At 73.5% G+C, this 108,351-nt stretch carries 95 protein-coding genes and 4 pseudogenes (1 of these 99 only partly in view); 43 read left to right on the forward strand and 56 right to left on the reverse strand.

What is annotated here, in order from left to right:
- Positions 1-22 carry the 5' portion of a PHP domain-containing protein gene (locus tag ACWDBE_RS01790; RefSeq protein WP_449806887.1) on the reverse strand. 983 nt of this gene lie to the left of the window's left edge, so the window shows 22 of its 1,005 coding nt (coding positions 1-22); it begins with the start codon at positions 20-22; the stop codon falls past the left edge of the window.
- Positions 23-297: 275 nt separating this feature from the next.
- Between ACWDBE_RS01790 and ACWDBE_RS01795 the strand changes: the two genes are divergently transcribed.
- Positions 298-870, forward strand: a complete 573-nt coding sequence (locus ACWDBE_RS01795) for a DJ-1/PfpI/YhbO family deglycase/protease (RefSeq protein ID WP_449806888.1) — start codon at positions 298-300, stop codon at positions 868-870.
- A gap of 48 nt (positions 871-918) precedes the next feature.
- Here the strand turns inward: ACWDBE_RS01795 and ACWDBE_RS01800 are convergent, their stop codons facing one another.
- On the reverse strand, positions 919-1,479 hold the full coding sequence (locus tag ACWDBE_RS01800) for a hemerythrin domain-containing protein (protein WP_449806889.1): 561 nt from the start codon (positions 1,477-1,479) through the stop codon (positions 919-921).
- A 198-nt stretch (positions 1,480-1,677) separates the two neighbouring features.
- On the opposite strand from ACWDBE_RS01800, the pseudogene ACWDBE_RS01805 reads away from it, so the two are divergent.
- From ACWDBE_RS01805 to ACWDBE_RS01830, 6 genes and pseudogenes are all read left to right on the forward strand, one after another.
- Positions 1,678-1,833 (forward strand): annotated as a pseudogene (locus ACWDBE_RS01805) (metallophosphoesterase); the annotation flags it as partial.
- Positions 1,834-1,896: 63 nt separating this feature from the next.
- Complete coding sequence (locus tag ACWDBE_RS01810) at positions 1,897-2,304, forward strand: hypothetical protein (protein WP_449806890.1); 408 nt, start codon at positions 1,897-1,899, stop codon at positions 2,302-2,304.
- A gap of 15 nt (positions 2,305-2,319) precedes the next feature.
- The gene (locus ACWDBE_RS01815; RefSeq protein WP_449806891.1) at positions 2,320-2,679 is read left to right on the forward strand and encodes a low affinity iron permease family protein; all 360 of its coding nucleotides are present in this window, start codon (positions 2,320-2,322) and stop codon (positions 2,677-2,679) included.
- 253 nt (positions 2,680-2,932) lie between these two features.
- Entirely contained in the window at positions 2,933-3,796 is an 864-nt protein-coding gene (locus tag ACWDBE_RS01820) for a 2OG-Fe dioxygenase family protein (protein ID WP_449806892.1), read from the forward strand.
- A gap of 157 nt (positions 3,797-3,953) precedes the next feature.
- The gene (locus tag ACWDBE_RS01825) at positions 3,954-5,162 is read left to right on the forward strand and encodes a PP2C family protein-serine/threonine phosphatase (RefSeq protein WP_449806893.1); all 1,209 of its coding nucleotides are present in this window, start codon (positions 3,954-3,956) and stop codon (positions 5,160-5,162) included.
- 171 nt (positions 5,163-5,333) lie between these two features.
- A complete protein-coding gene (locus tag ACWDBE_RS01830; protein ID WP_449806894.1) occupies positions 5,334-5,555 on the forward strand; it encodes a DUF6480 family protein in 222 nt (73 codons plus the stop codon).
- Between the two features lie 121 nt (positions 5,556-5,676).
- Here ACWDBE_RS01830 and ACWDBE_RS01835 read toward each other — a convergent pair whose 3' ends face one another.
- Entirely contained in the window at positions 5,677-6,000 is a 324-nt protein-coding gene (locus ACWDBE_RS01835; RefSeq protein WP_449806895.1) for a plasmid stabilization protein, read from the reverse strand.
- Positions 6,001-6,156: 156 nt separating this feature from the next.
- On the opposite strand from ACWDBE_RS01835, the gene ACWDBE_RS01840 reads away from it, so the two are divergent.
- A complete protein-coding gene (locus tag ACWDBE_RS01840; protein WP_449806896.1) occupies positions 6,157-6,615 on the forward strand; it encodes an SRPBCC family protein in 459 nt (152 codons plus the stop codon).
- Positions 6,616-6,761: 146 nt separating this feature from the next.
- Positions 6,762-7,052, forward strand: a complete 291-nt coding sequence (locus ACWDBE_RS01845) for a helix-turn-helix transcriptional regulator (protein WP_449806897.1) — start codon at positions 6,762-6,764, stop codon at positions 7,050-7,052.
- Positions 7,053-7,065: 13 nt separating this feature from the next.
- On the opposite strand, the gene ACWDBE_RS01850 is transcribed toward ACWDBE_RS01845, so the two are convergent.
- Entirely contained in the window at positions 7,066-7,233 is a 168-nt protein-coding gene (locus ACWDBE_RS01850; protein ID WP_449806898.1) for a hydrophobic protein, read from the reverse strand.
- A gap of 313 nt (positions 7,234-7,546) precedes the next feature.
- Here ACWDBE_RS01850 and ACWDBE_RS01855 point away from each other — a divergent pair, with 313 nt between their 5' ends.
- The gene (locus ACWDBE_RS01855; protein WP_449806899.1) at positions 7,547-8,251 is read left to right on the forward strand and encodes a GNAT family N-acetyltransferase; all 705 of its coding nucleotides are present in this window, start codon (positions 7,547-7,549) and stop codon (positions 8,249-8,251) included.
- A gap of 64 nt (positions 8,252-8,315) precedes the next feature.
- On the opposite strand, the gene ACWDBE_RS01860 is transcribed toward ACWDBE_RS01855, so the two are convergent.
- Both ACWDBE_RS01860 and ACWDBE_RS01865 read right to left on the reverse strand, forming a co-directional pair.
- On the reverse strand, positions 8,316-9,152 hold the full coding sequence (locus ACWDBE_RS01860; RefSeq protein WP_449806900.1) for an alpha/beta fold hydrolase: 837 nt from the start codon (positions 9,150-9,152) through the stop codon (positions 8,316-8,318).
- 7 nt (positions 9,153-9,159) lie between these two features.
- Complete coding sequence (locus ACWDBE_RS01865; RefSeq protein ID WP_449806901.1) at positions 9,160-9,612, reverse strand: universal stress protein; 453 nt, start codon at positions 9,610-9,612, stop codon at positions 9,160-9,162.
- A gap of 312 nt (positions 9,613-9,924) precedes the next feature.
- Here ACWDBE_RS01865 and ACWDBE_RS01870 point away from each other — a divergent pair, with 312 nt between their 5' ends.
- The gene (locus tag ACWDBE_RS01870) at positions 9,925-10,062 is read left to right on the forward strand and encodes a hypothetical protein (RefSeq protein WP_449806902.1); all 138 of its coding nucleotides are present in this window, start codon (positions 9,925-9,927) and stop codon (positions 10,060-10,062) included.
- 29 nt (positions 10,063-10,091) lie between these two features.
- Here ACWDBE_RS01870 and ACWDBE_RS01875 read toward each other — a convergent pair whose 3' ends face one another.
- Positions 10,092-10,250, reverse strand: a complete 159-nt coding sequence (locus ACWDBE_RS01875) for a hypothetical protein (protein ID WP_449806903.1) — start codon at positions 10,248-10,250, stop codon at positions 10,092-10,094.
- A gap of 255 nt (positions 10,251-10,505) precedes the next feature.
- Between ACWDBE_RS01875 and ACWDBE_RS01880 the strand changes: the two genes are divergently transcribed.
- Positions 10,506-12,434, forward strand: coding sequence for a glycoside hydrolase family 5 protein (locus ACWDBE_RS01880; protein WP_449806904.1), 1,929 nt, complete (start codon positions 10,506-10,508; stop codon positions 12,432-12,434).
- A gap of 213 nt (positions 12,435-12,647) precedes the next feature.
- Here ACWDBE_RS01880 and ACWDBE_RS01885 read toward each other — a convergent pair whose 3' ends face one another.
- The 7 genes from ACWDBE_RS01885 to ACWDBE_RS01915 all read right to left on the reverse strand — a co-directional run bounded on the left by ACWDBE_RS01885 (position 12,648) and on the right by ACWDBE_RS01915 (position 31,115).
- Positions 12,648-13,346 (reverse strand): phosphotransferase family protein, encoded by a 699-nt coding sequence (locus tag ACWDBE_RS01885; RefSeq protein ID WP_449806905.1) that lies wholly within the window; start codon positions 13,344-13,346, stop codon positions 12,648-12,650.
- Positions 13,343-13,873: a GNAT family N-acetyltransferase gene (locus ACWDBE_RS01890; protein ID WP_449806906.1), complete on the reverse strand. Its 531-nt coding sequence runs from the start codon at positions 13,871-13,873 to the stop codon at positions 13,343-13,345. Before ACWDBE_RS01890 ends, ACWDBE_RS01885 begins: the two co-directional genes overlap by 4 nt.
- Positions 13,874-13,979: 106 nt before the next feature.
- Complete coding sequence (locus ACWDBE_RS01895; protein ID WP_449806907.1) at positions 13,980-15,452, reverse strand: condensation domain-containing protein; 1,473 nt, start codon at positions 15,450-15,452, stop codon at positions 13,980-13,982.
- Between the two features lie 26 nt (positions 15,453-15,478).
- Positions 15,479-28,693 (reverse strand): MupA/Atu3671 family FMN-dependent luciferase-like monooxygenase, encoded by a 13,215-nt coding sequence (locus tag ACWDBE_RS01900; RefSeq protein WP_449806908.1) that lies wholly within the window; start codon positions 28,691-28,693, stop codon positions 15,479-15,481.
- 162 nt (positions 28,694-28,855) lie between these two features.
- A complete protein-coding gene (locus tag ACWDBE_RS01905) occupies positions 28,856-30,139 on the reverse strand; it encodes an MFS transporter (protein WP_449806909.1) in 1,284 nt (427 codons plus the stop codon).
- A 189-nt stretch (positions 30,140-30,328) separates the two neighbouring features.
- A complete protein-coding gene (locus ACWDBE_RS01910; RefSeq protein ID WP_449806910.1) occupies positions 30,329-30,496 on the reverse strand; it encodes a hypothetical protein in 168 nt (55 codons plus the stop codon).
- A 160-nt stretch (positions 30,497-30,656) separates the two neighbouring features.
- The gene (locus tag ACWDBE_RS01915) at positions 30,657-31,115 is read right to left on the reverse strand and encodes a PaaI family thioesterase (RefSeq protein ID WP_449806911.1); all 459 of its coding nucleotides are present in this window, start codon (positions 31,113-31,115) and stop codon (positions 30,657-30,659) included.
- A 387-nt stretch (positions 31,116-31,502) separates the two neighbouring features.
- On the opposite strand from ACWDBE_RS01915, the gene ACWDBE_RS01920 reads away from it, so the two are divergent.
- The 8 genes from ACWDBE_RS01920 to ACWDBE_RS01955 all read left to right on the forward strand — a co-directional run bounded on the left by ACWDBE_RS01920 (position 31,503) and on the right by ACWDBE_RS01955 (position 39,431).
- The gene (locus ACWDBE_RS01920) at positions 31,503-32,222 is read left to right on the forward strand and encodes a Phenylacetic acid catabolic protein (protein ID WP_392877194.1); all 720 of its coding nucleotides are present in this window, start codon (positions 31,503-31,505) and stop codon (positions 32,220-32,222) included.
- Positions 32,223-32,316: 94 nt separating this feature from the next.
- Positions 32,317-33,423, forward strand: coding sequence for a radical SAM protein (locus tag ACWDBE_RS01925; protein WP_449806912.1), 1,107 nt, complete (start codon positions 32,317-32,319; stop codon positions 33,421-33,423).
- 67 nt (positions 33,424-33,490) lie between these two features.
- On the forward strand, positions 33,491-33,745 hold the full coding sequence (locus tag ACWDBE_RS01930) for an acyl carrier protein (RefSeq protein WP_449806913.1): 255 nt from the start codon (positions 33,491-33,493) through the stop codon (positions 33,743-33,745).
- Entirely contained in the window at positions 33,742-35,055 is a 1,314-nt protein-coding gene (locus ACWDBE_RS01935; RefSeq protein ID WP_449806914.1) for a beta-ketoacyl-[acyl-carrier-protein] synthase family protein, read from the forward strand. The genes ACWDBE_RS01930 and ACWDBE_RS01935 overlap by 4 nt, the downstream gene beginning before the upstream one ends.
- Positions 35,055-35,867 carry an enoyl-ACP reductase FabI gene (gene fabI, locus ACWDBE_RS01940; protein WP_449806915.1) on the forward strand — a complete coding sequence of 271 codons (813 nt, stop codon included), beginning with the start codon at positions 35,055-35,057 and terminating at the stop codon, positions 35,865-35,867. Before ACWDBE_RS01935 ends, fabI begins: the two co-directional genes overlap by 1 nt.
- Positions 35,864-36,829 carry a beta-ketoacyl-ACP synthase 3 gene (locus tag ACWDBE_RS01945; protein WP_449806916.1) on the forward strand — a complete coding sequence of 322 codons (966 nt, stop codon included), beginning with the start codon at positions 35,864-35,866 and terminating at the stop codon, positions 36,827-36,829. Before fabI ends, ACWDBE_RS01945 begins: the two co-directional genes overlap by 4 nt.
- Positions 36,826-37,794, forward strand: a complete 969-nt coding sequence (locus ACWDBE_RS01950) for an alpha/beta hydrolase family protein (protein ID WP_449806917.1) — start codon at positions 36,826-36,828, stop codon at positions 37,792-37,794. Before ACWDBE_RS01945 ends, ACWDBE_RS01950 begins: the two co-directional genes overlap by 4 nt.
- A gap of 38 nt (positions 37,795-37,832) precedes the next feature.
- Positions 37,833-39,431 carry a long-chain-fatty-acid--CoA ligase gene (locus ACWDBE_RS01955; protein WP_449806918.1) on the forward strand — a complete coding sequence of 533 codons (1,599 nt, stop codon included), beginning with the start codon at positions 37,833-37,835 and terminating at the stop codon, positions 39,429-39,431.
- A 44-nt stretch (positions 39,432-39,475) separates the two neighbouring features.
- Here the strand turns inward: ACWDBE_RS01955 and ACWDBE_RS01960 are convergent, their stop codons facing one another.
- The 3 genes from ACWDBE_RS01960 to ACWDBE_RS01970 all read right to left on the reverse strand — a co-directional run bounded on the left by ACWDBE_RS01960 (position 39,476) and on the right by ACWDBE_RS01970 (position 43,048).
- A complete protein-coding gene (locus ACWDBE_RS01960) occupies positions 39,476-40,564 on the reverse strand; it encodes a branched-chain amino acid aminotransferase (protein WP_449806919.1) in 1,089 nt (362 codons plus the stop codon).
- Between the two features lie 162 nt (positions 40,565-40,726).
- On the reverse strand, positions 40,727-40,852 hold the full coding sequence (locus ACWDBE_RS01965) for a hypothetical protein (RefSeq protein WP_449806920.1): 126 nt from the start codon (positions 40,850-40,852) through the stop codon (positions 40,727-40,729).
- Between the two features lie 108 nt (positions 40,853-40,960).
- Entirely contained in the window at positions 40,961-43,048 is a 2,088-nt protein-coding gene (locus ACWDBE_RS01970; RefSeq protein WP_449806921.1) for a transglycosylase domain-containing protein, read from the reverse strand.
- Between the two features lie 451 nt (positions 43,049-43,499).
- Here ACWDBE_RS01970 and ACWDBE_RS01975 point away from each other — a divergent pair, with 451 nt between their 5' ends.
- Positions 43,500-43,856, forward strand: coding sequence for a DUF6300 family protein (locus ACWDBE_RS01975; RefSeq protein ID WP_449806922.1), 357 nt, complete (start codon positions 43,500-43,502; stop codon positions 43,854-43,856).
- Positions 43,857-43,946: 90 nt separating this feature from the next.
- Here ACWDBE_RS01975 and ACWDBE_RS01980 read toward each other — a convergent pair whose 3' ends face one another.
- From ACWDBE_RS01980 to ACWDBE_RS01990, 3 genes are all read right to left on the reverse strand, one after another.
- Positions 43,947-44,078, reverse strand: coding sequence for an alpha/beta fold hydrolase (locus ACWDBE_RS01980; protein ID WP_449806923.1), 132 nt, complete (start codon positions 44,076-44,078; stop codon positions 43,947-43,949).
- A gap of 199 nt (positions 44,079-44,277) precedes the next feature.
- Positions 44,278-45,123, reverse strand: coding sequence for a universal stress protein (locus ACWDBE_RS01985; protein WP_449806924.1), 846 nt, complete (start codon positions 45,121-45,123; stop codon positions 44,278-44,280).
- A 10-nt stretch (positions 45,124-45,133) separates the two neighbouring features.
- The gene (locus ACWDBE_RS01990; RefSeq protein WP_449806925.1) at positions 45,134-45,526 is read right to left on the reverse strand and encodes a DUF302 domain-containing protein; all 393 of its coding nucleotides are present in this window, start codon (positions 45,524-45,526) and stop codon (positions 45,134-45,136) included.
- Between the two features lie 130 nt (positions 45,527-45,656).
- Between ACWDBE_RS01990 and ACWDBE_RS01995 the strand changes: the two genes are divergently transcribed.
- The 7 genes from ACWDBE_RS01995 (at position 45,657) to ACWDBE_RS02025 (ending at position 54,397) form a co-directional block, all read left to right on the forward strand.
- Positions 45,657-46,967 carry a hypothetical protein gene (locus ACWDBE_RS01995; RefSeq protein WP_449806926.1) on the forward strand — a complete coding sequence of 437 codons (1,311 nt, stop codon included), beginning with the start codon at positions 45,657-45,659 and terminating at the stop codon, positions 46,965-46,967.
- A gap of 157 nt (positions 46,968-47,124) precedes the next feature.
- Positions 47,125-48,081 carry an ABC transporter ATP-binding protein gene (locus ACWDBE_RS02000; protein WP_449806927.1) on the forward strand — a complete coding sequence of 319 codons (957 nt, stop codon included), beginning with the start codon at positions 47,125-47,127 and terminating at the stop codon, positions 48,079-48,081.
- Entirely contained in the window at positions 48,078-48,926 is an 849-nt protein-coding gene (locus tag ACWDBE_RS02005; protein WP_449806928.1) for an ABC transporter permease, read from the forward strand. The genes ACWDBE_RS02000 and ACWDBE_RS02005 overlap by 4 nt, the downstream gene beginning before the upstream one ends.
- Before the next feature lie 205 nt (positions 48,927-49,131).
- Positions 49,132-50,508: a sensor histidine kinase gene (locus tag ACWDBE_RS02010; protein ID WP_449806986.1), complete on the forward strand. Its 1,377-nt coding sequence runs from the start codon at positions 49,132-49,134 to the stop codon at positions 50,506-50,508.
- Positions 50,505-51,182 (forward strand): response regulator, encoded by a 678-nt coding sequence (locus tag ACWDBE_RS02015; protein WP_392877156.1) that lies wholly within the window; start codon positions 50,505-50,507, stop codon positions 51,180-51,182. Before ACWDBE_RS02010 ends, ACWDBE_RS02015 begins: the two co-directional genes overlap by 4 nt.
- Before the next feature lie 134 nt (positions 51,183-51,316).
- The gene (locus tag ACWDBE_RS02020; protein ID WP_449806929.1) at positions 51,317-53,374 is read left to right on the forward strand and encodes a histidine kinase; all 2,058 of its coding nucleotides are present in this window, start codon (positions 51,317-51,319) and stop codon (positions 53,372-53,374) included.
- A 405-nt stretch (positions 53,375-53,779) separates the two neighbouring features.
- Positions 53,780-54,397 (forward strand): TetR-like C-terminal domain-containing protein, encoded by a 618-nt coding sequence (locus ACWDBE_RS02025; RefSeq protein ID WP_449806930.1) that lies wholly within the window; start codon positions 53,780-53,782, stop codon positions 54,395-54,397.
- Between the two features lie 90 nt (positions 54,398-54,487).
- Here ACWDBE_RS02025 and ACWDBE_RS02030 read toward each other — a convergent pair whose 3' ends face one another.
- A complete protein-coding gene (locus ACWDBE_RS02030; protein ID WP_449806931.1) occupies positions 54,488-55,852 on the reverse strand; it encodes an FAD-dependent oxidoreductase in 1,365 nt (454 codons plus the stop codon).
- 112 nt (positions 55,853-55,964) lie between these two features.
- Entirely contained in the window at positions 55,965-56,732 is a 768-nt protein-coding gene (locus tag ACWDBE_RS02035) for a slipin family protein (RefSeq protein ID WP_449806932.1), read from the reverse strand.
- Positions 56,733-57,183: 451 nt separating this feature from the next.
- Between ACWDBE_RS02035 and ACWDBE_RS02040 the strand changes: the two genes are divergently transcribed.
- The 6 genes from ACWDBE_RS02040 to lanL all read left to right on the forward strand — a co-directional run bounded on the left by ACWDBE_RS02040 (position 57,184) and on the right by lanL (position 62,858).
- Positions 57,184-57,834 carry a pyridoxamine 5'-phosphate oxidase family protein gene (locus tag ACWDBE_RS02040; protein ID WP_449806933.1) on the forward strand — a complete coding sequence of 217 codons (651 nt, stop codon included), beginning with the start codon at positions 57,184-57,186 and terminating at the stop codon, positions 57,832-57,834.
- An 80-nt stretch (positions 57,835-57,914) separates the two neighbouring features.
- On the forward strand, positions 57,915-58,211 hold the full coding sequence (locus ACWDBE_RS02045; RefSeq protein ID WP_449806934.1) for a hypothetical protein: 297 nt from the start codon (positions 57,915-57,917) through the stop codon (positions 58,209-58,211).
- Positions 58,212-58,344: 133 nt separating this feature from the next.
- A complete protein-coding gene (locus ACWDBE_RS02050; RefSeq protein ID WP_449806935.1) occupies positions 58,345-58,890 on the forward strand; it encodes a hypothetical protein in 546 nt (181 codons plus the stop codon).
- Positions 58,891-58,980: 90 nt separating this feature from the next.
- A complete protein-coding gene (locus ACWDBE_RS02055) occupies positions 58,981-59,892 on the forward strand; it encodes a phytoene/squalene synthase family protein (protein WP_449806936.1) in 912 nt (303 codons plus the stop codon).
- Between the two features lie 187 nt (positions 59,893-60,079).
- Positions 60,080-60,247 (forward strand): SflA family class IV lanthipeptide, encoded by a 168-nt coding sequence (locus ACWDBE_RS02060; RefSeq protein WP_392877140.1) that lies wholly within the window; start codon positions 60,080-60,082, stop codon positions 60,245-60,247.
- A 55-nt stretch (positions 60,248-60,302) separates the two neighbouring features.
- Positions 60,303-62,858, forward strand: a complete 2,556-nt coding sequence (lanL, locus tag ACWDBE_RS02065; protein ID WP_449806937.1) for a class IV lanthionine synthetase LanL — start codon at positions 60,303-60,305, stop codon at positions 62,856-62,858.
- 104 nt (positions 62,859-62,962) lie between these two features.
- Here lanL and ACWDBE_RS02070 read toward each other — a convergent pair whose 3' ends face one another.
- From ACWDBE_RS02070 to ACWDBE_RS02080, 3 genes are all read right to left on the reverse strand, one after another.
- Positions 62,963-63,310 (reverse strand): nuclear transport factor 2 family protein, encoded by a 348-nt coding sequence (locus ACWDBE_RS02070; protein ID WP_449806938.1) that lies wholly within the window; start codon positions 63,308-63,310, stop codon positions 62,963-62,965.
- A 20-nt stretch (positions 63,311-63,330) separates the two neighbouring features.
- Positions 63,331-64,074 (reverse strand): SOS response-associated peptidase, encoded by a 744-nt coding sequence (locus ACWDBE_RS02075; protein ID WP_449806939.1) that lies wholly within the window; start codon positions 64,072-64,074, stop codon positions 63,331-63,333.
- Positions 64,075-64,192: 118 nt separating this feature from the next.
- Positions 64,193-65,041 carry a PaaX family transcriptional regulator C-terminal domain-containing protein gene (locus ACWDBE_RS02080; RefSeq protein ID WP_449806940.1) on the reverse strand — a complete coding sequence of 283 codons (849 nt, stop codon included), beginning with the start codon at positions 65,039-65,041 and terminating at the stop codon, positions 64,193-64,195.
- Positions 65,042-65,122: 81 nt separating this feature from the next.
- Here ACWDBE_RS02080 and ACWDBE_RS02085 point away from each other — a divergent pair, with 81 nt between their 5' ends.
- Entirely contained in the window at positions 65,123-66,181 is a 1,059-nt protein-coding gene (locus ACWDBE_RS02085) for an alpha/beta hydrolase family protein (protein WP_449806941.1), read from the forward strand.
- A gap of 6 nt (positions 66,182-66,187) precedes the next feature.
- The gene (locus tag ACWDBE_RS02090; protein WP_449806942.1) at positions 66,188-67,360 is read left to right on the forward strand and encodes a saccharopine dehydrogenase family protein; all 1,173 of its coding nucleotides are present in this window, start codon (positions 66,188-66,190) and stop codon (positions 67,358-67,360) included.
- Positions 67,361-67,369: 9 nt separating this feature from the next.
- Here ACWDBE_RS02090 and sigJ read toward each other — a convergent pair whose 3' ends face one another.
- Entirely contained in the window at positions 67,370-68,311 is a 942-nt protein-coding gene (gene sigJ, locus ACWDBE_RS02095; RefSeq protein ID WP_449806943.1) for an RNA polymerase sigma factor SigJ, read from the reverse strand.
- A gap of 117 nt (positions 68,312-68,428) precedes the next feature.
- On the opposite strand from sigJ, the gene ACWDBE_RS02100 reads away from it, so the two are divergent.
- A complete protein-coding gene (locus ACWDBE_RS02100; RefSeq protein WP_449806944.1) occupies positions 68,429-68,860 on the forward strand; it encodes a hypothetical protein in 432 nt (143 codons plus the stop codon).
- A 1-nt stretch (position 68,861) separates the two neighbouring features.
- On the opposite strand, the gene ACWDBE_RS02105 is transcribed toward ACWDBE_RS02100, so the two are convergent.
- The 6 genes from ACWDBE_RS02105 to ACWDBE_RS02130 all read right to left on the reverse strand — a co-directional run bounded on the left by ACWDBE_RS02105 (position 68,862) and on the right by ACWDBE_RS02130 (position 76,306).
- On the reverse strand, positions 68,862-70,949 hold the full coding sequence (locus ACWDBE_RS02105) for an alpha-galactosidase (RefSeq protein ID WP_449806945.1): 2,088 nt from the start codon (positions 70,947-70,949) through the stop codon (positions 68,862-68,864).
- A 110-nt stretch (positions 70,950-71,059) separates the two neighbouring features.
- A complete protein-coding gene (locus ACWDBE_RS02110) occupies positions 71,060-73,495 on the reverse strand; it encodes an RICIN domain-containing protein (protein ID WP_449806946.1) in 2,436 nt (811 codons plus the stop codon).
- Between the two features lie 247 nt (positions 73,496-73,742).
- The gene (locus ACWDBE_RS02115) at positions 73,743-74,309 is read right to left on the reverse strand and encodes a rhodanese-like domain-containing protein (RefSeq protein ID WP_449806947.1); all 567 of its coding nucleotides are present in this window, start codon (positions 74,307-74,309) and stop codon (positions 73,743-73,745) included.
- 111 nt (positions 74,310-74,420) lie between these two features.
- Positions 74,421-75,170: a sulfite exporter TauE/SafE family protein gene (locus ACWDBE_RS02120; protein ID WP_449806948.1), complete on the reverse strand. Its 750-nt coding sequence runs from the start codon at positions 75,168-75,170 to the stop codon at positions 74,421-74,423.
- The gene (locus tag ACWDBE_RS02125; RefSeq protein ID WP_449806949.1) at positions 75,167-75,556 is read right to left on the reverse strand and encodes a rhodanese-like domain-containing protein; all 390 of its coding nucleotides are present in this window, start codon (positions 75,554-75,556) and stop codon (positions 75,167-75,169) included. Before ACWDBE_RS02125 ends, ACWDBE_RS02120 begins: the two co-directional genes overlap by 4 nt.
- Before the next feature lie 558 nt (positions 75,557-76,114).
- Positions 76,115-76,306, reverse strand: a complete 192-nt coding sequence (locus ACWDBE_RS02130) for a helix-turn-helix domain-containing protein (protein WP_449806950.1) — start codon at positions 76,304-76,306, stop codon at positions 76,115-76,117.
- Between the two features lie 241 nt (positions 76,307-76,547).
- Here ACWDBE_RS02130 and ACWDBE_RS02135 point away from each other — a divergent pair, with 241 nt between their 5' ends.
- Complete coding sequence (locus ACWDBE_RS02135; protein ID WP_449806951.1) at positions 76,548-77,933, forward strand: rhodanese-like domain-containing protein; 1,386 nt, start codon at positions 76,548-76,550, stop codon at positions 77,931-77,933.
- Between the two features lie 252 nt (positions 77,934-78,185).
- Here ACWDBE_RS02135 and ACWDBE_RS02140 read toward each other — a convergent pair.
- The 9 genes and pseudogenes from ACWDBE_RS02140 to ACWDBE_RS02180 form a co-directional block, all read right to left on the reverse strand.
- A pseudogene (locus tag ACWDBE_RS02140) lies at positions 78,186-78,436 on the reverse strand (transposase); the annotation flags it as partial.
- A 117-nt stretch (positions 78,437-78,553) separates the two neighbouring features.
- Complete coding sequence (locus ACWDBE_RS02145; RefSeq protein ID WP_449806952.1) at positions 78,554-79,291, reverse strand: VOC family protein; 738 nt, start codon at positions 79,289-79,291, stop codon at positions 78,554-78,556.
- A 113-nt stretch (positions 79,292-79,404) separates the two neighbouring features.
- Positions 79,405-80,212 (reverse strand): annotated as a pseudogene (locus ACWDBE_RS02150) (IS256 family transposase); the annotation flags it as partial.
- Between the two features lie 346 nt (positions 80,213-80,558).
- The gene (locus ACWDBE_RS02155; protein ID WP_449806953.1) at positions 80,559-81,719 is read right to left on the reverse strand and encodes a hypothetical protein; all 1,161 of its coding nucleotides are present in this window, start codon (positions 81,717-81,719) and stop codon (positions 80,559-80,561) included.
- A 5-nt stretch (positions 81,720-81,724) separates the two neighbouring features.
- Entirely contained in the window at positions 81,725-83,803 is a 2,079-nt protein-coding gene (gene fxlM, locus ACWDBE_RS02160; RefSeq protein ID WP_449806954.1) for a methyltransferase, FxLD system, read from the reverse strand.
- A 15-nt stretch (positions 83,804-83,818) separates the two neighbouring features.
- Entirely contained in the window at positions 83,819-85,078 is a 1,260-nt protein-coding gene (locus ACWDBE_RS02165; protein WP_449806955.1) for a lanthionine synthetase C family protein, read from the reverse strand.
- Positions 85,075-88,083, reverse strand: a complete 3,009-nt coding sequence (locus ACWDBE_RS02170) for a lantibiotic dehydratase (protein WP_449806956.1) — start codon at positions 88,081-88,083, stop codon at positions 85,075-85,077. The genes ACWDBE_RS02165 and ACWDBE_RS02170 overlap by 4 nt, the downstream gene beginning before the upstream one ends.
- Positions 88,084-88,170: 87 nt before the next feature.
- Complete coding sequence (locus ACWDBE_RS02175; protein WP_449806987.1) at positions 88,171-88,329, reverse strand: FxLD family lanthipeptide; 159 nt, start codon at positions 88,327-88,329, stop codon at positions 88,171-88,173.
- Positions 88,326-89,288 (reverse strand): TauD/TfdA family dioxygenase, encoded by a 963-nt coding sequence (locus ACWDBE_RS02180; RefSeq protein WP_449806957.1) that lies wholly within the window; start codon positions 89,286-89,288, stop codon positions 88,326-88,328. The genes ACWDBE_RS02175 and ACWDBE_RS02180 overlap by 4 nt, the downstream gene beginning before the upstream one ends.
- Before the next feature lie 177 nt (positions 89,289-89,465).
- Between ACWDBE_RS02180 and ACWDBE_RS02185 the strand changes: the two genes are divergently transcribed.
- The gene (locus tag ACWDBE_RS02185; RefSeq protein WP_449806958.1) at positions 89,466-89,894 is read left to right on the forward strand and encodes an NUDIX hydrolase; all 429 of its coding nucleotides are present in this window, start codon (positions 89,466-89,468) and stop codon (positions 89,892-89,894) included.
- Positions 89,895-89,897: 3 nt separating this feature from the next.
- Complete coding sequence (locus ACWDBE_RS02190; protein WP_449806959.1) at positions 89,898-91,046, forward strand: helix-turn-helix domain-containing protein; 1,149 nt, start codon at positions 89,898-89,900, stop codon at positions 91,044-91,046.
- A gap of 132 nt (positions 91,047-91,178) precedes the next feature.
- Here ACWDBE_RS02190 and ACWDBE_RS02195 read toward each other — a convergent pair whose 3' ends face one another.
- The 12 genes from ACWDBE_RS02195 to ACWDBE_RS02250 all read right to left on the reverse strand — a co-directional run bounded on the left by ACWDBE_RS02195 (position 91,179) and on the right by ACWDBE_RS02250 (position 103,144).
- Positions 91,179-92,834, reverse strand: coding sequence for an NB-ARC domain-containing protein (locus tag ACWDBE_RS02195; protein ID WP_449806960.1), 1,656 nt, complete (start codon positions 92,832-92,834; stop codon positions 91,179-91,181).
- A gap of 12 nt (positions 92,835-92,846) precedes the next feature.
- Entirely contained in the window at positions 92,847-93,260 is a 414-nt protein-coding gene (locus ACWDBE_RS02200; RefSeq protein WP_449806961.1) for a hypothetical protein, read from the reverse strand.
- Positions 93,261-93,270: 10 nt separating this feature from the next.
- Complete coding sequence (locus tag ACWDBE_RS02205; RefSeq protein WP_449806962.1) at positions 93,271-95,133, reverse strand: glycoside hydrolase family 15 protein; 1,863 nt, start codon at positions 95,131-95,133, stop codon at positions 93,271-93,273.
- A gap of 84 nt (positions 95,134-95,217) precedes the next feature.
- A complete protein-coding gene (locus ACWDBE_RS02210) occupies positions 95,218-96,720 on the reverse strand; it encodes a LuxR C-terminal-related transcriptional regulator (RefSeq protein WP_449806963.1) in 1,503 nt (500 codons plus the stop codon).
- Between the two features lie 70 nt (positions 96,721-96,790).
- Positions 96,791-97,297: a response regulator transcription factor gene (locus ACWDBE_RS02215; protein ID WP_449806964.1), complete on the reverse strand. Its 507-nt coding sequence runs from the start codon at positions 97,295-97,297 to the stop codon at positions 96,791-96,793.
- 129 nt (positions 97,298-97,426) lie between these two features.
- The gene (locus ACWDBE_RS02220) at positions 97,427-98,815 is read right to left on the reverse strand and encodes a hypothetical protein (protein ID WP_449806965.1); all 1,389 of its coding nucleotides are present in this window, start codon (positions 98,813-98,815) and stop codon (positions 97,427-97,429) included.
- Complete coding sequence (locus tag ACWDBE_RS02225; protein ID WP_449806966.1) at positions 98,812-99,198, reverse strand: roadblock/LC7 domain-containing protein; 387 nt, start codon at positions 99,196-99,198, stop codon at positions 98,812-98,814. Before ACWDBE_RS02225 ends, ACWDBE_RS02220 begins: the two co-directional genes overlap by 4 nt.
- 293 nt (positions 99,199-99,491) lie before the next feature.
- Positions 99,492-100,376, reverse strand: coding sequence for a phosphotransferase enzyme family protein (locus ACWDBE_RS02230; protein ID WP_449806967.1), 885 nt, complete (start codon positions 100,374-100,376; stop codon positions 99,492-99,494).
- On the reverse strand, positions 100,373-101,659 hold the full coding sequence (locus ACWDBE_RS02235; protein ID WP_449806968.1) for a helix-turn-helix domain-containing protein: 1,287 nt from the start codon (positions 101,657-101,659) through the stop codon (positions 100,373-100,375). Before ACWDBE_RS02235 ends, ACWDBE_RS02230 begins: the two co-directional genes overlap by 4 nt.
- Before the next feature lie 119 nt (positions 101,660-101,778).
- Entirely contained in the window at positions 101,779-102,045 is a 267-nt protein-coding gene (locus tag ACWDBE_RS02240) for a DUF397 domain-containing protein (protein WP_449806969.1), read from the reverse strand.
- Positions 102,042-102,272, reverse strand: a complete 231-nt coding sequence (locus ACWDBE_RS02245; protein ID WP_449806970.1) for a DUF397 domain-containing protein — start codon at positions 102,270-102,272, stop codon at positions 102,042-102,044. Before ACWDBE_RS02245 ends, ACWDBE_RS02240 begins: the two co-directional genes overlap by 4 nt.
- Entirely contained in the window at positions 102,269-103,144 is an 876-nt protein-coding gene (locus ACWDBE_RS02250; protein WP_449806971.1) for a helix-turn-helix domain-containing protein, read from the reverse strand. Before ACWDBE_RS02250 ends, ACWDBE_RS02245 begins: the two co-directional genes overlap by 4 nt.
- A gap of 415 nt (positions 103,145-103,559) precedes the next feature.
- Here ACWDBE_RS02250 and ACWDBE_RS02255 point away from each other — a divergent pair, with 415 nt between their 5' ends.
- Positions 103,560-105,314, forward strand: coding sequence for an SUMF1/EgtB/PvdO family nonheme iron enzyme (locus tag ACWDBE_RS02255; RefSeq protein ID WP_449806972.1), 1,755 nt, complete (start codon positions 103,560-103,562; stop codon positions 105,312-105,314).
- Here ACWDBE_RS02255 and ACWDBE_RS02260 read toward each other — a convergent pair.
- The gene (locus tag ACWDBE_RS02260) at positions 105,309-105,737 is read right to left on the reverse strand and encodes an NUDIX domain-containing protein (protein ID WP_449806973.1); all 429 of its coding nucleotides are present in this window, start codon (positions 105,735-105,737) and stop codon (positions 105,309-105,311) included. The genes ACWDBE_RS02255 and ACWDBE_RS02260 overlap by 6 nt on opposite strands.
- Before the next feature lie 44 nt (positions 105,738-105,781).
- Between ACWDBE_RS02260 and ACWDBE_RS02265 the strand changes: the two genes are divergently transcribed.
- Positions 105,782-106,606, forward strand: a complete 825-nt coding sequence (locus tag ACWDBE_RS02265; protein ID WP_449806974.1) for an NTP transferase domain-containing protein — start codon at positions 105,782-105,784, stop codon at positions 106,604-106,606.
- 39 nt (positions 106,607-106,645) lie between these two features.
- On the opposite strand, the gene ACWDBE_RS02270 is transcribed toward ACWDBE_RS02265, so the two are convergent.
- Positions 106,646-107,122, reverse strand: a complete 477-nt coding sequence (locus tag ACWDBE_RS02270) for an MmyB family transcriptional regulator (RefSeq protein WP_449806988.1) — start codon at positions 107,120-107,122, stop codon at positions 106,646-106,648.
- A 66-nt stretch (positions 107,123-107,188) separates the two neighbouring features.
- Positions 107,189-107,542, reverse strand: a pseudogene (locus ACWDBE_RS02275) (helix-turn-helix domain-containing protein); the annotation flags it as partial.
- A gap of 316 nt (positions 107,543-107,858) precedes the next feature.
- On the opposite strand from ACWDBE_RS02275, the gene ACWDBE_RS02280 reads away from it, so the two are divergent.
- Complete coding sequence (locus ACWDBE_RS02280) at positions 107,859-108,302, forward strand: SDR family NAD(P)-dependent oxidoreductase (protein ID WP_449806975.1); 444 nt, start codon at positions 107,859-107,861, stop codon at positions 108,300-108,302.
- The last annotated feature ends 49 nt before the right edge of the window (positions 108,303-108,351 follow it).

Raw genomic sequence — 108,351 nt, forward strand, 5'->3', positions numbered from 1 at the left:
GCAGTGCCTGCGCCGGGTCCACGGTCCGCGCCCGCCTCAGGTCACCGCGCCCGCCCGGGTGGGCACGGCCCCGCGGCGCTCGCCGGGGACCAGCTCCCGCCGCGCGTCGCGGGAACGTCGTCCGACACCCACCGCCGCCTCCTCGGGTCCCGGGGCGGGTGCGGACGGCCCGCCCGTCGCCCGGCGGCTACCCGGACCGACGCCGGTGAACCCGGCATGACTGGGGGATCGGTGGGTACCCGCCGAGCCCGGGGGTGCGCAAGCGCACCCGGTGAACCGACACGACCAGGAGGAGACATGCACCGGCACGGCAAGGTCCTGGCGATCGTGACGAACTACGGTGTCGAGCAGGACGAACTTCTCGTCCCCGCACGGCACCTGCGCGAGAACGGCGTCCAGGTCGACATCGCCGCCCCCGACCGGGGCGACATCCGCACCCTGGTCGGGGACAAGGAACCCGGCGAGACGGTGCGCCCGACACTCACCCTCGACGAGGTCGACGCCACCGGCTACGACCTGCTCCTCATCCCGGGCGGCACCGTCAACGCGGACACCCTCAGGCTCCAGCGGCCCGCCGTCGACACGGTGCTCGCCTTCACCACCTCGGGGCGGCCCGTCGCCGCCATCTGCCACGGCCCCTGGCTGCTGGTCGAGGCAGGCGTCGCGTACGGCAAGCGGCTCACCTCCTACCCGTCCCTGCGCACCGACCTCGCCAACGCCGGCGCCACCTGGGCGGACGAGCCGCTGGTCACGGACGACACCGACGACTGGCGCCTGGTGACCTCGCGCAACCCGGGCGACCTCGAACACTTCCTACGCGGCATCGACGCCGCGTTGCACGCCCGGGCCGAGGCGGTCAGCCCGCGTTGAGTGCCGGGGCGGCGCCGGCCGACGGGTGCCGACGGGCACCGACGCACGTCACGGCGAGTGCTGGTGCCCGGAGGTGTCGTGCCCGCTGACGTCGTCCCGGAGGGAGGCGATCGCCCCGGTCCCCGGCGGGAGCCCCCACAGCGGTGCGCCCGGCCGTCTGGCCCGCCCCTCGTGCATGCGGCGTTCGCAGCTCCGCAGTTCCTCCGCCGCGGCACGGGCGCGCAGGGCCGGGAACAGCCGCTCGTCCTCGCCGCGCAGGTGCGCGCGGAGCAGGACGACCAGGACGGCCGTGGCGTGCCGGCGCCCGCCGGCGGACAGCCGTTCGTCCTGGGCCCGGTCGAGCAGTCGGCGGATCGCCGTGTGGCTGCGGCCCGCGGCGTCCGCCAGCGCGTCACCGGCCGGCAGACGTCGTCGCGCCAGCGGATACAGGTGGGCCTCCTCCACCAGGAGGTGGGGGCTGAGCAGCCGCCGCAGGGAACCCAACAGCCGCAGGGCCTCACCGTCGGGGGCACCGACGCGGTTGGTGGTGCGGGCCAGCTGGCGCAACAGCGCCTCGATGGCCCGGTGCTCGGCGGACAGCCGGTTCGGGAAGCCCTCGGCACCGTTCATGGTGGCCTCCGTCTCATGCCGGTCGCCGTACGACGGGGTTGCGCACGCGGTGCTCGGCTTCTGCCCGGTACCGGGGGGAGGGAACCGCCCGAAGGACTCTTCGGAGCCACCCGGACGGTACCGGCGCGGCGCGCGGTCGGCGCCGTTGCTCCACGCCGCCGGTCGGAGTTTGGCCGTGGAGCCCGGGGGGGCACGCCGATCGACGCGGGCGGCGCCGACCTCGCCGTCCACGGCCATGCGCACCTCGGCACCGAGCGCGGTCTCACGGCGTGCGGCGTGCGCGTGCGCAACGTCGCGCAACCGGTCATCGGGCGGGCGTTCGCGGTCTACCGGCTGCACGCGCCGGAGCGTTAGGGCCGGGACGAGCCGGGTAGACGGGAGGCCACGCGAACCGGACCGGGACGGAAGGAGAGCACGGTGCTGCTGCTGGGAATTCTGCTGATGTCGGCATCCGGCGCCTTCATCGGGCTACTGATCGCGGACAACCTCTCCGGCGGGCCCGGCTACCAGGCGACGGTGCTGGGGAACGACCTGGTGACGCTCAGCAGCCTGGGCGTCTTCCTGGCCGGTGTGGCGCTCGGCCTGATCTTCTGCCTGGGGCTGGCGCTGACGGGGCTCGCCCGACGGAGCCCACGAGCGGTCCGCCCCGGGGCGGGGACCGCGGTGCGCCGCGAGGCCGACCCGACGCGGCCCGCAGGGCGGGTGGAACCCGTCGACGAGCCGGTCGCGCCGCCGGCGGAACGCGCCGCCGAGCAGGGTGGCCGTGGCGGGCCGGCGGCCGGGCCGGCGAGGGGCGGCCGCATCCGGCACCTGTTCGGCCAGTGACGGGCGGAGAGTGACATGACACTGAGCCACCCGGTGGAGCGGGGCCGGGGAGGATTCGCGCGGCTGGCGGACCGGGCGTCCAACCTGACGAGCTCGCCGGTGTTCTACGCGATGTGCGTGCTGCTCGTGGCCGCCTTCGTGGCGGTCCACGTCGCGGGGCTCCCGTTCTCGTGGCAACTCCTCGTCGGTGACACGATGTCGGCCGTGACGCTGCTGCTGCTCGCGTTGCTGAAGAACGCCGAGCGCCGGGCCGAGCACGCGATCCAGCGCAAGCTCGACGCCATAGCGGCCGCTCTCCTGGCGGAGGAGGAGAGCAACCGGGACGAGGCCAGGCGGGACCTGGAGCACGCGATCCGCCTGGAGGACGAGGTCTGATCCGGGACGGTGAGCAGAGCCGGATCCACCCACCCGACCCGGTTCGCGGGCCCCGGTGCCCGAGCCCGGCACCAGGCTGCCCGGGGCGGCGCCTGAGCCGCGGAGACGGCCGCCGCGCCGGCCCGTGTTCGCCCGCACGGCGGACGCCACGGCGGTGCGACTGCCCGGGGCGTGCCAGCGTGGAGGGAGACGGCAGTACGAGGGACACGGCCGTACAAGGGACACGGCCGTACAGGAGCGGGGAATCGGACCCGTGCCGGATCCCGGCCGGGAGCGCTGGGAGCAGCCGATGGACGAGAGCGCGAACACGTCCGGCCGGGTGGGCGGCGTCCAGCCGGCCGGGCAGGCCACGAGGGTCCGGCGGGACGGCTACGCCCGGCTGGGCCCCGCCGACCTGGGTGTCGACGCCGGAGCCCTGGCCGAGGACTTCACCGAGCTGGCCGCCGCCTACCGGGACCTGCCGCGGGATCCGTACGCGCGGGCGACCAACCGGTTCCGCCGTTACTCGCACGCCGTGTACCTGCCGTGGACCGGTGAGTTGTCCTACATCCCCGGAGCGCCCGACGAGGAGTTTGGCACCGTCACCGAGTACTGGCAGGACGAGCACAACCCGGAGTACCCGCGCGTGCGACGGAGGCTGCCCGACATCCCGCCCGCCCTGCACCACAACCGGCTGCTCGACGCCCTGATCCATGCCGACCTGGGCCACGCCCTGTGGCTGGAGGACCTCCATCGCGTCCCGGTCTACGTCGGCGTGCACCTGATCTCGCTCGGCGTGCGGGGCCGACAGCAGGTCGCGGTGTCCTCGCCCGACTGCCTGCACCAGGACGGAGGTTCACCGGCCACGTTCACCTTCGCCCACTTGATCGGCCGCCGGAACGTCGAGGGCGGCGAGAACGTCGTCGCGACGCCCGAGAGTGCCGGGCGGCAGCCCGACGCGCTGGCGCCCGAGGCCGTCCACGACCGCTTCGTCCTGACCGAGCCGCTGGACGGCTACGGCGTGCACGACTGCCGCGTCAGCCATTACGTCGGCCCGGTCCGGCTCGGCGGCGACGGCGAGGAGGGCCGGCGGGACATCCTGATCGTCGGTGTCGCCCCCTACACCCCCGGGCTGTAGCAGGGCCCGGCAAGCGCGGACGAGGCCGGTCGGTGGACCGGACTCCCGCACGGTACGACGATGGGAGCACGAACGCTCCATCGGCCCTTCCGGCCGTCGTCACAGGCGCCGGGCCGGGCGCGGCGCGCGAGCAGACCGTCGCGAGAGGAGGCCCGGCGTGTCCGGATGCGACGAAGCGGTGCTGGGCAGGGTGCTGGCCCGGCTCCTGGCGCGTGCGCGAGCGAGCGGGCCCAGGGACCTGCCCGGCCTCCTGGAGGAAGCGGCCCGCGAGCTGGGCGCGGCCGACGCCCGGATCTACCTCGCCGACGTCCAGCAGCGGAACCTCGTGCCCCTGCTCGTCCACGGCGACGACCCCCCGCAACACGTCGCCGCCGAGGAGATCGAGACCACGCTCGCGGGCCGGGCCTACCGGCTGCAGCGGACCCGGATCTCCACCGGGCCGCCGCAGGTCGGCTGGTTCCCGCTCGTCGACGGCATCGAACGGATCGGCGTCCTGCGGATCGAGGCCCCGGCGGCCGGGTTGGAGGCGGCCGACCGCTGGGAGGCCCTGGCCGCGCTCGTCGCGCTGCTGACGGTCTCCAAATCCGCGTACAGCGACGTCATCGTCCGCACGACGCGCGACCGGCCGATGAGCCTGCAGGCCGAACTCCTGTGGGCCTTCATGCCGCCGCGCACCATCGGTACCCGCGACTTCACCTCCAGCGCGGTCCTCGAACCCGCCTACGAGGTCGGTGGCGACGCCTTCGACCACTCGGTGGCGGGCGGACGCCTGCACATGTCCGTGTTCGACGCCATGGGGCACGACCTCGCCTCCGGCGGGGCCAGCTCGGTCGCCCTGGCGGCCTGCCGCAGCACCCGCCGGGCCGGCGGCGACCTGGCGGCCATCGCCCAGGCCATCGACCGCACGCTGGGCCGCTGGATCCCCGAGCGGTTGCTGACGGCCGTCGTGGCCGACCTGGACTCCGCCACCGGTGAGCTCACCTGGGTCAACTGCGGTCATCCGACGCCGCTGCTCATCCGCGGCAGGCACGTCGTCGCCGGCGCCCTGCGACGGCGGCCCGAACTGCCCCTCGGACTCGGCTACCACGACCGCGGCCCGCAAGCCGTCCACCACACCAGGCTCCAGCCCGGTGACCGGGTCCTGATCTACACCGACGGCGTCACCGACGCCCGCTCACCCACCGGCGACGTCTTCGGAGAGGAACGCCTGACCGACACCCTCGTCCAGCACATGGCGAGTGGCGAACCCGCCCCCGAGGCCCTGCGCCACCTGACCCACTCGCTGCTCGCGCACCAGAACCACCGGCTCCGCGACGACGCCACGATCCTCCTCGCCGAATGGCACCCCCAGGGCCGGGGCGGGTGAGGGCCGGCACCGTGGTCCAACCGCTGACCTCCGACCTCCGACCTCCGGCCTTCGAACGGCGGGCGGTCCCGGCAGGGACGCAGGCGGCGGTTCGCCAGGCGTGTGACGTTTCCGGCCCCCGGCCCGGGGAAGCCGCCCGGCATCGGATCCCACTTCTCCCCGGGACTCACCATGACGACACCCGACCCCGACCCGGACCGCACTCCGGCGCTCGACGAACACGGCGCCCTGCCCGGTGGGGACACCCCGCCGGCGGAGGGCGGTACATCGGGCATCTCCCATCCCGAACCCGAGGAACTGCGCACGGCCTGGGGCATCTGGCCCGCGGTCGTGATCGTGGGGCTGGCTCTGGCCGTATCGGTCATGCTCGTCGCCATGATCTTCATCGCCTGACCGGGCCCGTCCGGAGGTACACACCATGAGCGGGCCCCTCGCTCGCTCCTTTCCGGGGGCGGGCGGCCCGCGGTGGTGCGGGCCGGGCCGGGCGTCGGCGGGTCAGTGTCCGGTTGGCGGGTCAGTGTCCGAGTGCGTCTTCGAGCTGCTTCTTGTTCATCTTCGAGCGGCCGTGGATGTTGCGCTGCCTGGCCTCGTTGTAGAGCTGGTCCTTCGTCGGCCCCTGGGCGCCGGAGTGCGAGCGTTGACCGCCGCGCCGGGAGGAGGACATGTCGTGGGTCGAGGAGCGGCTGGCGGTCTTCGACTCGCCGTGCCGGGCCCGTTCCTTGTTCACGGTGCGGGCGGCGATCTCCTTGGCCCGCTTCTCGCTCTCGCCGCGGTCCAGGGCGCTCTCCTTGATGTGCTCGTACTGGCGTTCACGTTTCCTGCTCGAACCGGCGGGCATGGCTTCCTCCTCGGTCCTGGGGCTGGTGGGGACGTACCGGCGTCTACCCCGAACACGGGCTTCGATCCGCCCGGTCGCAGGGTTGATCCGGCGCCCGGCGGGCAGGCGCGGGGGCGGTCGGGACGATCCCGGCCGTGCCGAGCAAGGAGGCCCCGGATGAGCATGGTGAAGGAATCGGTCGACGTCGACGTGCCCCTGGACACCGCCTACAACCAGTGGACGCTGTTCGAGGAGTTCCCGCGTTTCATGGAGGGCGTCGACTCGGTGACCCAGCTGGACGACCGCCACAACCACTGGCGGACGAGCATCGGCGGAGTCACCCGTGAGTTCGACACCGAGATCGTCGACCAGCTGCCCGACGAGCGGATCGCCTGGCGCACCGTCGGGGGTGAGGTGAAGCAGCACGGCGTGGTGACGTTCCAGCGGCTCGACGACGAGCACACGCGGGTCAACATGGCCATCGACTTCCGGCCCGAGGGCGTTGCCGAGAAGGCCGGAGCCGCGATGGGAATGGTCGACCGGCGGGTGAAGGGGGATCTGCGGCGTTTCAAGGACTTCATCGAGCGCCGCGGAGGCGGGGAGGGCGGCTGGCGGGGCCGGGTGAGCCCCGGTTGAGCTCCGTCCGATCGCCCGGTGACCCCGGTGAGCCCGGTTCCTCAGGGACCGGGGCCACCGGGCGGCCGGGCCTGCGCGACGGGGCCCGTCTGCGGGGTGCGGAGAAGCGGCCGGTCCCGACGGCGAGGTCCGGACCGCGTGCTGACGTGAACGACCGGCCGGCGGGCCCGGGATGGACCTTCCTCACGAACCATGCTCGCGTGCTGGTGCAGATCGCCCGGGATCCGGGGATCAAGGTCCGCGACATCGCCACGCGCTGCCTGCTCACCGAGCGGGCGGTGCAGCGGATCATCGTCGACCTGGAGCAGGCCGGTTACCTCAGCCACGAGCGCCAGGGGCGCACCAACGTCTACCACGTGATCGCGGGCAAACAACTGCGCCACCCGGCCGACGCGGGCCCGACCCTGGCGGAGCTGCTGGCCGTTCTGCTGCGTTGATGGCGGTGGACGGTCACCACCGGTACCACCGTGCGCGGCTTCCGGAGCCGCGTGCGGCGAAGACGAAGCCGAGGAGCCACAACACCAGGACGGCGAGGGCGACCCACCACAGGACGTGGATGACGAAGCCGGCGCCGCCCAGAACGAGCACCAGCAGGAGGACGAGGAAGAGCGCGAGCATCGGAATCGGCCTTTCCGTGGGGAGGAGGACGGGTTCGGTCACCGCGTGTGCCCACCCGGGCGGCGTCCATGCACCCCGGGGCCGCTGCTTCGGGAGGTGGCCCGCCGCTCCGCGGTCGACAGGAGCCGTCGACCGGGGAGGCCGAGCCCATCCGAGGACGGTCGGTCGCCGCGGAAGTCACAAGCGGGACAGGCGACTTCGCATTCGAGGAGGCCCGTGACCCGCTCCCGTCGGGCCACCGGTCGGCGACGTCCCCGGGCCGAGTGGCACACTGTCGGCCGACCGCACCGCACGACCCGAGAGGACCAGCACGATGGTGAACCGCGACGCCGTCGCACTCGACGACCCGGTGGGCGAATCACTGCGCGGCCGGCACGCGCACCTCGCCCGCCGGATCGGAGCAGCCGCCACCTACCTGCCGGAGGTCTCGACCTTCGCGGCGCTCCCGGCCGACGCGGGCCCCCGGGAGTGGGCCGAGCTCGTCCGGCTGCTCGGTCGCGGTGAGCTCGCCGACATGTTCAGCTGCCCGGCGACCCCGCCGTCCGACTGGGAGCCGGTCTTCTCCCTCGAAGGCCGCCAGATGATCCGGACCGGCAGCGGCCGGCCCGACCACATCAGTGCCGGGCCCGACACCGGCGTGGTCGAACTGGGAGCGCAGGACGTGCCCGAGATGCTCGACCTCGTCGAGCGGACCCGGCCGGGTCCGTTCCGGCCGCGCACCCACGAGCTGGGCACCTACCTCGGCATCCGCGACAACGGCACCCTGGTGGCGATGGCGGGCGAACGGCTCCGGCCCCCGGGATGGACGGAGATCAGCGCTGTCTGCACCATCCCCGAGGCGCGCGGGCAGGGCCACGCCGCCCGCCTGGTCGGGGCGCTCGTCGCGCGCATCCTGGCGCGGGGCGAACGCCCCTTCCTGCACGTCGCCGAGGCGAACACCGGCGCCGTCGCACTCTACGAGCGCCTCGGCTTCGAGACCCGCAGGCCGGTGACCTTCCGCGGCTTCCGCATCCCGTGACCGTCGCGTCCCGTGACGGCCGCGCCCCGGGCGCGAGCCGTCACGGAGGCAACCGCCGTCCGGGCTACCCCCCGATGAAGGCGAGCAGCGCCGCGTTGACCTCCTCGGCGTGGGTCCAGAGCAGGCCGTGCGGAGCGCCCTCGATCTCCACGTACTCGGCGGAGGGCAGCGCCCGGTGGAACGGGCGTCCGGTGCTGTCGATCGGCAGGATGCGGTCGGCGGTGCCGTGCACGATCAGCGCCGGCACGTCGATGCGCGGGATGTCGGCGCGGAAGTCCGTGTACCAGGTGGACGGTGCCGCCGCAGCGGCGAAGGCACCGCCCGAGGTGGCGACGTTCCAGCTGTTGCGGACGGCCTCCGGGCTGATCCGGCTCCCGAGGTTCTCGTCCAGGTTGTAGAAGTCCCGGTAGAAGGCGGTGTAGTAGGCGTACCGGTCGGCCTTCACGGCGGCGACGATGCCGTCGAAGAAGTCCTTCGGACCCGCCCCCTCCGGGTTGTCGTCGGTCTTCAGCAGGTACGGCTCCAGGGAGCCCAGGAAGGCCACCTTGAAGAGGCGGCCGGAGCCGTATCCGGACACGTAGCGGGCGACCTCGCCGGTGCCCATGGAGAAGCCGACCAGCACGGCGTCCCGCAGGTCGAGGGTCTCCACCAGGGTGTGGAGGTCGGCGGCGAAGGTGTCGTAGTCGTAGCCGGTGGTCGGCTGCGAGGACCGGCCGAAACCGCGGCGGTCATAGGTGATCACCCGGTGCCCGGCGTCGAGGAGCGCGGCGCTCTGCCGCTCCCACGAGTGCCCGTCGAGGGGGAACCCGTGGATCAGGACGACCGGTCGGCCGGAGCCGTGGTCCTCGTAGTAGAGCTCGATCGGGGTGGAGTTCTCCTGGCCGACGGTGATGTACGCCATGGGCGACTCACTTCCCTTCCGTGACGGCGGCCCGGACGATGACGACCGGACAGGCGGCGTGCTGCGCACAGCGGGTGCTCACCGAGCCGAGCAGGCTGCGGGCGAAGCCGCCGTGGCCGTGGCTGCCGACCACCAGCAGGTCGGCGCCCCGGGCCGCCTCCAGGAGGACCTCGGAGGGGTCGCCCATGACCATCGTCTGGCGGACCTCCACCCGGCAGTCGTCGCCGAGCACCGTGTGCAGTTCCTCGGCGAACCGCCGCTCGGCGAGCTCCCGGTCGAAGGTGCTGTCGACCACCGGCGCCGACCAGCCGAAGTGGCTCGGCGGCTCCCAGGCGCCCACCGCGTCGACCATCCCGCCGGTCACCGTGGCGTACCGGGCCGCCCAGCGCAGCGCGGCGTACGACGGTGGAGAGCCGTCGACGCCGACCACGACGCGGGGCGCGGAGTCGTTCGCGTTCATCTGCACCGTCCTGTGGGTCACTGTGTTGCGGATCGCCGCCCCCTGACCACGGTGCTGGCCGCGGGGCGGCGCCGCCACCACGGCCCGGCACCCGGGTGACGGCCGTCGGACGAGTGCCCGGGAGCGGCTGCTGGCGCAGTGGCCACTGGCGTTTCCCGGGCTCACAGCGGAACAAGGGAGCGTGGGCGTCACGCCCGCCGGGAGGCCGGGCGCGCGCTGCGGTCGGCCGCCGGTGAGGAGTCCGGGAGGGCCCGGTCCGGTCGGCAATGCCCGGACGGGATCTTCGCCAGGGGCGGCGACTCCGGTTCCCTGGTGCTCGAACGGGGCTCCCGCACCGCGGTCGGTCTGCTCTGGGCCGGGAACCGCTCGGGTGGCACGAGGGCCCTGATGTCCGACATCACCGTCGTGGAGAGTCAGCTCGGCATCACCGTGGCCTGGGCCGGGCAGTGACCCACTGATTCGGGCGTAAGCCCGGTCCTTCAGGGCCGATAGCCCGTACGGCCCGAGGTGTGGAGCGAACCGCCCTCGGGTCGCGGCATGTCACGCGGGCCGCTGTTGCTGCTCGATGTACTGCTCGACGAGTCGGTGAGTTCGGCGTACGGGCCGGGGCAGATCTCGCTGAAGAGCAGCAGGTACACCGCCCGATCAGGCACAGGAAGGTGCCCATCAGCGGTCTCCGGCGGGCGGCAGCGGCCGCACCGCCGGGAGTTCCGCTGATGGGCACCTGAATTCTGCGACCAGCCCCCGGCCCGCGCGGCCGCTGATCTTCACCCGGATTTCCCCTGGAGGACAGCACGCACCCTTCCCGCGCCTGAGGTTCCGTCATATCGTCTGTCCTCGCCGACGGCTCCGGTGTGCCCGGTCGCGGCCTGAGCCACCTCACCACAGCGGGGATGTCCATGAAGAGTCTTGCGGTGCGTCTGCTCGCCCTGGCCGCGGCCCTGCCGGTGCTCGCCGTCCTGGTGGCGGGCCCCGGTGTCGCGGCGCCCGGCGAGGAGCACCGGGCCACGGCAGCCGCCTCCCTGGCCGCGTCCTGGACCGGCCCGCTGAGCACCCGAGGGCGCTACGTCGTGGACGCCGACGGTCGGCGCTTCAAGCTGAAGGCGGCCAACTGGGCGGGTGCACAGGGTACTTGGCAGGGCAGTGGGAGCGCCGACGACCCGGCGAACAATCAGGCCGGGCAGGTGTCGCACAACATCCCGCTGGGCCTGGACCGGGTGCCGATCCCGCGGCTGCTGGCCGACTTCCACGGGCTGGGCCTCAACAGCATCCGGCTGCCGTTCGCCAACGCGCTGATCCACGACACCGTCCCCGTCCCGGACTCCGCCGTCGCCGCCAACCCCGAGCTGCGCGGACGCACCCCGCTCCAGGTGTTCGACGCCGTGGTGGCCGCGCTGACCGCCGACGGCTTCGCGGTGATCCTCAACAACCACACCACCAGCTACCGCTTCTGCTGCGGCCTGGACGGCAACGAGCGCTGGAACAGCGGCCAGTCGACCGCGCAGTGGGAGGACGACTGGCTGTTCATGGTGAACCGCTACAAGGCCGACAAGCGGGTGGTCGGCGCCGACCTGCGCAACGAGGTCCGCCGGGACGTCTGGGACGACCCCAACTGGGGGATGGGCGACGCCCACGACGAGTACGCCGCCTTCGAGGAGGCCGGCAACCGCATCCTCCAGGCCGACCCGGACATGCTGGTCGTCATGGAGGGCATCAACTGGTACGGCATCCCCGCCGCCGGGTTCAGCCACGGCCGCCCGATGCTCACCCCGGTGCGCAACCTCTCCAACACCCTGATCGACTCCGGCAAGCTGGTCTACGCCGCGCACTTCTACGGCTACACCGGCCCGGCCAACACCGGCGCGGGCAGCGGCCCCGGATCCACCGGCGACCCGCGCTACCAGGACTTCACCCCCGAGCAGCTCGCCCAGGTGGTGGACGACGAGGCGCTGTTCGTCGCCCGCTCCGGCCAGCACTTCACCGCCCCGGTGTGGATCAGCGAGTTCGGCGCCGGCGGCCGGGGCTCGACCGACGCCAAGGAACAGGCCTGGCTGCACGCCTTCACCGACATCCTGGTCCGCAACGACACCGACTTCGCCATCTGGCCGCTGGTCGGCTGGGCCGACACCGCCGGCCGCCCGCTGGACACCTGGGCGCTGCTCTCCTACGGCCCCGACGGCACCAGGACCGGCCTCACCGACCCCGGCGACTGGCGGGCCGCCGACTGGACGAAGCTGGTCGGCGCCCCGGCGGTGAGCGGCCCGGTGCCCGCGGTGGGCCACTGGAACATGCTCAGCCTCGACCACGCCGACCAGGACCTCTCCCGGCGGATGCTCGCGCGCGCGGACTGGAGCCCCGGCAACCGCAAGGGCGACTGCCCGGACGGCCAGCGCCTGACCGCCCTCGCCCGCGGTGACAGCCGTGCCCTGTGCACGGACGCGGGCGAACCGGCCGGCGGCAGCGGCGACTGGATCACCGTCACCGATGAGCGCTACGTCACCGGGGGCGACTGGGCGTCCGGCTACGACAAGCTCCAGTGTCCCGACCGCACCTTCGCCGTCGGCTACAGCGTGCGCAACAACGGCATGGCCGCCCTGCTCTGCGCCCCCGCGGCGGCCCCGCTGCCGCTGACCGGCCGCACCCTCTGGTTCGACCGGGGCGACAACCGGCCCGCCACGGGCGGCTCGGTGGCGAGCGACTGGGCGCCGGGCCGCTACAAGGGCCAGTGCGCGGACGGCGAGTACCTGGCCGGCGTCGCCTCCACCTGGCAGCGCCTCCAGTACGGCGCCCCGGCCGCCCTGCTCTGCCGCCCGCTCGGCTGATCGGGGCCCGGTCCGCCGCCCCACCTGCCCGGTAGGTGCGGCGGCGGACGGGTGCTGCATTCGGCTGTGCTCCGCCGGTACCCGCCACCCGGGCGGTCGGTGAGACGATGACGAACGATCAGAGCGCGCCCGCGTCGCCGCGTCCCGCAGGTTGGACGCGTGCATGACGACACAAGCCGTGGTGCGCAAGCCCGGAGCGCCGCGCCGCCGCGGTCAGGAGGGCTCCGGCCAGCCCGCCGTCAGACGCCCGCGCTCCTGCCACTGGCGGGCCCCCGGTCCGTCCGGGTCGCGTCGGCGGCAGAACTCCTCCAGCCGGGCGCACTGGGTGAGCATGGCGGACCGGCGCCGCGGCCAGGGCGGCGCCGGCTGCCCGTACGCGTCGAAGAGGTGGTGCAGGGCGCCCGCCTGGGCCGGGTGGTGGGTGCGGACGATCCACTCGCACCAGGCCAGGTCCTCCACCGGCTCGCCCGGGTGGGCGAACTCCCAGTCCAGCAGGCCGGTGACGGCGAAGTCGGCCGGGTCCAGCAGCAGGTTGTGGGGCCCGAAGTCCCCGTGCACCGGTACCGATCCGGCGGGCGCCGGCCCGTCGCCGGCCAGTTCGGGGTCGAGGGCCTGGAGCCGGCGCAGCACCCGCCCGCAGGCGGCGAGGACCTCCGGGCCGTGTCCGGTGTCCAGCAGTTCCTGCGCGGGCACCCCGGGCAGGTGGCCGAGGGTGATGGCGCCCGGCTCGGTGCCGAGCACCGGGGGGACCGGCAGCAGCCCGCGCAGCCCGGTCAGCGCCCGGTGCTCGCGCCGGCCGCGCTGCTCGGCGTCCGGCCCCTCGTAGCGCTTCACGACGACCGTGCCGTCACCCGCGGTGCGGTTGGTGTAGCCGTGCGGGAGGGGCCGCAGGCCGGACGGGCCGTCGCTCACTTCCGCCACTCCTCGGCCAGCAGTCCGAGCACGACCTGGTCCACGAACTCCCCGTACGCCCAGGCGGCCTGGCGCAGCCGTCCCTCGACGGTGAAGCCGGCGCCGGCGGCGGCCCGGAGCATCGGGGTGTTGTCCGCCAGGGTCTCCAGCTGCAGGCGGCGCAGGCCCAGCACCGGGAAGGCGTAGTGGCAGAGCGCCCGCAGGACGTCCGGTGCGAACCCGCGCCCCCGGTGGCCCGGCAGCAGGGCGAGGCCGACGTGGGCGCCGCGGTTGTGGGCGTCGATGCCCCACAGCAGGGCCTCGCCGGCGAGTTCGCCGGTGGCCGTCTCGACCACGGAGAAGCAGGCGGCCTCGTCGGAAGGACCGGGGACGACGTACGGGGAGTGCGGCGAGCCCGGCGGGATGGGCCGCCAGGGTCGGGAGTCGGCCCGCGCGCGGGTCGCCACGTCGTCGTACAGCTCGGCCAGGAGCACCGGCAGGTCGGCGTCGTGGCGGGCCCGGAGGGTGATGTGAGTGCCTTGTAACATGTCACATGTTTACCATCGGCGGCCCCGCCGCCGCCATCGGGTTCTCCGCGGCGGACAGCGAGGGGCCCCGGCGGACGGCACGCCGTCCGCCGGGGCCCCTCGGCCGTCACCCGAGCGGGACTTCCAACTGCCGGGCCAGGTCGGCCACCAGGGCGTCCAGCCAGCCCCGGATGGTGCCCGGGTCGAACAGGTCGGCGTCGTACTCGACCAGGCCGGCGTAGCCGTCGGCGTCCGGGGTGAGACTGAACGAGCAGTCGGCGCGGGCGGAGGGGCCGGCGACGTCCTCGATCTCGGTGGTCAGGCCGGGGAGGTCGAGGGTGATGGGCGGGGTGCTCTGGACGGCGAGCAGGATCTGCGGGAACACGGGGGGCAGCAGGATGCCGCGCTCCCGCAGGGGCTCGACCAGCAGCCCGAAGGCCGTCACCGAGTGGTCCAGGGCGGAGGCGATCGCCTCCGCGGCGTGGTCCACCTGCTCCCCGAACCCGCCGGTGCCCCCGGTCGGCACCAGGATCGGCACGCTGTTGGTGAGCAGCCCGACCACCTTCTCGTCGGCCGGCCGGGTGCGGTTGGCGTTGGAGAGCAGGACCAGCGGCGCCGGGGCGCCGCTGAGCGAGCCGAGCAGCCGGGCGAGCGCTGCCAGCAGGACGGCGGAGGCGGTGGCGGAGCGGGCCGCCGCGTAGCGTCCGACCGCCTCGGCCACGGCCGCCGGGATGCGGAACTCGGCGGTCTCGCCGTGCCCGGAGCGCTTTTCGGGGCGCGGCCGGTCGGTGGGCAGGTCCACCGAGAGCGGCGCGCCGTCGAGGACCTCGGCCCAGTGGTCGGTGGCCGCCGCGACGGCGGCCCGGGTGACCACCGTCCGCTCCCAGCAGGCGTAGTCGGTCATCCGGCCCGGGGCATCCGGCAGCGGGCCGCCCGTACGGTAGAGCGCGCCCAGGTCGGCCAGCACGGTGGCCAGCGACCAGCCGTCCAGCGCGATGTGGTGGACGGACAGCAGCAGCACCCACTCCTGCTCCGCCGGACGCAGCAGCCGGGCGCGCAGCAGCGGCGGTGCGGTCAGGTCGTACGGGCGGGCGATCACGGCGTCCAGGGCCTCGGCGAGCGCCGCGTCCCGTTCGGCCGGGGCGAGCCCGCGCAGGTCCTCGACGGGGAGGTCCAGCGGGGTGTTCGGCAGCACCTGCTGGAGCACCCCGAGTTCGGTGTCGGGGAAGCGCGTGCGCAGGCTCTCGTGCCGCTCGGTGACCGCCGTCAGCGCGGCGGCCAGCCGCTCGGGCTCCAACGGGCCGCGCACGGTGATCCGCTGGGTGATGTTCCACACCGCCGGATCGGCCGACCCGGCGTGGGCCTTGCGCATCCGCCACTGCCCCACCGCGGTCGGCGCGGCCGCCAGGGCCGTCCCGTCGCCGGTCAGGACGGCGAGCAGCCGCTCGCGGTGGGCCCGGACGAGGCCGGTGAGCTCCTCGTCCATCGCCCCGGCGGGGGCCAGGTAGCCGATCCGGTCGCCGGTGGTGCGCAGTACGACCTCGCGTTCGTCGAGCAGGCGCAGCAGCCGCGCCCAGTCGTCCTCCGCAGCCTCTGCCACAGCTTCTGCCGCAGCCTCTGCCGCGCTCACAGCGTGCCCTCCTCGTAGGCCGGGGCCTGGTGCTGCTCGGCGGCCGGCTGGTGGGCGGCCATCGCGCGGACGGTCGGGCGGCGGAAGAAGTCCAGCACGCCGATCCGCAGCCCGGTCGCCTCGCGGACCCGGTTCAGCAGCCGGGTGGCGGCCAGGGAGTGCCCGCCCAGGTCGAAGAAGGAGGTCTCCACCCCGGCGGGGCGGCCGAGTTCCTCCTCCCAGAGCCGTTGGACGGTGCGCTCCAGGTCGGTGACCGGCGCGGCCTCGGGCTCGTCCGCGCCGAGCGGGCGCGGCTCCGGCAGGGCGGCGGTGTCCAGCTTGCCGTTCGTGTTGAACGGCAGCGCGTCGACGGTGGCCCAGAGGCCGGGCACCATGTAGTCGGGCAGCAGGTCGGCCAACTGGTCGGCGACCCGGGGCAGTTCGGCTTCCGGGCAGCCGACGTAGCCGGCCAGGACGGTGCCCGCCGCGGTGCGACGCGCCGTCACGGCGGCGGCGTGCACGCCGGGCAGGCCGAGCAGCACGGTCTCGATCTCACCCGGCTCGACCCGGTAGCCGCGCACCTTGACCTGGCGGTCGGCCCGGCCGAGGAACTCCAGCCGGCCGTCCGGCCGCCACCGGCCGAGGTCGCCGGTGCGGTAGGCGCGGCCGTCGGGGGTGTCGGTGAAGACGGCGGCGCTCTCCTCGTCGCGGCCGACGTAGCCGATGCCGACCTGGACGCCGAGGGCGTGGATCTCGCCGACCGCGCCGGGCGGTACCCGGCGTCCGGCGGCGTCCCGCAGCACGATCCGGCTGCCCGGGGTGGGGCGGCCGATCGGCGCGTACTCCCCGCCGTCCCGGTCGATCTCGCCGGCCGTCAGCGCGTGGGTCTCGGTCGGGCCGTAGTGGTTGATCAGCCGGCAGCCGGGGTTGCGGCGCAGGAAGGCCCGCAGCGCGGGGGTGAGCAGCACCTGCTCGCCGCCCGAGATCAGCTCCCGCAGGTGCGGCACCGGCTCCTCGCCGAGCGCGTCGGTCAGGGCGGCCAGCGGCGTGTACGGCAGGTGGATCCGCTCGGCCCGGGTGGCCCGGACGACGGCGGCCAGCGCCGTCACGTCGTAGCGGGTCTCCTCCTCGATCAGCAGCAGGGTGCCGCCGCCGGCCAGCGTGGTCAGGATCTCCTGGACGCTGACGTCGAACCCGCAGGAGGCGTACTGGAGGGTGCGGGCCGCCGGGTGGTCGGCGACGTTCCAGGCCACGAAGTGGGCCAGGGCGAGGGAGTGCATCAGCACGCCCTTGGGGCGGCCGGTCGACCCGGAGGTGTACAGCAGGTACGCGGGCGCCTGCGCCGAGGGGGCGGGCAGCGGGGGCAGCTCGACGGCGGGGTCGGCCGGGGCGGCGCCCGTGAGCACCGTCGGCACGGTCAGGCCGAGCTCCGCCGCGGCGGCGTCCGAGGTGGTGAGCAGCACAGCGGGCGCGCTGTCCTCGACGATCAGCCGGCAGCGCTCGGGGCCCTGCAGCACGTCGACGGGGACGTGGACGGCGCCCAGGCGCAGGATGGCCAGCAGCCCGGCCACCAGGTCCACCGAGCGGGGGAGCAGGACGCCCACCCGGCTGCCCTCGCGGACGCCGGCCGCCAGCAGCCGGCCGGCCAGGTCGTCCGCCCGGGCCAGCAGCGTCCGGTAGTCCGTCTCGGCGCCGTCGGGGGCGACCACGGCGGTCTGCTCGGGCCGGCCGGCCGCGGTCGCGGCGATGGTGGCCAGCGGGTGCTCGGGGTCCGGGGCGGCCGCGGGGCCGCACTCCAGGTCGGCGTCGGCCTCGGCCGCGGGCACGGCGGTGAGCTCGACGAGCGGGCGCTGCGGGTCGGCGACCGCGGCGGTCAGCAGCCGCTCGAAGGCGCCGAGCAGCCGGTCGACGGTGGCCCGCTCGAAGAGGGCCTCGGCGTACTCGACGTGGCAGCGGATGCCGTCGGGCAGGCTGGTCAGGAACAGCGTCAGGTCGAAGGCGGCGCGGTCCGCCACGTGGTCGAGCGGGCGGGCCGTCACCCCGGGCAGGTCCAGCTCGAAGACCATGTGGTTCTCGAACTCGACCATGACCTGGAACAGCGGGTTGCGGCTGGTGTCGCGCTCCGGGTTCAGGTCCTGCACCAGCACCTCGAAGGGCGGCTGCTGGTGCTCGTAGGCGTCCAGCGCGGTGGAGCGGACCCGGCCGAGCGCCTCGGCGAAGGCCGGCTCGCCGGACAGGTCCAGGCGCAGCGCCAGGGTGTTGACGAAGAACCCGACCAGGTCCTCGGTGCCTTCGGTCCGGTTGGCCACCGGGGTGCCCAGCACGATCTCGTCCTGGCCGGCGTAGCGCTGCAGTACGGCGGCGAAGCCGGTCAGCAGCACCATGAACAGGGTGGAGCGCCTGGAGCGGGCCAACTCCTTCAGGCCGTCGGAGAGTTCGGCGGGCAGATGGTGCACGAAGGAGCGGCCGCGGCCGTCCGGCACCGCGGGGCGCGGCCGGTCGGTGGGCAGGGCCAGCACCGGCAGGTCGCCGCCGCCGAACACCTTGCGCCAGTAGGCGAGGCTCTCGTCGTACTCGCCGGCGGCCACCCGGGCCCGCTCCCGGGCGGCCTCGGCGGCCGGGCCGGTGGCGAGCACCGGCAGCCGGGCGGCCCGGTCCTCCCGGGCGGCCAGGTAGAGCTCGCCCAGCTCGCGGGTGATCACCACGGTGGACAGGGTGTCGATCACGATGTGGTGCATCGACAGCACCAGGACGTGCCGGTCGGCGTCCCGCTCCAGCAGCAGGGCCCGGAACAGCGGGCCCTCGGCCAGGTCGAAGCGGTGCGCGCCCTCGGCGGTGACCAGGTCGGCGACGGCGTCCGGTGAGGCCGCGTCGGCCGTGACCCGCTGCAGCACCGGGCCGGTGGGCGGCGCCAGCACCTCCTGGAACGGTTCGCCGTCCTGCTCCCGGAAGACGGTGCGCAGCGCGACGTGGCGCTCGACCAGCCCGCGCAGCGCGGCGTCCAGCGCCTCCGGGTCGAGCGGGCCGTCCAGCTCGATCGCCTTGACCTCGTTGTACTGTCCGCCGTCGGGCAGCATCCGGTGCAGGAACCACATCCGCTGCTGGGCGTAGGACAGCGGCGCGCCGCGCTGGGTGTCCCGGCGCAGGACGTCGAGCTGCGGCAGTCCGGCTGCGACCAGCTCGGGGGAGAGCCCGAAGTCCACGAAGGCGGCGATCTCGTCCGCGCCGGCCGCCCGCAGCTCGGAGAGCACCCCCTGGACGCTCTCCGGGGTGCCGATCAGCGCGCGGGAGGCGCAGTACCGCTCGTACGCGCGCTCCAGCACGAACTCCAGGTCGTCCTCGCGGGCGTTCTTGAAGTCCAGCGTCAGGCCCAGGCTGTTGGCCATCTGCCCGAACAGCGACAGCGAGGAGCGCAGGTAGTTGCAGAACGGCCGGTAGGCCTGCTCGCGCGCGGTGGCCAGGTCGGTGCCCAGGTAGGTGTGGACCAGCACGACCACCCGGCCGGCCTCCGGGTCGAGGCCGTGCTCGGCCCGGGTGCGCCGGTAGATCGCGATGTTCTCGGCCAGCTGGGCGACGTCCTGGGTCATCAGGTTGGTGATGACGCCCAGGTCGTGCCGGGCCGCCTCGCGGAAGCTGTCCGGGTTGCCGACGATCGCGGTGAACATGGGCGGCAGGTCCTGCAGCGGGCGCGGGTGGAGGGTCACCTCGATCGGCTCGCCGTTGCCGTTGCGGCCCCGGTACGGCTCACCGCGCCACAGCGCCCGGACGGTGTCGATCTGCCGGTGCATCAGCTCCTTGTGGCTGCCGTAGTTCTCCGGGAAGAACAGGAAGTCGTTGGGGTGCCAGCCGCTGGCGCAGCCCAGGCCGACCCGGCCGCCGGACAGGTTGTCGACCACCGACCACTCCTCGGCGACCCGCACCGGGTGGTGCAGCGGCAGCACGGCGCAGCCCGCGTTCAGCCGGATCCGGCTGGTCTCCCGGGCCAGGGCGGCGGCCAGTACCGAGGGGTTGGGGAAGATGCCGCCGAAGGAGTGGAAGTGGCGCTCCGGCAGCCAGACGGAGTGGAAGTCGTTGCGGTCGGCGAAGCGGGCGCTCTCCAGGACGATGCGGTACTTCTCGTCCTCGGGGGAGTCCAGCGGGTAGTCGCCGAAGAAGTAGAGGCTGAAGTCCACCGGCCGCTGCGGGTCGCTGACCGGCTGGTACGGAATCGGCTCGGCCTGGATGCGCACGGTCTGCGTGGGGACGGGGAGTTCGGCGGCCGGCCGCGGGGCGGGCAGGCGGACGCCGGGCGAGGCCGGGAAGAAGCCGCCGCGCCGCAGGTCGCGCAGTGACTCGCGGACCGCGTCGATCACGAACTCCACGTCGCCGTCGGTGTGGGCGGTGGAGAGGAAGAAGTTGCGCCACTCCCACACGTAGACCCCGCGGGTCAGCAGGTGCGGGAAGAGCAGCTCCATGTCGGCCCGGGGCTCGAAGCGGAAGAGCGAGCCGAAGTGGGCCAGCCGCAGCGGGAACTCCTCCTCCTCGAAGAAGCCGTTCAGCGTGGCGGCCAGTTCGTCGGTGCGGGCGTTCAGCCGCTCCTGGAGGCCGGGGCCGGCCGACTTGAGGTGGCGCAGCACCGCGCCCGCGGCGGTCATCGCCAGCGGGTGCTGGATGTAGGTGCCGCCGAAGAAGGTGGTGTCCTTGGGCGGGTAGCTGTCGTCGCCGTAGTCCCAGTGCCCGCCGTCGATCCCGTCCAGGATGTCGGCCCGCCCGGCGATCGCGCCGATCGGGTAGCCGCCGCCCAGCACCTTGCCGTAGGTGGAGACGTCCGGGGTGACGCCCCAGAAGCCCTCGGCGCCCCGCAGGTGGGGCCGGAAGCCGGTGAGCATCTGGTCGAAGACCAGCACGATGCCCAGCCGGGTGGTCAGTTCACGCAGCGAGCGGACGAAGTCGACGGGCTGGCGTCCGGGGTGGCGGCTCTGCACCGGCTCGACCAGGACGGCGGCGATCCGGTCGCCGTGCTCCTCGATGACCTTGAGGCTCTCCGGGTCGCCGTACCGCAGCACCAGCAGGTCGGCGACCGCGCTGCCCGGGATGCCGATGGACACCGGGACGGTCTCCCGGTCGGCGCCGTGGCCCAGCGTCCGGCCCAGGGTGTGGTCGAAGTGGCCGTGGTACGAACCCTCGAACATGACGATCTTGTCCCGGCCGGTGTACGCGCGGGCCAGCCGGATCGCCCCGGCGTTCGCCTCCGTACCGGAGTTGGCGAAGGCGACCCGCTCGGAGCCGGTCAGCTCGGCCAGCAGCTCGGCGGCCTCGCCGGTCTCCGGACCGCGCGGGCCCAGCCGCAGGCCGGAGGCCAGGTGCTCGCGGACGGCCTCGGAGACGAACTCCGGGTCGTGGCCGAAGAGCAGGACGCCGAAGCCCATGGTGATGTCGACGTACGGGTTGCCGTCGACGTCCTCCAGCCGGGAGCCCCGGGCGCTGCGGGCGGCGAGCGGGTAGAGCATCTCCTTGGTGCCGGAGCGGAAGCCGACCACGGCGCGGCTGTCCGCCAGGGTGCGGCGGTGGCGGCGGGTGATCGCCTTGGAGGCGGTGGTGCGGGCGGTGAAGCGGGCGACCAGCTCGTCCACGTGGGCGCGCTGCTGGTCGGTGAGGCCGCCGGAGGCCATGCCGGACTCGCGGGAGACCGTCACCCGGGGGCCGTGCACCTGCGGGGCGGCGGGTACCTCGGCGGCGGGGGCTTCGACTGCGACTGCGGGGGCGGGCGCGACCGCGGGTGCGGCTGCGGCTGCGGCGGCCGGGGACAGGGCGGCGGGCGTGGGTGCCGGCGGGAGGACTGCGGGCGCGGGCGTGCCGCCGGCCAGCAGGCCGAGCTGGTCGCGCATCAGGTCGGAGAACTGGCCGAGCAGCGCGAGCTGGCGCTCGATCAGGCCGGTGCCGTCGGTCACCGGGGGCAGCGCGGCGGCGGCCGGCGGGGCGACGGCGGGTGCGGCGAGGACGGGCTGGGGCGCCGGGGCCTGGACGGGCGCCGGGACGGTTCGGACAACCGGGGCGGCCGGGGCGGCCTGGGTGGCCTGGACAACCGGAGCCGTCGGCACGGCAGTCGGAGTCGCGACAGGCGCGACAGGCGCGGGCGCGGGCTCGGGGGCCGCCACGGGCTCCGGTTCGGCGGCCGGCAGCAGCGTGGCCAGCACCGCCGGCTCCAGCCGGGAGGCGATCAGCCCGGCCAGCCGGGCCGGGGTGTCGGCTGCCTCGAACAGCTCGCGCATCGACACCCGCACCCGGAACGCGCGCTCCAGGTCCCGGATCATGTTGATCATCGAGAGCGAGTCGGCGCCGAGGTCGAAGAAGGGCTCGTCCGCGCCGACCGAGGCCTCGTCGTAGCCGAGCTGGCGGGCCGTCTGCTCGACGACCTGCCGCAGCACGGCCTGCTCGGCGAGCTCCTCGGGGCTCGGCATCGGTGCCGAGACGGGTGCAGAGGCGGGTGCGGCGGCCGGTGTCAGGGCCGGTGCGGTGGCCGGTTCTTCGGCCGGCGCGGTCTGCTGGGGTGGGTCCTGGCGCATGGCGGGGTCCTCGGTGGTCGGCCGGGCAGGGGCGGTGAACCAGTGGCGGCGGCGTTGGTAGACGGTGGTGGGCAGCGGGACGCGGCGGGCCGGTCCGTCCGGCCAGTCCCGGGCGGCGGCGAAGCGGGCCCAGTCGAGCGGGACACCGTGCGACCAGAGCGCGACCGCGGCGGCGTCGAACTGCTGCTCCGGCGAGGCGCCGCGCCGGCCGCCGGCGACGAAGTGGCGCTGGGGAAGTTCCCGGCGGCCCATGCCGGTCAGCGTCGGGTGCGGGCCGATCTCCAGGTACAGCTCGTGGCCCTGCCCGTCCAGGGCGGCGAGCACCTGGTCGAACCGGGCGGTCTCCCGGGTCTGCCGCAGGAAGTACTCGGGCGTCGGGACGGTTCCGGGCTCCAGCACCTCGCCGCCGAGGTTGCTGACCAGCGGTACGGCCAGCGGCCGCAGGCGCAGCCGGGCCAGCTGGTCGCGGAACGGGTCGAGCACCGGGTCGAGCAGGCGGGAGTGGAACGCCCGGTCGGTGGCGAGCCGCTCGGTGGTCACCCCGTCGGCGGCCAGCACGGCCTCGGCGGCGGCGATCTCGCGCGGCGGGCCGGCCAGCACGCACTGGCCGCTGCCGTTGACCACGGCCAGGTCCACGCCCGGGAGCCAGTCGTCCAGCCCGGACAGCCGGTCCAGGCCCGCCGAGACCACCGTCATGGCGCCCGGCTCGCTCAGCCGGTGCATCAGCCGGCCGCGCAGCGCGGTCAGGAACATCCCGTCGGCCAGGTCGAGCGCGCCGGCCGCGTGGAAGGCCGCGTACTCCCCGGCGCTGTGCCCGGCGACCGCCGCCGGACGGACCCCGAGCTCCTGCCAGAGCCGCAGGTAGGCCGCCTGGAGGGCGAACAGTGCGGGCTGCGCCGCCTCGGTGGTCCAGCTGTCCTCGGCATCCCGGGGTGCGGGGTCGAGCAGCAGCGGCAGCAGCGGCTCGTCCCAGTTCGCGCGGTGCAGCCGGTCGCACTCGTCCAGGACGGCGCGGAAGACCGGGAAGGCGTGGTACAGCTCGGCGGCCATGCCCCGGTACTGGGCGCCCTGGCCGGTGAAGAGCAGCACCGGCCGGATCTCGCCGCGGCCCGTCTCGCGGTGGGCCGCGCCGGCGGTGGGCCGGCCCGCCAGGAAGGCGTCCAGGGCCTTGCGCAGGGCCGCCGGGTCGGGCCCGGTGACGGCCAGCCGGTGGCGCAGCGCGCGGCGGCCGGCGCCGAGGGTGAGCGGCAGGTCGCCGGGGGCGAGGGCCGGTTCGGCGTCCAGCCGCTCGCGGAGCAGCCCGGCCAGCTCGGTCAGGCCCTGGGCGGTGCGGGCCGACAGCGGCAGCACGGTCGGGGCCGGCCGCGGTGCGGGCACCGTCGCGGCGGCGGCCGGGGCCTGCTCCAGCACCAGGTGGGCGTTGGTGCCGCCGACACCCAGCGCGCTGACCCCGGCCCGGCGCGGGGTGGGGCCGTCGGGCCAGTCCCGGCGCTCGGCGGCGAGCCGGAACGGACTGCCGGCCAGTTCCAGCGCCGGGTTCGGGCTGGTGAAGTTCACCAGTGGCGGGATGGTGCCGTGCCGGAGCACCAGCAGGGCCTTGATCAGGCCCGCCAGGCCGGCGCAGGTGTCCAGGTGGCCGATGTTGGGCTTGACCGAGCCGAGCGAGCAGAAGTCGGCGGCCTCCGTCCGGGCGCGGAACGCCTGGGCCAGCGCCCGGAACTCGATCGGGTCGCCGAGCGGGGTGCCGGTGCCGTGGGCCTCGATGTAGCCGATGCTGTCGGCCGGTACGCCCGCGAGGTCCAGTGCCCGGCCGACCACCGCGGCCTGCCCGTCCACGCTGGGCGCGGTGTAGCCGACCTTCCGGCCGCCGTCGTTGTTGACGGCCGAGCCCAGGATCACCCCGTGGATGGTGTCGCCGTCGGCCAGCGCCCGGTCGAGGCGCTTGAGCAGGACGGCGGCGACGCCGTTGCCTCCGACCGTGCCGCCCGCCTCGGCGTCGAAGGCGCGGCAGGCGCCGTCGGGGGAGAGGATCGACCCCTCCTCGTAGCGGTAGCCGGTGGCCTGCGGGATGTGCAGGGCGGCGGCCCCGGCCAGCGCCAGCTCGCAGTCGCCCGCCAGCAGGGACTGCACCGCCAGGTGGACCGCGACCAGCGAGGTGGAGCAGGCCGTCTGCACGCCGATCGCCGGACCGGTCAGGCCCAGCCGGTAGGCGACCCGGGTGGCGGCGAAGTCCGCCTGGTTGCCGATCGCGGTCTGCAGGGCGGCGACCGGCTCGGTCGGGTCGGCGGTGGTGGCCAGGGCGTGCTGGTAGTAGGTGCGCAGCGCGTACAGGGTCATCCCGGTGCCGGCGAAGACCCCGACCCGGCGCTCCGGGTCCGGCGCGTCGTAGCCGCCGTCCTCCAGGGCCTGCCGGCAGATCTCCAGCAGCAGGCGCTGCTGGGGGTCCATCAACGCGGCCTCGGCGCCGCTGATGCCGAAGGCCTCGGCGTCGAACCGGTCGATGTCGGTGAGCGCGCCGGTGACCGGGACGAAGTCGGGGTGGCGGTACTCCTCCGGGCGCAGCCCGGCGGCCGCCAGCTCCTCCTCGGTGAAGCGGGTGGTGCTCCGGACGCCCTCGACGATGTTCCGCCAGTACTGCTCGGGGGTGTCGGCGCCCGGCAGGCGCAGGGCCAGGCCGACGATCGCCACCCGGCGGTCGTCGCCGGGGCCGGCGGGGTCGGTTCCGGGGGAGACGAGCGGGGCGGTGGGCGCGGCCGGCTCGGCGGCCAGGTGGGCGATCAGTGCGTCCACGGTGGGGTGGCGGAACAGCTCGGTGGGCGCCGGGGGCGTGGGCAGCGCGGCGCTCAGTGTGCCGTGGACCCGCATCAACTGCAGGGAGCCGATGCCGAGTTCGGCGAGCGGGCGGCCCGGGTCCAGTGGGGTGTCGAGGACCGACTCGAAGGCGTCCAGGACCAGCCGGCGCAGCCCCGACGGCGCGGCCCGCTCGGGCTCGGGCCGTACGGCGGGCGGGGTTCCCGGGGTCGTGGCGGACGGCGCGGGCGTGGTGGGCGCGGCCGGCGCGGCGGCGGTGACCGGGCGGGGCGCGGTGGCGAGCAGCCGGCGCCGGGCGGCGGGGGAGCTCGGGTCCGGGCCCGCGTACCGGTGGCCCGGGGCGCCGGCCAGCAGCAGCGCGGCGAGCCGGCGGCCGTGCGCGGCGCTCAGCACGGCGATGCCCCGTCCGGCGGCGGCCTGCTCGTTCTCCGTGTCGCGGTTCATGCCGATCCCGCTCCACAGGCCCCAGGAGATCGTCCAGGCCGGGGTGCCGGTCTCCCGGCGCAGCCGCTCGACGGTGCTCTCCAGGTAGCGGTTGGCCGCGGCGTACCCGGTGGAGCCGACCGCCTCCTGGAGGCCGATCATCGAGGAGAAGGCGACGAACTGCGCCCCGGGCCGCTGCCGGACCAGCTCGACGAGGTGGTCGGTGCCCTCCGTCTTGGTCCGCAGGGCCTCCCGCCAGCCCTCGGTGTCGGTGTCGGCGAGCAGCGCGAGGCGGTAGCCGCCGGCCAGGTGGAGCACACCGTCCAGCGGCGCCCGCCACTCGCGCTCGGCCTCGGCGATCACCTCCGCCAGCTGCCGACGATCCGTCACATCGGCCTGGCGGTAGGTGACCTGCCCGCCCTGGGCGGCCAGTCGGCGCAGCGCGGCCCGGCGTTCGGCCGCCTCGGCGGTCGGGGCGTCCAGGTCGCTCCGGCCGACGATCAGCAGCCGGGAGCCGTACTCGCGCAGCAGCCCGGGCAGCAGCTCGGCGGCGATCCCGCCGAGGCCGCCGGTGACCAGGTAGTGGGCGCCGGGGGTGAGCAGCGAGCAGCCCGCCTCGCCGGGGGCGGCGGCCTCGACCGGTCCCAGCCGGGGGACCCACGGGCGGCCCGCGCGCCAGGCGGCCTCGGGCTCCTGCCGGGGGTCGGCCAGCAGGGCGAGCAGCGCGGCGGCCTGGTCCGTGGCCGGCGCGTCGCCGGGCAGGTCGAGGTGTCGGGCGGCGGGCACCAGCTGCTCGGCCCGTGCCCCGGCGGTCAGCGCGGCCGTCAACGCTCCCTGTGGGCTGGGGAGTTCACCGGGGAGGACGGCGTGCAGTCCGGCGCTGACGGAGACCAGCTCGCGGACCGGTGCCCGGCCCGGGAGCGCCCGCAGCAGGGCGAGCAGTGCCTCGTCCGGGCGGGCCGAGCCGTCGTCGCCGCCGGTCGCGCTCCACAGGTAGACCAGCCGGTCGGCCGTCCCGTCGCCGAGGGCCCGCAGCCACTCCTCGGGGTCGGCGGTCGGCGGGTGGTCCACCACCCGGGCGTTCGGCAGGGCGGCGGCCAGGGCCTCGGTGAGGGTGCCGGGGCCGGACGGGCCGAGCAGCAGGATCGTTTCCTCTGCCGTGGCTTCCTCGGCCACCGGTTCGACCGGGGCCTCCGCCGCAGGGCGGGCCTCCCAGCCGAGTTGCCGTACGCAGTCCGGAAGTGTCCGGGAGTTGGCCTCGGCCAGGTCCAACGCCACGATGTGGTCGTCGAGTTCGCCGTCCAGCAGGCGGCCGCGCAGCGCGGTGCGCTGGATCTTGCCGCTGGTGGTGCGCGGGAACTCGGCCGCCGGGACGGGGAGCACCAGGGCGGGCGCCGGCTGCCGGCGGGCCGCCAGCACCTGCCGCACCTCGGCGGCGACGGGCGGCGCGGCGGCGTCCGGGTCGCTCGGGACGTAGGCGATCACCAGCTGCTCGGTACCGGTGCGCTCGTCCGGCACCCCGAAGGCCGCGACGTGCCCGGAGCGCACCCCCGCCACCGAGGCCACCACGTCCTCCAGCTCGTGGCAGAAGTAGTGCACGCCGTTGACGATGATGATCTCCTTGCGACGGCCGGTGAGCACCACCTCGCCGTCGACCAGGAAGGCCAGGTCCCCGGTGTCGAACCAGCCGTCGCCGACGAAGGCCTCCCGGTTGGCGGACGGGTTGTTCAGATAGCCCGGCGTCACCCGGCCGGAGTGCACCTGGAGCCGTCCGACCCGCAGCTCGGGCAACGCCCGTCCGGCGTCGTCGGCCACCCGGATCCGGGTGCCGGTCGCGGGCCGTCCCATGCTGAGGAAGGCGGTGCCGCGCTCCGTCGAGTCCGGGTCGGCGGGCTCCAGCCGGCCGGTCAGCGAGTCGGTGCGCACCAGTCGGCGGGCGCCGTCCTCGTGGTAGCGCTTGTAGGTGATCGCCGTACAGGTCTCGGCCATGCCCCAGGCCAGCAGCAGGTGCTCCGGGCGGACGCCGAACGGGGCGGTGGCGGCCAGGAACTCGTCCAGCACCGCCTCGGTGCACTGCTCCCCGGCGTTGATCAGCGACTTGACCGCGGACAGGTCCCAGTGGCGGTCCGGCCCGGCGGCCCGGACGGCCTCGGCGACCAGCCGGTAGCCGAAGTTGGGCGACCAGGAGTGCGCCGCCCGGTAGTGCTCCAGCGCGTCCAGCCAGACCAGCGGGTCGGCGAGCACGAGTTCGGTGGGGATCTGCACCTGGTCGGCGGCCAGTACGACGTCGCGCAGGTGGAACATCAGCAGCCCGGCGACGTGGTCCAGGGGCAGCCAGTTGACCGTGGTGTCGGCCGGGTCGTTGCCGGTGGCGACGGAGCCCGCCACGTACTCCAGGATGCCGCGGTGGGTGATCTGCACGGCCTTGGAGCGCCCGGTGCTGCCGGAGGAGAGCTGGAGGAACGCGATGTCGCCGGGGTCGGGGGCGTGGGCGGGGGCGGGCTGGTGGACGGGCTGGTCCACGGCGGGCCGGTCGACGGCGATCACCCGTAGGCCCGGCGCCGGGTACAGCTCCCCGAGCCGCTCCAGGCCGGCCACCGCCGGTCCGCAGGCGAGGACCGGCGGTTCCTCCAGGGTCTGCCAGGCGTGCCAGAGCTTCTCCAGGACGGGGTTGCGCTCGTGGTAGTCCGGCGGGCGGGCGACCGTCACCGGCTGCACCCCGCCGAGCAGGCAGGCCCACAGCGCGGGGAAGTAGAACTCCGGTTCCGGGACCTGGAGGATCGCCCGGTCCCCGGTGCGCAGCCCGGCGGCGGTCAGCGCGGCGAGGATCTCGCGTGCCCGGGCGAGGAGTTGACGGTAGGTGAGCCTGGTCGCCTCGCCACCCGCCCGGACCAGGTGCAGCCCGCGGTCGGGGTGCAGCTCGGCGGCGCGCAGCAGCGCCTCGGGCAGGGTCCGGGGCGCGTCCGGTGCGGGGACGGGCAGGGGGGTGCCGACGGCCTCCGTGCCGGGCTCCTCGGCTGCGGCCGCCGGCTCCGCCGGCTCCGTCGAGTCCGTCGGGGCGGCGCTCGCGACGGGCGAGGCCGTCGCCTCGCCGAACGGGCGCCAGCGGTCGGTGAGTTCGCGCAGGTGGCGCAGTGCCGGGCCGGGTGCGGCGGGTTCCCGGCGGAGCGCCGCGGCCAGTGCGGCGGCGTCGGGCTCGCCCTCGGCGGTGCGGACGATGCCGTCCAGGACGTGCACTTCGGCGCTCGGGTCGGCGTCCAGCAGCGCCGCGGCGGCCCGGCGGCGCAGGGCCTCGGGGTCGCCGTCGACGGCGGGTACCAGGTAGGCGAGCAGGCCCGGTCGGCCGCTCTCGTGCTCGACGGGCAGCAGCGCGCAGTCGGCGATCTCGGGGTGCAGCAGCAGTCTGGCTTCGAGGGTGCGCAGCCGGCCGTGGTCGGGACCGGTGGGGCTCATGAGGTTCGGCACCTTTCGGATCGGTGCCGGGGCGCGGGTGTGGGCCGCCCCGGGGCAGGGAGGGGTGCGGAGACGGGTGGCGCGGACGGCGCGGGGGCGCCGGGGTGCGGAGCAGCGGCGGTGCGGGGTGAAGTGGTGCGGAGGCGTGCTCGGGAGGCGTGCTCAGCGGCGGCGGGTGCGGGAGACCAGTACCAGGAAGCCGAGCGCCAGCACGATCGGGACGGCGTGGGAGACGCCGACCACGGTCAGCGGGCTGAGCAGCGCCAGCAGCGAGCCGCTCAGCAGCATCCCGGTGCCCATGCCGACGTTCTCGGCGGAGGCGAGGATGCCGAAGGCCTCCCCGCGCCGCTCGTCGGCGAGCGCCTGGATCCGGGTGGTGTAGGAGATCTCGGTGAAGCCGTCGCCGAGGCCGGCGCCGATCGCGACCGCCAGGAACAGCGGGGTCGGCAGGTCGGTGAAGACGAGGATGAAGCAGGCGGACATCAGGCAGGTGCCCAGCGCGAAGCCGCGCTCGCCGGGTTCGATGCCGCGCCGCAGCATGAACCGGGAGACCAGCTGCTGGGCGGCGAGGTTGCCGATCGCCCAGGTGGCCCAGAAGGTGCCGAGCAGCGCGGCCGGGTTGCCGGGGGAGGACTGGTTGGCGAACACCGGCAGGCTGATGTTGTGGGCGGCCGAGCCGAAGGCGTCCAGCAGCCGGATGCCCGCCATGGCGCCCACCACCGGGGTGGCCCGCAGGACGATCAGTGCCTGCCAGCGGCGCCGGCGCTCCTTGGCCGTCGGCGCGGGTCGCTCCGCCTCCGCCGCGGGCTGCCCCGACTCGGCCGCGGGCGCGTCCGCCGGTGCGGCGCGGGTGGGCAGCGGCAGCCGCAGCACCAGCGCGCCGAACAGGACGAAGCTGGCCGCGTCGATGAGCAGCGCGGCGCGGAAACCGGCCCAGGCCACCACCACGCCGGCGGAGGCGAATCCGAGCACCATCGCGGTCGAACGGCAGCTCGCCATCAGGCTGTTGGCGCGGGCGCGGCGGTCGGCGCCGACCATCTCGGGGATGCTGGTGCGCAGGGCGACGGCGCAGACCGCGGCCGCGCCGCCGAGGATCAGGGCGAGCGGGTAGAGCACGGGAATGCGCGCCGAGGCCGGGGCGAGGGCGACCACGACCAGGGCCAGCGCCTGGGCCGCGGCGCAGCCCGTCATCAGCCGGCGGCGGTCCAGTCGGGCGACCAGCCGCCCGGCGACCAGTCCGCCGCCGAGGCCGCCGACCAGCCGTAGGACCAGGTACCCGGCGGTGCCGAGCGCGTTCCCGGCGGCCTCGTAGGCGAACAGGCTCAGCGCGACCAGGTCGAGCTGGCTCCCGTACGTGGAGAGGGCGTCGCCTGCGGCCAGCCGGTAGAAGACCCGGGGCAACTTGCTCGCGGGCTGGTGCGGTGCTTCGACTGCGGTGTCCGGCACGGTAGTCCCCCCGGGCACGCCATATATGGCGGTTCAGTGTGACATTGCACCGCAACCTAGAGGTGAACGGGCGTTAGATCAATACTTTGATCATTCCATGTCCAAAAGATCGTGGACTCGGCCGACTTACTGTCATCTTTCGCGCCATCCTGGCCGGTTGTTGGTGTGCGGACGGGAAGGAGGCGCGGGTCAGCGGCGTCCGAAGAGCTTGCCCAGCCAGCCCTTGCCCGCGCGGCCCTGCTCGGCGCAGTCGCAGCGGGCGGACTCGGGCACTCCGGCGAGGACCTGCTCCACGTGCATCCCGCATCCGGCGAAGGTCGGCTTCCCGCAGGTGCGGCAGGCGACTCGTCGGCACATGTCGTTCTCCGTTCTCCCGGCCCCCAGGGGTCGGGGCCACCGCCCCAATATACCCCACCCCGTATTTGTGACGTCGGATTCGTCCCGCCGTCGGGGTCGGAGCGACGGCTGTGCGGACGGGGCCGGAGAGGGGGGACGGGGCCGGAAAGGGGGAGTGCCGTCAGGCCGTCCCGGGCCGGGCCGGCGGGATCGCGTAGGTCAGCGTGGCGGTGGCCACCAGGACGTCGTCGGCGTCCAGCAGCTCGGCCAGCACCACGCACAGCCGCCGCCCGAACTTGGCCGTCCTGGCGTGCACGCGCAGCGCCCCCGGCCTCGGCCGGTTGAGGAAGCTGATCTGCAGCGAGCTGGTCAGCGCCATCAGGGTGGGCCCGAGCCGGGCGTTGATCAGCAGGAACGCGGCCAGGTCGCAGAGGCCGGCCTGCTCAGGGCCCGAGACGGTGCCGCCCGGGCGGACGCGCAGCCGGTCGCCGTCCACCGCCATGGTCAGGGCGCGGCCGTCCACCTCGGTCACCCGGCAGGCGGCGTAGTCGGGGAACTGGTCGGCGATCAGGGCATTGAGCCGGCCGGGGCCCAGGAGGACGTCGACGGTGGCGACCGCCGTGTTCGCGTCGGTGGTCATGGGGGTCAGCGTAACCGTCGGTCCGGCGGTGCGCCCGGGGCGCTCCAGGCCTGCTTCCGGCCAGCTTCGTTCGCCGTGGTCAAACGCCAAGATCCGTTGAGGGAAGGGGAATCGCGCATGTCGTGCGGGTGCCGGCATGGCCGGAACCAGCCGCTCCGGAGGCCCCGGATGGCCGGATCCGCTCGGCATGATTCGTGAGGGACCTTGTTCGGCCCAAAATGCAGCACCTACGCTCCGAGCAAGTTCAGCGGAGCCGGTGTGGAGCTCCGCCGGCCGCTGGGGGGCGGCGTCTCTTTCCTTGCGGTCGTCATCGAGGGCCTCGGCGGAAGCGGGCCCCCGGCTGCCCACCCGCGTCCGTGTCCTGCTTCAGAAACGGGGTGTCGCGCCATGGGGATTTCCATTCCGGACGACGAGGCGGTGGTGGTCCGCACGCCCGACGAGTTCCTGGCGATGCCGGAGGAGTACCGCGAGATCGCGATCCGCGGCATGGTGGTCAACACCGAAGGGGAGCTCTCCGGCGGCGACGACTACGTGCAGGTCTTCCTGCCGCTGGCCCCCGACGCGGAGGAGCGGCAGGTCTGCGCCGAGCGCGCCGCCGAGGAGTACGACCACTACAAGATCGGCAAGCGGGTCCTCGCCGAGGTCGGCGTGGACACCAGCTACATGGAGACGCAGACCCTGGCCGAGCGGAACCTGTTCCGCGCCCAGGAGTTCCACAACTGCACCACCTGGGCCGAGCGCGGGATCTTCTCCTACATCGGGGAGGAGACGGCGATGGTGATGATCTCCGAGTTCGCGCAGAGCAGCTACCGGCCCTGGGCGGACGCGGTGCGCACCATCATCCTCGACGAGAAGGTGCACATCGCCCACGGCGCCCGGGTGTGCCGCAACCTCGCCGCCACCGACGACGGCCGCGAGCAGCTCCAGCAGGCCCTGGACCGGCTGTGGCCGACCTTCGTCCGGATCTTCGGCAGCCCGCGCTCCGAGCGGGCCAAGCTGGCCGTCCGCTTCGGCCTGCGCCAGACCACCAACGGCGAGGCCTGCGACCTGTGGCGGGAGAAGGTCACCCCGCGGATCAAGAACCTGGGTCTGCGCCTCCCGGAGTAGGGGGTGTCCGACGATTCCCGCCGGGTGCGCCGCCGATCGTCGGACACGCCCACCGCACCACGCCGATCCCGCGACTCCGAGGAGCCCACCGCCCATGGCAACACCCGTCACCATCGAACGCCGCCCGCTGAGCCGACGCGAGGCCAAGGCCCGCACCGCCGAACTCATCGCCGACCGGCCCGACCTGGCCGAGCGCCTGCACCGGCTGCGCCGGCTGGGCCGCGAGGTCCGCTCCTGCGAGGTCCACCTCACCAACACCTGCAACATCCGCTGCAAGGGCTGCTGGTACTTCGAGGGCGGCTTCGACACGGCCGTCAGGGAACTGTCCGACCTGGACCGCATCCGGGCCTTCGCCCGGAAGCTCGCGGACGACGGCGTCAACCAGGCCACCCTGATCGGCGGCGAACCCACCCTCGTCCCGCGCCGGATCGAGGCCTTCGTCGAACAGCTTCCGTACGTCACCATCTCCACCAACGGCCTGCGCCCGATGCCCAGACAGGGCTTCGAGGAGATCGCCATCGCGGTCAGCATCTTCGGCGGCGGCCCGCTCGACGACGACCTGCGCGCGATCCGGGTCAACGGCTCGAAGTTCACCGGCCTGTTCGACACCGCGCTCTCGCACTACCGCGACGACCAGCGGGTGCTGTTCATCTACGCGCTCTCCGAGGCCGGGGTCGAGCACATCGAGCCCACCGTGCGGAAGATCGCCGAGAACGGCAACATCGTCACCTTCAACTTCTACAGCGAGCACGGCACCGAGACCCCGCTGAGGATCGCCGACGAGCGGCGGGTGCTGGACGAGGCCCTGCGGGTCAAGGAGCTGTACCCGCAGGCGGTGGTGAGCCACCCGTACTTCATCCGGACCCTGGTGACCGGCCGGACGCACTGGGGCGGCAGGTTCGGCTACGACGTCTGCCCCAGCCTCAGCGTCGACGCCCCCGAGCACGAGGACCGCGTCGCCAACGGCAACCCGGTCATCCCCGGCTTCAACGTCTGGGGCGCCGACTACGAGTCGCTCCAGTTCTGCTGCACCTCCGGCGACTGCGGCGGCTGCCGGGACAGCCAGGCCGTCTACAGCTGGTTGGTGGTCAGCGCCAACCGCTTCCTGGACGACGCGGCCCGGCTGGAGCAGTGGCTGGACATCGCCGAGAGCTACTGGCGGCAGTGGCACTGGGCCCCGTACCACGCCACCAAGGCCTGAGCCCCCACAGCCACCCGCCCCGTATCCCCCGCACCGCCACCGCCGCCCCGCGCGGACGAGGAGAGCCATGCCCGACACACCGGACCGCACCGCCATCGAGACCTTCGTCGTCGACGCCCTGGTCGACCTCGGCGTCGACCGCGAGGGCATCGTCGACGACGCCGCCCTGGACGAGCTGGAGATCGACTCGCTCGACCTGGTCGAACTCAGCCAGTCCATCCGCAAGCAGCTGGACATCCCGGTGAAGCCCAAGGACTTCGACCAGCTGTACACCGTCGGCGAGGTGCTCGCCCTGTGCTGCCGGAAGGCCGGGCTGGAGTGAGGCCCCGGGCCGTCGTCACGGGCCTGGGCGCGGTGACCCCGCTGGGCGTGGGCGCCGAGGAACTCCACCGGCGGGCGGTGGCCGGGGAGAGCGGACTCGCCGACGGGCTCGGGCTGTGCCGGGACTTCCGGCCCGCCGACCACCTGTCGCGCCAGCAGCTCCGCCGAACCGACCGCTTCACCCAGCTCGCGCTCGTCGCCGCCGCCGAGGCCCTGGCCCAGGCGGGCTGGACGGACGGCCCGCCGCCCTACCCCGCCGAACGGATCGCCTGCGTGGTGGGCTGCGCGCTCGGCGGAACGGCCAGCTTCGAGCGCCAGGCCGAGGTGCACCGGCAGCAGGGCGGGGAGTTCGTCTCCCCGCTCATGGTGCCCGCCATGATGGCCAACGCCGCGGCCGCGCAGATCGCCCGGCAGCACGGCTTCCGCGGCGAGGCGCTCTGCCTGGCCTCCGCCTGCAGCAGCGCGACCCAGGCGATCGGCACCGCCCTGCTGCTGCTCGCCGCGGGCGCCGCCGACGCGGTGGTGGTCGGCGGCGCCGAGGCCTCCACCTCCGAACTGGTGCGGGCCGCCTTCCGTACGGCCGGCGCGCTGTCCGAGAGCGGCCGGTCGGTGCCCTTCGACCGCGACCGGGACGGCCTGCTGATCGGCGAGGGCGCCGGAATCCTGGTCCTGGAGACCGCGGCCGGCGCTGCCGCGCGGGGCGCCACCGTGCTCGGCGAGGTGCTCGGCTACGGCGCCACCTGCGACGCCCACCACCTCACCGCCCCGGACCCGACCGGCGAACCCGCGGCCCGGGCCGTCACCCTGGCCCTCGACGCGGCCGGCGTCACCCCCGGGCAGCTCGGCTACCTCAACGCGCACGGCACCGGGACCGTCCTCAACGACCGCGCGGAGTGCGAGGCGCTGCGGCTGGCCCTCGGACCGGCGGTGGAGGAGGTCCCGCTGTCCTCCACCAAGTCCGGCACCGGCCACCTCTTCGGCGCGGCCGGCGCGGTAGAGGCCATCGCCACCCTGCAGGCGCTGCGCCACGCCACAGCCCCGCCCACCGCCGGGCTGCGCCGGCCGGACGAGCGGCTCGGCCCGCTGAACCTGATCCGCCGCGCCACCCCGCTCGCCGCCCCCACCCTGCCCGGCGGCCGCCGGGTCGGGCTCTCCACCTCCTTCGGGTTCGGCGGGCACAACGCGGCCCTGGTGCTGGCGGCGGCCGAGGCACCGGCCCCGGCCGGGAGGGCCGTTGCGACCACTGCGACCACTGCAACCAGTCCAACCGGTGCAACGGGTACGACCGGTACGACGAAAGGCCAGGAGTGATGCTCGGCTTCCACGGACGCCGCTATCTGATCACCGGCGTCCTCAACCAGGACTCCATCGCCTGGCACACCGCCAGGGCGCTCCAGGAAGCCGGCGCCGAGGTCCTGCTCACCGGCTTCGGCCGGGCCCGGCGGATCACCGAGAAGGCCGCGGGCGTCCTGCCCCGCCCCACCGAGGTGCTGGAGCTGGACGTCACCCGGCCCGAGGACTTCGCCCGGCTGGCCGAGGAACTGGAACGGCGCTGGGGCGGGGTCGACGGCGTGCTGCACGCGGTCGCCGCCGCCCGGCAGACGGCGCTGAGCGGCAACTTCCTCACCACCCCGCCGGAGGCCGCCGGCCTCGCGCTGCGCACCGCGGCCGTCTCCCTGCACTCGCTGGCCACGGCCCTGGCCCCGCTGCTCGGCGCGGACGGGCGGCGCGGCAGCGTCGTCGGGCTGGACTTCGACGCCAGCGGCGCCTGGGCCGGCTACGACTGGATGGGCGTGGGCAAGGCGGCCCTCGGCGCGGTCTGCCGCTACCTGGCGATGTACCTCGGCCCGTCAGGCATCCGGGTCAACCTGGTGGCCGCCGGCCCGGTGGAGACCGTCGCCGGGCAGGCGATCAGCACCTTCGACCGGATCGCCGACCGCTGGCAGGCCGAGGCCCCGCTCGGCTGGGACCGCACCGACCCGGCCGTGGTGGTCGGCCCCGTGCTGTTCCTGCTCTCCGACCTCGCCGCCACCGTCAGCGGGGAGATCCTGCACGCCGACGGCGGGATGCACGCCGTCCGGATGGGCACCGGCCCGGCCTTCGCCGAAGGAGGCGCGGCATGACGCCCGCCATCGTCGGCGTGGGCGCCGCCCTGCCGGAACGGGTCGTGCCCAACGCGTACTTCGAGCGGATCGGCGCCTCCCCGGAGTGGATCGTCAAACGGACCGGCATCGAGGAGCGCCGCTTCCTCGCGCCGGACGGCCGGCTCGCCGACCTCGCGGTGGCCGCCGCCGAGCGGGCACTGAGGCACGCCGGGCGCGGCGCCGCCGGCATCCGGCACGTGGTGGTCGCCACCATCACCCCGGACCGGGTCACCCCCGGCGTGTCGGTGGAGGTCGCCGCCCGGCTCGGCATGCCACGGGCCACCGCCTTCGACCTGCACGCAGCCTGCGCCGGGTTCGTCTACGGCCTGGACCACGCCGCCGCGCTGATCGAGACCGGCCGGGCCGAGGCGGTGCTGGTCTGCGGCGCCGACGCGCTGACCCGGATCACCGACCACGAGGACCGCGGCACCGCGGTGCTGCTGGCCGACGGCGCCGGCGCCGCCGTGGTCGCCGACGTGCCCGGCGCGCCCGACCCGTGCTTCTCGCTCGGCAGCGACGGCGAGCAGATCCCGCTGCTCTACGCCGACCGGGACGACCGCAAGCTGCGGATGGACGGCCGGGAGGTGTTCGACCACGCGGTGGAGAAGATGTCCGCCGCCACCCGGGAGGTGCTCGACCGGCGCGGCCTGACCTGCGAGGACCTCGACCTGTTCGTCGCCCACCAAGCCAACGCCCGGATCGTGCGGGCGGTCGGCAAGGAGGTGGGGCTGCCCCCGGAGCGGCTGTACCTGAACGTCCACCGGGTCGCCAACACCTCGGCGGCCTCGATCCCACTGGGCCTGACCCACGCCCGCGAGGAGGGCCTGCTGGACGGCCCCCGGCTGCTCGGCCTCGCCGCGTTCGGGGCGGGCATCACCTGGGGCGCCGGGGTGATCGGCTGGCGGCCGGGCGCTGGGGCCGAGCGGGAGGTGCGGACGTGAGGACGCCCCGGTTCCCGGTGATCGCCGAGATCACCGCGCCCGACGGGGCCCGGCTCACCGTCCGGGCGCTGGCCCGGCCGGAGCCGGCCGCCCCGGTGGTGACCGTCCTGCCGGCGATGGGAACGGCCGCCCGGCACTACGCCCCGCTGGTCCGCGCGCTGCACGCGGCCGGCCTGAGCGTGGCCACCTGCGACCTGCGCGGCCACGGCGAGAGCCGCCCGGTGCCGCGGCGGGGGGTCGCCTTCGGCTTCCGCGAGCTGGTCGAGCACGACTTCGGGGCGGTGCTCGACGCGGTGGCCGAGGCGTTCCCCGGCGCGCCGCGCCTGCTGCTCGGCCACAGCCTGGGCGGGCAGCTGGGCCTGGTGCACTGCGGCGTCTTCCGGCCCCGGCTGGCCGGCGTGGTGCTGGTGGCCGGCGGATCGGCCTGGTACCGGACCTTCGGCGTGCGGGCGGGCCTGCGCCGACTGGCGCTGAGCCAGTTCTCGGTCGTCGCCTCGGCGGCGGTCGGCCACTGGCCGGGCGAGCGCTTCGGCTTCGGCGGCCGCGAGTCGGCCCGGCTGATGCGGGACTGGGCGCGGCAGATGCGCACCGGCCACTACCGGGCGCGCGGCGCCGTCACCGACTACGAACGGGCGCTGGCCCGGGTCGACCTGCCGGTGCTGGCGGTGGACGTCGAGGGCGACGAGCTCGCCCCGCCGCGGGCCGTCGACCACCTGTGCGCCAAGCTGCGCTCGGCTCGGCTGGAGCGCTGGAGCTACACCTCCGAGCGGGCGGACGGGCGCCCGCTGGACCACTTCCGCTGGATCCGGCACAACCGCGGGCTGGTGGAGCGGATCGCCCCGTGGATGCTCGCCGCCGCCGGTGCCGGAGACGCCGCGGGTGCGGGTGAGACGGCCGGCGCCGAAGACGCCGCGGGCGCCGGCGGTGCCGCCGGGTCGCCCGGCGGCGTCCGCCCGACCGTATGAGGATCAGACCGAGCCCCGCCGCCCCGAGGAGCGTCCGCATGTCCGCCGGCCCCGTCCCGTCCGACCGAAGCGCCGACCTGCCGCACGGCGCTCCCGACCTGCCGCACGGCGCTCCCGACCTGCCGCACGGCATTCCCGACCTGCTCACCGCGACCGCCGCCCGCTGTCCGGAGCACCCCGTCCTGCGGCTCGGCGAGGAGGTGCTGGGCTACGCCGAACTGGACGCGCGCAGCGCCCGGGCCGCGCACTGGCTGACCGCGCTCGGCGTCGCGCCCGGCGACCGGGTCGCCGTACTGCTGCCCAACGTCCCGGAGTTCGCGGTGCTGTACTACGGCATCCTGCGCGCCGGGGCGGTGGTCGTCCCGATGAACCCGCTGCTGAAGGCCAGGGAGATCGAGCACTGCCTCGCCGACGCCGAGGCCGCACTGCTGCTCGCCTGGCACGAGGGCGCCGAGCAGGCGGTCGAGGGCGCGCGGCGCACCCGCACCCGGCTGGTCCCCGTCGAGCCGGCCGACCTCGCCGCGGCGCTCGCGCGGCAGCCGGCCGGCCCGCCGCGGAACGGGGGACGCGGGGGAGAGGACACCGCGGTCATCCTCTACACCTCCGGCACCACCGGCGCCCCCAAGGGCGCCGAACTGACCCACCGCAACATCGTGGGCAACATCCGGGCGGGCGTCCAGGTCCTGGGCCTGGTCGAGGGGGACGTGATCTTCGGCGGGCTGCCGCTGTTCCACTCCTTCGGCCAGGTGCTCGGCCTCAACTGCGCGGTGTCCGTCGGCGCCTGCCTGACCCTGGTGCCGCGCTTCGACCCGCTGGGGGCGCTCTCGGTGATCCAGCGCGACCGGGTGAGCGTCTTCCTCGGCGTCCCGACCATGTACACCCTGATGCTGGCCCACCCGCAGCGCGCCGGGCACGACGTCTCCTCCCTGCGGGTGTGCCTGGGCGGCGGAGCGTCGATGCCGCCGGAGGTGCTGCGCGGCTTCGAGACCGAATTCGACTGCGTGGTGCTGGAGGGCTACGGGCTGTCCGAGTCCTCGCCGCTGGCCTGCGCCAACCGCAGCGACCGGGAGCGGATCGCGGGCACCGTCGGCATCCCGATCGAGGGGGTGCGGATGCGGATCGTCGACGAGTCCGGCGAGGAGGTGCCGGACGGTACGGTCGGCGAGGTGGTGATCAGCGGCCACAACGTGATGAAGGGCTACTGGCGCCGACCGGAGACCACCGCGCGGACCGTCCGGGACGGCTGGCTGCACACCGGGGACCTCGGCACCCGCGACGAGCGCGGCGACTTCCGGATCGTCGACCGCCGCAAGGACGTCATCATCCGCGGCGGCTTCAACGTCTACCCGAGGGAGGTGGAGGACGTGCTGTACGAGCACCCGGCGGTCGCCGAGGCCACGGTGGTCGGCGTCCCCCACCCCACCCACGGCCAGGAGGTGGCCGCCGCCGTGGTCCTGCGCGAGGGCGCGTCGGCGACCCCGGAGGAGATCCGCGGCTTCGTCCGGGAGCGGGTGGCCCCGTACAAGTACCCGCGGCTGGTCTGGACGGTGGACGCCCTGCCCAAGGGGCCGACCGGGAAGATCCTCAAGCGCGAGGTCGTCGTGCCCGAGGGGGAGGCGGGCCGGCTCGTGAACTGAGCGGGCTCGGGAGCCGGGCGGCCCGGCGGGGCCGCCCGGGGTGGTCACACCACCCGGCGCATCCAGCCGTGGACGTCCTCGGCACGCCCGTACTGGATGTCCAGCACGTGCTCGCGGATCGCGAGGGTCTGCTTGCCCGGCGAGCCGCTGCCGATGGTGAACTCGTAGCCCTCGCCCCTGAATCCGACGATCGGGGTGACCACCGCGGCCGTCCCGGCGGCGAACACCTCGGTGACCGTGCCGTCGGCGGCACCGGACCGCAGCTCGGAGAGGGTGATCGAGCGTTCGACCGGAGTCAGCCCGAACTCGCCCGCCAGGGACAGGATCGAGTCCCTGGTCACCCCGTCGAGGATGTTGCCGAGCGCGGGGGTGACCAGCTCGCCGTCGGAGGTGACCAGGCACAGGTTCATCGTGCCGGACTCCTCCAGGTCGCCCTCGCCGCCGGTGTCGTCCAGGAACAGCACCTGGTCGCAGCCGTGCTTCCGGGACTCCAACTGGGCGGCCAGGCTGGAGGCGTAGTTGCCGCCGCACTTGGCGGCGCCGGTGCCGCCCCGCCCGGCGCGGGTGTAGTTGCTGCTGACCCAGAGCGTGATGCCGGTGACACCGCCGGCGAAGTACGGGCCGGCCGGGCTGGCGATGACCGAGTAGGCGATCTGCTCGGCGGGCCGGACACCGAGGAAGGCCTCGGAGGCGAACATGAACGGCCGCAGGTAGAGGCTCTTCTCGTCGGCGGAGTCCGGCACCCACGCCTCGTCGGCCCGGACCAACTCCTCGACGCTGGTGAGGAAGTCCTCCTCCGACAGCACCGGCAGGGCGAGCCGCTCGGCGGAGCGGGCGAAGCGGCGGGCGTTGAACTCCGGGCGGAACAGCCAGACGCTGCCGTCGGCGTGGCGGTACGCCTTCAGTCCCTCGAAGATCTCCTGGGCGTAGTGCAGCACGGCGGCGCTCGGGTGCAGCGAGTACGGCACCAGGGCGGAGACCCTGCGGTCGTGCCAGCCGTCGGCGGGCGTCCAGGTGGCCGAGGCCATGTGGTCGGTGAAGAACTTCCCGAACCCCGGCGCGGCGAGGATGGTGCGTCGCTCCTCCTCGGGGACGGGATCGTGCCTCCGGACCAGAGGGAATGCGCGACTCATCGTCAACTCCTCAACACCGCTGTGGAATCTGTGCGAACCGGCGCCAACCTCCGGCGCCATACCCGTCATGCTAACGGTCGTCAGCCGGACGTGATACGGCGCGACCCGTCCGCGCCCCGAGCCGTCGGCCCTCTCGGTGCCGACGGCTCGGGAGTGTTCGCGCTACGCGTCGCCGCCGTGGAGGTGGGCGACGACGCCGTCGAGGGTGGTGCGCAGGGCCTCGGTGTCGGCCTGGTCGAACCAGGTCGTGCGGACGCGCTCGTTGCTCCCGCCCGGGGTCCCGTGCATGTTTCCATGCCCGCCGTGACCTGCTTCGCAGTGGTGTGACTGCGACGGAGCCGGACGGCACGCCGCTGCCGACCGGGGAGGGGAGCGGACGAGCCCGGTGGGCCCCCGTCAGTGCTGCTGGGCGGGCGGGGTGGTGGCCGGCGGGGCCGTGGTGGCCCCGGTGCTGGTGGGGTTGGTCCTGGGTGCCGGGTCGGGGATGTCGGCCATCGGCAGGGACTGCTTGGGCGTGCCCTTGAGCGCCTGGTCCATGGCGTCCCGCCAGATCGGTCCGGGGCCGTCGGCGCCGAACACCTCGGTGCGGTGCTTCCCGTTGATGGTGATGTCGCGCATCTCGACGCCGCCGTCGGGGCCGCCGAGCCAGACGGCGGTGGCGAGCTGCGGGGTGTAGCCGTTGAACCAGGCGGCCTTCTTGTGGTCCGAGGTGCCGGTCTTTCCGGCGATCTGCCGGTTGTCCTCCAGGTTGAGCCCCGCGCCGGTGCCGTTGTTCTCGGTCACGCCGTTCAGGACGGTGTTCAGCGCCCGGGCCGTCGACTCGGAGAACGCCTGCTCGCAGTGGCCGGCCGGGACGGGGACGTCCTTGCCGTCCACCGTGGTGATCTTGTTGATGGCGATCGGGGTGCAGCGGGTGCCCTGGGCGGCGAAGGTCGCGTAGACGTTGGCCATGGTGAGCGGGCTCATCTCCTCGACGCCCAGGGCCATCGCGGGGACCTCCTCCAGGGGCTTGCCGCTGGCCCGGGTGGTGATGCCGAGCTTGTTGGCCATCTGCTTGACCGCGCAGAGGCCGATCTCCTGCTCCATCTGCACGAAGTAGGTGTTGACCGAGAGGGCCATCGCCTCCTTCAGCTGGTAGGGGCCCTTCTCGTTCGCGGACTCGTTGGGCACCACCGTCTTGGGCCGGGCCTCGTTCTTCCAGGTCCCCTCGCAGGTCTTCATCGTCGGGTACTCGAGCCTGTTCGGGGACGAGTACTCCTGGGTCGCCGGCAGGCCCGCCTCCAGCGCCGCGGCCGCGACGACCGGCTTGAAGGTGGAACCGGGCTGGAAGCCGTTGCCGCCGCCCATGGCCGAGTCGACGTTGAGGTTGACGACGGTCTGGTTCTTCTCCTTCAGCAGACCGTACGGGCGGGTCTGGGCCATGGCGAGGATCTTGCCGGTGCCCGGCTCGACCATGGAGACGGCGGCGGAGACGCTGTCGGTGACCCGCACGTTGGAGGTCGCCGCGTTCTGGGCGGCGGCCTGCTTGTCCGGGTCCAGCGTGGTGTGGATGTTCAGGCCGCCGGTGTTCCAGACCTTCTTGCGCTCGTCGGCGCTCTTGCCGAAGGCCGGGTCCTGCTTGACCACGTGGCGGACGTAGTCGCAGAAGAAGCCCATGCCGGCCTGGGCGGTGATGCAGCCGTTCTGCGGGGCCTGGTAGTTGAGGCCCAGCGGGGCGGCCTTGGCCTCCTTCGCCTGGTCGGCGGTGATGTGCCTGTTCTCCACCATCTTGTCGATGACGGTGTCGCGGCGGTTCTGCGCGGCCTGCGGGTGCAGCTTGGGGTCGTACTGGGACGGGTTCTGCACCAGCCCGGCGAGCATCGCCGCCTCGGCGACGGTCAGGTCCTTGTTGCTCTTGCCGAAGTAGCGGCGGGAGGCGGCCTCCACCCCGTAGGCGCCGTTCCCGTAGTACGTGATGTTGAGGTAGTTGGTGAGGATCTGGTCCTTCGGCAGGTCCTCCTCCAGCTTGATGGCGACCTTGAGCTCCTGGATCTTGCGGCCCAGGGTCTTGCGCTGGGCCTCCAGGACCGCGTCGCGGTCGTCGCCGGCCTGCTCCACGTTGACGTTCTTCACGTACTGCTGGGTCAGGGTGGAGGCGCCCTGCGCGGTGGTGCCGCTCTCCGCGTTCTTGCTGATCGCGCGGAGCACGCCCTTGAGGTCGACGGCACCGTGCTCGTAGAAGCGGGCGTCCTCGATGTCCACCTGGGCCTGTCGCATGAACGGCGACATCTGGTCGGCGGTGATGACGGTGCGGTCGCGCTCGTAGACCTTGGCGATCAGGCCGCCCTTGGCGTCGAAGATCTGGGTCGCCTGGGTCAGCGGCGGGGTCTTGAAGTCGTCGGGAACCTCTTCGAATCCCTCCGCCGTGTCCTTGGCGGCCAGCCCGATGCCGCCGGCGGCGGGCAGGGCGATGCCCGCCAGCAGCACGCCGGACACGACGCTCACGCCGATGAAGGTCGCACCGAGGCGGGCCAGCCGAAGCGGAGCGGGGCGGGACGGGCGGAGATCCGCGGCATCTGCGGCATTCGCGTCATCGGAGGAATTCCATATGGGCGGGAGGTTCGATTCCATTCCGGAATGCTAGCCCGCCGAACCTGCTGGTCGAACGGATTTTCCTGTCGGATCGTCACGGCTGTGCAACAGATGTGGAGTTCGACCACGACGGGTCAAGTCGCATGCGAACTGTATGGATGTGGGGAAATCGACGGTCCGAACACGTCGGAATTACTTCGGGTGCGGCCCCCGCCCCCGCCCTCGGTCCTGACATCACTTGGATGCGGTGACCCGGGTGAAAGGTTGCGTCCGTTCCGGCGCCGCCCCCGGTGCCGCCGGCCGCCGGTCTGTTCGCGCGGTCCGCCGCGTCATCGACCAGGGCCGAGAGGGGTAGACCGTACGGGTGAACACCTTCGGAAGGATCAAGGCCAAGAACGCCATCGAGGTCCGTACCGCCGCCCTCCCGCCCTGTCGGCGCTGCGGAATCCCCGCCCTTCTGACCGCCCGCTACCCGCACTCCTGGCCGAACCAGGCGGGGAAGCCGGTGACCGGCTTCAAGGAGGCCGCCCTCTGCTCCGCCTGTGACGAGGGCGACCCGGCGGCGACCGGACTCCTCGCCCTCCTCGGCGGCCCGGTCGCCGGCCGGATCGCCGACCTCAAGGTGCTCGCCCAGCAGTGGGTGAGCGCCATCCGCCACCGCACACCCGACCTGGAGGACCTGGAGGACGAGGCCGCCCGGTTCAGGTCCGGGGAGCTCTGAAACCGAATGCGGCCGAGCGGAAACCCGAACAGCGGGCCCCCGGGCCGCCCGCCCCCGGCCGGGCCGTCTCGCGTGCGCCGGCGGCGTCCCTCACGGCGTCGACGGCACGGCGGCGAAGTCACGCAGGACGGCCCGGACCGCGGCGGGCTGCTCCTCCTGGGGGAAGTGCCCGGCATCGGTGACCACCGTGGTGGTGAGGTCGCGGACGCCCGCGGCCCGCAAGCCCCGGGCGTAGGCCTCGATGTCGCCGCCCTCGCGGTCGCCGCGGAGTACGGCGGCGGTGTGTCGACGGGGTCGGCGGCGGACCCGGCGTCGTCCCGGGCGTCCTGGGGAAGGCGCGGTACAGGTCGAACCCCGCGGTGAGCGCGGCGAGGCTCGGTGGCCGACGGCCCCGAACGGCGCCGGCCCGGGTGCCGGCCGGTCAGCCGTGCGGGACGAGCGCGATCGGGCACCGCACGTGGTGGATCGCGGCGTGCGCGACCGGGCCGAGGTGGGAGCCGACCAGGGTGCGGCGCAGGCGCCGGCCGATGACGAGCAGCCGGGCTTCGGCCGCCGCGTCCACCAAGGCGACGGAGCGGCTGCCCTGGATCAGGTCCGCGGTCACCGACACCTCCGGACGGCGCTCGCGCCACGGGTCCAGCTGTTCGGCGAAGCGGGTCCGCTCGACGGACGAGAGCTCGCCCTTCAGCCCGCCCACGGCCTGCAGCGCCATGTACTCGCTGGCGACCGGCGGCGACCAGACGTGCACCACCCGCAGCGGCGCCCGGCGCCGGGCGGCCGCGTCGAAGGCGAACGCCAGCACGTCGTCCATCGGATGCGCCAGATCGAGGCCCACCAGCACCGGGCCGTCGGACTCGACCGCCTCGGCCCGGACCAGCGCCACCGGGCAACTCGCCCGCCGCAGCACCTCCTGGCTCACCGAACCGACCAGGAAACCGCGCACGGCGCCCAGCCCGCGCGAGCCCAGGACGAGCAGCGAGGCCGAGTCCCCGGCCGCCTCCAGCGCCTCGGCCGGGTCGGTCGGGACGACCGCCGAGGTGACCGGCCCGTCCCCGGCCAGCGGGCGCAACTCCTGCGCCCGGAGCTCCAGTCGGCCCAGCGCGTGCCGGTAGGTCTCCTCACTGCCGACCACGTCCCGGTGCGGCCACGGCCAGGCCTCCAGGAGGTCGAGCGGGCAGGCGCGGCGCCGCGCCTCGTGGGCGGCCCACTCGGTTGCGGCGAGGCTCTCGGGCGAGCCGTCGAATCCGACGACGACGGGTGCGGTCATGGTCTGCTCCTCATCCGCGCAGCGCGTCCAGGGCGGCGGTCAGCCGCTGCGCCGCCTCGTCGGCGACCTCGCCCAGCCCGCCCCCCGGCCCGGCCAGGGTGACCATCGTCTGCGGGTCGACGGCCTCCACCACGGTGGAGTCGCCGTCCGCCCGGACCACCACGTTGCAGGGCAGCAGCAGCCCGATGCGGCGGTCGGCCTCGAGCGCGCGGTGGGCGAGGGCGGGGTTGCAGGCGCCGAGGATCAGGTAGTCCTCGATCTCCGCGCCGGTCTTCTCGCGCAGCGTCGCCCGGACGTCGATGGTGGTCAGGACGCCGAAGCCCTGCTCCCTGAGCGCGGCGGTGACCGCCTCCACCGCCTGCGCGAACGGCCGGTCGAGCCGTACGCCGAGACCGTAGTCCATGGTTCCTCCACAAGAGTCCGGGCGGCCCCAGTATCGACGGGCGCCGGGCCCGCCGCCTCCCGGAGCGGACCGCGGCGCGGTGTCGGTGCTGCCGCCTACGCTCGGGCCGTACTGCTTCGGGGAGGGTGTGGTGAAGGTGCGCAGGCCGGTGGACGGCGAGGTCCGGGTCCACTACGGACAGATCTACGTGGAGAGCGATCCCGACGGCCCGTGGCCCGACCTGGCGAGGGCGTTCGCCGGCCAGCGCGCGGGGCTCTGCGGCGCGGCCGTCCCGGGGGCGCTCTGGCTGACCACCGGGCTGCACACCGGTGCCGTCGGCTTCACGGTCGAGGTGCACGAGCAGGCCCCGCCGCCGGACGAGGGCTGGGAGGACGTGGTCGAGGTCTCCTTCCGTCCGGCCACGGACTCCAGCCTGCTGGTGGAGTGGGGCGGCGGCGAAACCCGGGAGCTCGCACTGGCGCGGTGCGACCACCGGGTGCGCTACTGCGCCTCGGGCCTCGACGAGGGGCACCGGCTGGACACCCGGACGTCCGACGAACCGGGGGCGGAGCGCTACCTGCTCCAGTTCTGGCCGGCCCCGCCCGAGCCGGACCGCGTCCTGCGGCAGACCTCGCGGAAGGCGGCGTACTGGCACGACTACGCCCGGAAGCTGCCGCCGCCCCCCACGCCGGAGGAGCGCGCCGCGGAGGAACTCCGGGCCCGTCTCGCGCGGGAGCGCGTGGCACGGGAGAACGCGGCCGCCGCCGAGCTGTGGGAGTGGGGCGGCCGCCGGCCGAGCGAGGCCCTGCGCGGCGTGGTCGGCAACGTCCGGGGCCTGCTGGACTTCGACGCGCCCCTGTTGCACGCCCTGGACGACGCCGGCCCCCGGGCCCAGCGCACGGTGGCGCGGTTCGCCGCCCGCCGGGCCTGCGCGGCGGCCGGCCTCGCCGGGCTCGACTGGGTCGCCGCCGCACTGACGGCCCTGGACGAGGACCGCCCGCTGCCGCCGCCCTTCGACGACCCGGCCGCGCTCTGGCTGGCCCTGGCCGCCGACCCGCGCGTCCCCGCCCGGACGGTCCGCCGGGCCGTTCCGCCCGGGCGCGAGCCCTTCCACCCGCCGCACGTGGACCCCGACGCCCCGTCGCCGGTGTTCGCGTCGGTGTCCGGGTCCCAGCCGGTGTTCTCCACCGTGACGGTGACGGACCGGCCGGAGCCCCCGGCACCGCCCGTCGTGGGGGCGGAGCCGGCCGTCACCCGCACCGCCCGCCTCGTCCGCGGCCCGCTCGATCCCGACCTGCCGGTGTCGCAGCCGCACATGGCGCTGCCCGCCGTACTCGGCGCGGCCGAGCCGGACCCGCTGCGGGCCGCGGTCGACGCGGTGTTCGCGGCGGTCGTCACGTACGGCGAGGACCACCGGACGCTGCTGGCCGAGGTCAGGGCGGTGCTGGCGGAGCAGCCCTGACGCCACCGCTCGCCGTGGTGGGGCGCCGGGGTGGTACCGCGGTACTACGGGCGCGCCGATGATCGGACCCAGGTACCACGGATCGGAGCCGACTCCGCACGTAGCGTGGTGCGCGAGGGCAGCCGGAAGGGCGGGCCCCGGAGCACAGGGGTGAGCGATGATCGAGGCGCACCGGCTGACGAAGCGGTACGGGGAGAAGACGGCCGTGGACCAGCTGGACTTCACGGTCCGGCCGGGGACGGTGACGGGCTTCCTCGGGCCGAACGGCGCGGGCAAGTCCACCACGATGCGGATGATCGTCGGGCTGGACGCGCCCACCAGCGGTTCGGTGCGGGTGAACGGCCGCCATTACGCCGAGCACGCGGCACCGCTCCAGGAGGTCGGGGCGCTGCTGGAGGCCAAGTCGATCCACCCGGGCCGCTCCGCCTTCAACCACCTGATGGCCCAGGCCCACACCCACGGCATCCCGCGCCGCCGGGTCGAGGAGGTCATCGAGCTGACGGGCCTCTCCTCGGTGGCCCGCAAGCGCGCCGGGGCGTTCTCGCTCGGCATGGGCCAGCGGCTCGGGATCGCCTCGGCCCTGCTGGGGGATCCGGCCACGGTGATGCTGGACGAACCGGTCAACGGCCTCGACCCCGAGGGCGTGCTGTGGATCCGCAACCTGCTCACCTCGCTCGCCGCCGAGGGCCGCACCGTCTTCGTGTCCTCGCACCTGATGAGCGAGATGGCCCTGGTCGCGGACCACCTGATCGTCGTCGGCCGGGGCCGGCTGCTGGCCGACACGACGGTGCAGGACCTGGTCCGCCAGGCCGGCGGCGACGTGGTCAAGGTCGTCAGCGCCGACCCGGCCCGGCTGCGCGCCGCACTGGCCGGCGCCGGCGTGGAGGTCACCGGCCGGGCGGGCTCGGAGGAACTGCTGGTCACCGGCCGTACGGCCCGCGAGATCGGCCTGGCCGCCGCCGAGCAGGGCATCGCCCTGTTCGAACTCACCCCCCGGACGGTCTCCCTGGAGGAGGCGTTCATGGAGCTGACCCGCGACGCCGTGGAGTACCACGGCGCGATCACCACCGCCGACGGCACCGCCGCCGCCGAGACTTCGAGGAGTGCGGCATGAGCACCATCGCACCGAGCCCGGTCCCCGCCCCCGGCGGCGTGCGGGCCGCCCGCCCCGCGTACCGGGTGACGCCCCTGCGGGTGCTGCGTTCCGAGTGGGCGAAGCTGTGGTCGCTGCGCTCCACCTGGATCACCCTCGGGCTGGCACTGCTCTTCCTGGTCGCCTTCGGTCTGATCGCCGCCTACCAGTTCAAGTCGCGGATGACCTCCGGCCGCCCGATGGACCGGGACTTCGCGGGCGCGAGCGCGCTGAGCCTGTCCCTGTTCGGCACCAACTTCGCCCAGCTGGCACTCGGCGTCCTCGGCGTGCTGGTCGCCGCCGGGGAGTACTCCACCGGCATGATCCGCTCGACGCTGGCCGCCGTGCCGCGCCGCCTCCCGGTGCTCTGGTCCAAGGCCGCCGTGTACGGGCTGATCGCGCTGGTGCTCGGCACCGTCGGGGTGTTCGCGGTCTTCGGCGCCGACAGCGGGGTGCTCTCCGGCACCCGCGTGGCGATGACCTTCTCCGACGCCGGGGTGGTCCGCGGCCTGCTGGGGGCCGGGCTCTACCTCGCTCTGGTCGGCGTGATCGGCGTCGCGCTCGGCGCCCTGCTGCGCTCGGTGGCCGGCGGCATCGCGGTGCTGGTGGCCACGTTGATGCTGATCCCCGGGCTCACCTCGCTGCTGCCCAGCTCCTGGCAGAGCCACCTCAGCCCCTACCTGCCCAGCCACGCGGGCGAGGCGATGTTCGCCCTGCACCACGACTCGACCACGCTCTCGCCGACGGCGGGGCTGGCCGTCTTCCTCGGCTGGACGGTCCTCGCCCTCGGGGCGGCGGCCGTGCGGCTGGTACGCACCGACGCCTGAGAGACTCGGAGGGAGTCCAGCCACCGCGGCGCCGGGAGCCACCGGCGCCGCGGACACGACCACGACAGCCCGGCCGACCAGGGAGGTGCCACCGGTGAGCGACCCTGCCACCGCCACGACGAGCCCGTTCGCGGCCGCGGGCACCCCGGCCGCGGGCACCTCGTCCGCCGATCCGCGGACCGCCGACACCCCGGCCGCCGACCTCCTGTCCGGGTACCCGCTGTACGCCCGACTGGCCCGGATCGGCCAGCGGCTGCGGCAGGCGGACCGCGACTACCCGTGGGCACTCGACGCCGCGGTGGTGGCCGCCGTCTTCCTGCTGTTCTGCCTGCCCGACCTCTTCCCCGGCCACGTCGAGGGCGGCCCGCGTGAGCACCGGATCGTGCTCGCCCGGCTGCCGCTGCCGCAGACCCTCGCCCTCCAGGCCGGTCTGGTGCTGCCGCTGCTGTGGCGCCGGCGCCGGCCGACGGCAGCCTTCGCCGCGATCATGGCCGTCTTCGTCCTGCAGTGGTCGCTGGACGTCGGGCTGCGCGCCGACGCGGCCCTGCTGGTCGCCCTCTACAGCCTGGCGCTGCACGGCCGGCTGCGGCACCTGGCGTGGTCCTGCGCCGCCATGGCGGTGGCCGTCTCGCTGGTCGCGGTGGCCGTCTCCGGCGGCGGGCTGCCGGTCGGCGACGCCCTGTTCTTCCTGTTCAGCGCCGCCACGGCGGCCGTGGCCCTGGGCATCGCGGTGCGGGTCCGGCGCGCCCAGCTCGCCGGGCTGCGGGAGCGGGCCGCCCGGCTGGAGATAGAGCGCGACCAGCGCAGCCGGCTGGCGGCCGCCACCGAACGCGCCCGGATGGCCCGGGAGATGCACGACATCATCGGCCACAACCTGTCCGTCATCGTCACCCTGGCCGACGGCGGCGCGTACGCGGCGCAGGCCACCCCCGAACGCGGCCGGGAGGCCCTGCTGCTGATCGGGGACACCAGCCGGCAGGCGCTCGGCGAACTGCGGCGGATGCTCGGCGTGCTGCGCGACCAGGGGGACCAGAGCGCCGAGTACACCCCGCAGCCCGGCATCGCCGACCTCGACGGGCTCTGCGCCCGCATCCGCGCCGCCGGACCGCAGGTGGTCTACACGGCCGCCGGCGCCCTGGGCCGGCTGGACCGCGGCGTCCAGCTGATGGCGTACCGCATCGTGCAGGAGGCGCTCACCAACACCCTCAAGCACGCGGGGCCCGAGACCCGCGCCCATGTGACCCTCACCGTCGACGCCGAGCGCCTGCGGGTCCGCGTCGAGGACACCGGCCCGCCCGGCGGCTCCCGCTGGCACGGGCGCACCCACGGGTACGGCCACGGCCTGGCCGGGATGCGCGAACGCGCGGCCCTGTACGGCGGCACCGTCACGGCCGGCCCCACCTCCGGCGCGGGATGGGCCGTGGAGGCGGTCCTGGACCTCACCCCCGGGCCGGACGCCACCGCCGCCGCCCCGGACGCCGCCCCCACGCCGAACACCAGCGCCGGCCCGGACCCCAGCGCCGGCCCGGACCTCACCGCCGGCCCTCAGCCCACCTACGACCCGACAGGCGGCCCGACGTGACCACCGTCCTCATCGTGGACGACCAGCCCTTGCAGCGCTACGGCTTCCGCATGCTGCTGGAGAGCCAGCCCGACACCGAGGTGGTCGGCGAGGCGGCCCACGGCGGCGAGGCCGTCCGGCTGGCCGCCGACCTGCGCCCCGACGTCGTCCTGATGGACATCCGGATGCCCGGCATGGACGGCATCGAGGCCACCCGCCGCATCGTCGCCACCGGAGGGCGCTCCCGCATCCTGGTGCTGACCACCTTCGACCTCGACGAGTACGCGCACGCCGCGCTGCGCGCCGGTGCCAGTGGCTTCCTGCTCAAGGACGCCCGGCCGGAGGAGCTGCTGTCCGGCATCCGCGCGGTCTCCGAGGGCGACGCCGTGGTCGCACCGGCCGTCACCCGGCGACTGCTCGACGCCTACGCCCACCGCCTGCCGGTCCGCCCGCCCGGCGCCGCACCGGCCGCGGATCCGCGGCTGGACGCCCTGACCGACCGCGAACGGGAGATCCTGGTCGCCATCGCCCACGGCTGGTCCAACAGCGAGATCGCCCAGCGCCTGGTCCTGGCGGAGTCGACGGTCAAGACGCACGTCAGCCGGGTGCTGTCGAAGATCGGCGCCCGGGACCGCGTCCAGGCCGTGATCTTCGCCTACGACCGCGGGCTGACCCGCCCCAACCCGCCGGTCTGACCACCCCGGCGGGCCCGCCCCTTCCCCTCCGGGCCCGCCGTGAAGTCCGGAGGGGCCGCTGCCTCATGCGCCCGGGACAACAGGTGGCGCAGACTTCAGGGATCCGGAGGTGCCCGGCGAGGGAAAGGGCGGACATGGCTGCGGAGAGCACGCGAAGAGCCCGATGGCGGCCACGGTCCGGCTCGGCCGAGCGACAGCTCGCCGCGGCCGGGCTGTGCGCGCTCGTCTGCCTGGTGGCCGGCGGCCTGTGGGCCGGGTACGTGGTGAGCCACCTCGGCACCCCCGGGGTCTCGGTGCCCGCCCACGATCTGGCGGTCCTCGGCTACGGCCTCGCCGCCGTGGCCGGCGGGGTGCTGCTGCACGCCCACCGGCCGGGGAACCAACTCGGCTGGGTCCTGCTGGTGTACGCAACGGCGTCGATCGTTCCGGTCGCCGCCGGGGCCCCGATCTGGGTCGAGGGGGGCGACCCGCACGTGGTCGGGGCGGTGGTGGTCCTGTCCTCGCTGTGCGACACCGTCAACGGCACCCTGTGGCACGCGCTGCCGCTGTGGCTGCCGTACGGGACCCTCCCGAGCAGCCGGTGGCGGTGGGCGATCGGCGCCCTCGCGCTGTGGCGGCTGCCCCCGGCCGGCTACTACGTCGCCGAGCCCACCGCGTTCGGCCAACCCAATCCGTTCGCGGGCAGCGGCCTGGCGAACTGGGTGCAGGCCTTCAACGACCGGATGATCGACACCCAGGTCGCCGTGTACGCCGCGCTGACCGTCTTGGTGGTGCTCGTCCCGCTCGCCCGCATCCGCGGCGTGTCCCGGCGCCGCCGGCAGAACGTCCTGATCGCCCTCGGGACGTACCTGCTGTGGGGCGGAGCCGAACTCGCCTACTACTTCGACCAGGGCACGCCCTCGTACGTCGCGTTCGCCGTCACCTCGGCGCTGTGGACCCTCACCCTGGCCGCCGTCGTGGTCAGGGACGGCTCCTGGCACCTGGACCGGGCCGCCCGGCGGGTGCTGGTCGGCCTGCTGGTGGCCGCCGGGCTGGCCGTGGTCTTCGTGGTGGTGGCCTGTCTGCTCTCCACCATGCTGATGCCCGGCCGCGGCCCCGGGGCGCTGGTGGTGGTCGCCGCGGTCTTCCTGCTAGCGGTCGGCCTGCCCCGGGGCGTGCGCTGGGCCTCCGGCGTCGTCGACCGCTGGTACTACGGCTCGCGCGCGCAGCCGTACCAGGTGCTGCGCAGCCTCGCCGGGAGGGTCAGCCAGACCGTCGACCCGCAGGAGGTGCCGGCCGTGCTGTGCTGTACGGTCAGCGAGGAACTGCGGTTGCCCGGCGTGGAGTTGACCGTTTCCACGCGGAGCGGTGAACGGTCGCTGGCCGCCGTCGGGGAACTCTCGGGCAGCGGCGAGGGCTTCCCGCTGGTGCACCGCGGGGACCGCATCGGACGGCTCACCGTCGCCCCGCGCGAGGGCCAGCGGGCCCTCGACGGCAGCGACCGCGACATCCTGCGCTCGTTGGCCGACCAGGCCGCGCCCGCCGTCGCCTCGCTCCAGCTGATGGCGGACCTTCGGGCCAGCCGCGAGCGGATCGTCGCGGCCCGCGAGGAGGAGCGCCGCCAGCTGCGCCGGGACATCCACGACGGCCTCGGCCCGATGCTGGCCGGGTTGCGGCTCCGTCTCCAGGCGGCCGCCGCGGTCGACGACCCGGCGCTCTTCTCCTCCGTGCTGGACCGCGTCGCGGACGACCTCGCCTCGGCGGTCCGGGAGGTCCGGCGGATCACCGACCGCCTCGGCCCCACCGCGCTGGGCGACTACGGCCTCTCCCTGGCACTGAGCCGGCTCGCCGAGACCTTCAGCGGCCCGGACCTCGCCGTCGCCACCCGCCTGGAGCCCGACCCGCTGCCCGCGCTGCCCGCCGCCGTCGAGGTCGCGGTCTACCGGATCACCGCGGAGGCGCTCAACAACGTGTTGCGCCATGCCCGGGCGACCAGCGCCACGGTGTCCGTCCGGGTGGACGCCGGGCGGCTGGAACTCGACATCGAGGACGACGGGCAGGGACCGGGCCACGGTCTCCCGGAGCACCCGGGGGTCGGGCTCCGGTCGATGTCCGAGCGGGCCGCGGAGATCGGCGGCAGCTGCACCGTGGACGCCCTGCGGCACGGCACCCGGGTGCACGCGGTGCTCCCGCGCCGGCCCGCGAGCGGATGAGGACGGGGCCGTCCGCGCGCGGGGCAGGCCCTCCCGCGCACCGAAGGGCCCCCGGCGCCGACCCGGCGGCCGGGGGCGAGACGGTGTTCCGAGAGGGAGGCGGGGTGAGTCGGGGTCAGTGACAGTTCGGGGGGTGCAGCGTCGGGGGGCGGGGTGGGAAGGGCTGGTCCCGTCGCGCGGGAAGGTCCACCGCGGAGCGCGGCTCCGGCTGACGACCGCGATGCGGCGGGAACGGGTTCGTTCACTAACATCGACAGTAGCCCCCGGTGATGTCCGGGCACGGGGAAATCCCGGGGGGCGACATGCCTCACCAGCGACGCGCCCGGCCCGGGATCTCCCGTAGGTCCGCGGGCGGACGCGTGGAGCGACGAAGCGACGAAAGGCGACTGAAGAAGGTGCGCAACCATGACCGCTGACACGGCTGCCGGGCACGGACCGGTGACGGGCGCGCCGCTGCGGCGGCGGGGCGAGGCGCTGGAGAGCGCCATCTACGAGGCGGTCCTCCAACAGCTCACCACCGACGGCTACGCCCGGCTGACCATGGAGGGGGTGGCCGCCGCCGCGCAGACCGGCAAGGCCGCGCTCTACCGCCGCTGGTCCTCCAAGGAGGAACTGGTCATGGACGCGCTGCGGGCCAGCCTGCCGGCGTCCGGACCGGCCCCCGACACCGGCAGCCTGCGCGGGGACCTGCTGGAGGTGGTCACCAGGCTGCGCGCCGCCATGGTCAGCGAGCTGGGCGCCGCCGTGCGGGCCATCATGAGCGAACTCGACCACCAGCGGGCGCACGCCTTCGTGGAGATCGTGCTGGAGCGGGTGGTGGAGCCGACGACGGCGCTGATCGCCGAGGTGCTGGACCGCGGCGCCGCGCGCGGCGAGGTCCGCCCCGGGGCCGTCACCCCGCTGGTCACCGACCTGGTGCCGGCGCTGATGCTGTACCGGATCAAGATGTGCGGCGGGGACCCGGTCCAGCTCGATCCGGCGGAGATCGTGGACGAGTTGCTGCTGCCGATCGTCCGCCCCTGACAGGTGGGGTTGCGAACCCCGCGGGGTTCCGGAGGGAATTCCCGCGGGATTCGGCGGCGGCGCTTCCGCGGTCCGGGCTCGGGTCGCGGCTCAGGCCCCGCTGTGGCGGAGCATGTCCTCACGCTCGACGACCTTGACCCGCTCGCGCTGCTCGGTCTCGCCGAGCGCGCGCTCGTGGGCGTCCAGCAGCTGCCAGCCCGCCCAGGTGGTGAAGCGCACGCCCCGCGCGCGCAGGTGCTCCTCGACGGCCGCCGGGTCCGGCTCGACGGCGCCGGGCAGGCGGTCCGCGGCGTGGTCGTCCAGCAGGCAGGCGACGGTCTCGTTGGCGTCGCCCTTGGTGTGGCCGATCAGGCCGACCGGGCCGCGCTTGATCCAGCCGGTGACGTACGTGGCGGTGCGGTGCGAGCCGTCGCCGTCCAAGACCCGCCCGGCCCGGTGCGGGACGGTGCCCGAGACCGGGTCGAAGGGCAGCTTGGGCAGCTCGTCGGAGTAGTAGCCGACCGCGCGGTAGACCGACTGCACGTCCCAGTCGGTGAAGCGGCCGGTGCCGCGCACGTTGCCGGTGCCGTCCAGCTCGGTGCGCTCGGTGCGCAGGCCGACGACCCGGCCGTCCTCGCCGAGCACCTCCACCGGGGACTCGAAGAAGTGCAGGTACACCCGGTGCGGGCGGTCGCCGACGTCGCGGATCGCCCAGTTCTCCAGCGTCGAGGCGACCAGGTCGACGTGCTTGACCGCGCGGCGCTCGGCGATCGAGCCCTCGTCGTACTCGATGTCCTCGGGGGCGACGATCACCTCGATGGTGGGGGAGTGGTCCAGCTCGCGCAGCTCCATCGGGCTGAACTTGGCCTGGGCCGGGCCGCGGCGGCCGAAGACGTGCACCTCGACGGCCCGGTTGCGCTTCAGACCCTCGTGGACGTTCGGCGGGATCTCGGTGGGCAGCAGCTCGTCGGCGGTCTTGGCGAGGATCCGGGCGACGTCCAGGGCGACGTTGCCGACGCCCAGGACTGCGACCTTCTCGGCCTCCAGCGGCCAGGTCCGGGGCACGTCGGGGTGGCCGTCGTACCAGGAGACGAAGTCGGCCGCACCGTAGGAGCCGTCGAGGTGGATGCCGGGTATGTCCAGGGCGCGGTCGGCCATCGCGCCGGTGGAGAACACCACGGCGTCGTAGAAGTGGTGCAGGTCGTCCAGGCCGAGGTCGTTCGGGTAGTCGACGTTGCCGAACAGCCGGACCTGGGGCTTGTCGAGCACCTGGTGCAGGGCCGTGACGATGCCCTTGATGCGCGGGTGGTCGGGCGCGACCCCGTAGCGGATCAGGCCGAACGGCGCGGGCATCCGCTCGAACAGGTCGATCGAGACACCGGGCTCCTGGGCGGCGTCGGACTTCAGCAGGGCGTCCGCGGCGTAGATGCCGGCGGGGCCGGCTCCGACGATCGCGACTCGGATCGGGCGGGGCATGACGAGTGGTCCTCCGGTCGGGCGCGGCGCAAGGTGGTCTGAACCTTTGTAGCAAACCCTACGGATGACCTGGGAAGTAGGAGGTGGTGATCTGTGGGGCCATAGGCCCGGTCTATGCCTCCGGATCGGCGGCCCGGGCCGCCGAGGCCTCGAAGAAGCGCAGCAGTTCCACCGGGAACGGCAGCACCAGCGTCGAGTTCTTCTCCGCCGCGACCTCGACCACGGTCTGCAGCAGCCGCAGCTGCATCGCCGCCGGGGTCTCGCTCATCCTGCCCGCCGCTTCGGCGAGCTTGGTTGCGGCCTGGAACTCGCCGTCGGCGGTGATGATCCGGGCCCGCCGCTCGCGGTCCGCCTCGGCCTGGCGGGCCATCGAGCGCTTCATCGAGTCCGGCAGGCTGACGTCCTTGATCTCCACCCGGTCGATCTGCACGCCCCAGCCGGTGGCCGGGCTCTCCAGCATCACCTCCAGGCCCTGGTGGAGGTTCTCCCGGCCGGAGAGCAGGTCGTCCAGCTCGCTCTTGCCGATGATGGAGCGCAGCGAGGTCTGGGCGACCTGGAGCATGGCGAAGGAATAGTTCTGGACGTCCACGGTGGCCTTGACCGGGTCCACCACCCGGAAGTACAGCACCGCGTCGACGCTCACCGAGACGTTGTCCTTGGTGATGCCCTCCTGCGCGGGCACCGGCATGGTGACGACCTGGACGTTGACCTTGCGCATCCGGTCCACGACCGGCAGCAGCAGGCTCACCCCCGGCTCGCGGACCTGCCCGTTGACCCGGCCGAGCCGGAACACCACACCGCGCTCGTACTGCTGCACCACCCGTACGCCGGTCACCAGCCAGAGCAGGAGCAGCACGGCGACGATCACGACAGCTGCCACGATTCCGACCCCCTGTCACGGCGCAACCGGGCCGGGGACCGGAGTGGCCCCGTCGCCCGCTGCGAGCCGCGCAGGCCAGTATGCGCTCGGGCGCCGGCGGTGGACAGGGGCGTGCGCGGGCATTGCGACGGGGCAACGGCCCGACCGTTCCCGCGAGTTGGGTGAGCCCTGCCGGCCGGCGGTCCGGGCCGGGACCGCCGCCGGGACGGCGGGGGCGCGGGGGCGGCGTGACGACGGTGTGCGGGCAGGGTCCGCCGTGGCCTTCCGCCGTGGCCTTCTGCGGTGGCCTTCCGGCGGGGTCGGGGCGGCGCCCCGGGGCCGCCGGTCGTACCGACACGCACGGGGGCCGGTCCTTGCTCGACTTGCCGCAGGCCGGGCGCTTGGATGGGTCCGGCCTGGTCAACGCCCGGGCGCGGCCGGACGGCCCCCGGCAAGCCGAGGAGTCACCACTGTGAACGACACCCCCGACCCCGCCGTCGTGGCCCGTCGGATCGCCGAACGGCGCGAGCAGCTGGACCTCAGCGAGGAGGCCCTGGCCAACCGGGCCGCGATGGCGCCCCGCTATCTGCGATGCCTGCTGGACGCCGGGCCCGGCTTCGACCCGGGCGGCTTCGTGCGGATCGCCGCCGCCCTCGACAGCACCCCCGATGAGCTGCAGTCCGGCCTCGGCGAGGCACCGCCCGGCCGGGGCGGCCCCGGCCCGCGCCCCCGGCTGCTCGACCTCACCGAGCCGGACTGCTGGAAGCTGGTCGGTGGCCACGGCATCGGCCGGATCGCCCTGCCGGTCGAGCCGGGGCCGGTGGTGCTGCCGGTCAACTACGTGGTGGACCAGGGCTCCTTCGCCTACCGCACCGGCGAGCACGGCGCCGCCGCCCCGGAGGAGGGGGCCGCGGTCTCGTTCCAGGTCGACCACATCGACGAGTACCTCGGACGCGGCTGGAGCGTGCTCGCCCTCGGCCCGGCCCACTACGTGGAGGACCCCGCCGAGCTGGAGCGGCTGGCCGGCCTGCCCGGCGCGGCCCCCTGGGCGGGCGGGGACCGGCCTCGCTGGGTGCGGATCCGCCCGGAGGAGATCACCGGCCGCAAGCTCGTCTCCGGGTGAGGGCAGGCGGTGCGGCGCGGGCGCCCGGCTCGTGGACGGGCACGGCGGCGACTGGTGGGCAGGCCGGAGGCGGCCGGGCCGTGCGGGCCGAACCGGGCCGAGCGGGCCGCCGTCCGGGACGTATCCACTCCAGGCGGGCCTTCGACGGGTTCTGGCGGATCGCCGCCGCCTCCACGGCCCGGAGCAACGAACTGCTCGCCCCGCCACCCCCGCGTGTCCTCCGGCTCATCGGCGCCGGCGTCTCGCGGCCCGCCGTGGCCCACCGGTTCGCCAACGCCTGCAGCGACCCGGCGGACCTGGAGGAGTGGTACTTCGACCCGGCGAAGGCGGCCGTCTACCTGGAGTCGGTCGCCGTGGACGGCTCGGCGCACGACTGAAGGTCAAGCTCTTCCCAAGTCCCGTACAAGAGCGCATCGTTCATGGTGGGTTCTTCTCGCCCCCCGGAAGAGGGGGACCTCCGGCCCGGAGTACGGGCCGGACGGGTGACGCGGACGACGAGGGGGAAGAGCAGTGGCGGTCGACGGGGGCACCATGGCCCAGGCTGTGATCGACACGGCGTACAACGAACGCAAACGGCTGCACACCGGCCGCAGCCGGACCGTCGCCGTGGTCGTGTTCGGCCTGCTGATCGCACTCGGGTTCTTCCTGGCCCTGGTGGTCGGCAAGTCGGACCCGAACACCCCGCCGACCTGCGACGGCCAGACCATGACCCGGCACAGCGAGTGCCGGATCTGGTCCAGCCGCGGTGGCGGGGGCACCTACTCCTACGACGAGATGATCGACCGCCGGGAGTCCTCGAACGGGGTGTGGCGGGTGGTCGGCTTCGGCGGAGCGGGCCTGGCCGCCGTCCTGATGGTGGTCTCGATCGCCAAGCTCAACCCGAACCGCCCGTGGGGCAAGCCGGTCGGCGCCCTCTGTCCGCGCTGCCGTGAACCCAACCTGCGGGAGAAGTACACCGTGCACAGCGTCAACCAGGGCCGCGCCACCCACCGCTACAGCGGCATCGTCACCCTCTGCACCCCGGCCTGCGGCTTCTCCGCGATCCGCCCCCGCTGACCGGTGGGGAGGAAGCCGGAGGCCGAATAGGTCCGCCCGCTGCCACCGGCTACGCTCGGTTCCCGTCGAACAAACGATGGGGTGGACCGAATGGGCAGGTGGGAGCGGGCGCTGGACGCGGCCGGGGTACGGGAGGCCGGGCTGCGGGCCGACTACGGCCGGCAGCGGCAGCAGATGGCCCGGTACCGGCGGGAGGCCGCGCTCGCCACCGAGCTGCTGCTGCCCGCCCGGATGGTCCCGCACGTGATCGCCGCCGCCGCCTTCATGCACCGCACCGACACCCTGCTCGACAGCGGCCCGCTCGCCGAACGCCGGGAGGCGTCCGCCCACTGGCAGCAGCAGGTCACCGACAGCCTCGCCGCCGGCCGCACCGACGACCCCGAGCTGCGCCCGCTGCTGCACAGCGTCGACGCCCACCCCGTCCTGCGGGACCGGGTGCTGGACTTCCTCGCCGCGACCGGCGCCGACCTGGATTTCACCGGCTTCGCCACCGAGGAGGACTACCAGGCCTACGTCGACGGGTACTCGCTGCCCGGCTTCATGGTGGTCGCCGGCCTGATCGGCCCGGACGGCGACCAGCGCGACTACCGCGCCGCCTGCCGCACCTTCATCGACGGCAGCCAGCGGCTCGACTTCGTCAACGACCTCGCCGAGGACCTCGCGGACGGCCGGCTGAACATCCCCGAGCGGACCCTCGAGGAGCACGGCGTCACCCGCGCCGACCTGGAGCGGGCCCGCGACCTGCCCGCCGTCCGGGCCCTGCTCGCGGACCTGCTCGACCGGGCCGACCGCACCCTCGCCGAGGGCAGGGCCGTCGTCGACCGGGTGCCGCCCGCCCACCGGCCGATGGTCGGCTGCATCGTCGGCGTGGAGCAGCTCACCAGCGCCGCCGCCCGCGCCGACCTCGGCGCCCTGCTGCGCCGCTCGGCGAGCCCGGCCAAGCCCGCCGCGCTGCGCCTGCTGGCCCGCGAGTTCCTCCGGGCCCGCCGGCTGCGGGGCTGACCACGTCGGGCGGGGTCCGTGTCGCGCCGGTGACGGCGGGCGGAGGCGGCGTCCACAAACGGAACCTCCCTTTGTCGTAGTCGATCCGGCGGGTCTGTCAGCGCTCTGTCCCGGGTCCGGGCGCCTGGCTAGCATGAGCCCCGCTCAGCGCGCTGGACCCACCGACCCCAATCATTGGGAGGACCCCATGAGTGCCCTGATGACCGACATCCGCGACGCGGGCCCGCTGGAGATCGACGAGGACGCCATCCTCTTCGAGGACGAGTTCGACGCCGACCTCACCCCGGTCGCCTGCCTCGCCGACCCGTGGGTGACCTACGTCCCGACCCGCTTCCCCTGTGAGTTCAACTCCTGATCCAGCCGGATCACGGCGACCGGCGGACCACGACGGACCGGGGAAGGACGGAACCATGAGCACACCGCCCGACCCCGGCTCTGCCGAGGCCCGCCGGTCGGACCCAGCGGGCGAGGAACTGCGGTGCAGGGCCGAGGAGTTGGCGGCCCGGGCGCCCGGGCCGCACCGCCCGCTGCACACCGACGGCCGCTGGTGGTACCTCCGGGACCCCCGGATGCCGGACCTCGCCCACGGCTGGAAGCTGCACCTGTCCGCCCGCCCCGAGGGCTTCACCGCCCTGCTGGACACGGCGCTCCCGATCCTGCTCGGCCGGGTCTGCGACGTGAAGTTCGCGGTGAGCACGGCGGCGCTGTGGGAGCTCAACAGCGGCCGGCACGGCGCCGCCGCCGTGGGCAAGGCCGTCACGGTCTACCCCCGGCCGGAGGAAGTCCGCGCCCTGGGACTGGAGTTGGCGCGGGCGCTGACCGGCCGGGAGGGGCCGGCCGTGGTCAGCGACCGCCCCGTCCGGCCGGACGCCCCGGTGCACTACCGCTACGGGCCGTTCCGCGTCACCGACGACGAGGCGCGGGCCGGCATGACCGGCCCGGACGACACGCTCTTCCCCGGCCTGGCCGAGGCCCGCTACCGCCGGCCGCCCTGGGTGGGCGACCCCTTCGAGGCGCCCGACGCCCCCGCCCGGCCGGGGACCACCCGGGTCGGCGCCGGCCGCTACCGGATCACCGCCGGCATCACCCGCGCCGCGAGCGGCCACGTCTATCGCGCGGTCGAACTCGCCACCGCGCGCGAGGTGGTGGTCAAACAGGCCCGGGCCTTCGTCGCCGAGGACGGCTCCGGCACCGACGCCCGCGGCCGCCTGCGGCACGAGCAGCGGGTGCTCGACGCGCTCACCGGGGTGCCCGGCGTGCCCGCCCTGGTCGACTACTTCCGGCACGGCACCGACGAGTACCTGGTCAGCGCCGCCTGCGGGCGGATCGACCTGCGCCGCGAGGTGCTCACCTCGGGCCCGTACGGTGCCGACGCCGGTGCCGCCGGCGGGCGGGACTGGTGGACGCTCGGGCGCGGACTGCTGCGGGTGCTGGACGCGGTGCACGCGCGCGGCGTGGTGGTCTGCGACCTCAAGCCCGCGAACGTGGTGCTCGACCGGGACGGCCGGCCCGCTCTGGTCGACTTCGGGGTGAGCGCCCTGGCCGGCGACCGCCCACCGGGCGCCACCGCCGGCTACGGCCTGCCGGGTGCCACCGGCGAGGACCCCACCGAGGACCACTACGCGCTGGGCGCCACCCTGCACCACGCCCTCACCGGCCTCGACCCGGTGGTGATCGACCCGGACCCGGCGACCAACCGCGACCGTACCCTCGCCTGCCTGCGCGCCGCCCTCCCCGAACCCGGGCACCCGGCGGCGGAACTGATCGCGGGCCTGCTCAGCTTCGACCCGGCGCACCGCACCGCCGCGGCGGCGCGGCTGCGGGAAGGGCCCGCGCCGGTCCGGCGCGGCGCCCCCGGCGGCCGAGGCAGCGGACGGGCCGGCGGACGGGCTGCCGAGGCGCTCGACCACACCGTCACCACCTGCGTCCGGATGGCCCGCGAGCTGGTCGCCGCCGGCCCCGGCACGGAACAGCCCCGCACCCTGCTCTCGCTGTACGACGGCGCGGCCGGCCTCGGCCTCGAACTGCTCCGGCACCCGGGCCGCCCGGACGCCCGGGCCGCCGCCGCCGAACTGGCCCGCTGGACGGCCGCCCACCCGGCCCTCGACCACCTGGACGGCTCGCTCTACCAGGGCCGCACCGGCGTCGACCTGTTCCTCGCCGAGGCGGCCGCCGCGCTCGGCACCGAGCCCCCGGCCCACCGCCGGTACGAGGGAACGGGCGTGGACCAGATCGCCGGCACCGCCGGGATCGGCATCGGACACCTGCTGCTCGCCGCCCTCGGCCCGGCGGCCGCGGCACATCGCGCGGCCGCCGCGGAGTGCGTCGCCCGACTGGCCGGCCGGCCGCTGGACGACCTCGGGGAGGAGCCCAACCCCGGCACCGCGGCCCTCGCCGAGGGCTTCGCGCACGGCCGCGCCGGCGTCGCCCACTTCCTGCTGGCGATGCCCGACGAGGCGTCCCGCCGCGCCGCCCGGGAGATCGTGGACGGACTCGCCGCCGACCTCCCCGGCATCCTGTCCGCCGCCCGCGCGCCCGGGGCCACCCGCCGCTACCTCTCCTGGTGCCGGGGGCTCGCCGGGCTCGGCACCCTGCTGGTCCAGGCCGGTCGGCAGTACGACGACGACGCGCTGATCGCCCTGGCCGCCGACGCCGCCGACACCTGCCGGACGCTCGCCCCGAGGACCGCCCAGGTCTTCCGCTGCTGCGGACTCGCCGGCGTCGGGGACCTCTGCGTGGACCTCGCGGTGGCCACCGGCGAGGCCCGGCACTGGGCGGCCGCCGAGGACGTGGCGGCGCTGATCCTCACCCGGGCCGGCGGCCCGCCCGCCCGGCCGCTGCTGCCCGGTCGCCGCCCCGACACGGAAGCCCGCGCCTGGGCCGTCGGCACCCCCGGCGTCACCACCTTCCTGCGCCGCCTCACCCGCCGCGGCGGCCCGGTGCCGGGGCAGCTGCCGCTGCCCTGAGCGATCCCGGGTGGGGGCCGTGGATCAGATGGTCCCGCACACATCGGGGTCGGGCGGTGCAGGCCGTCGATACCCTGACGTCCGGCCGGTCAAGCGGGCCGGGTTCACGGCCCCGTCTGCCGGCCGCCGAAGAAGACCTGGACCTCCCGGATCAGCCCGTCCCGGACGGTGATCGCCTCGACGTTGCGGTAGCGGTCGCCGGAGGCCAGCTCGTACTCGTAGTAGGCGAAGACGAGTTCCTCGCCGGCGGGCGTCACCCGAAGCATCCGCTGCTCCGTGAACCGGTCGGCGGTGGGGAAGCACCGGCGGAAGAACGCCTCCCTGCCGATGCGGTCGTCCTGGGGGCTGGTGAACGTGAAGTCCTCGGCGTACAGCGGCAGGGCCGCCTCCAGGTCCTGCGACCGGTAGTGGCGGAACGCCGCCTCGACGAGGCTCGCGGGGGTGCCGTTCATGTGGTCTCCGGGGTTCGGCCTCAGTCCGCCAGGCCCAGCGGGTCCGGGGCGGTGGCCAGCAGTTCGGGGCCGTTGTTGCGGACGCTGTTGACGGTGGTGGGGACGGCGCGCACGCGCAGGTCGCCGTCGGCGGGGCGGCGCAGCAGGTGGTGGAGTTCGGTGCGGTCGGTGTGGGCGGGGGAGAGCCAGGTGGCGAGGTCGTCGGGGGCGATGGTGAGGGGCATCCGGTCGTGGACGCGGCCGGCGGAGTCGCTGGCGTCCGTGGTGATGACGGTGGCGGTGGCCAGCCAGGCCAGCGGGTCGTCCTCGGGGCGGGTGCGGTCGCGCCAGAACTCGTAGAGGCCGGCCATCAGCATCACGCCACCGGTGCTGAGGTAGTACGGCTGCTTGTACTTCTTCGTCCCGGCGCCGGCGGGGACCTCGCGCCATTCGAAGTAACCGTCGGCGGGGATCACGCAGCGGCGGGCGGTGAACGCCTTGCGGAAGGCGGGCTTGGTGTCGACGGTCTCCGAGCGGGCGTTGATCATGCGGGCGCCGCCGGACGGGTCCTTGGACCAGGACGGGACCAGGCCCCAGCGCAGCGGGCGCAGTTGGCGCAGTATCTCGCCGGTCTCCCGGTCGACGCGCTCCAGAACGGCCGGCACCGGGTCGGTCGGGGCGACGTTCCAGCTCGGGGCGAAGGTCTCGGCCGGGTCCCACCGGAGCTCGCCGAGCAGTGAGACCAGGTCCTGGGGCGTGGTGGTGGAGACGAAGCGACCGCACATGCCCCCAGCCTCCCACACCGCACGGGCGGCAGGCGTCCAACTCGGCCTCCGGGCACCCGGGGTGCGCCCGAAGGCGTGCCGCGGCGCCTCGGGCCCGTGGGGTCCGGGGCGGCACCGGTCAGCCGGTGACCGCCGCGACGACCTCCGCGTAGGCGTCGAACAGCCGGGGCGTGCCCGGCTTGCGGTCGGCGAGCAGCAGGGCCCAGCAGCGGGCGACCAGCGCGCGGGCCTCGGCGCCGGGCCAGGGCTGGGGCAGCAGTTCCGGGGGCAGTAGCGGGTCGGGCTCGCTCGCCTCGGTGAAGGCGGCGGCCAACTCGACGGCCACGGTGAGCAGTTCGGTCTCCGACAGGCCGCCCGCGGCGAGCCGGGCGAGCTGTTCGGCGGCGAAGGCGGCCAGGCACCGGTGGCCCTCGGCGAGTTCCTCCAGCGGCCACCAGTGACGGGCGAGTTCCCGGGGGTCCGCGGTGTCGCCGGTGTGCAGGTCGCGGGTGCCGAGCAGGGTGAGGTTGCCGAGGACGCCCAGGGCGCCGGCCGCCTCCCGGACCTCCGGCTCCCAGGGGTGCGGCGAGACGTAGAGCCCGTTCTGCACGGGGGCGCCGCCGAGCCGCAGCAGGGCCTCGCGCAGCGCGTCGCGGGCGGTGCGCTCGCGCTCGGGGACGGCGAATCCGGCCAGGTGCCAGACGCCGTCCCAGGGGGCCTCGCCGCGGTCCTGGGCGTACATCAGGGCGAGGTACCCGACGTCCGGTTCGATCTCCCGCCGGGTCGCGGCGGTGGCGCGCAGCAGCGCCCGGCGGCCGCGGCCCTCCTGGACGAAGCGGCCGTCGGCGGTGAGGCGCTTGATGGTCAGCCGCACCTGCTGGTCGCTCATGCCGAGCCGGCCGGCCACGGCGTAGAGGTCGCCGCAGTCGACCGTGCCGTCGGCGCGGACCATCGCGTCCACCAGTACCCGGGTGGGGATCTCCTGCATGACGATCATCCTAGTGCGCTCATCTCTGCTACGGTCGTTCTCGAAACGATCGATTTAGAAGTGAACGATATGGGAGCGACGATGGTGACGAGAGCCAAGACGACGAAGCGGCCGGGGAAGCGCCGTCGACTCTTGGGATCCCTGCTGGCCGTCGCCGTGCTGCTGGCCGGCGCGGGCGGCTGGGTGGTGTACCAGAACGAGTACGACCTCACCGAGGAACGGGTCACCGTCACCGGCGGGAAGCAGCCGCTCCAGGGGGTGCTGGCCCGCCCGACCGGCGGCCACGGACCGTACGGACTGGTGGTCTTCGTCCACGGCGACGGCCCCGTGGACGCGACCCACGACACGTTCTACCGGCCGCTCTGGGAGGCCATGGCCAAGGCCGGGTACGCGACGCTGTCCTGGGACAAGCCCGGCGTCCACAACGCCCCCGGCAACTGGCTCGACCAGAGCCTCCAGGACCGTGCCGACGAGACCCTCGCCGCGATCCGCTGGGCCAGGACCCAACCCGGCATCGACCCGGACCGGATCGGACTCTGGGGCGCCAGCCAGGCCGGCTGGGTGATGCCCAAGGCCGCCCGGCAGTCCCCGGACGTGAAGTTCGTGATCGCCGTCGGCCCCGCCGTCAACTGGCTCCAGCAGGGCCGCTACAACCTGCTCGCCGAGCTCCGGGAACGGCACGCCTCGCCCGAGGAGACCGCCGCCGCCGTCGCCCACAGCGACCGGAACCTGGCCGCCCTGCGAGCCGCCGGGACCTTCGAGGAGTACCGGGCCGCCGGCGGCGACGTCCAGGGGCTGACCCCCGAGCGCTGGGCGTTCAACAAGCGCAACCACCTCGCCGACGCCACCGAGGACCTCGCAGCCCTGCGGGTGCCCGTGCAGCTCGTCCTCGGCGGCCGGGACGTCAACGTCGACAGCGACGACACCGAGGCCGGCTACCGCCGCCTCGTCACCACCCCGGGCCTGCTCCGGGTCCTGCGCTTCCCGGACGCCACCCACAACATCGTGCCCAAGGACGTCGAGGACTCCGAACTTCGCAGCACCTTCCTCGCCATCGCCGCCCCGCGCTCGCTGTTCGCCCCCGGCTACCTCGACGGCATGCGGAACTTCCTGACCTCGCTCGACCACCGGAAGGGCTGACCCACGATGAGACTGCTCGCCCTCGGCGGAGCCGGCGCGATGGGCCGGGTCGCCGCCCGGGTCGCGGCCGCACTGCCCGGCGTCCACGGACTGGTGATCGCCGACCGCGACCTCGACGCCGCCCGCCGCGCCGCCTGCGCGCTCGCCGCCGGCTCACCGGTGCCCGTCCGCGCGAGCCGGGTCGACGTCACGGACGGCCCGGTGCTGCGCGCCGCCCTCGAGGACGCCGACACCGTGCTGAACACCGTCGGTCCGTACTACCGCTACGGCCTCGACGTGCTGCGCGCCGCGATCCGCACCGGCACCCACTACCTGGACATCTGCGACGACTGGGAACCCACCGTCGCGATGCTCGAACTGGACGGGCAGGCCCGCGCCGCCGGAGTGCGCGCCGTGCTCGGCATGGGTGCCAGTCCCGGCGTCAGCAACCTGCTCGCCGCCCGGGCCGCCGCCCGCCTGGACACCCTCACAGACGTGTACACCGCCTGGCCGGTGGACGTCGGCCCGGAGCCGGACGCCTCGCTGCGCGACCCCGACGGAGCGGTCTCGGCCGCCGCCGTGCACTGGATGCAGCAGATCAGCGGCACCGTCGCGACCGTGGAGGGCGGCCGACTGGTCCGGCGGCCCCCGCTGCGCCCGGTCACCCTCGACCTGCCCGGCGGCCACCACGGCACCGCCTACACCGTCGGCCACCCCGAGCCCGTCACCCTGCACCGCAGCCTGCGGCCCGGCGGCGACGCGGCCAACCTCATGGTGGTGACCGTCGGCACCGCCGCCTACCTGGACGTGCTGCGCACCGACCTCGACGCCGGACGTCTGACCAACGAGACCGCCGCCGCCGACCTCGACCGCCCCTCCGTGCGCCGCACCCTGCGCGCGGCCGCCCGCGCCCCCCGGCTGCGGGGCCCGGGCACGCTCCCGCCGTTCTTCGCCGCCGCCACCGGAACGCGCGACGGCCGCCCGGCCGCGGCGCTCGCCCGACTGACCGGCGCGGAGCGGTTGCTGGCGGACATGGCGGAAGCCACCGGCGTCCCGGCGGGGCTGGGGCTGGCTCAGCTGCTGGACGGCACGGTGCGGTCGGCCGGGGTGCACCCGCCGGAGGCGGTGATCGACGGGGAGCGGTTCTTCGCCGATCTGGCGCGGGAGTGCCCGGGAGTGGCCGTGGTGGAGGACCTGTAGGCCGGAGGTTCAGTTGCCGCGTGGGTCGTTCCCCGTCCAAGGGCGCAGCTTCTCCGGGTTGCGGACCGCCCAGATGCGGGTGATCCGGCCGTCCGCCAGCTCGAACGCGGCCACCGTCGCGGTGCGCCCGCCGTGCCGGGCGACCAGCCCGGGGCGGCCGTTGACGGTCCGTTCCAGGAGCGCGAGCCCGGGCGCCCGGTCGGCGAGGTGGACCAGGTACTGGGCGATCCGCTCGCCGCCCCGCACCGGTCGGAGCGCGGCGCCGGCCAGTCCGCCGCCGTCGGCCGTCATCGTCGCGTCCGGGGCCAGCAGGGCGACCAGGGCCGCGATGTCCCGGGCCTCCCAGGCCTCCTTGAAGTGCCGCACCAGACCGGCCTGCGCGCCGGTCGGCACCGTCGGGGCCTGTGCGGTCCTGACCCGGCGGCGGGCGGAGGTGGCCAGCTGCCGGCAGGCCGCCGGGGTCCGGCCGAGGATCCCGGCGATCTCGGGGAAGGGGTAGCGGAAGACGTCGTGGAGGACGAACGCCACCCGCTCGGCCGGGCTCATCGTCTCCAGCACGACCATGAACGCCATGCCCACCGACTCGTCCAGGGTCACCCAGTCCGCTGGATCGGCCGGTCCGCCGCCGCCGGCCCACTCCGTACGGTCGGGCAGCGGCTCGGGTATCCACTCGCCCACGTAGCGCTCCCGCCGCACCCGCGCCGACCCGAGCAGGTCCAGACAGACCCGCGAGGCCACCGTGGTCAGCCAGGCGCCCGGCGAGACGATCGCCTCCTGCTGCCGCCGGGACAGCGCGTACCAGCGGGCGTACGTCTCCTGCACCGCGTCCTCGGCCTCGGCCAGCGAACCCAGCAGCCGGTAGGCGAGGTTGATCAGCTGCCGCCGCTCGCCGACGATCACGCCCGGCTCCGGTACGGACCGCCGCTGCCCCGGCTCGGACGGGATGTTCATGGTCGGGGCCACTCCCTGCTTCCTCTCGTCCGCGGGCCTCACACTTCGCCGGCCTGTGTCGTCGGATGAGCGGACACTACCGATCAGCTGCCGCGAGGCAGAAGAGGGGAGCACATCATGGCCATCGGGACGACGGCGGGAGCGACGACGGACGCCACGGTCGAACAGCGCACCCGGACCTTCCTGCGGGTCTCCGTCGCGCTCCAGACCGCGACCGTCCTCCTCCAGGCGGTCTCGGCCGGCCTGCTGCTCTCCACCTCCTACGGCGAGACGGTGCACGGCGTCGGAGCCCGGGTGATGTACGGCGCCTCGATGCTGTACGTGCTCGCCGCCGTGCTGGCCTGGCGGCCGGGCGGCGGCTCGCCCCGCCCGATCCTGTACGCCACCGGCTTCCTCGTGCTGGCCTCGGCGCAGGTCGTCCTCGGCATCGCGCACGTGCCGTCGGTCCACGTCCCGCTGGGCGTGCTGATCTTCGGCCTGAGCGTGGCGGTGCTGGTCCGGGTGCCGGCCGCCCGCGCCGTGCGGCGGACGGCCGGCACCCGGGAGTGACTCAGGAACCCAGGGCCCAGCTCTGGCCGGTGGCCGGGCGGGTGGTGACGTAGGACCCGGCGGTGCCGGCGCCCGCGTCCAGGACGAGACCGGTGGCCACGTTGGTGACGGTGACGGTGCCGGCGGCCGGACCCTGGGTCAGCTTCCACTCCTGCCAGGGGTTGCCGGGCGCCAGGTCGAGCAGGTAGGCGCTGTCGCCGGCGGACGCTCCGGCGGAGAGCACGCTGTGCCGGTGGGCGGTGGTGTCGCAGTTGTCAGTGATCCGGACGGTGCCGTCGGGGTTGGTGGTGAAGGTCCACTGCTGCGCCGGGTCACCGGTGCGCTGCGCCTCCAGGTCGGTGATCGAGCCGATCGGCGCGGTGCAGGAGCCGAGCAGCGACAGGGCGAGGCCGTTGCCGGTCAGCGCGTGGAACTTCCCGTCGTCGACGACGCCCGACGGCCCGCTCGGCGTCTTCGGGGTGAGCCGGTAGAGGGCCGACCCGTGCGCCGGCAGCGCCGCGCTGATCGGTCCGGTGACGGTCGAACCCGCGCCCGTCCACAGCTCCTTGGCCTGGTAGCCCGAGCCGCCGAGGCCGAGCTCGGCGAGGCTGGTGGCGACCGTGCGGCCGGCCGACGGATCCTGGTTGACCAGCAGCACGGCGGTGTCGCCGTTGGCGAGCTGCCGCTTGAGGACCACCGGCGCGCGCCCGTCGGCCGGCCGGGCGCCGACCAGCGTGGCGGGCTTGGCCAGGCCGTCCTGGTCGACGGCGATCACCTCGCGGTTCTTCAGGATCGCCAGGCTCGCGGCGTCGATCCCGGTGGACCAGGTGTAGCCGCGGTCGCTGTGCTGGGACTGCGCGGCGGTGCGCAGGTCGGCACTGGAGATCAGGGGTGCGGCGAGCATGGCGAGGATGGAGGTCTCCGTCCGCGACTCGTCGGCGGTGAACGGCTTGTGGCAGACGCAGGTGTCGGTGGTGCCCCACAGGCCGTAGACGTCGTGCCAGCCGGTGAACATCAGGTCGAGGTCGTTCCAGCTGCCCGGGCGGACGTTGCCCGGGTACTCCAGCGCGGTGCTCAACTGCCCGTTCCAGAGCACCCCGTCGAGCTCGCTGTCCCGGTCGCCGCCGATCCGGCACAGGTTCGCGACCTGGCCGCACCAGATGCCGGTGGGCGCGTAGCCGGGGGCGTGGAAGGGGGCCGTGCCGGCGGCCTGGACCACCGGGTCGGTGCGGGCCGGATCGTCCGCGGCGAGCAGGTACGGCAGGCCGGTGTGGACGGGCTGGGCCGAGACGCTGAGGGTGACCTTGGGCCTGCCCTGGGCGGCCGAGGCGGCGTCCAGGGCGCGCTGGAAGGTCTGCACCCGGGCGTAGATCGAGCGGGTCAGCTCCTTGCCCTCGCCCTGGGTCCCGTAGTTGTGCCCGTCCGGGCCGGTGATCGGCGGGCCGTACGGGCAGTCGTCGTACTTGACGAAGTCGACGCCCCAGGAGACGAAGTCGGCGGCGTCGGTGGACTCGTGGCCGAGGCTGCCGGGGTGCATCTGGCAGGTGAGGTAGGTGTCGGTGGCGTAGAGGCCGAACTTCATGCCCTTGCTGTGCGCGTACTGGGCGAGGTAGGCGATGCCGTTGACGGTGCGCCCGCCGACGGCCCGGTCGGGGAAGTGGTCGGGGCGCGGGATCAGGTGGCCGGAGGTGGGGTCGTTGCCGGTCCCGTCGGTGCCGCTGACCGGCTTCCCGGCGGCGTCGTACAGCTGCAGGCCGCCGTCGGCGTTGCGGACCAGGTCGGTGCTCTGGCCGTCGCGGTGCCAGAGCGACCAGCCGTCGTCGATGGTGACGGTGTCGTAGCCGGCCGCCACCAGGCCGTTGGAGGTCATGAAGTCGATGGTCTGGACGACCTGGTCCTGGGTGACCTCGGTGCCGAGGGAGTTCCAGGAGTTCCAGCCCATCGGCGGGGTCAGGGCGTTGCCGTTGCCGAGCGCGGCGGCCTGGGCGAGGTCGACGGCTCCGAGAGCGACGGCCGGGGCGGCCGCGCTGAGGCCGACGGCTCCGAGGCCGGCGGTGGCGAGGGCGAGGGAGAGCAGGGATGCCGCGACGCGGCGGCGGGTTCGGCTCATGTGCGCACTCCTGAGGGTGGGGGAAGGTGTGACGGAGTGTCAGGTTTGGTCTCAGGGACGGCGCGGCCGGCCGGGTGGGGCCGGCCGGCCGCGGTGGTGCGGTGTGGGGGTCAGTCGGTGACGGTCGCGGTCGCGGAGCGGCCGGGGGCGAGCGTCACGGTGGCGGTGGTGTAGGCCACGCCGTCGACGGTCGTGACGCGGGCCTCGCGCTGCTCGCCGTCGACGGTGATCCGGGCGTGCCGCCCGGGGAAGCGGGCCTCCCAAGTGAGCTGCCCGGTACCGGTGTTGGTGACGGTGCTGCGCTGCGCGCCGTCGTGGCGGACGGTCACCGTGCCGTCGCCCACCGGGATGCCCGCGACCTGGAGCCAGCCCATCGAGGCGGGCAGCTGCGCGGTGGTGGCGAGCGCGTGCCCAGCGGCGTCGGGAGTGACGCCGAGCAGCCCCTGGACGGTCTGGGCCAGCAGGGTGAACGGGACCTCGGGGTAGTCGCCGTTCAGCATCGCGCCGCTGGCGTGCGGCTCGCCGGTGCTCTCGTAGACGTGCCGCATCCACTTCCAGGCGGTGGTGCCGTCGTGGCCGGCGAAGAAGGCGTCCGGCAGGTAGGTGTAGGCCTCCAGGTTGGCGGAGCGCTCCGGGCCGGAGTCGGCGGCGTCGATGGCGGCCAGCTGGGCGTCCCGGCGCGGGCCCGGGTCGAGCAGCCGCTTGACCGGCATCAGCACGCTCGCCTCGTAGCCCCAGCCGGTGATCGGCTTGCCGGTGGTGTCGTAGCCGTGCACGACCTCGCCGGGCTGTGAACCGTCCACGCTCCAGGTGGAGTTGACGTAGGTGCGCAGCCGGTCGGCGGCCTTCCGGTAGTCGGTGGCGGCAGCGGCGTCGCCCCGGGCGTCGGCCAGCGTGGCGGCGGCGAGGTAGGCCTGGTACTGGGAGCCGACCGCGTCGCCCGCCTCGGCGTAGGTGCGGGTGGCGTTCTCGGCGTAGCTGGCGGTGCCGGCGAAGATGGAGCGGCTGGTGGCCTGGGGGATCGGCACCCCGCCGTTGTCGACCGGGCCGGGGTGGCCGGCGATGAACGGGCCGAGGGTGTTGCGGACGTACCGGCCGAGGCCCGGGTCCTCGGCGTAGTCGCGGTCGCCGGTCCAGCGGTAGGCCTCGCCGGCCTGCTGGACGAGTTCGAACGGTGCGGGCAGCTCGCGGACGAAGCGGTCCGGGCCGCGGTAGTCGATGGCGGCGTAGTTGCGGGCGTCGAGGTTGAGCGCCCAGACCGGGTAGAGCCGGTTGGCCTCGGTGGCGGAGGCGGCGAAGCCGCGCAGCATGGTCTTGTTCTCGGCGTCCAGGCCGAGCAGGTGGGCGCCGGTCAGCTGGTGGGCGAAGTCGCGGCTGTAGAAGGCGGACCGGAACGGGTAGCCGGCCCAGTAGGTGGCGTCGTAGGTGGTGGTGCCGGTGCCGCCGGGGTGGTTCTCGTCCTGGTCGCGGACGCCGGTGGTGCCGGCCTGCTGCACCCAGCTGTTGGCCTTGGTCTTGGCCCAGTCGAAGAGGGCGACGACCTCGGGATCGGAGGAGCTGATCACCGGGTCGTTGGGGGCGGACGGCGCGACGGCGGCGTCGTCCACGTTGACCCAGCCGGTGGGGGAGGAGCCGATGGTGAGGGTCAGCCGGTCACCGGGGGCGACCGGCACCCGGGGAAGGGTGTACTTCGCGTAGGTGGACTGCTCGGGCAGCGGGAGGGAGCGCACCACGGCGCCGTTGACGCTCACCGAGAAGCTGCCGCCGGCGCCGCCCGTCGCGATCCAGGCGGACAGGTCGTAGGAGCCCGCGGTGACGGCGGTCACCTGCTGGCTCACCGCGTAGCCGGGGCCGGCGTCGAGGTAGGCGAGGCGGCTGCCGCCGTGGGGGTTGTTGGTGGCGGTGCCGGTGTGGGCGGTGAAGGTCCAGCCGCCGGTGGTGGCGGCACCCCGGGTGGAGGCGGTGCCGTCGGTGGCCGTGCGGCCGGTGGCGGCCTCGCCCTGGCGGTTCTGCTCGAAGCCGGGGTCGGCGAGCACCAGCGGCTCGGCGCGGGTGAGCGTCCAGCGGTGGGCGGGGCGGTGGTCGCAGTGGTGGTCCACCGGGGCCGGGTCGGCGGTCAGGCAGGCGCCGGTGCCGCGGACGGTGAGGGTGTAGGTGCCCTGCGGCGCGCGGGAGACGGTGAAGCGCTCGGCCTCGGGGGAGGTGCCGCAGTCGGCGGTGGCGGCGCGGCGGTCCGCGCCGCCGAGGGTGAGGCAGCGGCCGTCGGCGGCGTTGACCAGCAGGTAGTCGCCGCCGGTGCGGTGCAGCTGCCAGCGCTGGCTGAGCAGTCGCCCGCAGGCCGCGCCGACCACCGGGGTGCCGGGGGCGGCCTGGGCGTACTGCGGGCCGAGGCAGGAGCCGTCCAGGGCGGAGCCGAGGAGGTAGCTCCCGCCGTCGACGAGCGGCGTGCCGCTGGCCGCCTGGGCCGGGGCGGTGCCGAGGGCCTGGGCGGTGAGGACGGCCAGCAGGGCGAGACCGGTGGGTAAGGCGCGGGGGCGGGGCGGCATGGCGGAGTTACCTTCGGTCGGTGGGTGGGCAGATGGTCTTTGAACGTTCAAATCCGCGAGACGCGGGCTATGATGCGTCGCATGTGATGGGTGACATTTCACATCCTTGGTCCGGTCGCGTCAACGGGATGTGCGGTGACGACTTCCTGGAGGTTGGTGACGGCTTCCTGGAGGTGACCGGGAGAAGAGGTGGAGGCCCCTGTCCGACGGGGGTGGGCAGGGGCCTCCACGTACGAGGGTTCCGGGATCAGTGCTTCAGCTTCGCGAGCGTCTGGTCCAGGCTCGGCGCGCCCGGTCGGGGCCGGTTGAACGGGAGCTTGGAGAGCATCGAGCCCATCGCGCAGGTGTTGGACAGCGCGGAGAACGCCAGCCCGCCGCCGACGGCCGCGGAGACCCAGCGGGCACCCGGCAGGGCGAGGTCGACCAGCACACCGGCCAGCACCAGCGAGCCGGCCACCATGCGGACCTGGCGGTCCAGCGCCCACACCCGGCGGGCGCCCGCCACCCGGTCCAGCGGCCGGCCGGCGGTCGCCCAGGCGTTGGTGCCGCCGGTCAGGGTGAGGGTCGGGACGCCGGCGTCGGCCAGCTGCCGGCAGGCGCTGTCGGCGCGCGGCCCGGCGGCGCAGACCACGGCGATCTCGCCGTGCCCGGCGGCCTCGCGCAGTGCGGGCAGGGCGCGGTCGAGCTGGTCGAGCGGGACGTTCAGGGCGCCGGGGATGTGGCCGGCGGCGTACTCGCCGGGGGAGCGGACGTCGATGAGGGTGAGCTGCCCGAGGCGGGGCTGGAGCTGCTCGACGGTCAGCGGCGTGGTCATGGGGTGCGGGTCCTCTCGCGTGGGGGTGGGGGATAGCGGTGGGGATGGGGATGAGGTCGGGGGTGCCCGGCGCTGTGGCCGGGCTCGCCGTGGTTCAGGTCGGCGTGGTGATCAGGCCAGCGTGGTGATCAGCATCAGTGCGGCGACGCCGAGCAGGGCGATGGCGAAGGCCCTCTGGAGGGTGCGCCCGCTCAGCTTGTCGGCCAGCCGCTTGCCGTCCCAGGCGCCGAGGATCGCGGCGCCGGTGAAGGGCGCGGTGACGGCCCAGTCGATGGCGCCGGTCGCCCCGAGGCGGGGCAGCAGGGCGGCGAGCGAGTTGGCGCTGATGACCAGCAGGCTGGTGCCGACCGCCTCGGCCATGGTGAAGGCGAGCACCGAGACCAGGGCCGGTACGGCGAGGAAGCCGCCGCCGACGCCGAGCAGGCCGGTGACGGCGCCGAGACCGGCGCCCGCCGCCGTGGAGCGGCCGACTCCTGCGGCGGAACGTTCCTGCGCCTGGACCTTGGGCGGCATCAGCATCCGCCAGGCCGCGAGCGCCGCCAGCACCGCGAAGGCGCCGGTCAGCAGCGCGCCCGGCAGATGGGTGGACAACGCCCCGGCGGCCATGGCGAGGGGTAGTCCGGCGGCGGCGAACAGCGCGCCGGTGCGCCAGCGGACCCGGCCTGCCCGGGCGTGGGCGAGCAGCCCGGTGAGCGAGGTCGCGGCGACGATCACCAGGCTGGCGGTGGTGGCCAGCGCCGGGCTGAAGCCCAGCAGGTAGACCAGGGCGGGGACGGCGAGCATGCTGCCGCCGCCGCCCAGCCCGCCCAGCGCGAGCCCGACGACCGCACCGGCGGCGAGCGCCAGGAGCAGCATGGTCATATCACGTGCCCGGCGCCGCCACCGGGCGTGGTGACCGGCAGCCCGGCCAGCGCCCAGGCGTTCATGCCGCCGGCCACGTTCAGCACCCGGACGCCGCGCTGCGCGAGCAGCTCCGCCGCCCGCTGGGAGCGGTTGCCGGAGCGGCAGATCGCCAGCACGGTCCGACCGGCCGCCTCGGGCGGCAGCGGGACGCCGGCGACCAGCCCGATCAGCGGCTGGTGCAGTGAGCCGGGGGCGTGCCCGGCGGTGAACTCGGCGGCCTCCCGGACGTCGAGCAGCACGGCGGCGCCGGTGCGGGCGAGCTCGTGGGCCTCGGCGGGGGTGGTCTGCCCGGGGGCGCTGTGTCGGTGGACGTCGGACCCGGGGGCGTGCGGCAGCAAAGACATGCGGTTCTCCAGTGGTGCAGACCGGACTGCGTGGTCCGGCGGATCAGGGGGGCGCGGGCGTCCGCACGGGCCCGGTGGCCCGGTGCGGCGGTGTGACCGGCGCGTCCTCGGCCCCGCCCGACCCGGCTCGATGCCCGGGTGTGGCGGCGGCTGTTCTCCCTCGATGTCTCCACCATAGTACCCCGGGGGGGTATTATCGAAATCGTTCGGCATACCCCCGCCCGTATCGGCTCCCGAAGCCGTATGCTCGGAAATATACCGCGGGGGGTATCAAGACGGCGCTGTGGCGCCCCACGCCGCCCAGGAGGGTTCCCCGTGTACTTCGCCCAGTTATCACGAGTCTGACGTTTCCGCCCAGCTCAGGGGCGTGATCGACCATCCGGGGTCAGCAAAAGGTCAGCAAGATTCCCGGAGGTACCAGCCAGATGGTCAGGATCTATCGCCACCTCATGCCCGGCTCCATCAGCCGCGCGGCGCAGGTCCTGGACCTCGGCCTGGCCGTGTGAACACGTGAGGGGTGTGCCCGTCACAGGCGGACCCCTCGCCTGCCCCGCAGGGTCACGCGCCGGACAGTCGCTGCTGCCTCACCCACGCCTGTACCTCGGACACCTTGAACTGAAGCTTCGCGTTCCGCCCGCCACCGAACCGGTAGGCAACGAGTCCCGCGCGAGGTGCTTCGCGGTATACCCACACGACGGACATGTTCAGGTATTCCGCAGTCTGCTTGGCGCTCATGAACTGCTCGGGCACGGGTTCCTCCTGTGTGATCAACCGAACTCACGGAGCCCGAATATCAAGGGGGAAGGGCGGTTTGGCAGCGCCGCTGCCCCGTGGTAGCGGACCGTGGAGGGGCCGTTCCGGCAGGTGCGCGAGGCGGTCGTCGGCGGCCACCTGGCCGGCCGCGACGGCCTCGGCCGATCGGAAATAAATACCCCCGGGGGTACACTGAGCACGTAGCCAGACCACCAGACCCCGACGAGGAGACCATCCCGTGATCTTCAGCCAGTACTACCTCGACTGCCTCTCCCAGGCCTCCTACCTAATCGCCGACGAGACCACCGGCCAGGCCGTGATCGTCGACCCGCGCCGGGACGTCGACGAATACCTCGCCGACGCCACGGCACGCGGCCTGACCGTCGTCGGCGTCATCAACACCCACTTCCACGCCGACTTCCTCGCCGGCCACCTCGAACTCGCCGCCCGCACCGGCGCCTGGATCGGCTACGGCCGCCGGGCGGAGACCGAGTACTCCATCCGGCACCTCACCGACGGCGAGCGCATCTCCCTCGGTGACGTCACCCTCCAGATCATGGAGACCCCCGGACACACCCCCGAGTCGATCAGCATCCTCGTCTTCGAGCACGCCACCGACGAAGCCCCTTACGGCGTCCTCACCGGCGACGCCCTGTTCATCGGTGATGTCGGCCGCCCCGACCTGCTCGCCTCCGCCGGCGTCACCGCCGAGGAGCTCGGCGCGATGCTCTACGACAGCGTCCATCGCAAGCTCATGGCCCTGCCCGACCAGGTTCGCGTCTTCCCCGCCCACGGCGCCGGCTCCGCCTGCGGCAAGAACCTCTCCGCCGAGAAGCAGTCCACCATCGGCTCGCAGCGCCTGACCAACTACGCCTGCCAGCCCATGGACCAGGACACCTTCGTCCGCATCGTCACCGCCGGCCAGTCAGCCGCCCCCGCCTACTTCGGCCACGACGCCGCTCTTAACCGGCAGGACCGCCCGTTGCTCGACCGCGCGAACGCCGACCGCCCCCTGTGTCTCGAAGGCTTCAAGGAGGCCCGCACCGCCGGCGCCGTCGTCCTCGACGCCCGCAGTCCCCAGGAGTTCGGCGCGGGACACGTCCGCGGCGCCATCAACGTCCCCGTCGACGGCCGCTTCGCCGAACAGGCCGGCACGGTCCTCAGCCCCGGCAGTAACATCGCGATCATCGCCCCGCAGGACCGCGAGGGCGAGGTCATCACCCGCCTCGCCCGCATCGGCTTCGATCACATCGCCGGCTACTTGCGCAACCCCGGCAACGCCCTGCCCTCCCTCGCCGACGAGGTCACCCCCGCCAGCCGCCTCACCGCCGACCAGCTCCGCACCGCCCTCACCGACGTGGAGCCCCCCACGGTCCTGGACGTGCGCACTTGCGGCGAGCGCGAAACGGGATTCATCGAGGGATCCCTGCACATCGCCCTGACCGAACTCCCCAGCCGCCTGGACGAGATCCCCACTGACCGCCCCCTGGTCGTCCACTGCGCCAGCGGCCACCGCTCCTCCATCGCCGCCAGCCTGTTGCGCCACCACGGCCACACCGACGTCTCCGACCTTCTCGGCGGCTACGGCGCCTGGCACACCCGCACCGACCCTGCCCGGGCCTGAACCCAGCCTCCCCGGCCCACCCCCCGTCCGGGCTGCGGGCGCTCCTGAAGGTAGCGCCCCCCACGTGAGCCCAGGACACAATCCCAGTTCCGGAGTCACGTACTACCGCGTCCAGCAGTTCCGCTACATCCGCCGGGTCGGCGAACCCTCGTAGCACGGCAGCCACTGGTGGAGCAACCACCAGCTGACCGGCGCCGTCGATCCGGGCCGTAGCAGGGAGCGGGGTCATGTCCCCATTCGTGGCGTAGCCGATCAATCGGCGGGCGTGTTGGTGGTGTTGGGTAGCGCGGGGGCGCTTTCGGGGAGCTTGGCGGGGTAGAGCTGGTCCTTGCTGCCCTCTGGCAGGTGGCGGCGGGGAAGGCGATCCACTCGTCGTGGAGCTCGAAGAGCACGGCGGTGACCAGCCGCAGCAGTGCGTCGTTATTCGGCAACACCTGGACGACGTCGGTGCGGCGCTTGACCTCGCGGTTGATCCGCTCCAGCGGGTTCGTCGATTGGATCTTGATCAGAACCTCACACGGACCCAAGCTCCCGGGCCTTCCGGGCTGTCCGACCGGAAGGCCCGGAAGGCCCGGGCGTAGCGGTGGTCGAGCAGGCGATCGCCCTGGGGCGGAGCGGGGCTAACGGGGGCTGAGCAGGCAGAACTCGTTGCCCTCCGGGTCGGTCAGGATCCGCCACGAGATGGCGGACTGGTCGATGCCCGGGTCGGAGGCGCCCAGAGCGCGCAGCCTGGCCTCCTCGGCTGCCGGGTCGTCACCGCGGTAGGGGCTGATGTCCAGGTGGACGCGGTTCCACCCGCTCTTGGTGTCGGGGGTGCGGACGAACTCCAGGTAGGGGCCGACGCCGTGGGCGGAACGCATGGTCGCGTGGTCGTCGGCGACCTCGTGCACCGTCCAGTCCGTCGCCTCGCCCCAGAACCGGGCCATCGCCCGCGGGTCGGTGCAGTCGACCACCACCGCGGCGATCGGCCCGGTGTCCCGGTAGATCTCCCGGGGCTCCAGAATGCAGAACTCGTTGCCCTCCGGGTCGGCCATGACCGTCCAGGGGACGTCGCCCTGCCCCACGTCGGCGAGCGTCGCGCCGAGGTCCTTCAGGCGTGCGACGAGCTCCGCCTGATGGGCCGTCGAGGTGGTGACCAGGTCGAGGTGCACCCGGTTCTTCACCGTCTTGGGTTCCGGGCGGGCGATGAGGTCGATGCAGACGGCCGCAGGGTCGGGGTAGTCGAAGCCGACCGGTTCGAGGTTGGTCACGCCGGGGCCCTCGCTGTCGACACCCCAACCGAGTGCCTCCGCCCAGAACCGGCCGAGCGCGGCGTCGTCCTGGGCCTTCATGTTGATCTGCACAAGTCGTGTTGCCATGCCGCAGATCCTAGATCCCGGGTCGGCCGGTTTCAGCGGAGTTCCAGGGCGTCGAGCCACCGCTCCGCGCACTGTTGTCGCCGGCTCGGTTGCCCCCTTCGTGGTGTAGCCGATCAGTTGGTGGGCTCGTTGATGGTGTTGGGTAGTGTGGGGGCGCTTTCGGGGAGCTTGGTGGGGTAGAGCTGGTCCATGCTGCCCTCGGGTGGGTGGCGGGAGAAGGCGATCCATTCGTCGTGCAGCTCGAAGAGCACGGCGGTGACCAGCCACAGGAGCGCGTCGTCGTTCGGGAAGACCTGGATGTCGGCGCGGCGTTTGACCCGCGGCTGATCCGCTCCGGAGGGTTCGTCGATTGGATCTTCTTCCAATGTCGTTCCGGGAAGATCGCGAAGGCGGTCAGGTCGTCCTTCGCCTCCAGGAGCATTGCCTTGACCTTCGGGAACTGCGTGCCGAGCATGCCGGCGACGATGTCGAGCCGGGTGCGGACCGCATCGGCGGTGGGCCGGGCGAAGATCGTGCGGATCGTCGCGGCGACCATCTCAGCGGCCTCTTTGCTGATCACGCCGGAGACATCGCGCAGGAAGTGAACGCGACAACGCTGATAGGCGGCCCGAGCATGAGCTTCCGGATGGCCTTGACCAGGCCCGAGTGGTGGTCTCCGAACACGAGCCGGACGCCGTTCAGGCCGCGTTCCCGCAGGTGGCTCAGGAACTGGGTCCAGAACACTTCGGTCTCGCTGTCGCCGACCATCACCCCCAGGACCTCGCGGACGCCGTCCTCGGTGATGCCGGTGGCGATGTCCACTGCTCGGGAGACGATCTGGTGCTCGACTCTGGCCTTGCAGTAGGTCGCGTCGAGGTAGGTGTACGAGAAGCGGATGTGGTCCAGGAGGCGGCTGCGGAAGGCGGTCAGTTGGCCGTCCACGGCCCGGTGGACGATCTCGCCAGTCGTACGCACGCTGTGTGCCTAATGCGCCCCGGACCGAGGCTGCTAGGAAGAGCGATGCCGTCGCGCGGAGAGCGTGCGGAGCCTCGAATTGTGCTCCAGCCTTCTCCGGGCACGACAACAAGGCCACGACAAGGGTAGGTCTCGATGCCGCAGCCCGGTACCAGACACCACCGGGCTGCGGTTGATCGTGGGCACTTGGACCATGCGACATCAGCACCTGCAACCCGGACTCGCTGTGCCTTCGCCCTGGACCCGTACGGGGCTATGGCGGTATCGGGCAGGAGCGTGCTGGGAGACTACCTGGGTAGCGCGGGGAGAGTGACTACGGCTGCGGCGGGCGTGGTTCAGGGGCGTGGTGCATTCGAGGTGTGGGGTCCAAGGGGGAGACTTCGGGGGAGCCCGGGTCCAGCGGGGAGTTTTCGAGCACCTCCCGGCCGATGGCGAGGGCGGCCTCCAATCGGTCGTGGATGGGCTTGGGTAGGGCGGCAGAGCCCAGTGCGCAGGTGGCGAGCGCCTGTTCGAGTTCGACTGTCCGACCGGGTTCCAGGCGGTCGCGGACACCGGGGTGGGTGAGAAGGTCGCGCAGTGCGTAGCCGTCGCCCCTTCTACCGGTTTGCCTGGACAGCTGCTTGATTAGATTTCGGGCGGCGGGTGTGTTCGGGCCGGCGGCGTCGATGGCGGTCAGGGCGAGGCGGGTGGTGAAGACGGCCAGGCCTTCGTCCGGTTCGAAGGCGAGACAATGGTCGATCGCGGTCTCGGCGGCGTGCCGGTCGCCGGGGCGGCACAGCGCGGTGAGCACCGCGGTGACCGCGTTCTCCCACGAGTCGCCCGGCTCGGTGTCCTCCAGCAGCGCGAGCGCTCCTGGTGGGTCGCTGGCGGTGGCGCAGGCGAGGACGGCAACCTGTCGGCCATCGAGGATGCGCCGGCCGATGCCGTGGTGTGCCTCGATGTGGCGCAGGGCGTCCGCCCAGCGGCCGGCGGTGGTGAGGGCGCGGGTGCCGTCGGTGATGACGACCCGCCACAGCCACTGGCGGACTTCGTGGCGCTGTTGGTCGGTTTCGGTGAGGTGGGCGGGGACGGTAGTGCCGTCGAGGGTGGTCTCGGTGGCAGTGGTGACGGCGTGGTAGAGGTCGAGGAGGAGCTGGTGGCCATGCTGGTGGTGGCCGGCGCGGATGTGGAGGCGGGCGAGGTTGACGATGGGTTCGAGGCCGCGGATGGCGCTCCCGGCGGGGAGCGGGCCGGGGGCGAGGTAGAGGGCGGCGTGGCGGTGGCACAGCTCGCGGGCGTAGTCGGGGAGGCCGAGGTCGGAGGCGAGGAGGGCAGCCTGGTTAAAGACGGTGGAGGCTAGGCCCGGGTCGTTCTGCCGCGAGGCCGTGTCGGCCAGCTCGCAGAGCCGGTCGACACGGGCGTTCAGGGGCAGGCACGTGGGCCGGTGGCGGGCGACCAGCGGGAAGCGCTGGGCGATCGGTCCGGTCGGGTGCACGCGGGCTACTCCCAGATGACGGTGATCGGGTGGTGGGGACGGCTCAGGACGAAGCGGCCGGCGGCCGGGTCCGCGGTGGCGGGGGTGTCGGGGAGTTCGAAGCGCAGGGGTCGGCTGCGGAAACCGGTGTTCCAGGTGCGGATCTGCTCGGTGACGAGGTCGGCGAGGGCGGCGCCCGTCGGGCCGTGGCCGATGACGCCGGTCTCGTAGGTCTTGCGGCCGTCGGCGTCGGGCTTGCCGGGGCGCAGGGTGAGGTAGGCGAGGGAGCCGGCGTCCACGATGGCCATGGCGCCCCAGCCGAACATGGGGTTCACGCCGCGTTCGCGGGCGTTGCCGGTGACGCTCATCCGCATGAGGGAGTTGGGGAGGGTGAGGGCCAGCCACAGGTCCTGGTACTCGTAGGTGGTGCCGACGGGGATGGTGACGCCGGTCCAGACGTCGTGGCGCTCGGTTTCGAGGACGCCGAGCAGCAGGTCGGCGTCGACCGCGTCGGTCTGGTCCTTGTGGACCTGGAGGATGACGTCGCCCTCGTGGGTGAGGGGGACGGTGCGGCGGGCGTCGTCCATGCTGCCGCGCAGCGGCATGAAGACGGCGAGCTGGTCGTCGACCGACACCCAGCCGTTCTCGCCGCGCTCGAAGGCGATGGTGCGCGAGGCGGTGCCGCGCAGGCGCAGCGGCAGGACGATCCGCCCGCTGGGCTTGACCTGCTGGAGCCAGGCGGTGGGCATCTCGCTGGTGCTCACGGTGGCGATCACCCGGTCGAACGGGGCGGCGTCGGGGTGGCCGAGGGCGCCGTCGCCGAGGATCACGTCGACGTTGGTGATCCCGGCGTCCGCGAGGTGCTTGCGGGCGCCGTCGACCAGGTCGTCGTCCACGTCGACGGCGACCACGTGCCCGTCGGGGCCGACGATGGTGGCCAGGTAGGCCGCGTTGACGCCGGTCCCGGCGCCAGCCTCGAAGACGCGCTGGCCGGGCCGGGCGCCGAGTTGCTCCAGCATCAGGGCGACGATCGCGGGCTGGGAGGCGGCGCTGATCTGGGTGCCGGAGCCGTCGGTCTTGGTGTAGGTGGGGTTGTCCGCGTAGGCGGCCTCCAGGGGGAAGCCGGGCAGGAAGTGCTCGCGGGCGACGGTACGGAAGGCGGCCTCGACCGCGTCGGTGCGGATGGCGCCCTGGGCGAGCAGGCGGTTGGTGAGGCTGCCGCGCAGTTGATCGACGGGGGTGGCAGTGTTGTTGCTGAGAGTAGTCACGTGGGCGACCCTAGTGGTTGTGCGGATGGTGGGCTGTGAGGGCGTGGGGACCTCGCCGGAATGGAAGACGGTGTCCAACGCGCGTGCAGCGGACGCGGATTGGTGCTCGACGGGTACGCCGGCGCGGTTGGCGTGGAAGATCATCAGGTGGGCGAGGACGGCGCGCAGTCCGCGGGTGAGGCGGCCGTCGCGGGCCAGGCGGACGAGGTCCTGTCCGGTCTCCTCGAAGGCGTCGACCCAGTCGGTGTGTCCGGCGAGCGGTTCGCCGGGGCGGGAGAGTTGGCGGGTGTCGAGGGTCATGAGGCGGCGCATCCTGGTGGTCAGGGCGGCGGCCCGTTCGGGTGCGAGGGGTGGAGGCGTGGGGCGTTCGGCGGCGAACTTGGCCCACACGTCGCCCTGTTCGTACCAGTCGGGGCCGGCGGCGCGGAGCATGGCGGAGACGAGGACGACGAAGGTCTCGGTGCGGCCGAGTGCGGGCGGGCCGAGCTTGGCGGCGCGGGCCATCAGGTGCCGGCTGTCGGTGTGGAAGAGTCGGTGGGTGATCTCCATGGCCTCGGGGCCGCCGAACGCCTCGGTCTCCGGCTCGTAGACCACGGTGGCCCAGCCCTCGACGAGCCCCTCCTCGGCGAGCGTGTCCAGGAGCGCGGTGACGACGGGGGCGGGGGCGGCGGCGCGGTAGCGCAGCCGTAGTCCCTTCTTCCGCATGTACCACCAGCCCTCCAGTACGCCGGAGTTCTGGGCGTGGGCGAGGACGGGGGCCAGGTGGTGGGCGGCGATCTGTTCGACGGTGCCGGGGTCGGCGAAGGTGAGGTCGTGCTGGATCCAGCCGGTGGTCATCGAAGGAGTCCTTGGTCAGGCGGTGAGGAGGCATGCGTCCCAGCAGGTCGCCGGCGTGGTGCCGGTGGTGGGGGCGAGCAGGGCGAGGGCCGTACCGGCGGCGCCTTCCAGGAATCCAGGCCCTGTCGTTGCGAGGAGGTGGTGTGCCTGTTCGTCGGGGTCGGTGCGGGGCGGATGGGCGGTATCGAGGAGCAGTGCGGAGGCCGTTCGCAGGCAGGCCGCGTTGCGGGGGAGGGCGGCGTCGGCGGCGCGGTGGGCGATGTGGGCGAGCCCGGCGTAGCCGTGGCAGGCGGACAGGTCGGTGGTCGCGGCGAGCGCCTTCGGGTCAGTCAGCGTGGTGGCAAGGGCTTGCTCGGCGTCGTGGCGTAGATGCTGGTCGCCGAGGGCGAGGGCGGCGAGTTGTTGGGCGCGTGCGACGCCTGCGGTGCCGTAGCACCAGCTCGGCCGCTGCGGCGCCAGCGGCCTGTGGTTGAGGTCGTTCAGGTGTGTGGGTGTGATCCAGTAGGGCCAGGCGTGGCCGTCACGCCAGCGCTCCAGCCAGGACAGAATGGCGCGGATCGCCTCGCGCTGGCCGTCGATCTCGATGCCGCGGCGCAGTGCGAGAGCCAGCAGTGCGAGCGGGCCGGCGATGCCGTGCGCGAGTCCGATGTTGGCGTGCCCGCCGGGGTACCGCTCGTCCGGCGTGCCGGAGGGGCCGTCCATGGTCCACCAGCCCGGCAGTGCTTGGCCGTTGTGCTTCACGTCGGCCGTGAGGCGGACGAGGTAGCCGAGGACCCGGTGGATCGCCTCGCCGTCCGGGTCGCGGCGGAGAAGCACCGCGCCGACGCCGGCCAGGCCGCGGATGGCGTCGAACTCGGCCAGCGCCGGTAGGTCGCCCCGGGTGATCCGGGCGAGGGCTTCATCGCAGCGGCGCAGGGCGTCGCCAGCGACGACTTCGTCCAGGTGGGCGAGGGCGCTGCTGTAGGAACCGGGCCGTGCCTGCGCGGCGCAGGCGAGAGCGTGTGCGAGGGCCGGAGCGCCGTAGTGCAGGTAGCTGTCCGGGCCGCTGGTCACCGGCCCCTTGACTCCGATGGCCAGCCAAGCACTCACCGGTTCCCACGGGCCTCGGCCGGTGGCGGCGCGTTCGATGTGGAGCAGGGCGATGCCGGGTGCGCCGTGGGCGAGGGACTGGCGCCACTGCGGGCGTGACGACCAGGCGGACGCTACGGCCTCGGGGTCGGCGAGAAGTTCGGCGATCCGGTCGGACAGCCGAAGAGCAGGGTGCGGGGTGGTCACCGGTCACCGTCCCGGGAGAGGCAGGCGAGGGCGGCGGCGCGGGCCAGGTAGAGGATCTGGGCTTCGCCTTCGAAGTCGATGCGGTGCGCGCGGACGAAGCTGCAGTGCAGCAGGGAGCCGAGCACGTCGTCCGCCTGCACGCCTTCGGTGCGCGGGCTGGGGAAATGCCGTCGGTAGGCGTCGAGGGCCCGGTGGCGAGCGGACCAGGCGTCCACGATCGCGGCACCGCCGGGTTCGGCCCGCAGCGCCGCCCAGCCGCGGGCGGGGTCGGCGAGGTGCACCGCTTCGCGGAACACCGACCTGGGTACGGCGGTCGGCGCCTGAGCAGGGACGTTGTCTACGAGCCAGCGCAGTCCAGCGGTGGTCGATCCGGCGAACCCTGCGGTGATGGCGACCGCCTGGGCGGCGAGCAGCGCCCGCCAACCAGGCAGCACGGTCTGGGATAGCTGGGCGAGGACGGCGGCAGAGTCGGTGCGGAAGACTTCTTCTGCCGCTGCCCATGCCGGTCCCTCGCCCCAGCGCCCGGTCTCCGTGTAGGAGGTGGGGTAGACGACCTCGGACAGCAGGCCGGTCTGGTGGAGCTCGGCGGTCCAGGTGCTGATCACGGTGGCGGCGGGGCCGAAGGCGACCGGTTCGGGTAGGGCGATGCGCAGCCGCAGGTGGTTGCGCGGGTCGCGGAAGCGGACGAACCACCACTTCGGGTTGCCGAGTCTGTCCAGGAGGTCGGGCAGGTGCCGGGCGAGGACGGTGTCCTGGCGGTCCAGGGCGCCGTAGAGGGAGGCGAGGAGTACGCGGGAGGTGCCCGGGGCGTCGCCGTGACCTCGCCGCAGGATCCGGCTCGGAGCGGGCTTGGGCAGGCGCGGCCACGCCGGCGCCCGGGTGGCGGTAACCGGGACGACGATCTCGTGGGCCCGGCCATCGGCCCAGCCGAGGTCGGCCGGGTTAGGTTCCTCGACGAGGACAACGTGCGCGGTCGAACGAAGGTGGTCGCGCAGCAGGGCCCGGTGGCCGGGATGGTCGAGGTCGAGCGGCAGGCCCTGACTGTCGGCAGCCAGCAACACGTGCCGCGGGGCTCGGCGCCGCGTCAACCACGACGTGAGGGCCTCGTCCCACCGGTGCTGCGAGGCGTCACTGGTGGGAAGTTCGGCGGTGGTGAGGCGCCAGATGGCGGGGGAGAGGATGACGCGTCGGTGCCGCAGCCGGGGGCGGAAGGGCAGCGTGTGGAGCGAGCCCCAGTCGAAGCGGGTGACCTGTGCGGCCTGGGCGCGGGACAGCTCGGTGATCAGCCGGGCGAGCGGCGGGGTGTGGTGGCGGAGGTTGAGGGCGTGGGTGGCGGTGGCCTCGATCCGGACGCCGAGCGTCGGTGCTGCCAGGTACATGCGCCGTCCGTCGCAGCCCACCGCCAGGTCCTCGGGGCCGAGGGCGCGGTCGGTGACGGGGCGGTGTTCGGCGAGGCTGATCACCAGCCGGCCCGTTGGCAGGCTGCGGGTGACGTGCCCGCTGGCCGGGTCCAGCGGCGGAAACGACAGCTGGGCGGTGACGGCGTGCTCGTCCATCGTCGGGAGGTCTGCCAGCAGGGTGGTGAAGGTAGCCCGGTGCTCGGGTTCGAGGAGGTGGAGGAAGCGGCCGACCGAGACGCCGGAGGCCCGGGACGTCGCGGCCACCTCCAACCGGAAATCGCCCCGGTCGAGCCTCTCTTGGCTGCGGGCGTGGACGCGGGCGATGACTTCCAGATGCGGAGGAAGGCGGGGTTCGTCCGGGCCCAGCTGGAGGGAGGCCAACAGCGCTTCGTCGAGGACGACCTCGCGCTCGCCGTCGAGCGTGGCCCGCTGGGCGAGGGTGGCGAGCAACTCGTCGCGCTTGTCGAAGCGTGGCTGATCGGAGGGCCGGGCGCCGGGGTAGCCGTCGGGCCAGCCGATTCCGCTGTCGGCCACCACATCGAGCAGCGGCACCAAGGCGCCGCGGCCGTAGCGCTCGTAGAAGCGCTGGTGGTAGGACCGCCACGCCGCAGTGCCGTTGGGCGCGGCACTGAGCCGGGCCAGCAGGTGGGCGGCTCGGGTGGCCTCGTCGGCCACCGAGCGCGGGAGGACCAGGTCGGCGTCCAGCCGAAGGTCGACGGCGGGCACCGGACGACGGCTGCCGGCGGTCCGGAGGTCTGTCAGGATCTCGGCTGCCTCGGGGACGTGCTCGACGCTGATCTTCGACAAGACCGTGAGGAGGTGCTCGAGCGGGTCAGGGTCCGTCGCCGGAGCGTGCAGGTTCGTGATGAGCGCACGCTGGGCAACGAGTTCGGACAGGATGCCGGTGACCTGTTCGACGGTTGCGGTGGGGAACTCGGTGTGGACTTTGTCGATCAGCTCCCGGAAGCGGATCGGCAGGCGAGCGAGGCCGAGGGCGAAGGCGACGGGGCGGGTGCGACGCAGGGTCGTCTCGGTCGTGGCCGTGCTGCCGTCGGCCCGGGGGACCGGTCGGTGGGGGACGACGAGGCGATCGCCCCGCACCTGGACGGTGTTGTTCGCCGTCACATCCAGCAGCGCCAGCACAGCGGGGCCGCACTCCAGCAGGCCGACAGCTTGTGCGATCACGGACTCCGAGACACTGGTGACAACGTGGTGTTCGTCGCCCCACCGCACGACGCAGGACGGCCCGAACGACGCCGCCTGTACACCTGCGAAGCGTCCGAACGGGGTGGCGCGGCCGGCCGCGCGCAGGAGATAGCGGGCGGTGGAGAGTGCGGCACGCCGAACTTCGCGCGGGTTGGGCCGGCGACCGTCGATCAGTTGGGCGATGCGATCGGCGAGGGCCGGGCTGGCCAGTTCGAGGGCCTGGGCGAGGTGGGCGTCGGCCCACAGGGCCCGCAGCCACTGTGCCTGTTGGAGGGCTGCGGTGGGTCCGGTGGCTGAGAGGTCGGGCCACGCCGGCACTGGCAGGTCGGGACGGGCGACGGCGCGTACGAGCGCCACGTCGGCGGCGCGGTAGACGGTCTTGGGAACGGGTGGGCGCATCGCTGCGGACCTCGGGGCTTGGAGACGGAGGCGGGGAGGGGGCGGGTGGTTCCCCAGGAGCAGGTCCCGGGAAACCACCCGGGAGCGTCAGTGCACGCCGGTGGTGCAGGCGCCGCAGGTGGAGCCGCAGCCGTCGTCGGTGAGGACCTGCAGGCTGGCCGCGTCGGCGGTCTCGACGGTGCGCACGTCGAGGTCGAACTCGTCGCCGCTGACGACGGCCGTGGTGGTGGTCTCGGCCGGGATCATCTGAGCCATGGTGGCTCCTCCTTGAGGGTCTCCCTTGCGGGACCTGGAGCCGGGGCGCGGGTGCGCCCCGCGTCACCAGGAGTCGGTGGGGCGGCAATGCCGCGGGTCGAGGGACGGCTGCCCTCCGAGGGCGAGCGAGCCCGCGGAAATTCCTGCGGGGTCCCCGTCAGGGGCAAGGAGGCTGTTGGGCAGAAGGAGTGGGGGAATCCGGGCCCGATACCGAGCGCAGGGTGCGGATCGCCCAGCGCCCGCAATATCAGCCGCTCACCCGAGAAGCCGGTGCGGCCGTGCAACAGACGATGGTTGTCCAGTACGACACCCTGTCCAGGGGCCAGCCGAAGCCGCTGGGTGTTGCGATCGATGGCCTGGCGCAGTGCGGGCAGGTGCGCCTGGGCGTCGGGCGAGAACCGGGCCAGGTCGTCCTGGCGCAACCGCAACTGCCACCGCCCGGCGGGCAACTGCTGGAACACCGGGGCGAAGCGGCCACTCGACCCGCCGAAGTAGGCGGCCCGTTCTGCGGAGAATGCCTTGATGGCGGCAGGGTGCTGCACGGCCAGCTCGGTGAGGACGGCCCGGCCGTCCACCAGCAGGGTCTCACCGCCGCTGTCGCCGGCCCGCGCGCACGCCAGCAGGAGCAGACGCGGCGGATCCGGATGCTGCGTGCACTCGGTGTGCAAAGCCAGCGCGCCGCGCCCCAGGCCTGCGAAGCCCGGCCGCCCGCTGTGGCGGCCGGTGTCGCGGATGACGGTGAGACCGTCCGGGTCGGCATCCCGGTGCTGCCACAACGAGGACATCAACCGGCCGGCCGCGAGAAGGACATCGTCTCGCCCGCCCAACCTGGCGAGCCTCAGCAGGCCGTCCTCGCGCAACGCCTCACCCGCCTGCTCGCGCACCGATCCGTCCAGTCCGCCCGCGGTGAACTTGTCGCTGCTGATGCCACTGGTGTCGAACGACGGCATGGTGAAGCTCCCTCGTGGGACCGAGCGGGTGGGAGGCGACACACTCTCCACGCCGCAGCCACCGGATGGAAAGTGACAGATTGTCAAAGCGTGATCACCGGGCTGCGGGGCATCGTGCCGGTCCGCAACTGCTACGTTCGACACGCCCGTGACCGCCCGCGCGCCCCGGAAGAAGCGATGACCGCGACAGAACAGCCCTACGTGCCGAAGGCCTTCCCGATCTCCATCAAGGGCGTCGTGCTCGACCCGCAGCAGCGCGTGCTGCTGCTGAAGAACGAACGCCAGGAGTGGGAGCTGCCCGGCGGGAAGCTGGAGGGCACCGAGACCCCCGAAGAACGGGTCGTCACCGAGATCCACGAGGAGAGCGGCTGGACGGCCACCGCCGGCCCCCTCCTCGACGTGTGGATGTACGAGCCGATCCCCGGCCGCAAGGTCTTCATCGTCACCTACGGCTGCACCGCCACCGACGCGCACCATGCCCCGGTCGTCAGTCACGAACACAAGGAAGCCGGGCTCTTCCAGCGCGACGAGGTGCCCGGCCTGGTCATGCCGCAGGGGTACAAGGACTCCGTCGCCCGCTGGTACGAACTGCACCACCAGGACTGACCGGTGACCCGGATCGACCCGTACGGCGGCATCCGCTGGCACTGGACCACCCCCAGAGCCCAGGACATCCTGCGCCGCAGAGCCCTGCCCGAGATCCTCCAGCTCTACCGCGAACTCCACGGCCTGCCGCAACAGGAACTCGCCGACCTCCTCGGCTACTCCACCAGCTACGTCTCCCGCATCGAAACCGGCTCGCGCACCATCACCGACCTCGGCGCCCTGCGCCACATCGCCGAACGCCTCGGCCTCCCGCCGCACTGCCTCGGCATCACCGACGACGCGGACGGAGACCACCAACTCGTGATCCAGCTCGCCGAATCCGTGCTGCGCCTGGCCGAGATCGCCCGCCAGGCCGGCCAGGCCACCACCGCCGTCGCCGAGCTGTGGCCGCTGGTCGCCCGTCTGGAGGCCCGAGCCGCCGACGGACACGCCGACCTCGACACCCTGAGCCTGCTCGCCCGGGCCCGCGTCGGCCTCGGCGTCGCCCTCGGCCACGTCCTGCCGGAGGAGCGCCTGGCCACCGCCGCCCGCTGGACCGGCAAGGGCCTGAACGTCGCCCGGCGCCTGGGAGATCCCGGCCTGCACGCCAATGCCCTGCGCCACCACGGCAACGAACTGCGCAAGGCCGGCCTGCACCTGCGTGCGCTTGACCGGCTCGGGCAGGCCCGAGACACCGCTCGAACCGCCACCGAACGAGCCGAGGCGGCCGTCCTGCTCGCCCGCGCGGCCGGAGCCGCCGGGAACACCGCCGTCTTCGACTTCGCGATCGAGGAGGGTCGCCGACTCCTCGACGAGGCGGCGCCCACTGCCCTCTTCTCCGCCTTCACCCTCCACGAGGTCCGTCTCCGGGGTCTCATGAGCACGGGCCGCGTCGCGGAGGCCGTCCGACAGCTCGACCACGCGCCGGTCGCCGGTCCGGCAGCGACTTCCCAGTGGCAGATCATCGCGGCGATCATCGCCGGGGAGGTGCTGCTGAAGAAGGGGGATCCGACCGGAGCGGCGCAGCAACTCGGCACGGCGGTCGACGGGGCGACCCTCCACCATCTGCCGCACCAGCTCCAGCGCGTCGTGCGGGCCGGCCGTCACCTGCCCGAGGTCCGGGATCGTGCGAGCGACGCCCTGGCGCGGCTGCGGGCCGAGATAGCGGCCTGATCTCCGGCCTGAGGGTGAGACGGTGATGAACATGGCGGATTCACATTCCGTGAGCTCTGGACTGAACCATCCGGAGCGGTGGGGCGGGCGCCGCTCAGCGTGGGGAGCGGCGCCCCGCGCGGTGAGCGGAGGTCACTCGGGTGGCAGCGCGAGCAGTCGGCTCTGCAGGCGTTCCACGTCGCGGCTGCTGCCCAGGTTCCGGTACTGGGCCTGGCTGGCGGTGTACCAGCTTTCGGCGACCCTTGGCAGGCCGGCGCGTTGAGCGGCCTCTCCGAGGAACTCGATGCCGTAGGCAGCCCAGTGGCGGTGACCGAGCCGCACGAATTCCTGCACGGCGATGCTGATGGTGCCGGCCGCGAGGTCGTGCTCGTCGGCCAGAGAGTGGGCCTCGCCCAGGAAGGCCCTCGCCCGGGCCACGTTCAGCGGGTCGGGTGGAGCGAGTGATTCGAGGTCGGCGAGGGCTCGCCGGAGCAGGGCGAAGCCGAGGTCGGTGTCGCCCCGGCGGGCGGTGGCGGAGCCGAGGAGGATTCCGGCGAGGCCGGCGCCACGCCGGTCCTCGAGGCCGGAGTACAGCTTGATGGCGCGGGTGAGCTCGGGCTCGGCGGCGGCGTACCGCTCGGCCCCGTACAGGGTGGCACCGATGCCGGCCGTGCACTGGGCGATGCGGTTGAGATCCTGATCCTCGACGGCGAGGGTACGGCCCTCCGCGTAGAGCCGAAGGGCGTCCTCGTGTTCTCCCACGTGTTTGTGCGAGATCGCCAGGGTGGTGGTCATCTCATAGATGGCCATGGGGTGGCCCCAGATCCGTGCGGAGTCGAGCCCGAGCTTGTGGCAGGCGAGGCTCAGGTCGGTACGCCGTAGGCGGTGGAACATCGGCCACATGTCGTGGACCAGGACCGTGGCGGCCTGGTGCTCGCCGAGGGCGCGGGCAGCGGCGAGGGCGGGCAGGACCGCGGGGGAGACAGCCTCCAGCCACTCCAGGGCGGTGCGGTCGTCGGTGATGTGCAGCGGCTCGGCAGGATGGTGGCGGTGTTGGCGCGGAAGGACGCGGTGGTGCGGGGTGAGTCGTTGGACGGTGTCCTGGGCGGTGGCGATCAGGTGATCGAGGTAGCGCTGCACCACGAGCTGCCGGGTGTCTGCCTGGTCACGGATCAGTTCCCGGATGTGGGGGCGGATGCTGTAGATGTCGCCGCGTACGGGTTGGTGGCCGGTGTGTTCCAGCAGGTGCCGGGCCACGAGCTCGCGCAGCAGTCGCAGGGTTCGGTCGGCGGGCGTGAAGGTGGCGGCGGCCACGGCGAGGTGGTCGAGATCGGGCGAAGGGATCAGTGCGGTGTCCCGGAGCAGGCGCGCTTCGGGGTCGGGTAGCGATGCGAGGGCGACGGTGGAGGTAGCGGGGACACTGTCCAAGTCGTTTGCGGCGAGCGCGGCATGGGAGGCGAGTGAGCGTGCTGGGTTGAGGACCGCCGTGCCGGCGGCCAGGCCCAGGGCCAGGGGGATGCCCTGGCAGGTACGAGCGAGGGCCTCGGCGGCGGCCGGCTCGGCGCACACCCGGTCCTCGCCGAGGATTCGGGTGAGCAGCCGGAGAGCGTGGGCGGGCGCGAGTGGGCCCCGATGGTGATGGTGAGCACCGAGAGCGGCGAGTGCCGGCAACGGTGAACGGCTGGTGACGATGACCAGGCACTCGCTGGTGGCGGGGACCAGGGGGACCACCTGGTCGGCGGTGGCGGCGTCTTCCAGCACCACCAGCAGCCGCCGGGTGACGGCGAGGGACCGCCATAGTGCCTGCAAGTCCGATTCCTGTCAGGGGAGTTGTTGCACGTCTTGGTCTCCGAGCCCGCGCAGCAGGGAACGGGCGGTCTCGGCTGCGGGCGCCGGGCCGCCGACGCCTCCCGCGCGCAACTGGACGAGGAGCTGTCCGTCCGGGTAGCGCTTCGCCTGGTGGTGGCCCCAGCGCGAGATCAGAGCACTCTTGCCGATCCCGCCCGGCCCGGTGATGACGATCACCGGAGCGGTGCCCTCCGGCAGACTGGCGAGCATCCCGTCCAGGACGGCGACATCATGCTCGCGGTCGGTGAACACCCTGGTGACCGCTGCGAGTTGTCGTGGCACTTGCCGCGGCGGCGCGGTGCTGTGGAAGTGGATGTCACGAACCTGGCTCGCCTGGACGGCGTGGTGAACGCGGGCGCCGTCGATGCTGTTGGAGACGGTCGGCATGGATCGGTCGTCAGAACGAGGCAACGGTGCCGCCCCGGGGACTCGGAAGGGGAGGAGCGGACGGCATGCGGAGGGCGACGGCGGCGTTGACCAGCGCGAGGTGGCTCAGCCCCTGCGGGGTGTTGCCGAGCTGGCGGCCGGTAGCGGGGTCGTACTCCTCGGCGAGGATGCCGACGTCGTTCCGCAGGGCGAGTAGCGCGTCCATGCGCTCGCGGGCCTCGCCGGTGCGACCGATCAGCGCGAGCGCGGAGGCCAGCCAGAACGAGCACGCGAAGAACGCGCCCTCCTCGCCGGTGAGGCCGTCCGCGTTGGCGTCGGCGTTCGGCTGGGTTCGGTACCGCAGCACGAGGCCTTCGTAGGTGGCGAGTTCACGTTGGACGGCCTCGATGGTGCCGATCACCCGCTTGTCGTCGGGCGGAAGGAAGCCGGTCTGTGGCAGGAGCAGCAGGGAGGCGTCCAGTTCGCGGCTGCCGTAGGACTGCGTGAAGGTGTTGCGCTCCTCGTCGTAGCCCTGGGCGAGGACGGTGGCGTGGAGGAGCGTTGCGACCGCTCGCAGCCGGACCAGGGCGGCCCGGTCGTGGTCCGGCCGGCGCTGCAGGAGCCGGACGGTCCGGTCGATCGCGACCCAGGCCATGATCTTGGAGTGGGTGAAGTGACGTTCGGGCCCGCGGATCTCCCAGATTCCACGGTCCGGCTCGTGGGCGATGGCGGCGACGAGTTCGGCCAGCCCGAGCAGCAGCGCGTCGGCGGCGGCATCGGGTTCGAGGCCGGTGTCCTCGGCGGCCAGCAGGGTGTCCGCGACGTACCCGAAGACGTCGAGCTGGAGCTGGCCGGCCGCGCCGTTGCCGATCCGTACCGGGCGGGAGCCCTCGTAACCGGGTAGGTGGTCCAGAACGGTCTCGGTGAGACCGCTGCTGCCGTCGATCCGGTACATGATCCGTGCGGTGGTGGGGTTGCCGATCGTGTCGACCAGCCACGTCCGCCAGGCACGCGCCTGCTCCAGGAAGCGGCCGGCACGCAGCAGCTCCCGGAGGGTGAGCGCGGAGTCGCGCAGCCACGCGTAGCGGTAGTCCCAGTTGCGTTCGCCGCCGATCTGCTCCGGCAGCGAGGTGGTGGGGGCGGCGACGACCGCGCCGGTCGGCCGGTGGATGAGGGATCCGAGAACGGCCGCGGAGCCGAGGACGGCGTCGCGGTAGGGTCCGGTGTAGGTGACACGGGCGTTCCAGTCGGCCCACTCCCGAAGCGTGTCGGCGAGCGCCTGGTCGGCGTCGGGTACGGGCGGGACCGGGTCGCCGACGTTCTGCCAGGTCAAGGCGTAGGCGGCCTGCTGTCCCTCGGTCAGGACGATCTCGGAAGCGGCGGCTCCACGCCGTCGGGACCGGTGGGAGGGGCCGTCCAGCCACAGGATCGCGCCCCGGTGCTCGGCGGTGAAGCGTCGGGCGCCGTCGGGTCCGGTGACCTCGCGCAGGGCGGCGTGGGTGCGACCGTAGTCGGGGGCGACGACGATGCGGGAGGTGATGCTCACCCGACCGCGCAGACACCTGGCGATGCGGATCACCTGGGAGGGGCGCTCGGCTTCGGACGCGGGCATGAACTCGGTGACCTGCACGGTGCCCTCGGGGAGCTCCCAGACCTCGTCCAGGACCAGGCCGCCGTTTCGGTAGGCGCGGTGAGTGACGGGGAGGGGCTGAGCGGAGGTGGGAGAGAGCGACCAGTAGCCGTGGCGCCGGTCGCCGAGGAGGCTGGCGAACACCGCCGGCGAGTCGAACTCCGGCAGGCACAACCACGGGATCGAGCCGTGGAGGTCGACAAGGGCTGCGGAGCGGCCGTTGCCGACCGGGGCGTAGCCCTCGATCGGGAGGGGAACGGGCATGCGAAATCCTGGTGTTGGTGGAGAGGGAGGTGGTCAAGGGCGGGAGGGGTGTGCGTGGGCTGCTTCAGTAGCCGAAGGCCGGGTTCACGCCACCGGCCATGTCGGCTCGAGGTAGTGGGTGGGGCTCGCCGGGGCCAGGGTGACGATCCCGGTGATCACGGCGACGGCCGCAGCGTGGGTGCGGCTGCCGCGTCGTGAGAGCGCACGGACGACTCGTCCCTCGACCGCGCGGGCGGTGCGCAGGCTCAGTCCGACGCCGTTCGCCCCGGCCTCGCTCAGCGTCCCGGTACACATCAGGGCGGCCACGGCCCGCCCCGCCTGATCCAGTTCGGACAGGTGCGCGGGCAACTCGGTGCGTAGCCGCTCGGTGCTGATCGCCTCCGCCGTGATCAGGCGGACGACGAGGTGGGCGTCGTCCACGGCGGCGGCGCGTCGGCGTAGGTCGGCCAGGCGGGACTGGACGAGGTAATCCCCGGCATGGACCCGGTGACCGATCTCGGTGACGCTCAGCCCCTGGGCGGCCAGTTCGGCGATCTGGCGTTCCAACGCGTTCAACTCGGGCTGCGGAGCGCGCCGGGGCCCGGTGCCCGGCACGATGCTCGTGGTCGTCAGGATCCGTTGGAACCCGGCTTCTCCCGCCACGGGCGCCTGGTCGGCGGTGCACGCGATCAGCAGTTCGTCCATCGGTGTCCCGAGCAGGTGGGCTGCTTCCAGATAGGCGGCGGCGCCCCCGTATGCCCCCTGGCGGACGGCGCACGACCAGGCCGCTCCCAGGCCTACCGCCGTGACGGCACGGTCGGAATCGACTGACGTGGAGGGGAGCACCAGGGCGCATGGAAGACCGAGGGCCAGCGCCTGGTGCACCAGTCGCACGATGGCCGACGCTGCTCCGCGGGGCGGCGCCCCGGCCAGGACTTCTGCCAGCGACGGCACCTCCGGCAGGCCCGCCAGCGCACCGAGGTGCACGGCCAGACCATGCGCGGAGCGCAGCATCGCGACCGCGCGCTCCAGTGGATCAAGGCGCTCGGGTCCGGCTTGCGCTTCGCCTTCGGGCGCGGACGCACCGGTGCCCTGCCTCGTCCGGTATTGCGCGGTGCCGGACTGGCCCCAACCAGCCGTCCTGGGCGTGATCAGGTCGGCCAGGGTGTCCCCGGCCGGATCGATCAGCTGGTGTTCGAGCGCCTGACGGACGGCGACAACGCGCTTGGAGGCACCGAGCGCGTCCAACACGGCATCCTCGTAGAGTTCCGCCGCGCCATCCCGGACCTCCAGCGCGCGGGCGACGTCGCGGCGATTCCCACCCTGCCCCCAGATCCGCAGGATCAACTTCTGCTCGTCCGACAGCACCGGAGCAGCACCTACCGGGGCCGAGCGGGGGAGCAGACCGGACTGCCACGCCCGCACGAAGGCGTGGACCCGGTTCGTCGTCTCCAGCCGGTCGTACACCTGCCGCAGGTAACCCTTGACGGTATCGACGCCCAGATTCATCGCCGCGCCGATCGCCGCGTTCGTCATCCCGAAGCCGGCCCTGTCCAACACCGCGACCTGCTGCGCGGTCAGAGCCGTGGGCGGCACCTTCGTCTGCATCAGCCGATCACTCCGACCACGGGATTCAGCGGCACCCTGGGACCTCCGGCAATCCGGATGCGGCGCGGCATCAGCGCGCCCCCGCCGGCTGCCGGAGCTCGCCGAGCCTCACGTCCGGCCAGTCGGCGCCCAGAGCCCGCAGCGACACCAGGCCGGTCAGCACGGCCGCCGCGCTCGCCTGCTCCCGCGACCGAACCCCGAGCGTCCGCAGGATCGTCTGGACGTAGGTCTTCACCGTGTTCACGGTCAGCCCCAGCCGCTGTGCGATGGTGGCCGCGTCCTCGCCGCCGACCAGACCGGCGAGGACCTCGACCTGCTGCGCGGACAGCGACTTGCCGGTGGGGTTCAACGCGTGCACGTCCGTCACCACGCCCCAGCCCGCGCCCAAGGCGGAGGCGTGGAAGCGCGACTTCGCACCGACCTTAGCCAGCAGGGCGAGGATTGCCGCACCGACCTTGGCCTCCTCGATTCCGGTGGCGCGGCTGGTCGCGCCGAACAGGGCACCGCAGGCCACCTGTCGCAGAAGAAGGACATCGGCGTCGGACAGATCGGGCTTGGTGGGGATGGGAGCGGGCATGGAGGACCTCCAACAGGAGCGGGGTCGTGACGGGTGTGAGGTGAGGCAGGGGCTACCGAGCGGGCTTCGGCTGGTCGAGAGCGGCCAGCAACGAGGGGCCGATCCGCCGGGCGGCCTGGGAGCCGATGGTCAGGACGAGGTCGCCCTGTTGCACGAGGCGGCAACCAGGTGCGCGGGGCCTTGTCGGTGCAGGTCGGGCTCGAAGCGGATCAGCGTGCCGGTGGAACCGGCGTTGAGGATGGATTCGCTCCCGTCGGCGTGGTTCTGACCGCGGGGGAACGTCGAGTGGACGGGAAGCAGCACGGCCTGGTCGGCGGCGCCCAGAGCTTCGGCGATCAGACCGGCAAGGGCGTTCGACCGAAGGTGCCCGGACGGCTCGTACACCGCCACGACCGCGCCCTCGGTGAGCATCCGGGCACCCTGGAGGTCGGCAGCGATTTCCCTAGGGTGCACAGCCCGGGACTCGACGACATCGATGCCGCCGTTCGAACCGAGCCGGGTCAGCGAGTGTTCGACGCCCGCGAACGCGCTCAGCCCGTCCACCAGTTCCTGGCCGGGAACGCCGAGTGCCCAGCCCGCGGCCCACGCCGCCGCCACGGCCATGGCGTCGTTCGCTCCGGTGACCGGAACGGTGAACGTGTGCTGCTCGCCGCCGGCCTGGACGGTGACGCGGTAGTGGTCCCCGGTCCAGAACTTCCCGAGGACCTGCACGTCCAGGTCGGTGCCGCGACCCACGGTCACCACCCTCGGCCCGGGGCGCCGGTGCAGCCGGTCCACAAGCGCTTGGCAGCCGGGCTGGGCTGCCCACACCACCACGGTGTCGCTGCGCCTGGCGAGGGCCTCCATCTGGTCCAGCGCCTCCTCCTGGTTCCAGAAGGCCGGCGGCGCCGCATCCACGGCGGTGACCAGCGTCACCGTCGGGCTCAACCCTTCGCCGAGGGTTCGGAAGCGCCAACCGGGCGGTGAGGTCTCGTGGCTGGAGCTGTCCGGGCAGAGGTCCACCACCAGAACCTCTCCGCCGCCGTCGTAGCCGGCGGAGTCCCCCTTCGGAGCCTCCGCGAGGATCCAACCGGGATCGCGGCTGACGAGCGCGCAGGTGAGCGCGGCGGCAGCCATGGTCGTCGAATGGCTACCGGCGACGGCGACCGTGATCGGTGCCGTGCCGGCCAGCAGCTCGACGGCCCGTGCGTAGCCCATCATGGGCAGGCCGTGGCCAGCGATGTGGCTGGTGATGTCGTGGGTCACGGTGTTGTCGCCGCCCCAGATCAAGGAAGCCGTACCGGGGGCGGCCGCGCGGAGAACGGCCCCGCGGCGCTCAAGCTGCTCGACCCACTCGGGACGAAGGCAGGCCTGCACGGGCGAGATCGTGACCCGGGCGTGGCGCCGGGCGAGGTAGGAGGCCAGTCCGGCCATGCCGGGGCTGAGCGGGTCGGGGATGTGCACGGTGCCGAGAACCTCGGGCAGTGGCAGCGGGCGTCGGGGGCGGGCGGGGCCCTTGGCGGGGGAGATCGGGTTCACGCCGCAGCCCCCACGGCGACGGCGCTGTCAGCCAGTTCGACGAGCCGGGCGGCGACATCGCCCAGCTGCGCGTTCTTCTCGCACACCACGGCGAGCATCGAGTGGTCGTTGGCGCCGACGAGGATCAGCGTGCGGCCGGACCGGTCTTCGATCACGCTGTGACCCCAGGGACCGGGGTGGGCGGTGCGACTGCCGATGATCTCGGCGCTGCGGTTGCTCACGGCGAGAAGCGCCGCCATGACGGCCGCCCAGCGGTCGGCCTCGTCTTCGTCGACCCCGGGTGAACTGCCGAGGACCAGCCCCTCGGGGCTGACGTGGATGGCGGCGATGGTGCCGGCGATGCCGGTGACCAAGTCCTTCAGGAACTGCGGATGGCGCAACACGTGAGCCTCCTTGGCCAGAGCGAACGTGGGGGGTGGGGTCGAAGCGCGTGGATCGGCTGGGACCCGGTGGGATCGCCGGGGTGGCGTCTCCCACACGTTCAGAGTGGCCAAGGGGACAGTGGGAGTGGGAGGGGGTGGATGGGGACAACTCCGGGACGCCCCGGTTGTCCCCATCAATGGAGCCGGGTGGGCTCGAAGGCCGACACGAACCGGGGGCAGTGAGGCGCGATCCCACCCTCATCGGCGAACGGGCGATGTGGCGCGGTCGGAACCCGGTCCGGATGACTACGAGATCAGATGACGGTCCAGCCCCAGGGCCGAGCACCCTCCCGGCCTTGGATGCACGCGAGGCGATAGTGGGCCTGGTCGCGATGCCGCGCGGGGTCGGCCGCGGCGAGTTGGAGGGCGAAGCAGGTGACGCGCAGCTCGCGGATGTCGCGCAGGACCGGGTAGCTCGGCCACTCCGTGACGTCGTCGCCGTAGGCGGTGCAGATCGCCTTGTACTGCTTCGCCGTCACGCTGCCGAAGCTCGTGAAGCCGGCCGCCATCGTCGCGAGGTCGTACTCGCGCCGTCCTCGCGAGGAGCGCTCGAAGTCGAGCAGGTACGTGGTGGTCGCGGTGACCGCGGTGTTGCCGCCCCAGGCGTCTCCGTGGACCACGCAGAGCGGCCGGCCGGCGGGAAGCTCGTCCCACGCGGCCTGCAGCTCGGCGAGGTACCCCCGCAGCCAGCGGCGCTGGTGCTCGTGGAGGGTGACCGCTTCGTCGATCCGTTCGGCGAGCCGGACGAGTGGATCGAGGCGGCCGAGATCGATGTCCTCGGGCACCGGCAAGTCGTGCAACCTGCGGAGAAGGGGCGCCATGTCGGCGCCAGTGCCCGGGCGGTGGGGCGGCAGTTCGTGCCAGAAGGTGACGGGCCGGTCGCCGACGAGGACGGGAGCGGAGAGCGCTTCCAGCGGACGGACGACCGGAAGGCCGCTGTCGTGGAGCCACCGGGCTATCGCGATCTCCTGCACCGCCGCGGACTGCTGGCCACTCCGGGCGACGCGGGCCACCACACCGTCAGGGAGACGCCACAACGCGTTCTCACCCAGTCTGATCAACTCGGCGCCGTCGGCGGCCAAACCGGCGTTGGCACACGCACTGAGCAGGATGGCGTGGGAGTCGCTCGCAGGGGTCACTCGCCTACCGTAGCGGCGATCTGGTGGCGCAGGACCTGGAGCCTGGTGTGCTGTCCGTACCGAAGCGCGAGCTTCGCCAGATCCTGGAGGTCCCGTGAAGCTCGGTGCGAACGGAGCTGGGCGACCTCGGCCACGGCCCGCTCGGCCTCCGGCAGCGCGGCGTCGGGGTACCCCGTGACCAGCAGCAGGCCGGCGAGCTTGGTACGGCTGAACGTTCTGGAGCGGGCGAACGGCTGGGAGTGCCCGTCGACGGCCGTCCTGAGCCGATCGAGGGCGTCGTCGACCGTGTGCCCCGCGAGTGCGAGGTCGTAGACGGCGTGACCGGTGTCGCCGTGGTGCTGGGCGTCGTCGTAGTAAGTCATCCAGCGCGACTCCTCGGCGGCCTGGAGCTGGGCGTACGCTTCGTCGGACCGTCCGATGGCCGTGAGAGCGGCCTGGGGGTTGCCCAACCTGGCGTGCCCTCGCGCCGCGGCGTTGTGCAGCATGGCGCGCTCGGCCGGGGAGAGCCGGTCGGACCGAACGAGGCCCAACTCCGCCAGGGTGACGCCGTCGTCGTAGTGCTCGCACCAAGTGGCGAGCCGGGAACGCAGGTTGTACGAGACCGCGCGTGCGGACCAGTCGCCTGCCTCCTCCGCGAGGTCGGTCGCCCACCGAAGGCGCCGGCCGGCCTCGGCGAACTCTCCCGCGTCGAGTAGAACGGCACCGGCGGCCGAGGCCAGACGGCTCACGGCGGTGAGCAACTCCGGTCGCAAGGCGCCACTGCACGGCGCCGAGGTGAGAGCCTCGGCCCACCGGAGCTGTGCGACGGCTGTCTCCCGCACGAGTCCGCCTCCGCCGTGCAGGTTGTCCCAACTACGCAGGACCGCGGCTGCGGATCGTACGTGGGCCACGTCCCCCGGGCGCACCGTCGCCCCTGGCTCCGGACCGATGGGTGTCGGGACGACGACAGGGACGGGGACGTTCGAAGGCCCCGCGGAGGGGGTCGGCGTCGTCGTGACGGCGGGGTCGCTCCCGCCACGGGGGTCCACCCGCATGTACACCAGCACGAGGCTGCGGGTGAGCGCTCCGCCGGTGTCCAGAGCGACGTCGAGCGCCTCGGTGTGATGCTGCAGGCACCTGCGTTCACCGCGCTCCATCTTGCCGATCAGGTCGCCGCTGAGGTGGGCCCGTTCGCCGAGCTCGTCCTGACCGAGGCCCCTCAGCGTGCGCCACTGTCGGATCTCGTTGCCCAGCCACTCCTCAGGCGAACGCTCCGGATGGAGCGTGTTGGGTCGTGCCGCCACCTTGGCCCCCTCAACCCGGGATGGGGACAAGCTCGTTGTCTCCATCCCGGGGAAGATCTCTTACCTGGACAGGGAACCAGTGGTTCCCTACATCTGTCGCAACGGATCCGGCGCCTTCGTCAACGTCGGTCAGCCTGGTGCTCGGCCTCGTCGAGGTCCGGTTCGAACTCGCCGTCCTGGCATCCTCGGACGAAGGCGATCCACTCCGCCGAGGTGAAGAAGAGCACCTTCCCCGTGGCCGAGTGCCGAAGCGCAGTGGCGCCGTCCGCAAGGCGCGCTACCTCCAGACGGTCCGCGGGATCGCTGCCCGGGGCCGCCATCCACCGGGCCGTGCGGAGGTCGAGCGTGTAGAGGTCGGCCTTGGCAGCCGGCACGTACGTCGTCACGCTTCTTCCAGGGTGCCGGCCACGAGGGCGCGGACGAACGAGCGCACCTGATCGGCGCCGGATCGGAGCGCCGGGATCTCCGGGTTCTTCGAGTCGCGGATGGCGATGGCCGGCAACCCAGGGACGGCCGCCACTTCGACGCAGTTGCTGTTGTTCGCGGTGTAACTGCTCTTGTGCCAGCGCACGTCGTCGAGCGGGACGGCGTAGAGGCGGTTCGTTTCGATCATGATGCGGTCAGTCTTCTCTCGGTCTGTTCGATGAGCGTCAGCGACTCCTGGGGGCCGAGGGCGGCACGCAGGAGGTAGGTGTGGAGACGGGCAAGACGCCGAAGTCCAAGCGCGTCGTCAACCACGATCGTCCCCGTGACGGCCTCGGCGAAGGCGGTGTCCGGCGCATCCTGGCCGTTGCCCTGGAACAGGGTGAACGCGCCGGTCAAGGCGCCTTCGGCTCCTCGGTCGAACGGGACGACTCGAAGGTCCACGGTCTCCAAGCGGCAGACGTCCTGGAGGTGACGGAGCTGCGCTGTCTGAACCGCCGCTCCTCCCACCTCGAACTCCAACGCCGCCTGGGTGATGACGGCCGTCAGTCGAAGGGGGACCTCGTCATACAGGCGACGCTGCCTCATTTGCTTGACCTCGACCAGGCCGTCGACCTGGTCCGGGCCGAGTGCCGCGAATCCGACCTCGGTGACGGCGCGGGCGTAGGCCTCGGTCTGCAACAGGGCAGGTATGTACGCGATCTGGTACTCGGCCGCGGAGGCGGCCTCGTGCTCGTAGGAGATGAACTCCGTGTACCTGCTGCTGAGGACGTCCGCGTAGGCGTCCCACCACATGGCCGTGCGCGCCCGTCCTCGACGGAAGAGCGCCTCCAGGTGGTCCCGGTCCGGCTCCGAGACGTCGAAGAGGTCCATGAGGGCCTCGAAGTCGGCTGGGGTGGCGCTGCGCTTGCCGGTCTCGACCCGCGTGATCTTGGAAGTGCTGCACCCGATCCGGTCGCCGACCTCTTGGGCTGTCCAGCCGACGGCTTCGCGTCGGCGCCGCAAGTCGGCGCCGAACCTGCTGCGCGCAGCGAGGGGCTGCTGTGGGACGGCTGGCGCCATCGATCCCTCCACGAAGCCGTGATCCAAGGGCTCTGTCGATGCGTCAGCTTAGCGGCTGCGTGTGCACGGCACATGTGCGGCAAGAGAATTGGCATTTTGCCAGTCACCTGCTTGACGGCGCGAGGGGGAGGCGGGAACCTGATGGCGGTGACGCACTGCATCGACTCAGATGCGGATTGCCACCCCTCATTTGCTTGCTCCCAGCGACCTCGTGACGTCTTGCCGAGGTCTGCCCCAGGGTCCCCACCTTCTCCGTCCCTCAGGTGACCAGCCGGTGGAACGACCCGCTCTCGGTCTTGGTGCGCCCCGCCGCGTTCGTCTCGGTCGGGCACACGTCAGTGTCCGTTCTGCGGGGGCAGGCGCAGGCCATGGCTACGGCGGCGACGCCAAGTTGCCCCATTGGAAGGCGAGAAGTGTGAACCAGGAGACGCGAACGGACTCGTCCCGAGGGGACGGCGTGGCGGAGGGCGCGCTGGTGGAGCAGATCGTGAAGGCCACAGGCCGCACGGGCAGCGCACCGCTGCTGATCCTCGGCGCCTTCGAACGTGTGGGCTCGAACTGGGTCAGCGACCAGCTTCGAGCCTCGATGCAGCAGCACAACGAGCCCTTCCGGCAGCAACTCGGAGCGGCGCACCCGATGTCGGCCCTGAACCCACGGCCGGAGTCCGAGCTGACCGCCCTCAATCGGCACCACCTGGCCTGCGCACTCCACGACCTCCACGGGGAGCATCGGCACGCGGTCAAGGAGACCAACCTGTTCTTCGCGAACAGGTCGGTCACCGGGCTGCTGCCGGACTCCCCAGTCCTGGTCCTCACCCGTGCACCGCTCGGCATCGCCTCCTCGTTCGAGCGCGGTGGCCTGTGGCGGCGCTGGGCCTACGCGGAGCGCTACCTCGGCCTGGCCCGCACTGCCAGGACGCCGCGATGGCGGGACTGGTCGCCGCTGCTGCCCCTGGACGATCCGCAGCCGCCGGTGGCGCTCGCCCGGATGATCGCCGTCAACGCCCTGCTGCTCGCCGAGGCATTGCGTGCGGACCTCGCCGGATGCGGACGTCCTCTTGCTCACCTGTCGTACGAGCGACACGTCACCGCGCCTGCGGAAGTCCGGTCCGGGCTCGCCGAATTCCTGGGCGTCCGCCCGACTACACCGTCCGGTGAGGCGAAGCGTGGGGATGGCGGGCACTTCGACACCAGCCGGTCGAAGAGCGAACTGGTCGCCGAACTTCCGGCGAGCAGCGCCGCTTTGGTCCGTCATCACGTCGCCACCGCTCTGGCCCGTGCCACCGCGATCGTGGACGCGGCGACGGTGAAGACCGCGAGCCACTGGCTGGCCGGGGACGACGAGTACGAGCTGCGGGAGCCCCGCGAGCGCACTCGGCGGCCTGCGGGCGCGCCGGCGTCGGCGGATCCTCGGCCGCCGAGCGTGGGCTACCGTCGCACGGGGCTGAGCCCGGTGATGTGGCGCAATCTGCTGATCTCGAACCTGGAGATGGCCGACCTGCTGAACGCCCTGCTGGAGGCTGGCCTGGAGAACACCCGGCACGGCACGCACCTGCTGATCAATCCGATGCCGCACGAGCGCGGCGGCCGCCTCCACCAGGACCAGGGTCGAAGGTGGAGGCCCAGCCCCGGGTTCGAACGACACCCCGCCTACTGGGTCACGTGGTTGGGCGCCGCCGCGCTCGCAGCCTGGCACGGTGCACGGCTGCCCACCCGCGAGGAGGCCCTCGCCGCGGTCGCCATGGCGGGTCCCGGATACAACACCGGCTATGCGTTCGGAGACACCACCTCGGTGGTGGAGCCCGGCAGGGGCACCGCGCAGATCCACCACCTGACGGGAAACGTCCAGATCTGGTGCGCCGACGGGCCGGACACCGGCGACGAGCCCCCGCTTCGCCGGTACCTGTTCGGTTCCGCCTGGAACACCCCGGGCGACAGCGGGACGGTCGAGGAACACCGGTCGCGCTTCCTGCTCGGGTCCTCGCGCGGCGTCGGGGTGCGTCTGGTGCGCGGCCCGGACACCTGCGCCGCTGACGCGCTCGGTGCCTGGGAGATCGCGCAGCGGATCGTCGGCTGGATCGGCGACCTCGACGAGCTGGACCGGACGCCGGGCGAGCTGGACAGCCTCCTGGTGGACGTGCTCACCCGGCCCGCCGGCACGAGGTCATAGCCCGATGTTCGACTTCGGCCCCATGTACGAGCCGGCACCGGGCCAACCGGCCCTGGCCAGTTCCACGAACCGCTCGGAGAAGCCGTGACCGGGGAGGTCATCGACCTTCACCCACTCCACGCCCCGGATCGGCCGGGTGTCGGCACCGTCCGCGACGTCGCCGATACGGCCGCCAGTCACCTCGACCTCGAACGAGATGTGCACGACGCCGGCCGCGGTGACGTCGCAGACGTACAACAGGCGACCGACCTCGACGTCGAGTCCGGTCTCCTCGCGCATCTCCCGGCGCAGGGCCTGGGTCAGCGTCTCGCCGTCCTCGGCCTTCCCGCCGGGCAGGGACCACGTCCGGGGCCCCTCGGTGTCCTGGTTCAGCAGCAGCATCTGGCCGTCCCGCACCGCGATGCCCGTCACACGTGTATGCATGCGCGCACCGTACCGCGTCCCAACACCGCTAGGAGAACGGTCCGTTGAAGAATTCCCCCATCCCCGTGGTCATTGCCGCCGGTGGGCTGGGCACCCGTGTGGCCGGCTGGTCGCGAATGCTGCCCAAGGAGTTTCGCCCGGTCGGGGGACAGCCCGGCCTGCTCCACGTGCTCGAAGAGGCGGTGGCCGGCGGTGCCGAGCGCGCGGTCGTCGTGCACCACCCGTACTACGCGGGCTTCTACGCCTGGCCCTGCCACGCGCTGTCACCCGACGCCCACCGGCGCTACCAGGAGGCGGCCGGCACGCGACCGATCGGGCCGCCGCCGGCCGCCGGCCTGAACGTCGAGTTCGTAGCGCAGCGGGGACGGTACGCTGACCTCACGTCCGTGCTCAACGGGTCCGCCCACCTGCGCACCGGCAACCTGGTGTTCGCCTTCGCCGACAACATCGACCTCACCCACTCCGCGCTCGCCACCCTGCTGGACCAGACGGACCCCGAGCATCCGGCCGTGCTGACGGCACCCTTCGACGCGGCGGAGGCCGCTCGGCACGGCGTCGTCGTGTGCACCGGTGTCGGGCCGGTGCGGACCATGGCCGGCCTGGTCGAGAAGCCCGGTCCGGTCGAGGCGGCCCGCCTGCTGGACGAGCACGGGCAGGACAACCTGCGACTCCTCCAAGGCCCGGGGCGTGCCACCCCCGGCCTCGTGCACCACTTCGCGGCCACTGCCCGTCACGCCGGCCACGCGGAACCGAAGCTGTCCCTCGCCGTTGCCGGCTACGCCCGAAACCACGTTGTTCAGGTCGTCACCGCCGAGTTGATGGTGGACCTCGGCGCCCCCGAGTCATCCGCGGAAGCCGGCGTCGCGTGAGGTGCCGCTACCTCGGAGCGGCACCTCACGGAGCTGCGGTCAGACGCCGTGGAAGGCGACGATGAACCGCAGCTGCCGATTGCGCAGCGGGGCCAGGGCCATGATGCGGACGGGGACCTCGCCGGCGCCACCGTGCGGGATTCGCATGTGCCTGATGTCGCCGTCCGGGGGCTCGTAGAAGTCGTGCCGGTCCCAGAGCTCCTGGGCCTCGGGGCAGCCCTCCAGGATGTCGGCGACCAGCTTCTTCAACTGCTCGTTGTCGGGGTACTGGGCGGCGGCAGTGCGGATCTGGGCGAGGAAGGGGACAGCCCAACTCTCCTTCCAGTTGACCAGCTGCTCGCGGGCTCCCGGGTAGAGGAACGCCCACCGCATGATGTTGCGCTCGTAAACCCAGGGGTACATCTCCCGGGACGGATTGTTGTGCGCCACGACGTTCCAGGCGACGTCCGATATGTACGCGGGGTGGGGGAGCATCTTGTCGAGAAGGCGCTGCATGTCTGCGTCCATGGCGGCCATGGCGTCGGGCTCCGTGTCTCGCGGGGCGGGGGCGCGCCCAGTGGCGTGGTGGTACAGGGCGAGGCGTTCCGCATCATTGAGCCGGAACGTGAAAGCCAGACGTTCGAGAATTGCGTCGGAGAATTGGGCGGATTCTCCGGCTTCCAGCTTCGAGTACCACTTGACGCTGATTCCGGCCAGTCGGGCGACCTCCGTCTTGGAAAGTTCCCGTGTGCGGCGGGTGGGGCTCGTGACCAGGCCGGGGATGGAGTTGGGATCTGTCCGCTGACGCCAGCACTGGACCATGCTGGCGAGCGTCTGATCACGAGCCGCAAGGCGCTCGAAGTCGGTGCTGATGGCAACCGATTCTAGGCATCGCCGACGGGCGGGTCGGCGCCGACAGGCGTGTGGGGAAAGCCACATTGGCGCAATCGTGGGCATAGTCGTTTTGTTTTCAACTAGAGCCCGTTCTGGAGTGATGAATCATCATTTGACCAAGCGTTTGGGGTGGGCTGGTGACTAGTCGTCAATAGCCCCTGACCGCTTCTGTGATGGTGAAAGTTGGGGCGTTGCGGAAAATATCCGTTAAATTACTCTGGGTTATCTACGCGCGTAGTCTGGAACTCCGAGTTCGCGAACTCCGACTTCCGGAACTGGTACTTCTGGAAGTGAGAGTTCCCGTCGAGGGCTGGCATCGTGAGGGCCGCCGGGCTGCGGACGGACCGCTCGGCGACCCACACCACGAAGGAGAGTCCCCATGTCTCGCTCGGCCCTGATCGTCGGAGGTAGTCGAGGTATCGGCCTCGCAGTGGCGCAGAGGCTTGCCGCAGACGGCGCCACCGTGGCGGTCGCCTCCCGCAGCGGGCTCGCCCCCGAGGGGCTCCTCGGCGTGGAGTGCGACGTGACGTCCACCGAGTCCGTCGACGCCGCGTTCACGGCGGTCGAGGGTGTCCAGGGGCCGGTCGAGATCCTCGTCGTCAACGCCGGCATCACCCGGGACACACTGCTGCTGCGCATGTCCGAGGACGACTTCGAGGCCACCCTCCAGACGAACCTGGCCGGCGCCTACCGGGCCGCCAAGCGCGCCGCCCGGGGAATGCTGCGTGCGAAGCGCGGCCGGCTGATCTTCATCTCGTCCGCCGTCGCCATGACTGGTGAGTGGGCGTTCTGTGAGCATTTATCGGTCAGTGCTTGGTCCTGACGGCGACTCATCAGGGACCTGCCGAGATGTCGCATCAGGCGGCGCTCAG

Source organism: Kitasatospora sp. NPDC001132, assembly GCF_053598415.1.

Bases quoted from the DNA above. Each gene is read 5' to 3' on its own strand.
- ACWDBE_RS01795 (WP_449806888.1), top strand. From the start codon at position 298: ATGCACCGGCACGGCAAGGTCCTGGCGATCGTGACGAACTACGGTGTC.
- ACWDBE_RS01800 (WP_449806889.1), bottom strand. From the start codon at position 1,479: ATGAACGGTGCCGAGGGCTTCCCGAACCGGCTGTCCGCCGAGCACCGG.
- ACWDBE_RS01815 (WP_449806891.1), top strand. From the start codon at position 2,320: ATGACACTGAGCCACCCGGTGGAGCGGGGCCGGGGAGGATTCGCGCGG.
- ACWDBE_RS01830 (WP_449806894.1), top strand. From the start codon at position 5,334: ATGACGACACCCGACCCCGACCCGGACCGCACTCCGGCGCTCGACGAA.
- ACWDBE_RS01835 (WP_449806895.1), bottom strand. From the start codon at position 6,000: ATGCCCGCCGGTTCGAGCAGGAAACGTGAACGCCAGTACGAGCACATC.
- ACWDBE_RS01840 (WP_449806896.1), top strand. From the start codon at position 6,157: ATGAGCATGGTGAAGGAATCGGTCGACGTCGACGTGCCCCTGGACACC.
- ACWDBE_RS01850 (WP_449806898.1), bottom strand. From the start codon at position 7,233: ATGCTCGCGCTCTTCCTCGTCCTCCTGCTGGTGCTCGTTCTGGGCGGC.
- ACWDBE_RS01855 (WP_449806899.1), top strand. From the start codon at position 7,547: ATGGTGAACCGCGACGCCGTCGCACTCGACGACCCGGTGGGCGAATCA.
- ACWDBE_RS01860 (WP_449806900.1), bottom strand. From the start codon at position 9,152: ATGGCGTACATCACCGTCGGCCAGGAGAACTCCACCCCGATCGAGCTC.
- ACWDBE_RS01865 (WP_449806901.1), bottom strand. From the start codon at position 9,612: ATGAACGCGAACGACTCCGCGCCCCGCGTCGTGGTCGGCGTCGACGGC.
- ACWDBE_RS01880 (WP_449806904.1), top strand. From the start codon at position 10,506: ATGTCCATGAAGAGTCTTGCGGTGCGTCTGCTCGCCCTGGCCGCGGCC.
- ACWDBE_RS01890 (WP_449806906.1), bottom strand. From the start codon at position 13,873: ATGTTACAAGGCACTCACATCACCCTCCGGGCCCGCCACGACGCCGAC.
- ACWDBE_RS01900 (WP_449806908.1), bottom strand. From the start codon at position 28,693: ATGAGCCCCACCGGTCCCGACCACGGCCGGCTGCGCACCCTCGAAGCC.
- ACWDBE_RS01910 (WP_449806910.1), bottom strand. From the start codon at position 30,496: ATGTGCCGACGAGTCGCCTGCCGCACCTGCGGGAAGCCGACCTTCGCC.
- ACWDBE_RS01915 (WP_449806911.1), bottom strand. From the start codon at position 31,115: ATGACCACCGACGCGAACACGGCGGTCGCCACCGTCGACGTCCTCCTG.
- ACWDBE_RS01920 (WP_392877194.1), top strand. From the start codon at position 31,503: ATGGGGATTTCCATTCCGGACGACGAGGCGGTGGTGGTCCGCACGCCC.
- ACWDBE_RS01925 (WP_449806912.1), top strand. From the start codon at position 32,317: ATGGCAACACCCGTCACCATCGAACGCCGCCCGCTGAGCCGACGCGAG.
- ACWDBE_RS01930 (WP_449806913.1), top strand. From the start codon at position 33,491: ATGCCCGACACACCGGACCGCACCGCCATCGAGACCTTCGTCGTCGAC.
- fabI (WP_449806915.1), top strand. From the start codon at position 35,055: ATGCTCGGCTTCCACGGACGCCGCTATCTGATCACCGGCGTCCTCAAC.
- ACWDBE_RS01945 (WP_449806916.1), top strand. From the start codon at position 35,864: ATGACGCCCGCCATCGTCGGCGTGGGCGCCGCCCTGCCGGAACGGGTC.
- ACWDBE_RS01955 (WP_449806918.1), top strand. From the start codon at position 37,833: ATGTCCGCCGGCCCCGTCCCGTCCGACCGAAGCGCCGACCTGCCGCAC.
- ACWDBE_RS01960 (WP_449806919.1), bottom strand. From the start codon at position 40,564: ATGAGTCGCGCATTCCCTCTGGTCCGGAGGCACGATCCCGTCCCCGAG.
- ACWDBE_RS01965 (WP_449806920.1), bottom strand. From the start codon at position 40,852: ATGCACGGGACCCCGGGCGGGAGCAACGAGCGCGTCCGCACGACCTGG.
- ACWDBE_RS01985 (WP_449806924.1), bottom strand. From the start codon at position 45,123: ATGACCGCACCCGTCGTCGTCGGATTCGACGGCTCGCCCGAGAGCCTC.
- ACWDBE_RS01990 (WP_449806925.1), bottom strand. From the start codon at position 45,526: ATGGACTACGGTCTCGGCGTACGGCTCGACCGGCCGTTCGCGCAGGCG.
- ACWDBE_RS02000 (WP_449806927.1), top strand. From the start codon at position 47,125: ATGATCGAGGCGCACCGGCTGACGAAGCGGTACGGGGAGAAGACGGCC.
- ACWDBE_RS02005 (WP_449806928.1), top strand. From the start codon at position 48,078: ATGAGCACCATCGCACCGAGCCCGGTCCCCGCCCCCGGCGGCGTGCGG.
- ACWDBE_RS02020 (WP_449806929.1), top strand. From the start codon at position 51,317: ATGGCTGCGGAGAGCACGCGAAGAGCCCGATGGCGGCCACGGTCCGGC.
- ACWDBE_RS02025 (WP_449806930.1), top strand. From the start codon at position 53,780: ATGACCGCTGACACGGCTGCCGGGCACGGACCGGTGACGGGCGCGCCG.
- ACWDBE_RS02030 (WP_449806931.1), bottom strand. From the start codon at position 55,852: ATGCCCCGCCCGATCCGAGTCGCGATCGTCGGAGCCGGCCCCGCCGGC.
- ACWDBE_RS02055 (WP_449806936.1), top strand. From the start codon at position 58,981: ATGGGCAGGTGGGAGCGGGCGCTGGACGCGGCCGGGGTACGGGAGGCC.
- ACWDBE_RS02060 (WP_392877140.1), top strand. From the start codon at position 60,080: ATGAGTGCCCTGATGACCGACATCCGCGACGCGGGCCCGCTGGAGATC.
- lanL (WP_449806937.1), top strand. From the start codon at position 60,303: ATGAGCACACCGCCCGACCCCGGCTCTGCCGAGGCCCGCCGGTCGGAC.
- ACWDBE_RS02070 (WP_449806938.1), bottom strand. From the start codon at position 63,310: ATGAACGGCACCCCCGCGAGCCTCGTCGAGGCGGCGTTCCGCCACTAC.
- ACWDBE_RS02075 (WP_449806939.1), bottom strand. From the start codon at position 64,074: ATGTGCGGTCGCTTCGTCTCCACCACCACGCCCCAGGACCTGGTCTCA.
- ACWDBE_RS02080 (WP_449806940.1), bottom strand. From the start codon at position 65,041: ATGCAGGAGATCCCCACCCGGGTACTGGTGGACGCGATGGTCCGCGCC.
- ACWDBE_RS02085 (WP_449806941.1), top strand. From the start codon at position 65,123: ATGGTGACGAGAGCCAAGACGACGAAGCGGCCGGGGAAGCGCCGTCGA.
- ACWDBE_RS02090 (WP_449806942.1), top strand. From the start codon at position 66,188: ATGAGACTGCTCGCCCTCGGCGGAGCCGGCGCGATGGGCCGGGTCGCC.
- sigJ (WP_449806943.1), bottom strand. From the start codon at position 68,311: ATGAACATCCCGTCCGAGCCGGGGCAGCGGCGGTCCGTACCGGAGCCG.
- ACWDBE_RS02100 (WP_449806944.1), top strand. From the start codon at position 68,429: ATGGCCATCGGGACGACGGCGGGAGCGACGACGGACGCCACGGTCGAA.
- ACWDBE_RS02105 (WP_449806945.1), bottom strand. From the start codon at position 70,949: ATGAGCCGAACCCGCCGCCGCGTCGCGGCATCCCTGCTCTCCCTCGCC.
- ACWDBE_RS02110 (WP_449806946.1), bottom strand. From the start codon at position 73,495: ATGCCGCCCCGCCCCCGCGCCTTACCCACCGGTCTCGCCCTGCTGGCC.
- ACWDBE_RS02115 (WP_449806947.1), bottom strand. From the start codon at position 74,309: ATGACCACGCCGCTGACCGTCGAGCAGCTCCAGCCCCGCCTCGGGCAG.
- ACWDBE_RS02120 (WP_449806948.1), bottom strand. From the start codon at position 75,170: ATGACCATGCTGCTCCTGGCGCTCGCCGCCGGTGCGGTCGTCGGGCTC.
- ACWDBE_RS02125 (WP_449806949.1), bottom strand. From the start codon at position 75,556: ATGTCTTTGCTGCCGCACGCCCCCGGGTCCGACGTCCACCGACACAGC.
- ACWDBE_RS02145 (WP_449806952.1), bottom strand. From the start codon at position 79,291: ATGGCAACACGACTTGTGCAGATCAACATGAAGGCCCAGGACGACGCC.
- fxlM (WP_449806954.1), bottom strand. From the start codon at position 83,803: ATGACCACCGGCTGGATCCAGCACGACCTCACCTTCGCCGACCCCGGC.
- ACWDBE_RS02170 (WP_449806956.1), bottom strand. From the start codon at position 88,083: ATGCGCCCACCCGTTCCCAAGACCGTCTACCGCGCCGCCGACGTGGCG.
- ACWDBE_RS02175 (WP_449806987.1), bottom strand. From the start codon at position 88,329: ATGATCCCGGCCGAGACCACCACCACGGCCGTCGTCAGCGGCGACGAG.
- ACWDBE_RS02180 (WP_449806957.1), bottom strand. From the start codon at position 89,288: ATGCCGTCGTTCGACACCAGTGGCATCAGCAGCGACAAGTTCACCGCG.
- ACWDBE_RS02185 (WP_449806958.1), top strand. From the start codon at position 89,466: ATGACCGCGACAGAACAGCCCTACGTGCCGAAGGCCTTCCCGATCTCC.
- ACWDBE_RS02200 (WP_449806961.1), bottom strand. From the start codon at position 93,260: ATGCCGACCGTCTCCAACAGCATCGACGGCGCCCGCGTTCACCACGCC.
- ACWDBE_RS02205 (WP_449806962.1), bottom strand. From the start codon at position 95,133: ATGCCCGTTCCCCTCCCGATCGAGGGCTACGCCCCGGTCGGCAACGGC.
- ACWDBE_RS02210 (WP_449806963.1), bottom strand. From the start codon at position 96,720: ATGCAGACGAAGGTGCCGCCCACGGCTCTGACCGCGCAGCAGGTCGCG.
- ACWDBE_RS02215 (WP_449806964.1), bottom strand. From the start codon at position 97,297: ATGCCCGCTCCCATCCCCACCAAGCCCGATCTGTCCGACGCCGATGTC.
- ACWDBE_RS02245 (WP_449806970.1), bottom strand. From the start codon at position 102,272: ATGATCGAAACGAACCGCCTCTACGCCGTCCCGCTCGACGACGTGCGC.
- ACWDBE_RS02250 (WP_449806971.1), bottom strand. From the start codon at position 103,144: ATGGCGCCAGCCGTCCCACAGCAGCCCCTCGCTGCGCGCAGCAGGTTC.
- ACWDBE_RS02260 (WP_449806973.1), bottom strand. From the start codon at position 105,737: ATGCATACACGTGTGACGGGCATCGCGGTGCGGGACGGCCAGATGCTG.
- ACWDBE_RS02270 (WP_449806988.1), bottom strand. From the start codon at position 107,122: ATGGCCGCCATGGACGCAGACATGCAGCGCCTTCTCGACAAGATGCTC.
- ACWDBE_RS02280 (WP_449806975.1), top strand. From the start codon at position 107,859: ATGTCTCGCTCGGCCCTGATCGTCGGAGGTAGTCGAGGTATCGGCCTC.